General features: G+C 70.2%; 83 protein-coding genes, 1 tRNA gene and 1 pseudogene. 52 read left to right on the forward strand and 33 right to left on the reverse strand.

Going from position 1 to position 96,524, the window contains the following annotated elements; all coding sequences use genetic code 11:
• The 8 genes and pseudogenes from Acy02nite_RS38925 to Acy02nite_RS38960 form a co-directional block, all read left to right on the forward strand.
• Positions 1-1,878, forward strand: a pseudogene (locus Acy02nite_RS38925) (DNA polymerase III subunit gamma and tau); the annotation flags it as partial.
• A 538-nt stretch (positions 1,879-2,416) separates the two neighbouring features.
• A complete protein-coding gene (locus Acy02nite_RS38930) occupies positions 2,417-2,716 on the forward strand; it encodes a YbaB/EbfC family nucleoid-associated protein (protein WP_239175629.1) in 300 nt (99 codons plus the stop codon).
• Positions 2,717-2,720: 4 nt separating this feature from the next.
• A complete protein-coding gene (gene recR, locus Acy02nite_RS38935; protein ID WP_203753138.1) occupies positions 2,721-3,314 on the forward strand; it encodes a recombination mediator RecR in 594 nt (197 codons plus the stop codon).
• 419 nt (positions 3,315-3,733) lie between these two features.
• Entirely contained in the window at positions 3,734-4,741 is a 1,008-nt protein-coding gene (locus Acy02nite_RS38940; RefSeq protein ID WP_203753141.1) for an ABC transporter permease, read from the forward strand.
• Between the two features lie 74 nt (positions 4,742-4,815).
• Entirely contained in the window at positions 4,816-6,600 is a 1,785-nt protein-coding gene (locus tag Acy02nite_RS38945) for an ABC transporter substrate-binding protein (protein WP_203753144.1), read from the forward strand.
• Positions 6,601-6,703: 103 nt separating this feature from the next.
• Complete coding sequence (locus Acy02nite_RS38950; protein ID WP_203753147.1) at positions 6,704-7,705, forward strand: ABC transporter permease; 1,002 nt, start codon at positions 6,704-6,706, stop codon at positions 7,703-7,705.
• 11 nt (positions 7,706-7,716) lie between these two features.
• Positions 7,717-8,739 (forward strand): ABC transporter ATP-binding protein, encoded by a 1,023-nt coding sequence (locus Acy02nite_RS38955; protein WP_203753149.1) that lies wholly within the window; start codon positions 7,717-7,719, stop codon positions 8,737-8,739.
• A gap of 19 nt (positions 8,740-8,758) precedes the next feature.
• Entirely contained in the window at positions 8,759-9,796 is a 1,038-nt protein-coding gene (locus Acy02nite_RS38960; RefSeq protein WP_203753153.1) for an ABC transporter ATP-binding protein, read from the forward strand.
• 48 nt (positions 9,797-9,844) lie between these two features.
• Here the strand turns inward: Acy02nite_RS38960 and Acy02nite_RS38965 are convergent, their stop codons facing one another.
• From Acy02nite_RS38965 to Acy02nite_RS38990, 6 genes are all read right to left on the reverse strand, one after another.
• Positions 9,845-11,305: a beta-N-acetylhexosaminidase gene (locus tag Acy02nite_RS38965; protein ID WP_239175613.1), complete on the reverse strand. Its 1,461-nt coding sequence runs from the start codon at positions 11,303-11,305 to the stop codon at positions 9,845-9,847.
• A gap of 111 nt (positions 11,306-11,416) precedes the next feature.
• A complete protein-coding gene (locus tag Acy02nite_RS38970) occupies positions 11,417-12,127 on the reverse strand; it encodes a calcium-binding protein (RefSeq protein WP_203753159.1) in 711 nt (236 codons plus the stop codon).
• Between the two features lie 49 nt (positions 12,128-12,176).
• Positions 12,177-12,572, reverse strand: coding sequence for a hypothetical protein (locus tag Acy02nite_RS46850; RefSeq protein ID WP_307872307.1), 396 nt, complete (start codon positions 12,570-12,572; stop codon positions 12,177-12,179).
• The gene (locus Acy02nite_RS38980) at positions 12,572-13,243 is read right to left on the reverse strand and encodes an HNH endonuclease family protein (protein WP_239175615.1); all 672 of its coding nucleotides are present in this window, start codon (positions 13,241-13,243) and stop codon (positions 12,572-12,574) included. Before Acy02nite_RS38980 ends, Acy02nite_RS46850 begins: the two co-directional genes overlap by 1 nt.
• A gap of 58 nt (positions 13,244-13,301) precedes the next feature.
• A complete protein-coding gene (gene leuA / locus Acy02nite_RS38985) occupies positions 13,302-15,026 on the reverse strand; it encodes a 2-isopropylmalate synthase (RefSeq protein WP_203753161.1) in 1,725 nt (574 codons plus the stop codon).
• Positions 15,027-15,211: 185 nt separating this feature from the next.
• Entirely contained in the window at positions 15,212-16,006 is a 795-nt protein-coding gene (locus Acy02nite_RS38990) for a hypothetical protein (RefSeq protein ID WP_203753162.1), read from the reverse strand.
• A 170-nt stretch (positions 16,007-16,176) separates the two neighbouring features.
• Between Acy02nite_RS38990 and Acy02nite_RS38995 the strand changes: the two genes are divergently transcribed.
• Positions 16,177-17,442 carry an aspartate kinase gene (locus tag Acy02nite_RS38995; RefSeq protein ID WP_203753163.1) on the forward strand — a complete coding sequence of 422 codons (1,266 nt, stop codon included), beginning with the start codon at positions 16,177-16,179 and terminating at the stop codon, positions 17,440-17,442.
• Positions 17,443-17,450: 8 nt separating this feature from the next.
• Positions 17,451-18,506: an aspartate-semialdehyde dehydrogenase gene (locus Acy02nite_RS39000; protein WP_203753168.1), complete on the forward strand. Its 1,056-nt coding sequence runs from the start codon at positions 17,451-17,453 to the stop codon at positions 18,504-18,506.
• 438 nt (positions 18,507-18,944) lie between these two features.
• Here Acy02nite_RS39000 and pyrE read toward each other — a convergent pair whose 3' ends face one another.
• On the reverse strand, positions 18,945-19,475 hold the full coding sequence (gene pyrE, locus Acy02nite_RS39005; protein WP_203753171.1) for an orotate phosphoribosyltransferase: 531 nt from the start codon (positions 19,473-19,475) through the stop codon (positions 18,945-18,947).
• Positions 19,476-19,625: 150 nt separating this feature from the next.
• On the opposite strand from pyrE, the gene Acy02nite_RS39010 reads away from it, so the two are divergent.
• Positions 19,626-19,922 (forward strand): hypothetical protein, encoded by a 297-nt coding sequence (locus Acy02nite_RS39010; RefSeq protein ID WP_203753174.1) that lies wholly within the window; start codon positions 19,626-19,628, stop codon positions 19,920-19,922.
• A 360-nt stretch (positions 19,923-20,282) separates the two neighbouring features.
• Here the strand turns inward: Acy02nite_RS39010 and Acy02nite_RS39015 are convergent.
• Both Acy02nite_RS39015 and Acy02nite_RS39020 read right to left on the reverse strand, forming a co-directional pair.
• Positions 20,283-20,359 (reverse strand) — tRNA-Pro (locus Acy02nite_RS39015).
• Positions 20,360-20,433: 74 nt separating this feature from the next.
• Positions 20,434-21,327, reverse strand: a complete 894-nt coding sequence (locus tag Acy02nite_RS39020; protein ID WP_203753177.1) for a metallophosphoesterase — start codon at positions 21,325-21,327, stop codon at positions 20,434-20,436.
• A gap of 25 nt (positions 21,328-21,352) precedes the next feature.
• Between Acy02nite_RS39020 and Acy02nite_RS39025 the strand changes: the two genes are divergently transcribed.
• Positions 21,353-21,805, forward strand: a complete 453-nt coding sequence (locus Acy02nite_RS39025; RefSeq protein ID WP_203753180.1) for a GatB/YqeY domain-containing protein — start codon at positions 21,353-21,355, stop codon at positions 21,803-21,805.
• Positions 21,806-21,883: 78 nt separating this feature from the next.
• On the opposite strand, the gene Acy02nite_RS39030 is transcribed toward Acy02nite_RS39025, so the two are convergent.
• Positions 21,884-24,268: a transglycosylase domain-containing protein gene (locus Acy02nite_RS39030; protein ID WP_203753312.1), complete on the reverse strand. Its 2,385-nt coding sequence runs from the start codon at positions 24,266-24,268 to the stop codon at positions 21,884-21,886.
• Positions 24,269-24,602: 334 nt separating this feature from the next.
• Here Acy02nite_RS39030 and Acy02nite_RS39035 point away from each other — a divergent pair, with 334 nt between their 5' ends.
• Positions 24,603-24,905, forward strand: coding sequence for a WhiB family transcriptional regulator (locus Acy02nite_RS39035; RefSeq protein ID WP_014695048.1), 303 nt, complete (start codon positions 24,603-24,605; stop codon positions 24,903-24,905).
• Here Acy02nite_RS39035 and bagB read toward each other — a convergent pair whose 3' ends face one another.
• From bagB to Acy02nite_RS39050, 3 genes are read right to left on the reverse strand one after another with little or no spacing between them, the layout of a single operon-like run.
• On the reverse strand, positions 24,906-26,042 hold the full coding sequence (gene bagB, locus Acy02nite_RS39040; RefSeq protein WP_425548200.1) for an ArsA family ATPase: 1,137 nt from the start codon (positions 26,040-26,042) through the stop codon (positions 24,906-24,908).
• A gap of 39 nt (positions 26,043-26,081) precedes the next feature.
• Positions 26,082-27,035, reverse strand: a complete 954-nt coding sequence (gene bagA / locus Acy02nite_RS39045) for an ATPase BagA (protein WP_203753182.1) — start codon at positions 27,033-27,035, stop codon at positions 26,082-26,084.
• A 25-nt stretch (positions 27,036-27,060) separates the two neighbouring features.
• Positions 27,061-27,894, reverse strand: coding sequence for an Rv0361 family membrane protein (locus Acy02nite_RS39050; protein ID WP_203753185.1), 834 nt, complete (start codon positions 27,892-27,894; stop codon positions 27,061-27,063).
• Positions 27,895-27,987: 93 nt separating this feature from the next.
• On the opposite strand from Acy02nite_RS39050, the gene sp36 reads away from it, so the two are divergent.
• From sp36 to Acy02nite_RS39075, 5 genes are all read left to right on the forward strand, one after another.
• Positions 27,988-28,143 carry a Sp36 family protein gene (sp36, locus tag Acy02nite_RS39055; RefSeq protein WP_203683121.1) on the forward strand — a complete coding sequence of 52 codons (156 nt, stop codon included), beginning with the start codon at positions 27,988-27,990 and terminating at the stop codon, positions 28,141-28,143.
• Complete coding sequence (locus Acy02nite_RS39060) at positions 28,140-28,625, forward strand: RidA family protein (RefSeq protein ID WP_239175616.1); 486 nt, start codon at positions 28,140-28,142, stop codon at positions 28,623-28,625. Before sp36 ends, Acy02nite_RS39060 begins: the two co-directional genes overlap by 4 nt.
• 95 nt (positions 28,626-28,720) lie before the next feature.
• Positions 28,721-29,509 (forward strand): MBL fold metallo-hydrolase, encoded by a 789-nt coding sequence (locus Acy02nite_RS39065; protein WP_203753188.1) that lies wholly within the window; start codon positions 28,721-28,723, stop codon positions 29,507-29,509.
• Positions 29,506-33,105: an adenylate/guanylate cyclase domain-containing protein gene (locus tag Acy02nite_RS39070; protein ID WP_203753190.1), complete on the forward strand. Its 3,600-nt coding sequence runs from the start codon at positions 29,506-29,508 to the stop codon at positions 33,103-33,105. Before Acy02nite_RS39065 ends, Acy02nite_RS39070 begins: the two co-directional genes overlap by 4 nt.
• A 31-nt stretch (positions 33,106-33,136) precedes the next feature.
• Complete coding sequence (locus Acy02nite_RS39075; RefSeq protein WP_203753192.1) at positions 33,137-34,114, forward strand: serine/threonine-protein kinase; 978 nt, start codon at positions 33,137-33,139, stop codon at positions 34,112-34,114.
• A 487-nt stretch (positions 34,115-34,601) separates the two neighbouring features.
• Here the strand turns inward: Acy02nite_RS39075 and Acy02nite_RS39080 are convergent, their stop codons facing one another.
• The 3 genes from Acy02nite_RS39080 to Acy02nite_RS39090 form a co-directional block, all read right to left on the reverse strand.
• Positions 34,602-36,608, reverse strand: a complete 2,007-nt coding sequence (locus Acy02nite_RS39080; RefSeq protein WP_203753194.1) for an acetyl/propionyl/methylcrotonyl-CoA carboxylase subunit alpha — start codon at positions 36,606-36,608, stop codon at positions 34,602-34,604.
• Positions 36,609-36,619: 11 nt separating this feature from the next.
• A complete protein-coding gene (locus Acy02nite_RS39085) occupies positions 36,620-37,990 on the reverse strand; it encodes a carboxyl transferase domain-containing protein (RefSeq protein WP_203753196.1) in 1,371 nt (456 codons plus the stop codon).
• 213 nt (positions 37,991-38,203) lie between these two features.
• Positions 38,204-38,881: a Crp/Fnr family transcriptional regulator gene (locus Acy02nite_RS39090; protein ID WP_014447921.1), complete on the reverse strand. Its 678-nt coding sequence runs from the start codon at positions 38,879-38,881 to the stop codon at positions 38,204-38,206.
• Between the two features lie 205 nt (positions 38,882-39,086).
• Between Acy02nite_RS39090 and Acy02nite_RS39095 the strand changes: the two genes are divergently transcribed.
• The 5 genes from Acy02nite_RS39095 to Acy02nite_RS39115 all read left to right on the forward strand — a co-directional run bounded on the left by Acy02nite_RS39095 (position 39,087) and on the right by Acy02nite_RS39115 (position 43,775).
• Entirely contained in the window at positions 39,087-40,286 is a 1,200-nt protein-coding gene (locus Acy02nite_RS39095; RefSeq protein ID WP_203753198.1) for a CapA family protein, read from the forward strand.
• A gap of 93 nt (positions 40,287-40,379) precedes the next feature.
• On the forward strand, positions 40,380-41,162 hold the full coding sequence (nth, locus tag Acy02nite_RS39100; protein WP_203753319.1) for an endonuclease III: 783 nt from the start codon (positions 40,380-40,382) through the stop codon (positions 41,160-41,162).
• Positions 41,159-41,791, forward strand: a complete 633-nt coding sequence (locus Acy02nite_RS39105; protein ID WP_203753200.1) for a TlpA family protein disulfide reductase — start codon at positions 41,159-41,161, stop codon at positions 41,789-41,791. The genes nth and Acy02nite_RS39105 overlap by 4 nt, the downstream gene beginning before the upstream one ends.
• A 67-nt stretch (positions 41,792-41,858) precedes the next feature.
• Positions 41,859-42,569 carry an NUDIX hydrolase gene (locus Acy02nite_RS39110; RefSeq protein ID WP_203753203.1) on the forward strand — a complete coding sequence of 237 codons (711 nt, stop codon included), beginning with the start codon at positions 41,859-41,861 and terminating at the stop codon, positions 42,567-42,569.
• A 27-nt stretch (positions 42,570-42,596) separates the two neighbouring features.
• Positions 42,597-43,775 (forward strand): MarP family serine protease, encoded by a 1,179-nt coding sequence (locus tag Acy02nite_RS39115; RefSeq protein WP_203753206.1) that lies wholly within the window; start codon positions 42,597-42,599, stop codon positions 43,773-43,775.
• Positions 43,776-44,271: 496 nt separating this feature from the next.
• Here Acy02nite_RS39115 and mycP read toward each other — a convergent pair whose 3' ends face one another.
• Positions 44,272-45,855, reverse strand: coding sequence for a type VII secretion-associated serine protease mycosin (gene mycP, locus Acy02nite_RS39120; protein ID WP_203753209.1), 1,584 nt, complete (start codon positions 45,853-45,855; stop codon positions 44,272-44,274).
• A gap of 69 nt (positions 45,856-45,924) precedes the next feature.
• Positions 45,925-49,830, reverse strand: a complete 3,906-nt coding sequence (gene eccCa, locus Acy02nite_RS39125) for a type VII secretion protein EccCa (RefSeq protein ID WP_203753212.1) — start codon at positions 49,828-49,830, stop codon at positions 45,925-45,927.
• A gap of 131 nt (positions 49,831-49,961) precedes the next feature.
• On the opposite strand from eccCa, the gene eccD reads away from it, so the two are divergent.
• Complete coding sequence (gene eccD / locus Acy02nite_RS39130; protein ID WP_203753215.1) at positions 49,962-51,344, forward strand: type VII secretion integral membrane protein EccD; 1,383 nt, start codon at positions 49,962-49,964, stop codon at positions 51,342-51,344.
• Positions 51,345-51,416: 72 nt separating this feature from the next.
• Here eccD and Acy02nite_RS39135 read toward each other — a convergent pair whose 3' ends face one another.
• Together Acy02nite_RS39135 and Acy02nite_RS46855 are read right to left on the reverse strand one after the other, a co-directional pair.
• Positions 51,417-51,923 carry an inorganic diphosphatase gene (locus Acy02nite_RS39135; RefSeq protein WP_203753218.1) on the reverse strand — a complete coding sequence of 169 codons (507 nt, stop codon included), beginning with the start codon at positions 51,921-51,923 and terminating at the stop codon, positions 51,417-51,419.
• Between the two features lie 286 nt (positions 51,924-52,209).
• Complete coding sequence (locus Acy02nite_RS46855; protein WP_239175618.1) at positions 52,210-52,374, reverse strand: hypothetical protein; 165 nt, start codon at positions 52,372-52,374, stop codon at positions 52,210-52,212.
• A 154-nt stretch (positions 52,375-52,528) separates the two neighbouring features.
• Here Acy02nite_RS46855 and dacB point away from each other — a divergent pair, with 154 nt between their 5' ends.
• The 6 genes from dacB (at position 52,529) to folE (ending at position 59,651) form a co-directional block, all read left to right on the forward strand.
• The gene (gene dacB, locus Acy02nite_RS39140) at positions 52,529-53,932 is read left to right on the forward strand and encodes a D-alanyl-D-alanine carboxypeptidase/D-alanyl-D-alanine endopeptidase (protein WP_307872308.1); all 1,404 of its coding nucleotides are present in this window, start codon (positions 52,529-52,531) and stop codon (positions 53,930-53,932) included.
• An 87-nt stretch (positions 53,933-54,019) separates the two neighbouring features.
• Positions 54,020-55,078, forward strand: coding sequence for a zinc-dependent metalloprotease (locus tag Acy02nite_RS39145; protein ID WP_203753224.1), 1,059 nt, complete (start codon positions 54,020-54,022; stop codon positions 55,076-55,078).
• A gap of 2 nt (positions 55,079-55,080) precedes the next feature.
• On the forward strand, positions 55,081-56,055 hold the full coding sequence (gene tilS / locus Acy02nite_RS39150; RefSeq protein ID WP_203753227.1) for a tRNA lysidine(34) synthetase TilS: 975 nt from the start codon (positions 55,081-55,083) through the stop codon (positions 56,053-56,055).
• Between the two features lie 65 nt (positions 56,056-56,120).
• Entirely contained in the window at positions 56,121-56,696 is a 576-nt protein-coding gene (hpt, locus tag Acy02nite_RS39155) for a hypoxanthine phosphoribosyltransferase (RefSeq protein ID WP_203753230.1), read from the forward strand.
• 298 nt (positions 56,697-56,994) lie between these two features.
• The gene (ftsH, locus tag Acy02nite_RS39160) at positions 56,995-59,007 is read left to right on the forward strand and encodes an ATP-dependent zinc metalloprotease FtsH (RefSeq protein WP_203753234.1); all 2,013 of its coding nucleotides are present in this window, start codon (positions 56,995-56,997) and stop codon (positions 59,005-59,007) included.
• A 5-nt stretch (positions 59,008-59,012) separates the two neighbouring features.
• Positions 59,013-59,651: a GTP cyclohydrolase I FolE gene (gene folE / locus Acy02nite_RS39165; protein ID WP_239175620.1), complete on the forward strand. Its 639-nt coding sequence runs from the start codon at positions 59,013-59,015 to the stop codon at positions 59,649-59,651.
• 641 nt (positions 59,652-60,292) lie between these two features.
• Here folE and Acy02nite_RS39170 read toward each other — a convergent pair.
• The 3 genes from Acy02nite_RS39170 to Acy02nite_RS39180 are packed head-to-tail and all read right to left on the reverse strand — an operon-like array spanning position 60,293 to position 63,884.
• Entirely contained in the window at positions 60,293-60,553 is a 261-nt protein-coding gene (locus tag Acy02nite_RS39170; protein WP_203753237.1) for a hypothetical protein, read from the reverse strand.
• A 20-nt stretch (positions 60,554-60,573) separates the two neighbouring features.
• The gene (locus Acy02nite_RS39175) at positions 60,574-61,290 is read right to left on the reverse strand and encodes a hypothetical protein (RefSeq protein WP_239175621.1); all 717 of its coding nucleotides are present in this window, start codon (positions 61,288-61,290) and stop codon (positions 60,574-60,576) included.
• A complete protein-coding gene (locus tag Acy02nite_RS39180; protein WP_203753239.1) occupies positions 61,287-63,884 on the reverse strand; it encodes an FtsK/SpoIIIE domain-containing protein in 2,598 nt (865 codons plus the stop codon). Before Acy02nite_RS39180 ends, Acy02nite_RS39175 begins: the two co-directional genes overlap by 4 nt.
• 497 nt (positions 63,885-64,381) lie before the next feature.
• Here Acy02nite_RS39180 and Acy02nite_RS39185 point away from each other — a divergent pair, with 497 nt between their 5' ends.
• A complete protein-coding gene (locus Acy02nite_RS39185) occupies positions 64,382-64,696 on the forward strand; it encodes a hypothetical protein (protein ID WP_203753241.1) in 315 nt (104 codons plus the stop codon).
• Between the two features lie 2 nt (positions 64,697-64,698).
• Here Acy02nite_RS39185 and Acy02nite_RS46860 read toward each other — a convergent pair whose 3' ends face one another.
• Genes Acy02nite_RS46860 through Acy02nite_RS39215 form a run of 7 tightly spaced genes read right to left on the reverse strand, consistent with a single transcriptional unit; the run spans position 64,699 to position 73,058 of the window.
• Entirely contained in the window at positions 64,699-65,301 is a 603-nt protein-coding gene (locus Acy02nite_RS46860; RefSeq protein ID WP_239175622.1) for a hypothetical protein, read from the reverse strand.
• A complete protein-coding gene (locus tag Acy02nite_RS39190; RefSeq protein ID WP_203753243.1) occupies positions 65,298-66,422 on the reverse strand; it encodes a M23 family metallopeptidase in 1,125 nt (374 codons plus the stop codon). Before Acy02nite_RS39190 ends, Acy02nite_RS46860 begins: the two co-directional genes overlap by 4 nt.
• Complete coding sequence (locus tag Acy02nite_RS39195) at positions 66,419-66,964, reverse strand: hypothetical protein (protein WP_203753245.1); 546 nt, start codon at positions 66,962-66,964, stop codon at positions 66,419-66,421. The genes Acy02nite_RS39190 and Acy02nite_RS39195 overlap by 4 nt, the downstream gene beginning before the upstream one ends.
• Before the next feature lie 4 nt (positions 66,965-66,968).
• Positions 66,969-68,963 (reverse strand): MFS transporter, encoded by a 1,995-nt coding sequence (locus Acy02nite_RS39200; RefSeq protein ID WP_203753247.1) that lies wholly within the window; start codon positions 68,961-68,963, stop codon positions 66,969-66,971.
• A 1-nt stretch (position 68,964) separates the two neighbouring features.
• A complete protein-coding gene (locus Acy02nite_RS39205) occupies positions 68,965-72,372 on the reverse strand; it encodes an ATP-binding protein (protein WP_203753249.1) in 3,408 nt (1,135 codons plus the stop codon).
• 31 nt (positions 72,373-72,403) lie between these two features.
• Positions 72,404-72,766: a hypothetical protein gene (locus Acy02nite_RS39210; RefSeq protein WP_203753251.1), complete on the reverse strand. Its 363-nt coding sequence runs from the start codon at positions 72,764-72,766 to the stop codon at positions 72,404-72,406.
• Position 72,767: 1 nt separating this feature from the next.
• Positions 72,768-73,058, reverse strand: coding sequence for a hypothetical protein (locus tag Acy02nite_RS39215; RefSeq protein WP_203753254.1), 291 nt, complete (start codon positions 73,056-73,058; stop codon positions 72,768-72,770).
• Positions 73,059-73,424: 366 nt separating this feature from the next.
• On the opposite strand from Acy02nite_RS39215, the gene folP reads away from it, so the two are divergent.
• The 7 genes from folP to Acy02nite_RS39250 all read left to right on the forward strand — a co-directional run bounded on the left by folP (position 73,425) and on the right by Acy02nite_RS39250 (position 77,917).
• Complete coding sequence (folP, locus tag Acy02nite_RS39220) at positions 73,425-74,234, forward strand: dihydropteroate synthase (RefSeq protein ID WP_203753327.1); 810 nt, start codon at positions 73,425-73,427, stop codon at positions 74,232-74,234.
• Positions 74,235-74,302: 68 nt separating this feature from the next.
• Positions 74,303-74,671, forward strand: a complete 369-nt coding sequence (gene folB, locus Acy02nite_RS39225) for a dihydroneopterin aldolase (protein ID WP_203753256.1) — start codon at positions 74,303-74,305, stop codon at positions 74,669-74,671.
• Positions 74,668-75,195, forward strand: coding sequence for a 2-amino-4-hydroxy-6-hydroxymethyldihydropteridine diphosphokinase (gene folK, locus Acy02nite_RS39230; protein WP_203753258.1), 528 nt, complete (start codon positions 74,668-74,670; stop codon positions 75,193-75,195). Before folB ends, folK begins: the two co-directional genes overlap by 4 nt.
• Positions 75,192-75,725, forward strand: coding sequence for a DUF3180 domain-containing protein (locus Acy02nite_RS39235; RefSeq protein WP_239175623.1), 534 nt, complete (start codon positions 75,192-75,194; stop codon positions 75,723-75,725). The genes folK and Acy02nite_RS39235 overlap by 4 nt, the downstream gene beginning before the upstream one ends.
• Positions 75,726-75,852: 127 nt before the next feature.
• Positions 75,853-77,076, forward strand: coding sequence for an ABC transporter permease (locus tag Acy02nite_RS39240; protein ID WP_203753260.1), 1,224 nt, complete (start codon positions 75,853-75,855; stop codon positions 77,074-77,076).
• A 16-nt stretch (positions 77,077-77,092) separates the two neighbouring features.
• A complete protein-coding gene (locus tag Acy02nite_RS39245; protein ID WP_396342928.1) occupies positions 77,093-77,374 on the forward strand; it encodes a hypothetical protein in 282 nt (93 codons plus the stop codon).
• Positions 77,375-77,422: 48 nt separating this feature from the next.
• Entirely contained in the window at positions 77,423-77,917 is a 495-nt protein-coding gene (locus Acy02nite_RS39250) for a hypothetical protein (RefSeq protein WP_203753264.1), read from the forward strand.
• 3 nt (positions 77,918-77,920) lie between these two features.
• Here Acy02nite_RS39250 and Acy02nite_RS39255 read toward each other — a convergent pair whose 3' ends face one another.
• Positions 77,921-78,937: an ABC transporter ATP-binding protein gene (locus Acy02nite_RS39255; protein WP_203753266.1), complete on the reverse strand. Its 1,017-nt coding sequence runs from the start codon at positions 78,935-78,937 to the stop codon at positions 77,921-77,923.
• Here Acy02nite_RS39255 and Acy02nite_RS39260 point away from each other — a divergent pair.
• The 4 genes from Acy02nite_RS39260 to Acy02nite_RS39275 all read left to right on the forward strand — a co-directional run bounded on the left by Acy02nite_RS39260 (position 78,892) and on the right by Acy02nite_RS39275 (position 83,486).
• Positions 78,892-79,632 (forward strand): ABC transporter permease, encoded by a 741-nt coding sequence (locus Acy02nite_RS39260; RefSeq protein ID WP_239175625.1) that lies wholly within the window; start codon positions 78,892-78,894, stop codon positions 79,630-79,632. The two genes, Acy02nite_RS39255 and Acy02nite_RS39260, sit on opposite strands and share 46 nt — an antisense overlap.
• A gap of 43 nt (positions 79,633-79,675) precedes the next feature.
• Positions 79,676-80,392 carry an ABC transporter permease gene (locus tag Acy02nite_RS39265; protein WP_203753268.1) on the forward strand — a complete coding sequence of 239 codons (717 nt, stop codon included), beginning with the start codon at positions 79,676-79,678 and terminating at the stop codon, positions 80,390-80,392.
• Positions 80,393-80,533: 141 nt separating this feature from the next.
• Complete coding sequence (locus tag Acy02nite_RS39270; protein ID WP_203753271.1) at positions 80,534-81,535, forward strand: glycine betaine ABC transporter substrate-binding protein; 1,002 nt, start codon at positions 80,534-80,536, stop codon at positions 81,533-81,535.
• Between the two features lie 97 nt (positions 81,536-81,632).
• On the forward strand, positions 81,633-83,486 hold the full coding sequence (locus Acy02nite_RS39275; protein WP_203753274.1) for a hypothetical protein: 1,854 nt from the start codon (positions 81,633-81,635) through the stop codon (positions 83,484-83,486).
• A gap of 1 nt (position 83,487) precedes the next feature.
• Here Acy02nite_RS39275 and Acy02nite_RS39280 read toward each other — a convergent pair whose 3' ends face one another.
• Positions 83,488-84,642: an NADH-quinone oxidoreductase subunit D gene (locus Acy02nite_RS39280; protein WP_203753277.1), complete on the reverse strand. Its 1,155-nt coding sequence runs from the start codon at positions 84,640-84,642 to the stop codon at positions 83,488-83,490.
• A gap of 90 nt (positions 84,643-84,732) precedes the next feature.
• Complete coding sequence (locus tag Acy02nite_RS39285; protein ID WP_239175626.1) at positions 84,733-85,707, reverse strand: SAM-dependent methyltransferase; 975 nt, start codon at positions 85,705-85,707, stop codon at positions 84,733-84,735.
• Between the two features lie 296 nt (positions 85,708-86,003).
• On the opposite strand from Acy02nite_RS39285, the gene Acy02nite_RS39290 reads away from it, so the two are divergent.
• From Acy02nite_RS39290 to Acy02nite_RS39335, 10 genes are all read left to right on the forward strand, one after another.
• Positions 86,004-86,861, forward strand: coding sequence for a Rossmann-like and DUF2520 domain-containing protein (locus tag Acy02nite_RS39290; RefSeq protein ID WP_203753279.1), 858 nt, complete (start codon positions 86,004-86,006; stop codon positions 86,859-86,861).
• A 55-nt stretch (positions 86,862-86,916) separates the two neighbouring features.
• The gene (panC, locus tag Acy02nite_RS39295) at positions 86,917-87,750 is read left to right on the forward strand and encodes a pantoate--beta-alanine ligase (protein ID WP_203753282.1); all 834 of its coding nucleotides are present in this window, start codon (positions 86,917-86,919) and stop codon (positions 87,748-87,750) included.
• Positions 87,750-88,178, forward strand: coding sequence for an aspartate 1-decarboxylase (panD, locus tag Acy02nite_RS39300; RefSeq protein ID WP_203753285.1), 429 nt, complete (start codon positions 87,750-87,752; stop codon positions 88,176-88,178). Before panC ends, panD begins: the two co-directional genes overlap by 1 nt.
• Positions 88,179-88,305: 127 nt before the next feature.
• Positions 88,306-89,268 carry a septum formation family protein gene (locus tag Acy02nite_RS39305; protein ID WP_239175627.1) on the forward strand — a complete coding sequence of 321 codons (963 nt, stop codon included), beginning with the start codon at positions 88,306-88,308 and terminating at the stop codon, positions 89,266-89,268.
• Positions 89,269-89,330: 62 nt separating this feature from the next.
• Positions 89,331-90,977: an L-aspartate oxidase gene (locus tag Acy02nite_RS39310; RefSeq protein WP_203753291.1), complete on the forward strand. Its 1,647-nt coding sequence runs from the start codon at positions 89,331-89,333 to the stop codon at positions 90,975-90,977.
• The gene (nadC, locus tag Acy02nite_RS39315; RefSeq protein WP_203753294.1) at positions 90,974-91,831 is read left to right on the forward strand and encodes a carboxylating nicotinate-nucleotide diphosphorylase; all 858 of its coding nucleotides are present in this window, start codon (positions 90,974-90,976) and stop codon (positions 91,829-91,831) included. The genes Acy02nite_RS39310 and nadC overlap by 4 nt, the downstream gene beginning before the upstream one ends.
• Before the next feature lie 52 nt (positions 91,832-91,883).
• The gene (locus tag Acy02nite_RS39320) at positions 91,884-92,642 is read left to right on the forward strand and encodes a type III pantothenate kinase (protein ID WP_203753296.1); all 759 of its coding nucleotides are present in this window, start codon (positions 91,884-91,886) and stop codon (positions 92,640-92,642) included.
• 75 nt (positions 92,643-92,717) lie between these two features.
• Positions 92,718-94,226, forward strand: coding sequence for a lysine--tRNA ligase (gene lysS, locus Acy02nite_RS39325; protein ID WP_203753299.1), 1,509 nt, complete (start codon positions 92,718-92,720; stop codon positions 94,224-94,226).
• A 105-nt stretch (positions 94,227-94,331) separates the two neighbouring features.
• The gene (locus Acy02nite_RS39330) at positions 94,332-94,688 is read left to right on the forward strand and encodes a histone-like nucleoid-structuring protein Lsr2 (protein ID WP_203753302.1); all 357 of its coding nucleotides are present in this window, start codon (positions 94,332-94,334) and stop codon (positions 94,686-94,688) included.
• A 329-nt stretch (positions 94,689-95,017) separates the two neighbouring features.
• The coding region (locus Acy02nite_RS39335; protein ID WP_203753305.1) for a Clp protease N-terminal domain-containing protein at positions 95,018-96,524 on the forward strand (1,507 nt) is incomplete at its 3' end.

Here is a 96,524-nt window from a genome sequence, read left to right on the forward strand (position 1 = left end):
TCCGTCTCCGCGGCTCAGGCTGGGTCCGAGGCGGGGGCCGCTGGTGAGGTTCGTGCCGCGTCCGGTGACTTGGCGGACACGGCAGCGCCCGCGGCTGTTCCCGAGGTGGACTGGAATCAGGTTGCCGACGGTCCGGCGGGGGAGCCGTATGACGACGAGCCGCCGTGGGACGAGGAACCCCCGGCCGACCTGGAGCCGCCCGCTCCGCCGCGGCCGGGCCTGCCCCAGGTCCGGACGGTGTGGCAGGCGTTCGGGGCCAAGGACGCCAAGATCAAGGTGATGCAGAACAGCGGCATCGGCCTGCACGACGTCGACGGCGACACCGTCTTCTTCCTCGCACCGACCCCTAGGTATGCGGAGCGCTTCCTCACCTACTCCGAGCTGATCACCACGGAGTTCGCCAGTGAGCTCGGCGGGCGCTGGCAGATCCGCTGTGACGTCGGCGACGCGACCACCGAGCCGCCGTCCCGCAACGCGGCCCCGCGCAGCCGCCCGCCGTCCACCGACCAGTCGGCCGCGCGGCGTATGCCCGCCGGCCGCGCCACGTCGTCGGCCTCCACGGCGCCCGAGCGCAACACCGGGCGTACGGAGTCGCGTCCGTCCCGCCCGCAGCGCCCGGCCGCCGCCGACTCCGACGACGACTGGCCGGCCTCTGCTGCTCCGTCGTCTGCCGTCGCCCCGGAGCGGGGGGCTGTTCCCGAGCGGGTGGCTGTTACCGACCGGGGGGCTGTTGCCGACCGGGAGTTCGTTCTCGAGCGGGAGGCCGCCTCCGAGCGAGGGCCGGCAGACTCCGACGCTTCGGGCGGGCAGGGCGTTGCTGCGAGTTCCGGCGACGACACCGACTGGCCGGAGCCGGTCCGTCCGGGTTCAGTAGCCCCGCGCCCGGCGCCGGTCGTGGCGGATGACGGCTGGCCCGAGCCGGTGAAGCCCGGTTCTGTGGCCCGGGCTGTTCCGGTCACTTCCGAGAGCCGGCCGACGCAGGCGGCCGCCTACTGGGGTGCGGACGCCTCGGCTTCTCCATCTGACCCCGGTCCGGTGCCGAGTTCCGCTGTGCGTCCGGAGCCCGTGCCCGAGGATCAGCCGGTTGTGACGCCCCCGGCGAACCCGGGCGTCGGTGCGCCGGGGTCCACGCCTTCGGCGGGCCGGCCGACCCCGGTCAGCGCCTCGGCGGGCGGATCGCCGTCGGTCAGCGCCGCCGCATCGGGCGTGTCGTCACCCGCGGTGCCGTCCAGCTCGGGAAGTCAGGACGTGTCACCGGCTGCGGCTGCTCACGCGGTTGTTTCCGCCGCGGCGGCGTCCGTCCCCGCCGCGCCGGCGGGCCCGGCGGCTTCGGCGACGTCGGCCGGCCCGACACCTTCAATGGCGCCGACTGAGTCGGCGACGCGAGCAGCGTCGAGCGGCCCGTCAGCCCCGGCGTTGCCGTCGGCGGTTGCTCCGGCTCGTTCGGCTGCCCCGGCTGCCCCGGCTGCTCCGGCTGCCCCTGCTCGTTCGGCTGCGATGGAGGCGGCTCGGGCTGCCGCGGCTCGTGGTGGGAACACGATCCCCAGCAGCGGCCTGGCTGCCGCCCGTGCTGCTGCGGCCAACGCGGCCAAGGGTGTCTCTGGGCGTCCGGCTTCGCCGGGCGGGCCCGGAGCGGCTCCGGCGGCAGGCGGCGCGGGTGGGGGTTCGGCCTGGTCCGACGGCACTCCGATCGGCGAGGCGCCGTATGACCCGGAGTACGACGGGCCGCCCAGCGCCGCCGGATTCGAGGGCTTCGACCCGGGGGACGAGCCGCTCGACGAGGTGATCGACGAGAAGACGGCGCGCCAGAGCAGTGAGGAGCAGGCTTTCCAGCTGCTGCGTGATGCTTTCGGCGCCGAGAAGATCGGCGAGGTGTAACGACCGGGGAGCGCGCGGGACCCGCCCGAAGGCCCGGGAGCCGGCCGAACGCCGGGAACGGTCCAAGCGACCGGGAGCCGACCGGCCGCCGAGCGGCGGCCGGCGAGGTGGCGGTCCGGCGGCAGTGGCGCTCGGACGGGGAGTGGCGGCGGTGCAGCGCGTGGCGGCCGGCTCGCCACCCGAACGCCCGGGACTGAGCGGTGTCGGCGGCGGGTGGCGGGCGGTGGCTGTGCGCTGGTTTCCGGTCGGCTCGGGCGAGCCAACGGGGTGCGGCGTGCGCGTTTGCCGCCGGGGCTGTTCCCGGTGGGCGCGGGCCGGGCTGACGCCGTACGGGAGAAGCAGGAAAGAGCGACCACGCCGCAGCCCGGAAGCAGGCCGTGGACCGCGGCGCGACGATGCGCTGACCGGGAACCGGCGGCGCGGCGGCTACGCTGGCGGCGGTTGACGAGACGCCCGTCCGGGAATTGACGGCGGTCGTCCAGCAGGTGTTGATGACTACTTGAGGAGCAATGCGATGCGCCCCGGTGCACAGCCGAACATGCAGCAGCTGATGAAGCAGGCGCAGAAGATGCAGGAGCAGGTCGCGAAGGCTCAGGCCGAGCTGGCCGAGGCCGAGCTGACCGGGACTGCCGGCGGCGGCCTGGTGACGGTCACGGTGACCGGGCTGGGGGAGTACAAGGCCGTGAAGATCGACCCGAAGGCGGTCGACGCGGATGACGTGGAGACGCTGGAGGATCTGGTGCTCGCCGCGATCCACAATGCGGCCGAGGCGCAGCGGGAGCTGGCCGAGCAGAAGATGGGTCCGGCGACCGGCGGCCTCTCCTTGCCGGGGTTCTGATCTCGTGTATGAGGGTGCCATTCAGGACCTGATCGATGAGCTGGGCCGGCTGCCGGGCGTCGGCCCGAAGTCGGCTCAGCGCATCGCGTTCCACGTCCTGTCCGCTGATCCGGCCGATGTGAACCGGTTGTCCTCGGCGCTGCGTAAGGTGAAGGAGTTGGTGCGGTTCTGCACCACCTGTTTCAACGTGGCCGAGTCGGAGCAGTGCCGCGTCTGCCGCGACACGCGCCGCACCAATGAGGTGTTGTGCGTGGTCGAGGAGCCGAAGGATGTCGTCGCGATCGAGCGGACCGGCGAGTTCCGCGGGAGGTACCACGTGCTCGGCGGGGCGATCAACCCGCTGGAGGGCATCGGGCCGGACAATCTGAAGATCCGTGAGTTGCTGATCCGTCTGGGCACCGGGGAGGTCAAGGAACTGATCCTGGCGACCGATCCGAATACCGAGGGGGAGGCGACGGCGACCTATCTGGCGCTGCTCGTGAAGCCGATGGGTATTGCGGTGACCCGGTTGGCGAGCGGGCTGCCGGTCGGCGGTGATCTGGAGTACGCGGACGAAATCACCCTCGGTCGGGCATTCGAGGGCCGTCGGGCGGTTTAGAAGTGCAGAATTTACATGCGGTAACGCCGAAGTAACGTGATGCAAGCAGTTTGGCCCGGATTGGCTACTTGCGAGCCCCTTACGCGGTACCTTCCGTTTGTTCGGCGTCTAGGTCACGGTGACATCACGAGGGAGACACGGAAGCATCCGCGTGCGGTCGGTGAGCTTGACCCGAGCACCGCACTAGGTGAATGTTCCTCTCGATGGCGGCCACACCCGCCATCAGGTGCCCTCGTGGCCCCGGCCCGATCGTGGCCGGATGCGACGGGGGCCGGCACTCGAGGCATGCGATAACCGATCGGTTTACCGCCGGCAGCGTGGGCCATCGTCTCCGGGTCGTGGGAGCTTCCGTGCCACGCGCCTGAAGGCCGTGGACTCTTCGCTGCTGGGTGGTGGCCGGGAGAGGACCGGCGAAACAGATGTCGCTTGGCCCAGAAGCGTCGGTCACCGACGAGGAGTCGGCACTGACGGCCGACGCGGCTGAAGTGCGGGGGCCCGCCGAGAAGGCGATCGCCGGCCGCTCGCTGAAGCAGATCGCGTGGCGCCGCCTGAAGAAGGACAAGGTGGCTCTCGGTGGCGCCTGCGTCGTCATCTTCCTGATTCTGATCGCGATCCTGGCGCCGCTGCTCACGAAGTGGTTCGGCCATCCGATCGACGAGTTCCACAACGAGACGCTCGACCCGACCTTCGGTACGCCGAAGGGCGCGTTCGGCGGCATCAGCACGGAATTCCTCTTCGGTGTCGAGCCGGACTCCGGGCGGGACATCTTCAGCCGGGTCCTCTACGGCGCCCAGACGTCGCTGACTGTCGCTTTCCTCTCCGCGCTGGTCTCCACGATTCTCGGCGTGATCTTCGGGCTGGCGGCCGGCTTCCTCGGCGGCTGGGTCGACGCCACGATCAGCCGGGTGATGGACTTCCTGCTCGCCTTCCCCCAGTTGCTCTTCTCGATCGCACTGGTCTCGGTCCTGCCGTACGAGATGTTGGGTCTCAACGCCCGATGGTCGCGCGTGGCGGTGCTGGTCTGTGTCATCGGCTTCTTCGGCTGGCCGTACATCGGCCGGATCGTCCGCGGGCAGACGCTGTCGTTGCGTGAGCGTGAGTTCGTCGAGGCGGCCCGCAGCATGGGCGCGCGCTCGCCGCGGATCCTGATGCGGGAGCTGCTGCCGAACCTGGCGGCGCCGATCCTCGTGTACACCACGCTGATCATCCCGACGAACATCCTGACCGAGGCCGCACTCAGCTTCCTCGGTGTCGGCATCCCGCCGCCCAACCCGTCGTGGGGCGGCATGCTCTCGTCGGCGGTCCCGGTCTACCAGATCGACCCGATGTTCATGATCATCCCCGGCACGTTGATCTTCATTACCGTCCTGGCCTTCAACCTCTTCGGTGACGGCCTGCGTGACGCGCTCGACCCGAAGGCCCGCTGATCCCTGGCGGTAGCTGGAACATCGCATGTTTCGCGGACCGCTTGGTTCCGCTGTTCGAGGAGGTAGGAGTACAGGTGTCAAGGAAGACTAGGGCGATAGCCGCGGCTGGCGTCGCGCTCGCACTCGGCCTCACGACCGCCGCTTGTGGCGGTTCCAAGAGCGACGACAACAAGACCAGCGGCTCCGGCAACGGCAAGTCCGCCTACAACGCCGCGATCACCAGCGTGGTCAACCCGTCCACCACCAAGGGCGGCACGCTGAACCTGTGGAGCGCGCAGGACGCCGACTTCTGGGACCCGGCGCGTGGCTACTACGCGTTCGTGTGGAACCTGAACCGGCTCTACACCCGCAAGCTGGTCGACTACGCGTCAGCGCCGGAGAAGCCCGGTCTGGAGCTCCAGCCCGACCTCGCCTCCGCGTTGCCGGAGATCAGCGCGGACAAGAAGACCTACACGTTCAAGCTGAAGAGCGGTATCAAGTTCGACGACGGCACGCCGATCACGTCGAAGGACATCAAGTACGGCATCGAGCGCATCTTCGCGCAGGACGTGCTGCCGGGCGGCCCGGTCTACCTGATCGACATCCTCGACCAGGGCCAGGGCTACAAGGGTCCGTACAAGGACACCGACCCGAACAAGCTGGGTCTGAAGACCGTCGAGACGCCGGACGACTCGACGATCGTCTTCCACCTGAAGGAGCCGAAGTCCGACTTCCTCTACCTGCTGGCCATGCCGGGCGCCGGCCCGGTGCCGCAGAAGCGGGACAAGGGCGCGCAGTACAACGCGGCGCCGGCCTCCTCCGGCCCGTACATGTTCAAGGAAGGCAGCATCCAGCCCGGTAAGGGCGCGATGTGGGTGCGCAACCCGAACTGGGACGCCTCCACGGACACCATCCGCAAGGCGCTGCCGGACCAGATCAACCTGACGGTCACCACCAACGCCGAGGACATGGACAGCCGGCTCATCGCCGGCACCGCGGACCTCGACGTCGGCCAGACCGGTGTGCAGGCCGCCTCGCGGACCAAGATCCTTCAGGACCCGACGCTGAAGGCGAACGCGGACACCCCGACCACGGGCTTCATCCGCTACGCCGCGCTTAGCACCAACGTCGCTCCGTTCGACAACATCGACTGCCGCAAGGCGGTCATCTACGCCGCCGACCCGACCTCGCTGCAGACCGCGCGTGGCGGCCCGATCGCGGGTGGCGACATCGGCACCAGCATGCTGCCGCCGAACATCGCGGGCTCGGACACCAAGTACGACCCGTTCAACCGGCTCCAGGGCAAGCCGCAGGCGGAGGAGGCCAAGAAGGCCCTCACCGCGTGTGGCAAGCCGAACGGCTTCGACACCAAGATCGCCGTTCGTAACAACAAGCCGGCCGAGGTCAAGACCGCCGAGGCGCTGCAGGCCGCGCTGAAGGCCGTGGGCATCAACGCCGCGATCGAGCAGTACGACGGTGGCAACATCTCCTCCGTCATCGGTGCGCCCGACAACGTCAAGTCCAAGGGCTACGGCATCGAGATCGCCGGCTGGGGCGCCGACTACCCGACCGGCTCGGGTTACCTGCAGCCGCTGGCGGACAGCCGCTTCATCCTGAACAACGGCAACTACAACCTGCCGCTGATCAAGGACACGTCGATCGACGCCCTGTTCGACCAGGCCGCGGGCGAGACCGACGCCACCAAGGCGGCGGACGTCTACTCGCAGATCAACCACAAGATCATGGAGGGTGCGTACTACCTGCCCTTCGTGGTCGACAAGGCGCTCAACTACCGCAACCCGCGGCTGACGAACGTCTACATCCACGACGCTTTCGGCATGGTCGACTTCCAGGCCCTCGGCGTCAGCGACGGCAAGTAACCAGTCCTGATCGCATCGGGTAATTCGAAGGGTTGGTGAAGGCCGCCCGCGGCGGGCGGGCGCCGGTTCACTCCGGCGCCCGCCCGTCGTTCGGCCGAACGACGTGGTGGCTTATCTCATCCGGCGGCTGATCAACGCCGTCCTGACGCTGCTCGTGGTCACGCTCGTGACTTTCGGCATCTTCTTCATGGTTCCGAAGCTCACCGGTAGCGACCCGGCGTTGCTCTACATCGGTAAGACCGCCGACAAGGTCGCGGTCGAGGGCATCCGGGAGAAGATGGGCCTCAGCGACCCGATCCTGGTGCAGTACGGCAAGTTCCTCAAAGGCATCGTGGCAGGCCGCGACTACGCGAACGGCCCGGATGTCCAGCACTGCGACGCCCCGTGCCTCGGTTACTCCTTCAAGACCGAGCAGGAGGTGACCCCGCTCCTGATGGACGATCTGCCGGTGACGCTCTCGCTGGCACTGGGCGCGGCGATCCTCTGGTTGATCGGCGGTGTCACGGCGGGTGTTATCTCGGCGTTGCGGAAGGGATCGATACCCGACCGGGCGGTGATGTTCATTGCCCTGGCCGGCGTCTCGCTGCCCATCTACTTCACCGGCCTGCTCTCCAAACAGATCTTCGTGAACTGGCTCGGCTGGCTGCCGGAGGGCAACTACGTGCCGTTCCTGGAGAGTCCCAGCGAATGGTTCATCCAGATGCTGCTGCCCTGGATCACGCTGGCTTTCCTCTTCGCCGCCACCTACGCCCGCCTGACCCGGGCGAACATGCTGGAGACGCTGGGCGAGGACTACATCCGCACGGCGCGGGCCAAGGGCCTGACCGAGCGGATCGTGATCGGCAAGCATGCGCTGCGATCGGGTCTGACCCCGATCGTCACGATCTTCGGTCTCGACCTCGGCGCGCTGCTCGGCGGCGCGGTCCTCACCGAAGCCGTCTTCAACCTGCGCGGTCTGGGCTATCAGGCCCTCCAGGCGATCCGCGGCAACGACCTGCCGGTGATCCTGGGCGTCACGATGATCGCCGCGTTCTTCATCGTCATCGCGAACCTGGTTGTCGACCTGGTTTACAGCGCCATCGACCCGCGCGTGCGGCTGGGCTGAGGAGAGAGCGAATGTCACGCCCATTCCTCGAGGTCAAGGATCTCAACGTCCGGTTCGAGACGGACGACGGCATCGTGCAGGCGGTCACCGACTCGTCGTTCTCGCTGGAGGCCGGCAAGACGCTCGGCATCGTCGGCGAGTCCGGCTCCGGCAAGAGCGTCACCTCGCTGGCCCTGCTGGGCCTGCACCGGACCCGCAGCAACGCGAAGGTCACCGGCGAGATCTGGCTGGACGAGCAGGAACTGGTCAGCGCCTCCGACGCCGACGTCCGCGGCCTGCGCGGCGGCAAGATGTCGATGATCTTCCAGGACCCGCTGAGCGCGATGCACCCGTACTTCACCGTCGGGTCGCAGATCGTCGAGGCGTACCGGGTGCACCACCCCGGGGTGAACAAGAAGGTGGCCCGGGAACGGGCGATCGACATGCTCGCCCGGGTCGGCATCCCGCAGCCGGCGCGCCGCTTCAACGACTACGCCCACCAGTTCTCGGGGGGTATGCGTCAGCGCGCGATGATCGCGATGGCGCTGGTCAACGACCCGAAGCTGCTGATCGCCGACGAGCCGACCACGGCTCTGGACGTGACCGTGCAGGCGCAGATCCTGGACCTGATCCGGGATCTGCAGGCCGAGTTCGGCTCCGCGGTCATCATGATCACGCACGACCTCGGCGTGGTGGCCGAGCTGGCCGACGAGGTCCTGGTGATGTACGGCGGCAAGGTGATCGAGAAGGGCCCGACGATCGACCTGTTCCAGCGGCCGCAGCACCCGTACACCTGGGGTCTGCTCGGCTCGATGCCGCGCCTGGACCGGGAGGTCAGGGATCGGCTCATCCCGGTCAAGGGCTCGCCGCCCAGCCTGATCAACCTGCCGTCGGGCTGCGCCTTCCACCCGCGCTGCCCGTACGCGGGCCGTAACGGCGACCGGTCGTTCACCGAGGTTCCGGTGCTGACCGGCGGGGTGCACTCGGTCGCCTGCCACATGCCGCCGGAGGAGCGCAACAGGCTCTTCCAGGAAGACATCGCACCGAACCTCTGAGCGGGGAAGAGAGAGAACCATGAGCGAGAACCTGCTCGAGGTGACCGGGCTGCAGAAGCACTTCCCGATCACGAAGGGGCTGTTCAAGCGCCAGGTCGGCGCGGTCCGCGCGGTGGACGGCATCGACCTGACCGTGCAGGCCGGCGAGACGCTGGGCCTGGTCGGCGAGTCCGGCTGCGGCAAGTCGACGGCCGGGCGGCTCTTCACCCGGATCCTGGAGCCGACCGGCGGCAAGATCGTTTTCGAGGGTCAGGACATCAGTCACCGCAACATGGCGCAGCTGCGGCCGCTGCGGCGCGACGTCCAGATGATCTTCCAGGACCCGTACTCGTCGCTGAACCCGCGGCACACCATCGGCACGATCATCTCCGCGCCGCTGCAGATCCAGAACATCCCGACCCCGCAGGGCCTGAAGAAGGCCGTGCAGGAGCTGCTGGAGCTCGTCGGTCTCAACCCGGAGCACTACAACCGGTACCCGCACGAGTTCTCCGGCGGCCAGCGCCAGCGCATCGGCATCGCCCGGGCGCTCGCGCTGCGGCCGAAACTGATCATCGCCGACGAGCCGGTCTCCGCGCTCGACGTGTCGATCCAGGCGCAGGTGGTCAACCTGCTGGAGGACCTGCAGAGCGAGTTCGACCTGACCTACGTCTTCATCGCGCACGACCTGTCGGTGGTCAGGCACATCTCCGACCGCGTCGCCGTGATGTACCTGGGCAAGGTCATGGAGATCGCGAACCGTGACGACCTCTACAAGAACCCGCGGCACCCATACACCGTGGCGCTGATGTCGGCCGTCCCGGTGCCCGACCCGGTCCGGCGTGACCGGGCTCAGCGCAACCGCGTGCTGCTCACCGGCGACGTGCCGAGCCCGATCAACCCGCCGTCCGGCTGCCGTTTCCGGACCCGGTGCTGGAAGGCGCAGGACATCTGCGCGACCGAGGAGCCGCCGCTGGTCACGCGGCTGGACGACCCGGCGTCGCACCTGACCGCCTGCCACTTCCCGGTCGTCGACGACGAGGCGGTCACGGGCCGCACGCCGGCCGCGGCTCCGGCCTGAGGATCAAAAGACGCTTTCCGGCGTACGGACATCGCAGCGCGCCCGAGGTCAGGACCACCTGACCTCGGGCGATCTGTAGAAGTGCACGTCGCGTCGCACCCACCCCTGGCCGTAACGGCCGAGCCGGTCCCGGAACGAGACCCAGTCGTGTGCGGATCGGGGTGACCAGCCCAGCTCGGCGATCGCCGCCATCCGCGGGAACGCGCTGAACTCCACCTCGCGGTAGTCGCGCAGCGTCTCCGACCAGAGTGGCGCCTCCACCCCCAGCACCGACTCCGGCGGGACGCCGTGCGCCCACGTCGCCGGGTCCCAGTCGTACGCGGCCGGCAGGTCGATGGTTCCCGCCCAGTGCAGCCCGCCGGGGGTCAGCAGGTCGTACTGCATGTCCAGGTAGGTCCGGTTCGCCGGGGACATGATCACTTTCGCGCCGGCCCCGGCTGCCGCGGCGACCGCCGGTTTGTCTCGGGTGACCGCCCAGTACTGAATGACGGCGTTCGTCGCGGCCGGCGCGGCGGCGATCTCCTCCCAGCCGCTCGCCGTCTTCCCGTACTTCGCGACCAGCGGCAGCACCCGCTGCTCGAACGCCACGTAGTCGGCATGCGGGGTGGACATCGCCTCGTCGCCGCCGAGATGCAGGTACGGCCCCGGGGTGATCGCCGCGAGCTGCCGGATCACGTCCTCGGCGAACCGGTACGTGACCTCCTTGCCCGTGCAGAGCGAGCTGTACCCCACCCGGATGTCGATCCGCGGGCGCGGCGCCACCCCGTCGCAGGTCAGCTCGGGATAGGCGACCTGGGCCGCGTTCACGTGCCCGGGCATGTCGATCTCGGGGACGATCGTGATGTGCCGCTGCGCCGCGTACCGGACCAGGTCACGGTAGTCGGCCTGGGTCAGGTGACCGCCGCCGATGCCGCGCACGCCGGTCCCCGGGCCGCCACCGACAGTGGTGAGCCGCGGCCAGCCGTCGATCTCGATCCGCCAGCCCTGGTCGTCGGCGAGGTGCAGATGGAGATAGTTGATCTTCAAGCGGCTGAGCTCGTCGAGGTACCGCTTCACGTCGGCCGGCGGGTGGAAGTGCCGGGCCAGATCGAGCATCGCCCCGCGGTACGCGAACCGCGGCCGGTCCCGGATCACGCCGGCCGGGACGGCCCACTCCGCATGACGTACCGTGACCGCCTCGATGGCCGGCGGAAGCAGCTGCCGCAACGTCTGGAAGCCGGCGAAGAGACCGGCGGGTCTGTTGGCGCGCAGCGCCACGCCCTCGGGCCGGATCTCCAGGCGATAGCCCTCGTCACCCATCCACGGGTCGACGACGTCGTTGAGCCGCAGGTTGACGGCGTTCCCGCCGCTCGCCCGTACCGGCAGGGGGAAGCCGGTGGCCGGGCGCAACGCGGCGGCGAGCTGATCCGCGACGGGCACGGCCGCTCCCGAGGCGGTGATCACGGTGTCCCCGGTGAGCCGGAAAGGCTCCGACCGCGACGGGACGACCTCGGCCGGCGCCGGGATCACGCTGCCCAGCGTCATCGCCGGTGGTGGCCGGTGAGCGGCCGAGCCGGTCGTCGCGGCCAGCAGAACGGTGGCCGCGACGGCCAGCAGGAGCGGTCTGCGGATGTTCAGGGGTCAGCCTTCGCAGTTGCTCAGCAGGTCCCGCGGGTCGGTGCCGCACAGGTCGGTGTCCGCGCCGCCGTCCACGAAGTCGTCACCGGCGCCGCCGTCGAGGTCGTCGTCACCCGCCTCCCCGGCCATCAGATCGTCACCGGCGCCACCGGCCAGGACGTCATCGCCGGCATTGCCGTTCAGCACGTCGTTGCCGGCCTGGCCGCGCAGCACGTCGTCACCGTCCCCGCCGACGAGCTGGTCGCCGTCGTCGCCGCCGGCGAGCACGTCGTTGCCCGCCCCGCCGATCAGCGTGTCCATGTCGCCGCCACCGGTCAGGCGATCGGCGCCGGTGCCGCCGGTCAGATTGTCACTGTCGGCGCCGCCGTCGGCGTACGCCGGAATCGCCGTCTGATTCGTGAAGAAGTCGTAGCCGTCGCCGAGCGCGACCGTCACCCGCAGCGGCGCCTTGGCGAGCGCGCAGCTCACCGTGGTCTCGTCGACAGCCGTGCAACCCGGGCCGGCGGTGATCGGCACGACGTCCTGGATGGTGACGACCCGGCCGGCGCGGGTCACCGACACGTCGTTGTCCTGACCGCCGGCGGCCGTGTAGCCGACCCTGGCCCCGGACGCCGAGACGACCCCGGCGTCCGTGGCGGCCTGGGCCGGCGCCGCGAGCACCGCGCCGAGGCCGGCGCCGGCGCACAACACGATCCCGATTCTGAACGCGCGCATGTCCATTCCTCCCCGTGGATTGGTCCACTCGGGAGCCTAGGCGCCGCGATCAACCCTCCGGACGGTTCAGCAGCCCGACCGCGACGGCGTGCACGGCGTCCAGGTCGGCCGGGTCGGCGAGAGTGGTCCTGCCGCCGGTGACGGTGTACCACTCCTCGGCGTCCTTGTACTGGACGCGCAGGGTCAGGTCGTTCCCGGCGAGCTCGGTGCGCAGCGTCAGGTCGCCGGTCACGACGCCGGCCTCGTCGGTCATCACGCCACCCGGGCCGGGCACGATGTCGGTGCTCTTGCCCGGTTTCGCGGCCGGTTTCGCGGCCGGCTTCTCGGCCGGTTTCGCGGCCGCTTTCTCCACCGGTTTCTCCGCCGCGCCGGTCTTGGCGGGCACGGCGGTCTTGGCGGCTTCGGCAGGTTTTGCGGACTCGGCGCTCTGTTCGGAAGCGGTCATCAGCAGGTCCCCAGCATGTCCTTCAAGGCGTCCTTCTCCTTCTGGGTCACGGTGAGCTTGTAGTAACTCTTCACGGTTACCCAGTCCGTGGCGTAGGCGCACCACTCGTCCTTGGCCGGCGGTTTCCAGGTCGACGGGTCCTGGTCGCCCTTCGACCGGTTCGAGCCGGCCGAGACCGCCACCAACTGCGGGCGGTCCAGGTCGTTGGCGAAGCCCTCGCGCTGGTCGGTGGTCCACTTGTCGGCGCCCGAGCGCCACGCGTTGGCCAGCGGCACCATGTGGTCGATGTCCACCTGGGCGGGCGCGGTCAGGGTCTTGTCGTCGTAGATGCTCTTCCAGCTCCCGGCGACGACGTTGCAGCCGGACTTCTTCACCTTGGTGCCGTCGCGCTCCAGCACCGAGTCGCGGACGTCGCAGTTCTTGCCGGTGCTCTTCCAGTGCGGGAACTTCTCCCGGCTGTAGCCGGCCATCGACCCGGTCTTGGCGACCACCGTCAGCTTGCCGAGCTGCGCCTCGGCGTCCTTCGACGAGCCCGAGCCGGAGTTGGTGCCGCCGGTGGCCGGCGCGCCGGTGCTGCCCGGGTCGCCGGCGTCGACGACCTCACATCCGGCGGTGAGGGAGGCGGTGATCAGAAACGGAAGGAACCATCGAACAGCGTTACGTGGGGGCACCCGCTCAGCGTAGAGCCGGGTCCCTCGTGCCGCCTCTCGGCAGCACGAGGGAGTGACATCAGCGAGCGCGGTTGATAGCGCTGGTGACGGCCTTGATCGACGCGCTGACGATGTTGGCGTCGATGCCCACGCCCCAGAAGGCGCGGTCACCGACCTCGACCTCGACGTACGCCGCGGCCTGCGCGTCCCCGCCGGAGGTCAGCGCGTGCTCCTGGTAATCCAGCACCCGGGCCTTGATCCCCAGCGGCTCGACGGCCTGCGTGAACGCGTCGATCGGGCCGTTGCCGACGCCGACCAGCGGCCGCCGCATGCCGCGGTGGATCACCTCGACGTCGATCTCCACCTTGCCGTCCACGGTGGCGGTGCTGTATGCCTCGATCTTGAAGGCGCTGCCCAGCTGGTGCTCGACCAGGTATTCCTGGGCGAAGATGTCCCACATCTGCTGCGGGGAGACCTCGCCGCCCTCCTCGTCGGTGTGGTGCTGCACCACGCCGGAGAACTCGATCTGCAGCCGCCGCGGCATGTCGAGCTTGTGCTCCTCCTTCATGATGTACGCCACGCCGCCCTTGCCGGACTGCGAGTTGACCCGGATGACCGCCTCGTACGTGCGGCCCAGGTCCTTCGGGTCGACCGGCAGGTAGGGCACGCCCCAGGTGAAGGAGTCGATGTCGACGCCGGCCTCGTCCGCGTCGGCCTGCAGGGCGGTGAAGCCCTTCTTGATCGCGTCCTGGTGGGAACCGGAGAACGCGGTGTAGACCAGATCCCCCGCGTACGGGTGACGCTCGTGCACCGGCAGCTGGTTGCAGTACTCCACGGTCCGCTTGATCTCGTCGATCGTGGAGAAGTCGATCTGCGGGTCGATGCCCTGGGAGAACAGGTTCAGCCCCAGGGTCACCAGGTCCACGTTGCCGGTGCGCTCGCCGTTGCCGAACAGGCAACCCTCGATCCGGTCGGCGCCGGCCAGCAGGCCCAGCTCGGCGGCGGCCACCCCGGTGCCCCGGTCGTTGTGCGGGTGCAGGCTCAGGATCACGCTGTCCCGGCGGGGCAGGTTCCGGTGCATCCACTCGATCGAGTCGGCGTACACGTTCGGGGTGGCCATCTCGACGGTGGCCGGCAGGTTGATGATCAGCGGCCGGGCCGGCGTCGGGTCGATCACGTCGATCACGGCGGAGCAGATCTCCAGCGCATACTCCAGCTCGGTGCCGGTGTAGGACTCCGGCGAGTACTCGTAGAAGATCTCGGTGTCCGGGGTGTGGATCTCCGCATACTTCTGGCAGAGCCGCGCGCCCTGGGTCGCGATGTCGGTGATCCCGTCCTTGTCCAGGCCGAAGACCACCCGCCGCTGCAGCACCGAGGTCGAGTTGTAGAAGTGCACGATGGCGCGCTTGGCGCCGCGGATCGACTCGAAGGTCCGGTCGATCAGGTGCTCGCGGCACTGCACCAGCACCTGGATGGTGACGTCGTCCGGGATCAGATCCTGCTCGATGAGCTGGCGGACGAAGTCGAAGTCGGTCTGGCTGGCCGCCGGGAAACCGACCTCGATCTCCTTGTAGCCCATCTTCACCAGCAGCATGAACATCCGCCGCTTGCGTTCCGGGGACATCGGATCGATCAGCGCCTGATTGCCGTCGCGCAGGTCGACCGCGCACCAGCGGGGGGCGGTCTCGACGACGCGGCCGGGCCATTGGCGATCGGGCAGGGAGATCGAGAATTGCTTCTGGTACGACTCGTAGCGCTGGAACGGCATCGAGCTGCTGCGCTGGGTGTTCTCGAACGTGGACATGTGACTGCTCCAGTCAGGAAGAAGACGAGCAGGCGGCGCGCGTCACCACCGCGACGGGGTGCCGGCCTGGAATGAGGCCCCGTCGCGGCAGAGAAGGAGGAGGTTCACCTGCCACATGTCGGCACCCACGTTACGTGATCCACATCTGGGCGGCTATCCGAACGACCGGATGGTGGGATTCACGATCACTGCGTCGGAGCCGCCGACCCGGCCGTCGTGGACTCCGGCCCGCCCATGCCCATCGCCTCGCCACCAACCTCCGGGCCGGGGAACTGCACGGTGGCCGGAGCGGCGACCTGCCGGACCAGTTTGAGCACGCCGAAACCGACCCGGGCCGCGGTCAGCATGCCGTCCGGGGCGTAGCAGTAGACGCCGACGTCGACCGGTGCGTCCAGCGACGCGGTGGTCGAGTCCACCGAGTAACAGCTGCCCGTCGCGCCGGCCAGCGGCTGCACCGCGGAGACCGCGAGCGCCGACTCCCGGTCGGTGAAGACCGGCAGCCACTGCCGGAACAGCCGCTGCACCTTCGGGTCGAAACGGCTCGGCACCTTCTCGCCCTTCGCCGCCACGTGCACGCAGCCGGGCGTCACCGGGGTGCTGGTCATCGACAGGGTGCACTGGTAGACGCCGTTCGGGTTGTGCACGATCGAGACGTCAGCGGCCCCGCCGAGCGCGCCGCTCGCGATGTCGACCCGCCAGGTGCCGTCGTTGGCGACAGTGGCCACCACGTTGCGGGCGACGCCGTCACCGCCGGTGAACGAGTAGAGCGCCGCGTAACGCCGGTCCATCGCGAGCGCGGCCAGGCCGGCGAGCTGGACCCGGGCGTCCGGGCTGCCACCGGTCGCCGAGGCCGACACCGAGGCGGACGGGGTCGGGGCGGCGTCGGGCGTGCCGCCGTCGCCGCAGCCGGCCAGGCCGAGGGCCAGCGCGACGGCGGTCAGCGCGGACAGGCCACGACCGGAACCGGAGGGAAGGCGCACCGAGACATTCTCGCCTCATACCGCCCGGAGTACGCGACACGCCCGGCTGTGAGGTCGGCGTGTCGCGAACGGCGGCGTTCCGCCGGTGGCCGGATTCTGGGATCGTCTGTCGAGGTCGCGACCCCGCGCGGCTAGGGTGGTGGCGATCGCCCTGAAAGGATTGGTTGGCCGTGGCTCTTGTGGTGCAGAAATACGGTGGCTCGTCGGTGGCGAACGCCGAGCGCATCAAGCGCGTGGCCGAGCGCATCGTGGCCGCCCGCAAGGCCGGTGACGACGTGGTCGTGGTCGTCTCCGCGATGGGTGACACCACTGACGAGCTGATGGACCTGGCCAACCAGGTCAGTCCGCTGCCGCCCGGCCGTGAGCTGGACATGCTGCTCACCTCGGGCGAGCGGATCTCGATGGCGCTGCTCGCCATGGCGATCCACAACCTGGGTTACGAGGCCAGGTCCTACACCGGCTCCCAGGCCGGCGTGCTGACCACCTCGACGCACGGCAAGGCCCGGATCATCGACGTGACCCCCGGCCGCCTGCGGACCGCGCTGGACGAGGGCGCCATCGCCATCGTCGCCGGCTTCCAGGGCGTGTCGCAGGACACCAAGGACATCACCACCCTGGGCCGCGGCGGTTCGGACACCACAGCGGTCGCGCTGGCGGCGGCCCTGCACGCCGACGTCTGCGAGATCTACACCGACGTGGACGGCGTGTTCACCGCCGACCCGCGGATCGTGCCGGACGCCCAGCACATCAAGAAGATCACCTACGAGGAGATGCTCGAGCTGGCGGCGGGCGGTGCGAAGGTGCTGATGTTGCGATGCGTGGAGTACGCGCGCCGCTTCAAGGTGCCGATCCACGTACGCTCTTCGTACTCGAACAAAGAAGGCACGCTCGTCACCGGCTCGATGGAGGACCCTGACGTGGAGCAAGCACTGATCACCGGGGTCGCGCACGACCGCAGCGAGGCCAAGATCACGATCGTCGGTGTCCCCGACGAGCCGGGCTCGGCCGGCCGGATCTTCGAGACCGTCGCGCAGGCCGAGATCAACATCGACATGATCGTGCAGAACGTGTCGACCGAGGGCACCGGCCGCACCGACATCTCGTTCACCCTGCCGAAGGCGGACGGGGCGACAGCGATGACGGCCCTCGACCGCATCAAGGATCAGATCAAGTTCAAGAGCCTGCTCTTCGACGACCACGTCGGCAAGGTGTCGCTGATCGGCGCCGGCATGCGCTCGCACCCGGGCGTCGCCGCCTCGTTCTTCGCCTGCATCGGTGAGGCCGGCGTGAACATCGAGATGATCTCCACCTCGGAGATCCGCGTCTCGGTCGTCTGCCGCGACACCGACCTGGACACCGCCGTCCGTGCCGTCCACGACCAGTTCGAGCTGGGTGGCTCGGAGGAGGCCGTCGTCTACGGCGGTACAGGCCGGTAAGCCGGACGATGGCGCGGCCCACGCTCGCCGTCGTCGGAGCCACCGGTTCCGTCGGGGCCGTCATGCTCGACCTGCTCTCGTCCCGGCGTGACGTCTGGGGCGAGATCCGGCTGATCGCCTCCACCCGCTCGGCGGGCAAGTCGCTGATGTGCCGGGGCGAGTCCCTGCCGGTCCGGTCGCTGACCGCCGAGGCGTTCGACGGCGTGGACGTGGCGATGTTCGACGTGCCCGACGACGTGGCGGCGCACTGGGCCCCGATCGCGGTGTCCCGGGGCGCCGTCGTGGTCGACAACTCGGCCGTGTTCCGCATGGAGCCGGACGTGCCGCTCGTGGTGCCCGACGTCAACCACGAGGTCCTCGGTCACCGGCCGCGAGGCATCGTCTCCAGCGCCAACTGCACGGTCGCCGCGATGATCATGGCGGTCGCTCCGCTGCACTTCGAGTACGGGTTGCGGGAGCTCGTCCTCGCGTCGTACCAATCCGCCTCCGGGGTCGGCCAGGTCGGCGTCGACACCCTCCACGACCAGCTCACCAAGGTCGCCGGGGATCGGCTGCTCGGCTCCCGCCCCGGCAACGTGCGGCAGGCGGTCGGTGACGACCTGGGTCCGTTCCCGGCGCCGCTCGCGCTGAACGTGGTGCCCTGGGCCGGTCAGATCGCGACGCTCGGCTGGTCGTCCGAGGAGCTGAAACTCCGTAACGAGAGCCGGAAGATCCTCGGTCTGACCGCGCTCAAGGTCTCCGCCACGTGCGTCCGGGTGCCGGTGGTGACCGGCCACTCGGTCGCCGTGCACGCGGTCTTCGCCGCCGAGGTCACCGCCGACGGCGCCCGCCAGGTGCTGCGCAACGCGCCCGGGGTGATCCTGGTCGACGACCCGGAGGCCGGCGAGTTCCCGATGCCGATCGACGCGGTCGGCACCGACCCGTCCTGGGTCGGCCGGATCCGCCGGGCGATGGACGACCCGCGCGCCCTGGACTTCTTCGTCACCGGCGACAACATGCGCAAGGGCGCCGCCCTGAACACGGTGCAGACCGCCGAGCTGCTCGCCGTCGAGCTCTCCAGGTAAGGCGGTCCGGGAGCTTCTCATCGCGATCGGTGAGCCCCCGGCCCTCGGCCCCGGCCCGGGCCCCGTCGCGGTCCCCCGGCCCTCTGCCCCCGTCGCGGTCCTCGGCTGGTGCTCATGGTCGTTATCCGGACCGGATAACGACCATGAGCACCAGCCGGAAACCCGCAGCCGCGTGCCTACCGCGCCCACCCACCGACCTCGCGCACTCCGAGTGGCAGGGCGCTTCGCCGCGGGCGCGACCCGTGGCCGGTCTTGTGCTCTGACCGTGCCCACCCACGGACGCCGCCCTTGCGGGCTGAGCGTCAAGGGCGCGTCAGCGCCCTGCTCAGCCCGCGAGGGTCCCCGCGGGAGCGACGATCCGGACCACAGCGGAGATGGGCAAGGAAGAACTTGATCTTGATTTGACGCTGTGCTGTGCGTCTTCCCCAGATCGGCCGGTCAGGAGGCGGCGGCGTCCAGGTCGGCCCTGGTCAGCAGGGCGCGCAGGGTAATGCCGTCGTCGGCCAGGGCCTGGGTGCCGCCCTCCTGCCGGTCGATCACGCAGAGCGCGTGGTCCACGTGCGCGCCCAGCTTGCGCAGCTCGCCGGTGGAGATGACGACCTGGCCGCCGGAGGTCACGACGTCCTCGACGACGAGCACGCGGCGGCCGGCGACCTCGGCGCCCTCGGCGAGGCGGGCGGTGCCGTACTTCTTCGCCTCCTTGCGGACGAAGGCGGTGGGCAGGCCGGCGTGCCGGGCGAGGGCGGTGACCACCGCGATGCCGCCCATCTCCAGGCCGGCCAGCACCTCGGTGCCCTCGGGAATCAGCACGGCGAGTCGCTCGGCGAGTTTGTCGAGGAGCACCGGGTCGGCCTCGAACTGGTACTTGTCGAAGTATTCGTTGGCGATACGGCCGGAACGGAGCGTGAATTCGCCGGTCAGACGGCTTACGGAGCGCACCTGACGGGCGAGGTCGTTGGAGTCAGTCACAAGGTCCCAGCTTGTCAGGCGGGGGTGCGGCGACGCGCACCACCCCGGTCGTCACCCGTTGGCGTACTTGATCTCCGCAATACGGCATTCTATGTCTGTTTGGGGTAGTTTTCGCCTAATTAGCGGCTTGTGCCCGGAAGGAACATCGCTGTGACGCCCTTCGCCATTCTCTTCCTGCTCGCCTTCGCCGGATCGTCGTGCTTCGCGCTCGGCCGGGCCTTCGGACGGGGCGAGCGTTATGAGCGCGGCTACCGGGAGGGCTTCCGCGACGGCGAGACCGGTTCGCTGGCCCGCGCGACCCGATTGATGCAGCTCGGCGAGCGGCAGACGATCGCGCCGGTGGTGGAGACCATGCTCGGGCCGTACTGCGTGCCGCAGCAGATGGCGCCGCGACCGGTCGGGCCCGCGGTGGCCGGCGTTCCGGTTCGCCCGCAGTTCGCCGTCTGAGACCCTCCTGTTGCGCCGGGCGCATCGAGTTCGTCGACGATGCTGAGCGCCCTTAGTGGCGATCTTCCGGCTCCGCCTCTGCTCGGCGTCGCGCCGGCCCGGCAAACGGCTCCTGGGCACGCTCAGCGGCCGCAAAAGACCCTCTGGCCGAGTGGCCCGACCTCGGACCATCTGTAGCGGAGCGCGGCGACCAGCCCGCGGGCGACGACAGCCCGGCCCGGCAAAGCCCGCCAGGACAAAGCCCGCCCGGCAAAGCCCGCCCCGGCAAACTCGCCCGGCAAAGCCCGGCCCGACAACGCCCGCCGCAGGCAAAGCGAAAGGCCCGATCTCCGTTTCCGGAGACCGGGCCTTTCTGCAAGCTGGTCGGGGTGGCGGGATTTGAACCCACGGCCTCTACGTCCCGAACGTAGCGCGCTACCAAACTGCGCCACACCCCGTTGCTGCGAGAAGAATACTAGCGGACCTTTCCGCAGCCCCGAAATCCGGGCTCCCCTCGCAGCGTTTCCCCAGGTCAGCGCGGGATCAGCGTGAGGATCGAAGCCTCCGGGCGGCAGGCGAAGCGGATCGGAGCGGTCGGGTGGGTGCCCAGACCGGCCGAGACGTGCAGCCAGGAGTCCGAGCCGGGCCACCGGTGCAGGCCCTTCGCCATCCGGGTCGGCAGGTCGCAGTTCGTCGTCAGCGCGCCATAGCCGGGCACGCACACCTGCCCGCCGTGGGTGTGCCCGGCGAGCAGCAGCTCGAAGCCGTCGGCCGCCATCGGTTCCAGCACCCGGGAGGCCGGCGTGTGGGTGACCCCGAGGTGCAGGTCGACGCCGGCGCTGATCGGCCCGGCCACTGACGGGTAGTCGTCGCGCTCGACGTGCGGGTCGTCGACGCCCACGAGCTCGATCGAGCGGCCGCCGGCCTTCAGGACGGTACGGGCGTTGTTCAGATCCGCCCAGCCCGCGTCGGTGAACGCGGCGCGCAGGTCGTCGTAGGGCAGCTCGACCCCGTGCACGTATTCCCGGTCGGGCAGCAGGTACTGCAACGGGTTCTTGAAGACCGGGCCGGTGTAGTCGTTGCTGCCGAACACGAACGCGCCCGGCACGTCGAGCAGCGGTTCCAGGGCGCGCAGGACACCGGGCACCGCGTACGGCGAGGCCATGTTGTCGCCGGTGACGATCACCAGATCCGGGTCGGTGCCGATCAGGCCGGCCACCCACTCCTGCTTGCGCCGCTGGTCAGGCATCATGTGCAGGTCGGACAGGTGCAGGATGCGCAGCGGTTCCGCGTCCGGGTCGAGCACCGGGACGTCGAAGCGACGGAGCGTGAACAGGTTCCGCTCGACCAGTGACGCATAGGCGAAGGTGGCGCCGCCGACGGCGGCCAGCGCGGCGGCTGCGGAAATAAGGGAGCGCTTACGCATGACGGCAAGGGTAGTTTCTCCGTCCATGGGAACGCTGAAAGACCGCCTGAACGATGACCTGCACACCGCGATGAAGTCCCGGGACGAGCTGATCACCTCGACGCTGCGGATGGCGCTGTCCGCCGTCCGGACGGCCGAGGTCGCCGGTGACGAGGCCCGCGAGCTCTCCGACGACGAGGTGCTGGCCGTTCTGACGAAGGAGGCGAAGAAGCGTCGCGAGGCGGCTGCCGCCTTCTCCGGCGCGGGTCGTGCCGACCAGGCGGCGAAGGAGACGGCAGAGGGCGAGGTCCTCGACCGCTACCTGCCGAAACAGCTCACCGACGCGGAGATCGCCGAGATCGTGTCCGGGGCTCTGGCGGCCGGCGGCTTCTCCGGCAAGGCGCAGATGGGCCCGGCCATGAAGGCGGCTCAGGCCGCTGTCGCGGGGCGCGCGGAGGGCGGCCGGGTCGCCGCCGAGGTGCGCCGTCAGCTGGGCTGACCTTCACAAGACGATTCGCCGCGTACGGCAGAAGGGGCGGGAGACCGTGGTCTCCCGCCCCTTCTGCTGTGGTTTTGCTTACCGTCCCGGCGGGTTGCCGCCCGGCGGCGGGTTCTGCTGGTTCTTCTTGCCGTTGCTGACGTTGATCGTCACCGCGCCGCCCTTGATGGTGCGCTCCTCGGTGGTGCCCGCGGCGGTGCCGGCCGGGCAGTCCGAGTCGACGGTGGGACCGGTCACCGGGTCGAAACCGGCGCCGCTGATCTTGTCCTTGGCGCTCGACATCGAGTCACAGGTCACGTCCGGCACGCTGCGCAGATCGCCGATGGAGACCTTGTCGTTGCCGGGCTTCTTGAACTGGACGCTCGGCTTGCCCTTCATGTAGTCGGCGAGGGCGTGCTGCACCGTCTTGTTGATGATCGGGTGCGACATCTGGTCGGTGTGGTTCTGCCAGTCCGGCACAGCCATGTAACCGGCCATGACCAGCGACGTGGTGCCGACGATCAGCGACGCGGTCTTGCTGTTGTCGGTGGTGCCGGTCTTGCCGAACACCGGGTGGTCGACGATCCCGCGGGTGTCGCCGGCGGTGCTGCTGCCACCGCAGCTGCCGAGCTGGGCCGAGTCGCCGACCGGGCAGCGGGCCGCGTCGAGCGCCGCACGGGCGACGTCCTTGGTGGTGGCCTGGATGCAGTGCGGCTTGCCGACGTCGATCTTCTCGCCGTCGTTGGTGGTGATCTGCTCGACCGGGGTGGCCTCGCAGTACTTGCCGTCGCCGGCCAGCGTCGCGTACGCGTTCGCCATCTCCAGCGGGGTGGAGTCCATCACGCCGAGGGTGAAGGCGCCCCAGCCGGCGGCGTTGGCGGCGTTGTCCTGGTCGACCTTGGTGCGGAACTGGATGCCGAACCGCTTGGCAACGGCGACCACGCTGTCCGCGCCGACCTTCTGCTCCAGCGGCACGAAGAACGTGTTCACCGACTTGCCGAAGCCGGTCCACATGTTGAAGACGCCGGCCTCCTTGGCGCTCGCGTTACGCGGGCACCAGTCGTCCGAGTTGGGGCAGGACGACGGGGTGCCGTAACCGGCCTTGTACTTCGAGTGGAACACCGCGGGCGCGTTGATCGGGTAGCTGAGCGGGACGCCCTTCTCCAGCGCCGCGACCATGGTGAACATCTTGTACACCGAGCCGGCCTGGTAACCACTGATGTCGCCACCGCCGGTGATCAGCGGGTTCGTGGTCTTCGGGAACGAGCCGCGGATCTTCTTCGCCTTCTTCTTCGGGTCCGGCGAGATCTGGTTCGTCGGGTGGTCCGGGTCGTCCAGCGCGTACTTACGGTTCGTCGCGAGGACCCGGACCTTGCCGGTGCCCGGCTCGACGCCGGCCAGGAGCAGAGCGTTCTTGCTGCTGTCCGACTGCCGCTCGGCGATCTCGGCGCGGGCCGAGGCCTGACCCTTCAGGTCGATCGTGGTGACGACCTTGTAACCACCGCTCTTGAGGCGGCGCTCCCGGTCATAGGTGGTGGCGCCGAACGCCTCCTGGCTCATCCACCAGCGGTAGAAGTAGTCGCAGAAGAAGCCCCAGTTGTTCTTGGCGACCGAGACGCAGCCGTTGCCGACCGACTTGACCTTGGTCGGGATCTTCTCGGTCTTCGCCTTGTCGGCGTCGGCCTGGGTGATCGCGCCCATCTCCACCATGCCCGGCAGGATGTAGTTGTCGCGGCGGGCCTGGATCTGCTCGTGACCCGTCTTGATGGTCGGGTTGAAGCTGGTCGGGGCCTTCACCATGCCGGCGAGCATGGCGGCCTCGGCGGCGTCGAGATCCTTCGGCTTCTTGTTGAAGTAGACCTGGCTCGCGGCGTAGATGCCGTAGGCCTGGTTGCCGAACGGCGCGATGTTGAGGTAGCGCTCGAGGATCTGCTCCTTGGAGAGCTGCTTCTCGATCTGCAGCGCGTACTTCATCTCGGTGACCTTGCGCTTCGGGGTGTCCTTCGTCGCGTCGATCACCTCCTGCGGATTGGTCGCCGAGTAGGCCAGCGACATTCGCACGTACTGCATCGTGAGCGTCGAGGCGCCCTGCTGAGCACCACCCTGGTTGTTGCTCACGAACGCACGGGCGACACCCTTGAGGTCGACGCCGTTGTGCTCGTAGAACTTCCGGTCCTCGGCGGCGATGATCGCGGCCTGCATGTTCTTGGAGATGTCCTTCAGCGGGACATCGCTGCGGAACTCGTCGTAGAACTGCGACAGCAGCGTCTTGCCGTCCGAGGCGTAGACCCGGGTGATCTGCGGGGAGCTGAAGTCCTTGAGCTCACTGGGCAGACTCGCGAACGACGTCCCGCCGGCCTTGGCGGCGAGGCCGGACATGGCTGCGGCAGGGAAGGCGGCCGCGGCCACCACCACACCGGCCAGCAGGCCACACACCAGCAACGATGTCGCGTTCGTGAAGATGTTGTGATCGCGTCTGCGCATCCAGGAGGTCACCCGAGGCAGGATACGCGAAGAGTGCACGCGACCGCCCGTCGAGCAGGTCGCCTTCGCCCGTTATGAGTGTGACCTGTCACCCGGGTCGCCGTGGTGATTTCCCCCATCTGCACCAAAGATACCCCCGTTCGGCTCCAGCGCCTCGGCCGCTTTGCCCGGAACTACCGGGCTATACGTATTTGAGGGACAACGTTGCGTAATCACCCAACTACGGAGCATGATGGTCCGGCGAGACATCTCGCATGACGTCTGCGCGGCCTTGGGGGACATGGGCAGCCGCGCCGGACGTTCGGGGGTGAAATGCAAGGGGGGACGTTTACCAATGGGGATGATCAGCGACTGGCCCAGCATGGCGGCATGTCAGAGTGGCGACCCTGACGCGCTGTTCGTGCAGGGCGCCGAGCAGAACGTGGCGAAGAGGATTTGCCGCAGCTGCCCGGTGCGCTACGAATGCCTCGCCGACGCCCTGGACAACCGGATCGAGTTCGGCGTCTGGGGAGGCATGACGGAACGGGAGCGACGCGCTCTGCTGCGCCGCCACCCGCACGTGGCGAGCTGGCGGAAGATGTTCGAAGCCGCTCTGAAGGAGAAAGGCGCCGACAAGGTGCTGGTCTCCACCCGCTGATCAGGCGAGCAAAGCGCCGATCGTTCGCAGCCCGTCGACGTCGTGGACGTCGGCGGGCTGCGCCGCGACAGCGGTCGTCGGCACCTGCGGGAACGCCTCGGTGAAGCCGGCTGCGACGCGGATCTCCCGCTCGGACTGCCGCAGCAGCCCCGCGTGGATCCGCAGCACGTCCGCGGCGACCGGCTGGTCACCGGCCTCGTCGAGCCGCTCCGCCGCGGCCTCGCTCTCGGCCGCCGGCAGGCCGGCCTCCTCGGTCTGATGCATCCGGTTCAGCACCAGGCCGCTGAGCGGCATCCGTTCCGCGACCAGCCGCTCGGCGAAGTAGGCGGCCTCCCGGATCGCATCCCGCTCCGGCGCGGCGACCAGCAGGAACGCGGTCTGCGGGTCCTGCAGGACCCGGTACGTCTGGTCGGCGCGCTGCCGGAAGCCGCCGAACATCGAGTCCAGCGCCGCGACGAAGCCCGACAGGTCGGTCAGCAACTGGGCGCCGAGAATCTTCTGCACGGCCCGGGAGAACAGCCCGAACGACGCGGTGACCAGGCTGAACATGCTGCGCCCGCCGCGGGCGGGGGCGAGCAGCATGCGCAGCATCCGGCCGTCCAGGAAACGGGAGAGCCGGGCCGGCGCGTCCAGGAAGTCGAGCGCGGAGCGGGACGGCGGGGTGTCCACGATGATCAGGTCCCACTGGTCGCCGGCCCGCAGCTGGCCCAGCTTCTCCATCGCCATGTACTCCTGCGTGCCGGCGAAGGTCGAGCTCATGGCCTGGTAGAACGGGTTCGCGAAGATCTCGGCGGCGCGCTCCGGCCGGGTGTGCTGCTCCACCACCTCGTCGAAGGTGCGCTTCATGTCCAGCATCATGGCGTGCAGCTCACCACCGGACTTGCCGGCGTCGATGCCCTTGACCTGGCGCGGCGTGTTGTCGAGCTCGGTCAGGCCCATCGACTGGGCCAGGCGGCGGGCCGGGTCGATGGTCAGCACCACCGTGCGCCGGCCGTGCACCTCGGCGGCCCGCAGCCCGAGCGCGGCGGCCGTGGTGGTCTTGCCGACCCCGCCGGACCCGCAGCACACCACGATCCGGATGCCCGGATCGGCGAGCAGGCCGTCGATGTCGAGCCGTGGAGCGGTCACATCAACCACACACCCCAGAGTAAGGCGTCTTGATCGGACGCGGCGTGATCAAACGCTCATCAGGCGTTCGGCGATGACATCCAGACCCGCGCGGTCCACACCGTCGGGCAACTGCGGCAGCTCGACCATGGGCCGGCCGCGCTCGGCCAGCTCCCGCCGGAGCGACTCCTCCAGCTCGCGCCGGGTCAGATGGGCCTGCGCCTCGGCGGCCAGCCGGCCGACGGTGGCAGGGGCGGCCGGCAGGCCCGCGGCGACCAGGCCCCGCTTGATCTCCGCCTTGGTCACCTTGCCACCGGCGAGCAGCGGTGGCCGGGCGCCGTTCAGGATGATCCGGCCGACCCGGATGCCCAGGCCGGAGAGCTCGTCGACGGCGTCCAGCGTTTCCTGCACCGGCATCTCCTCCAGCAGCGTGACCACGTGCACCGCGGTGATCGGCGAGCGCAGCAGCGAGGAGACCCCGTCGCTCTGGGTCTTGATCGGGCCCATCTTGGCGAGCCGGGCGGTCTCCGCGGTCACGTTCAGGAAGCGGCCGATGCGCCCGGTGGGCGGGGCGTCGAGCACCACCGCGTCATACACCCGGCGACCGTCCTGCGAGCGGGTGGTGGCCTCCTTCACCTTGCCGGTGAGAAGCACGTCACGCAGGCCCGGGGCGATCGTGGTGGCGAAGTCGATGGCGCCGACCTTGCGCAGCATCCGGCCGGCCGCGCCGAGCTTGTAGAACATGTCCAGGTATTCGAGGAGCGCCTCCTCCGGGTCCACCGGCAGCGCGCGGACCTCGCCACCGCCGGTGGTCGTGGTGATCCGGCGCTCGGTGTAGGGCAACGGCTCCAGCCCGAAGAGCTGGGCGATGCCCTGGCGGCCCTCCACCTCGGCCAGCAGCGTGCGGCGCCCACCGGCGGCCAGGCCGAGGGCGAGCGCGGCGGCGACGCTGGTCTTCCCGGTGCCGCCCTTGCCGGTCACGATGTGCAGTCGTTCCGGCCAGTTCCCGTGATGCTCGCCCATGCCGTCCACGTTACGGCCTCGGCGCTCAGCCGGAGACGTCGCAAACCAGCCATCCGCTCTTGCGCACGACGGTGAACTGGAGGTCCTGAGCAGCGGTCTTCTCGTCCTCGGTCGACATGACGACGCGTACGCCGACCTCTGCCTCGCCGTTGGTGTCGGTCGTCACGGCGGGGTCGTCCCAGCGGAAGGTGGCGCCCTCGTAGCCGTCGGCGTAGTCACGGATCTGCTGCACCCGCTCGTTCAGCTTGGTCGCGTCCCGGGCCTTGCGGCAGACCAGGTCCTGGGCGGCGCCGGCGTCCTGCTGGGTGTAGACGGCGGTGAGGAACCGGTTGACCGCGGTGGCCGGGTCCGGTGAGCCGGGGTTGTCAGCGTCCCGGAACAGCAGGTACGCCGAGACCGCCCCGCCGCCGCAGAGCGCCATCGTGGCCACCAGCGCGGCCGAGACGAACAGCGACGAGCGCCGGGAGGCCCGGTCACGGCCGGGCGCGGGTGGTTGCGGGCCGTTCGTCACGCCGACCCAGATCGGCTCCAGCTCGGGCGGCTGCACCTCGGCAGGCGGCGAGTGCTCCCAGGCCAGGTGCTCGGGAGGCGGGTATTGCCACTCTCCGGGCTTCTCGTGTCGGGCGTGCCACGGGCCCTGCGGTGGCGGCTGGCGCCAGCCCTGGGTGACCGGCTCTCCGGTGACCGGCTCCTCGGTGATCGGCTCTCCGGTGGCCGGCTCGGGGAGCGCGTGCCGGGCCAGATGCGGCGGCTCGGGGCGCGGGAGGGGCTCCGGGAGTGGAGCCGGGGGCTCGGGTTCGGGAGCGGGCGGTTCCGGATGGCCGGGCTGCGTCACGTCACCCTCCGCGGTCGATCGCATGCTCTCCGTGCGTATTCCGGTTCAGCCTAGCCAACCGGCGATCACCCCGGGCCCTAAGCTGTGCCGGTACCCGACTAAGGAGTGTCTTCAGCCATGCAGAAGTGGGAGTACGTGACCGTGCCCCTGCTGGTCCACGCGACCAAGCAGATCCTCGACAACTGGGGCGAGGACGGCTGGGAGCTGGTCCAGGTCGTGCCGGGTCCCAACCCGGACAACCTGATCGCCTACATGAAGCGGGCGAAGTCGTGACCACGCCGGTCGCCGGTGAGGGCGGTGTGGACGCCTACGCCAAGCTGGCCGAGCTCGGCCTGACGCTGCCGACGGTGGTCCCGCCGCTGGCGTCCTACGTGCCGGCCGTCCAGTCCGGCAACTACGTCTACGTCTCCGGCCAGCTGCCGATGGTCGACGGCAAGCTGCCGCAGACCGGCAAGGTCGGCGCCGAGGTGAGCGTCGAGGAAGCCACCGGCCTCGCCAAGATCTGCGCGCTGAACGCACTGGCCGCGATCGAGTCGCTGGTCGGCCTGGGCCGGATCGTGAAGATCGTCAAGGTGTCCGGTTTCGTCGCGTCGGCGCCGGGCTTCACCGGTCAGCCCGCGGTGATCAACGGCGCCTCGAACCTGTTCGGCGAGGTGCTCGGTGAGCAGGGGCGGCACGCCCGCAGCGCGGTCGGCGTCGCCGAGTTGCCGCTGGGTGCGCCGGTGGAGGTGGAGGTCATCGCCGAAGTGGCGTGATCTTGGGCGGGTTCGGCCGGGTTTGCTGACCCGAGGTGACCGGAACGGACATCGTGTCTCGGCTCACACGGGATTCGCGACGTACGATTCTCGGCATGGGGGGTGCTGAGCCTGCATCGGCTTCCGAGAGTGATCGTGAGGTCGACCGGCTGCCGGGTTGGGTGTCGCTGTTGCGCGCTCCCAACCCGGGCCCGATGACGCTGGACGGCACGAACACGTGGATCCTGCGGGCGCCCGGCGCGGAGCTCGCCACGGTGATCGACCCCGGTCCGCTGGACGAGGGGCATCTGCGCCGCATCGCGGATCAGGGGCCCTACCGGTCGATCCTGGTCACGCACGGTCACCATGATCATGTCGAGGGTGTCCCACGGCTGGTCGAGATGCTCGGTGAGCCTTTCGACCCACGCGAGAGCCTCGGTGGGAACGGATTGGAAATACAGGTCCTGAACACTCCGGGACACACCGGTGATTCGGTGTGCTTCCTCGTCGAGTGTGAGGGCGAGCGGGTGATGTTCACCGGCGACACGATCCTGGGCCGCGGCACGACGGTGGTGGCCGCGCCTGATGGAAATCTGAGTGACTATCTGACGAGCCTCGAGCTGCTGACGACGTACGAGAATGTCCTGATGCTGCCCGGCCACGGGCCGGTCCGTGCCGACACGGCGGCCTTGGCCAGGGAGTACCTGAGCCACCGGATCGAACGACTTGCGCAGGTCAGGGCCGCGATGGCGTCCGGGGCGCGGACCCCGGAGGCGGTGGTCGACGTGGTCTACCCGGACATCGACCCACGGGTGCGGTTCGCCGCGGAATGGTCGGCGGCCGCGCAGATCGACCATCTGAACCGGGAATCAGCGGCGGGGGCCGACGGTTTGGACCGGCTGTGACCTGCCCTGTGTGCGGGACCGTCGCCGTGCCCGGTGCGCGCTTCTGCCACCACTGCGGTTCGGCGCTGCCCGCCGCCGCGACCCTGCCCGCCGCCGAGCGGCGGATCGTCACCGTGCTCTTCGGCGACCTCTCCGACTTCACCTCCTGGTCCGAGGATCTCGACCCGGAACGCGTCGGTGCCGTCACCGACCGGGTCCTCGCCGCGCTGGCCGGCGCGGTGAAGACGTTCGGCGGCCACGTCGACAAGTTGACCGGCGACGGGATCATGGCCGTCTTCGGCGCCCCGGTCGCCCACGAGGACGACGCCGAGCGGGCGGTCCGCGCCGCGCTGAGCATGCAGCGCGCGGTCCGCCGGGTCCTCGACGACGAGCGTGGCGGCGGCGCGCCGCTGGGCCTGCGCGTCGGGCTGAACACCGGCGAGGTGGTCGCCGGCATGCAGGCCGGCATCGAATACACCGTCATCGGCGACACCGTGAACACCGCCGCCCGGCTGGCCGACGCCGCCGCGGTCGGCACCGTCTACGCCGGCGAGCGCACCAGCAACGGCACCCGGCACGTCGCCTCCTGGCGGCAGTTGCGGCCGCTGCGGCTCAAGGGCAAGCGCGAGCCGGTCCCGACGTACGAGTTGCTGGGCCTGCACGACGCCCCGGGCACGCGGTCCGGCCTGGGCGACGAGGCGCCGTTCGTGGGCCGGGAGACCGAGCTGGGCCGGGTCTCCGGGCGGCTCGCCGAGGCGATCGACTCGGGCACGCCCCGGGTGCTGGTGATGACGGCCGAGGCGGGGATCGGCAAGTCGCGCTTCGCCGGCGAGGTGAAGCGGCTGGCCGCCGGCTACGAGGTCGGCACCGGGCCGTATGCGGGGCACGGCGCCCGCGTCCTGCGCGTGCGCTGCCGGGCGTTCGGTGAGCGCCGCCGCTACGCGCCCCTGGCCGACCTGGTCCGCAAAGCCGCCGGCCTGCCCAAGGACGTGGTCACCTCGGTCGGCCGCACGGTCGTCGAGGAGCGGCTGCGCAAGGTCGCCCAGCGGCTCGGCGTGCCTCTGGACATCGACCGGCTGCTGGTCCTGCTCGGTTACGGCGAGGCCCCGGTCAACCCGGTCGGCCCGGCCGCCCCCGCGGACTGGCCGCGCAGCGCCAAGCGGGTCGACGCCGAGGCCATCTCGATCGCGGTCGCCGACCTGCTCAACGCGATGGCCACCACCACCCCGCTGATGGTGATCGTGGACGACCTGCACGACGCCACCGCCACCACCGTCGACGCGCTGGGCAGCACGCTGTCCCGGCTCGAGGGCCCGGTCGTGGTGCTGCTGCTCGGGCGGCCGGAACTGGTCCGCACCGGCGCGCTGAGCCGGGTCGCGGACGCCGAGGTGCACAACCTGCCGCCGCTGCGCGGGGCGGACGCGTCGCGGCTACTCACGTCGTACCTCAGTGGTGGGAAACTGCCGCAGCAGGACACCGACCGGATGCTCGCCACCGCCCAGGGCAACCCGTTCTACCTGGCCGAGATGGTGACGCTGCTGATGGAGCGCGGCGCGCTGACCCCGGCCATCGGGGCGAACGCGGCCGGCAAGTGGCAGCTCGCGGCCGGCTCGCTCGGCAGCCAGCTGCTCTCCCGGGACCTCGCGGCGGTGCTCGCGGCGCGCATCGACGCGCTGGCGGCCGAGCCGCGGTCGGTGCTGCGGGATGCCTCCGTGGCCGGGACGACGGTGCCCACCGGGGTGCTGGAGGCGCTGCACGAACGTCGCGCGCCCGGCGAGGAGCTCGAACCGGCGATCGACGAGCTGCTGCAACGGCGCATGATCCACCGCAGTCGTGGCGGGTTCCAGTTCTCGACGCCGCTGATGCGCGAGGCGGCGTATGCGGGGATCGGCAAGGCGGACCTGGCCGAGCGCCACGCCTACCTGGCGATCTGGGCCGCGCCGGAGACGGTCGGGCGGCACACCGACGGCGCGTCCCGGCTGAACCTGACCGACAACGAGCGCGACGCGTTCGTGGCCACCCACGCCGAGGCCGCGATCGAGCTGGCCGACGCCGTGCGGCTGCGGCCGGACGCCACGGTTCGCGAGGTCGCCGCCCTGGGCGTGGCCGCGCTGGGCCGGATGGCCCGGCGCGCGCTGGCCAACATCGAGCCCGCCGCCGCGATCGAGTACGCGGAGCGCGCCACCGCCCTCGGTCACGGCGACCTGCCGCTGCCCGACCAGCTCGTGCTGGCCCGCGCGCTGCTGCGGCTCGGTCGTGCCGAGGAGGCGCTGGCCTCCGGCGAGAAGATCACCAAGAACGCGACCGAGGAGCCGGTCTGCCGGGCCGAGGCGCTGATCGTGGTCGGCCGCGCGCACGAGGCCCTCGGCGACGGTGGCCGGGCGGTCGCGGCCTGGCAGGAGGCGCTGGAGGTGGCGACCGAGGCGCAGCTGCTGCCGGAGCGCGCCAACGCGATGCGCCGGCTCGGCATGGCCGACTTCCTGAACGGGCGGCTGAGCCAGGCGAGCAGCCGGTTCGCCGCCGCCTACCAGGTGACGCTGGCCGCCGGTGACCGGCACGGCCAGGCCTGGGCCCTGCAGAACCTGGCCTGGGTGACCACCACCCGGGGTGACTTCGCCGGCACCGACGCGGTGCTGGGCCGGGCCGCGCGGCTCTTCGCCGAGCTCGGCGACCCGGTCGGCCGTTCCTGGCTGCGCGGCACCACGGCGTTCGCCCGGCTGCTGGCCGGCCGGCTGCAGGAGGCCCGCCGGCTGGCCCGGATCTTCCTGCCCTTCGGCGACCGGGTCGGTGAGGGCTGGGCGGTCGGCACACTGCGGGTCGTCGAGGCCTACGCGGCTGCCGAGCTGGGCGACCTGGGCGCGGCCGACAGCCAGGCGCGCCGGGCCTACCGGGAGTTCCAGGAGGTCTCCGACGACTGGGGCTGCGGGCTGGCGATGGTCGTGCGCGGGGCGATCGCGCGCGGGCTCGGCGAGTTCGACCACGCGGCGGACCTGCTCGGCGACGCGCTCTGGTTCGCCGACCGGACAGGTCACCCGCTGCTGATCGGCATGGCCGGCACGCTGCACGGGTTCGTCGCCATGCAGCTCGGCGACCTGACCACCGCCGAGGCGGCGGCGCGCCGGGTGATGACCGCGGTCGAGCCGCACAACGCGCTGGCGCCGGCCCAGGTCGGGCCGCGGGTGCTGCTCGCCGAGGCGCGCACCCGGGCCGGGGACGCGGCGACTGCGATCGGGCTGCTGGCGCCGATCGCGAGTGACACGTCGGCGCCGTCGCTGCTGTTCTCGCGGCGGCACGCGCTCGCGTCGTACGCGTCCGCCCTGCTCGCCGAGGGCCGCGTCGGTGAGGCGCTGACCTGGATCGAGCGTGCCCGTGAGGTGCCGGCCGAGGATGTGCGCAGCGGCGTGGTGGCCTCGATGGTCCGGGCCCGGGTGCTGGCCGCCGCCGATCGGTACGTGGAGGCGCGCGCGGCGGCCGAGGACGCGGTCCGGCTGGCGTATTCGACCGAGCAGGCGAGCGAGCGCGCCGCCGCCGAGGAGCTGCGCGACACCCTCGCGGTGACCGAGGTCGAAGCCGCTCCGGCGGAAACTGTCGCCTACGCGTCTGACGTGCCCGGATGATCTTCCCGTCCGCTGGCGTATTTTCTAAGCCGTGACGGAGACACCGCCTGGCGCCCTGCCCGTGCCCTATGTCCCGGGCATGTCCGGCTTGTCGGTCATGGCCCGTGGTGGCTATGCGACCGTGTACCGGGCCACCCAGGACTCCGTCGGCCGTGAGGTCGCCATCAAGATGGAGAACCGGACCCTCGACAACGCGCGGGACCAGGCCCGGTTCCTGCGCGAGGCCCGTGCCGCGGGGCGGATGTCCTCGCACCCGCACGTGGTCGACCTGTTCGACGTGGGCGTGACGGTCGACCAGCATCCGTACCTGATCATGGAGCTCTGTGACGGGTCGTACCTGGACCGCATGCGCGTCAAGCCGCTCACCGCGGCCGAGGCGCGCGACGTCGGCGTGAAGATCGCCGACGCGCTCGTGCACACCCACGCCAACGGGGTGCTGCACCGCGACGTGAAGCCGGCGAACATCCTCTACTCGCAGTTCAACCAGGCGGTGCTGGCCGATTTCGGTCTGGCCGTGCTGGGCGAGATGCGGGACTCGTCGGTCACCCTCGAGGTCCTGACGCCGGCCTACGCGCCACCCGAGATGTTCCGCCACGAGCAGCCGTCCGGCGCCGCCGACGTCTACTCGCTGTGCGCCACCCTCTACGCCGTGATGAGTGGCCGGCCGCCGCGCTGGGAGTCCGACCGCAGTCCGAGTCTGATCACTCTGATGGACCTGTTCCTGCGCCCCATCCCGGAACTTCCCGGCGTGCCGCGCGCGTTCACCGACCTGCTACGCCGCGGCATGAACAACGATCCGCGGGGGCGGCCCTCCGCGCAGGAGCTGCTGCAGGAGCTGAGCAACCTGCACCTGGACCCGAACGCGCCGCCGCCGAACGTCTATCGCTCCACCTCGACGTACCCGGCGCCGCGGCCACGACCGGTCCCGCCCACGACGCCGACGCTGGACGAGACGCCCACGGTCAACACCGACCGCAAGGGTTTCTTCACCAAGTGGTTCAGCTGGTAAAGACCCAAGATCAAGTTCCGCTTACGGTACGACGTTCTCGCCGCCCGTTCTCAGGCGACACGACCCGGTCCCGTCCGTGCCCGCGCGAGGTCCGCCGTTGGTCCGGGCGGGCGGCGCGCGTCCCGGTCTTCAGCTGGTGCTCATGGTCGTTATCCAGGACGGATAACGACCATGAGCACCAGCCGGGAGAGTGAGTCGCGCCCGAGCCTTGGCCGGCTGCCTCATCGCGTGAGCTCTACGGGCGAGCTCATCGCGTGAGTTCTACGGACGAGGCCTGGGCCGTGACGAGCGTTGGTCGCCCGGGAGTGCCAGGAACCGGCCCGCCGGCGGGACCCGGCGGGTTTTCTGCTCTGGGCGCGGCCACCCACGGAGATCGCCCTTTCGGGCTTTGCGTTCTGGGCGCGCCAGCGCCCTGCGAAGCCCGGAAGGGTCCCCGCGGGAGCGACGATCCGGACCACGGCGGACGCAGGAAATGAAGATCTTGAAGTTACTCTGGGTCAAGTACTGCGAGTAACTCTCCGGTGTCGACCTCGGCGCCGGGATGGACCGGGAGGGACGCGACCACGCCGGCCGACGGGGCGTGGACAGGGTGTTCGAGCTTCATGGCCTCCAGGGTGAGCAGCAGTTCACCGGCACGAACCCGCTGGCCGGGCACGACCAGCACCCGGCGGACAGCGCCCGGGAGTGGGGCGATGAGAGAGCTCTCCGCCGCCTCGGGAGCGGGCAGCGGGAACCGTGGGATCTCACGAAGTGTGACCGATCCCTCGGGGCTGTCCACGTATGAGACGTCGCCGACGCGATGCACCAGGACCGCGAGGCGGATGCCCTGGACGTTGAGGACGACCCGGTCGCGGCTGGCGGAGACGACCACGATCGGCGGGTGCTCGTCGACCGGCGCCTGACCGAGCCCGGCCAGGTCCAGTTCCTCGGGGTCGACCGAGCGGACCCACCAGCCGGCGAGCTCGCCGTGCCGGTTCATCCGGTAGCCGACCTCGACCGGGCCGGTCGGGCCGTCGTAGACAGCGGTCTGCGAGCCGGAGGGCACGTTGCGCCAGCCGGACGGCAGCGTGCTCAGCACCGGGGCGCTGGCACGGCGGTCGGCGGCCCCGGCCAGTGCGGACGCCAGGCAGGAGAGCCGGACGGCGTCGACCGAGGAGAGCAGCGGCGCGAAGACCTCGGGGTGCCGGTCGAGGAAGCCGGTGTCGATGTCGCCGGAGCGGAACGAGTGGTGCCGCAGCGTGCGGACCAGCAGATCCCGGTTGGTGACGACGCCGTGCAGCTGGGCGCGGGCCAGCGCGGACGCCAGCATCCGGGCCGCCTCCTGGCGCGACGGGGCCCAGGCGACGAGCTTGGCCAGCATCGGGTCGTGGTGGTGCGGGCCGGTGACCGAGCCGTCCGCGACGCCCGAGTCCAGGCGCAGGCCGGGCTGCGGCAGCGGGCGGAACGAGCCGGCGACGTCGGGCACCGCGAATCGGTGCAGCGTGCCGGCGCTGGGCAGCCACGCGTACGCCGGGTCCTCCGCGCAGATCCGCACCTCGATGGCGTGCCCGCGGATCGGCGGCGGCCCGGGCATCGGCAGGCTGCCGCCCTCGGCGATCAGCAGCTGGAGCCGGACCAGGTCGTAGCCGGAGGTGCACTCGGTGACCGCGTGATCGGTCTGCAGGGTCGGGGTGAGTTCCAGGAACCAGAAGTCGCCGTCGGAGTCGAGCAGGAACTCGACGGCGCCGGCCCCGACGAAACCGAGCGCCCGGACCGCGACGATGGCCGCCCGGCACAGGTCCTCGCGCAACGCCGCGTCGACCGCCGGTGACGGGGTCTCCTCGACGATCTTCTGGTAGCGCCTCTGCACCGAGCACTCACGCTCGCCGAACGGCACGACAGCGCCCATCGCGTCGGCCAGGATCGGCACCTCGATGTGCCGGACGTTGGCCACGTAGGGCTCGCAGAAGACGTCGCCGTCCACCTCGCGCCGGGTGGACGCGACCGCCTCGGCCAGCGTCGACGCGTCCCGGACCACCCGCATGCCGGTGCCACCGATCCCCGCGTCCGGTTTGATCAGGACCGGGAATCCGGGCACCGTCGCCGGGTCGGTGAAGGTCGGCAGCACCGGCACCTTCGCCTCGGCGACCAGCTTCTTCGTCTCGGACTTGCGGTGCAGCGTGCGCAGGGTCGCGGCCGGCGGGCCGACCCAGATCATCCCGGCATCGGTGACCGCGGCGGCGAACTCCGGGTCCTCGGCCAGCGATCCGTTGCCCGGGTGCACGGCGTTCGCCCCGGCCCGTTTGGCGGCCGCGATCAGCGCGTGCTGCTCGAGGTAGGTGGTGGCCGGGGTGCTGCCCTCCAGGTGGACGGCGTAGTCGGCCTCGTTGACGTGCGGAGCGTCGGTGTCGACGTCCGAGTAGACGGCGACCGTCTCGATGCCGACCAGACGGCAGGTGGCGAACACCCGGCGGGCGATCTCACCACGGTCGGCCACCAAGAGTCGTCGGATCACTGGTCTACCTTTCAAGGTCGGAACACGCCGACGTGTTCGGCACCCGCCACGGCGGCGCTGTGCACTGCGGAGAGGCAGAGGCCGAGGACCGTACGGGTGTCGCGGGGGTCGATGACGCCGTCGTCGGCCGCGGCGGGCTCCGCCGAGGGACGCGGCCAGCTGAACTGGAAGCGGGGACGGTCGGCGCGGTCCGGCGGGCCGGCGTGCTCCGGTCCGATGGTGAGGACCAGGTGCGGCACGGTCGACTTGGCGACCGCGTGGACCAGGGGGGCGTCGTGGCGTACGTCGGTGTCGTCGCTCTTCTTGATCTCTCCGGGGTGGCGCAGGAACAGGACCGGGGTGGCCGTCGCGTTGGCCAGTTGCAGGAAGTGCACGGCCTTGCGGGACTCCGCCGGGGGCAGCCAGATGCCGGGGCTGGCCAGCACACCGACCGGGTATCCGTGCAGCTCACCCCAGCCGGCCACGAGCACGCTGCCCTGGCCGGGTTTGAACTCGTCGAAGTCGGAGTCGTCCAGGATCCGGGCGAGCACCTCGCGCGCGTCGAACCGGGACGGGCCGGCCGCGGCCAAACTCAGCAGCGCCTCGGCGTCGTAACGGGGGTCGCGCGGGCGGGTGGTCCGGGGCGGGGGTCCCTGCTTGCGCCAGTTGAAACGGCGTACGCACTGGCGGGCCAGCCGCAGCCCGTCCCGCTCGTCCTCGGCCAGCTGGTCGGCGGGTCCCGGCGGCCCGACCGGCACCACCGGGGTGGCGCGCACCTCGACGCCGCTGCGTTGCGGGTGGATGGTCAGCACCTTCGCGTGACCCCGCACCACGATCGTGTAGTCGGAGAGCGCCGGCAGGTACGCCGCGTCCCCGCTCGTGGTCCCGAAGACCACGCACACGGTCGGCACCCGGTCCGCGGTGAGCCGGCTCAGCTCCCGCGCGATGCTCCCGGCCGGGGCCGCCTCGCCCGACGACTCGACCAGGTTGACCAGCGGTAACCGGTTCTCCGAGGCGATCCGGGCGGCCCTGCGGATCTTCTCCGCGGTGTACGGGTTGACAGCGCCCCCGGCCACTGTCGGGTCGTTCGCTATCACCACGCACTCGACGCCCTCCACGGCGCCGATGCCGGTGACGACGCTCGCGCCGACCGGGAACTCCGAGCCCCGCGCCGCCACCGGGGACAGCTCGAGGAACGGGCTGTCCTGGTCGAGCAGCATCTCGATGCGCTCCCGGGGGAGCAGTTTTCCGCGCGCGTGGTGCCGGGTCACCCACTTCTCGCCGCCGCCGGCGCGCGCCTCGTCGAGGGCGGCCTCCAGCGCGGCGAGCCACTGCAGGGTGCTGCCGCGACCCTCCAGGTATGCGGGGTCGCGCGGGTCCAGCGTGGTGTCGAGCGCGGTCACGTCGACACCCCGATGCGCGCTACGCGCCTACCTGCGTTCAATGCCGCGCCCTTCCCTGTCACGCCGGTGCCTCTCGGCCACCTCCGTAACGAGCGGCTGTGCGGGCGCGACACGGATCACGGGTCCTGGGCCCGGTCACCGGGAAGAGTGGATCAAGCACGTTCGAGGGGCTGTCCACCTGGACAGCCCCTCGTGACGCGATGTGGCGGAACGTCAGACGCGAGCGCGCCGGGCGAGCCGTTCCGGATCGAGAATGATGACGCTCTTGCCGTCCAGCCGCAGCCAGGCGCGGGAGGCGAAGTCGGCGAGCGCCTTGTTCACCGTCTCGCGGGACGCGCCGACCAGCTGGGCCAGCTCCTCCTGCGTGAGGTCGTGCGTGACCCGCAGCACACCACCGTCACGGGTGCCGAACCGGCCGGCCATCTGCAGCAGGTTTTTCGCCACCCGGCCGGGCACGTCCGTGAAGATCAGGTCGGCCAGCGCGTCGTTGGTGCGCCGCAGGCGGCGGGCCAGCACACGCAGCAGCTGCTCCGCGATCTCCGGACGGTTGTTCAGCCACGGGCGCAGTGACGACTTCTTCAGCCGGGCGAGCCGGCTGTCGGTCACCGCGGTCGCCGTCGCGGTGCGCGGCCCCGGGTCGAAGAGCGAAAGCTCACCGAGCATGTCGGACGGCCCCATGATGGAGACAAGGTTCTGCCGTCCGTCCGCTGCCCGGCGACCGAGCTTGATCTTCCCGGACAGAACGATATACAGGCTGTCGCCGGCCTCGCCCTCGTTGAAGACCACGTCGCCCTTGCGGACTTCGATCGTGTCCATCTCCTTGGCGAGCGCCTCTGCGGCTTCCGGGTCAACGCCCTGGAAGATTCCGCTGCGCGCCAGTACCTCATCCATCGCCGCACCTCCGAAACGCGCAACGTCTGCGCTCGATCAGTCTAGGCGCACGCGGGCGGGAAACGGGCGGCCACCCCTTGATCCAGATACTGGACGGTAACCAGATTTGCCGTAACCGGTGGTGACAATTCGACGGTTCCGGCATATCGGGACGGCACTTTCGTCGGTCGCTCCTGCTTGCGAGCCGACGGTATCGTCCCGGTCGATGAATTCGCACCCCCGGCCCGACCGCAAAACTGCTTCTGGGCGTTATGCCCTGTATATCGGACTCGTCGGCGTCGTTGTCGCTGGTGCTGCCGTGGGTGGGATCATCCTGGTCAACGAGGGCGACGAGGCCGACGCGAGCTGGCATTCCACGCCGGCCGCCGCTGCCAGCACAGCCGTCCCGGCAGTTCCGGGAAAGACCGCGGCGGCCCGCGAGGAGTCGGGAACGGTCGAATCCCTGACATTCTCCGCGACCGGTGACATCATGATGGCCAGCGCGCCGGGTGGGCTGCCGCCGAAGAACGGCGACGGATTCTTCGACGGGGTTCGCAAGGACCTCGCGTCCGATCTGGTGATGGGCAACCTCGAGCAGCCGCTCACCGACGACACCGGAGCGTCCAAGTGCGGCAGACCCGCCCGCTCCGGCTGCTTCGCGTTCCGCTCGCCGCCCTCCTACGCCGGGCACCTGAAGGACGGCGGCTTCCAGCTGATGAACCTGGCGAACAACCACGCCAAGGACTTCGGTGCCGCCGGCAACCGCAACACGATCACGGCCCTCGAGGGCGCCGGGCTGAAGTACACCGGCGCGGCGGACCTGATCACCACGGTGGAGGTCAAGGGCGTCAAGGTGGCGGTGATCGGGTTCGCGCCGTACGCCGGGTCCAACAACCTGAACGACCTCACGCACGCCCGGGACCTCGTGAAACGGGCCAAGCAGGAGGCGGACCTGGTCGTCGTCCAGGCCCACATGGGTGCCGAGGGCGCGACCATGAACCACGTGAAGCCGGGCACCGAGAACTACCTCGGGGAGAACCGCGGCGACCCGATCAAGTTCAGTCACACCGTCATCGACGCGGGCGCCGACCTGGTCATCGGGCACGGGCCGCACGTGCTGCGGGGCATGGAGTTCTACAAGGGCAAGCTGATCGCGTACAGCCTCGGGAACTTCGCCGGCGGCGGGCACACCCTCTCCAAGGACGGCATCCTGAAGTACGCCGGGATCCTGCGCGTGACGATGCGGTCCGACGGGACGTACACGGGCGGGAAGTTCGTCTCCACCTATCTCGACAGCTCCGGCCTGCCCACCCGGGACACCGCCGGTCAGCACGGGCGGGAACTGGTGAGCACGCTGACGAAAGCGGATTTCCGGTCGACCGGCGCGGTGATCGGCGACGACGGGACGATCAAGCCGCCCGCGTGAGGCGAAGGGCTGGGCGGGCCGACGTACTCTTTACCGGTGACCCGACCCCGCACCACGCCCGCCGACCCCGGGCCGGCCGTGCTGGAGCGGTCGATGAAGCGCTTCGCGCGGGAGACGCCGATCGGGCGCAAGCGCCGGGCCAGGAAGATGGCCCGCGTGCTCGCCGACACGCACCCGGACGCGCACTGCGAGCTCGACTTCACCACGCCGCTCGAGCTGGCCGTGGCGACCATCCTCTCGGCACAGACCACCGACGTCCGGGTCAACCAGGTGACGCCGGTCCTCTTCCGGAAGTATCGGTCGGCGGCGGATTACGCGTCCGCCGACCGCGCCGAGATGGAAGCGATCCTGCGGCCCACCGGGTTCTTTCGCGCCAAGACCAACTCGCTGATGAATCTCGGTCAAACCCTCATCGGCTCGTACGGTGGTGAGCTGCCCCGTGAGCTCGACGCGCTCGTGAAGCTGCCGGGCATCGGGCGCAAGACGGCGAACGTGATCCTCGGCAACGCGTTCGACGTGCCCGGCATCACCGTCGACACGCACTTCCGTCGCCTGACCAACCGGTTCGGCTGGGTCTCGGAAGAGGACCCCGTCAAGATCGAGTTCCTGGTCGCCGACCTGATCGAGAAACGCGACTGGACGATGCTGTCGCACCGGATCATCTTCCACGGGCGGCGGGTGTGCCACGCGCGCAAGCCGGCCTGCGGAGCCTGCACGCTGGCGGCGTCCTGCCCGTCCTTCGGGACCGGGCCGACCGAGGCGGCGCCCGCGGCGAAACTCCTCAAGGGGCCCCGCGCCCGCGAGCTCGCCGTCGCCGCCGGGGTCGACCCGGAGCTGGTGCCGGCGTCGGCCGTGCTCGCGCCGGAGGAGCCGTGAGGGCACTTCTGCCGCTCGTCGCGGGCGTGTTGCTGCTCGCCGGGTGCACCGCCGCCGTCCAGTCCGGCGACGAGGAGACGCCGTCCCCGTTCGCGGCGTGCACGACGGCTTCCCCGGGCGCCGCCGCCTCCCCCGAGGCTGCTGCTTCCGCTGGCGCCGCCGCCTCCCCCGAGGCTGCTGCTTCCGCCGGCGTCGCCGTCGCCTCGTCGGGGACCGATCTGCCGGACATCGCGGTCGACTGCTTCACCGGGGGCGCTCCGGTGAGCCTGCGGTCCCTGCGCGGGCCGGCGGTGATCAACGTCTGGGCGTCCTCCTGCGGGCCGTGCCGGGAGGAGCTTCCGCTGATCCAGAGACTGGCCGACACCACCGCCGGGAAACTGACGGTGCTCGGGATGGACACCGGTGACAGCCGGACGGCGGCGGCCTCGTTCGGGTCCGACCACGGGGTCACCATGCCGACGCTGTACGACCCGGACCGCTCGGCGATCACCAAGCTCAAGGTGGTCAACCTGCCCACCACGATCTTCATCGACGCGACCGGGAAGTCCTACCTGCACCGCTACGCGATGGACGCGCAGGACCTGACCGCACTTCTGCGGGAGCACGCCGGGCTGTCGGTGACGTTGTGAGGCGCTCATCGCGTACCGGGGCAATCGGCTTTTCTCTCTGTTCTTTCTGTGCGGCAAGGTGGGGCGCATGAGCCGGGGCGTGGTGCTGGATCGGCCCGACGACCTGCCGTCCTGGTTCGAGCCGTTGCTCACCCGCGTCGCCGGGTGCCGGAGCGAGGATTTCAGCGTGCTGCGCAAACCCGCCGGGACGAACGGGCGGTCCAGCGCGGTGCTCGTCCTGCTCGGTGAGGGTCCCGCCGGGCCCGACCTGCTGATCCTGCAACGAGCCGCGACCATGCGGAACCACGCGGGCCAGCCGGCCTTCCCCGGTGGCGCCACCGACCCGGAGGACGCCGACGCGATCGCCACCGCGCTGCGCGAGGCCGACGAGGAGGTCGGTCTCGAGCCGTCCAGCGCCCAGGCGCTCGCGCTGCTGCCGGAGCTGTGGATCCCGGTCAGCCGGTTCACCGTCAACCCGGTCCTGGCCTGGTGGCGGCACCCGCATCCGGTCCGGCCACGGCAGGTCACCGAGGTCGCGCACGTCGCCAGATTGCCGATCAGTGAACTCGCCGACCCCGCGAACCGTATCCGGGTGCGACACCCGAGCGGCTGGATCGGACCGGCCTTCCAGGTCCGCGGACTGCTCGTCTGGGGTTTCACGGCGGGGGTGATCTCGGTTCTGCTGGACATGGCAGGCTGGGCGCTGCCCTGGGAGCCGGGTCGTGTCGTCGAACTGCCCGACGCCGAGGCCCCGGTTCCGGCGGCGCGCGGCGGCGCTCCCGACGAGGTGGTGCCGTGACGTGCGTCTGACTTCTATGTTGAGTGAGTGCCCGTGGTCGATGTCATCCTGATCGTGCTGATGCTGCTGTTCGCGATCAGCGGCTACCGCCAGGGATTCGTGATCGGGGCGTTGTCCCTCGGCGGGTTCTTCAGCGGTGTCCTGATCGGGCTCCAGCTCGGTCCGCTGCTGGCCAAGCAGTTCGCCGACGGCACGATCCGCATGGTCGTCGCCCTCGCGGTGATCCTTGCCCTGGCTGTCCTCGGTCAAACCCTGGCCGGCTGGCTCGGCACCAGCCTCCGCAAAGCCATCTTCAACCGGCCGCTGCAGCACCTCGACGACGCGGGTGGCGCGGTCGTGTCGGTCGTCGCGGTCCTGCTGGCCGCCTGGCTGGTCGCCGTGCCGATGGGCTCCACCCCGTTCCCGGGGATCAACAAGGCGGTCCGGAGCAGCGCGATCCTCGGTGGCATCAACGGGCTGATGCCGGAGCAGGCGCAGGCCCTCTCCTCGGCGCTCCGCGAGACGCTCGACACCAACGGCTTCCCCGACGTGTTCGGCGGTCTCGCGCGCACCCAGGCCAAAGAGGTCGCCGAGCCCGACCCGGCGCTGCGGAACTCGAAGATCGTGCAGACCTCCAAGCAGTCCGTCCTCAAGGTCCTCGGCGCGGCGCCCAGCTGCTCCCGGCGCATCGAGGGCACCGGTTTCGTCTACGCCGACGAGCGCGTCATGACCAACGCGCACGTGGTCGCCGGCACCCGAGACGTGGTCGTCGAGACCACCCGCGGCCAGATCGAGGGCACCGTCGTGGTCTACGACCCGAAACGCGACCTCGCCGTCATCCGGGTGCCCGGGCTGAAGGCGCCGATCATGCCGTTCGTCACGAAGAAGGCGGCGTCCGGGGCCAGCGCCATAGTTCTCGGCTATCCGCAGGACGGGCCGTACAACGCGCAGTCCGCCCGGGTCCGCGACGTCGGCGACATCACCGGGCCGGACATCTACGAGTCCGGCGACGTGACCCGGGAGATCTACACGATCAAGTCGCTGGTCCGCAGCGGCAACTCGGGCGGCCCGCTGATCGCCCCCGACGGCGAGGTGCTCGGCGTGATCTTCGCGGCGGCGGCCGACGACAAGAACGTGGGCTTCGCGCTGACGGCGGCTGAAGCGGCGCCGATCGCGAAGCTGGGGCGGGAGAGCACGCAGGCGGTCAAGACGGGCGAGTGCGCCTGAGCCGGGGACGCTCCGGTTCCTCTCACTCTCGAGACAACTGCCCCGGTGGTACGCCGTGAGACCGCCACACTTCCCCACCGCCCTCGTGGTTCACGGCGCCCATGCCCGCTGCCGAAGCTGCACGGCTCCCGAGTCGTCGCCGCGCCCGGTCGCCCCGCACCCGGTCGGTTCTGCACCCCGGTCGGTTCTGCACCCCGGTCGGCCCAACCGCTCGGCTGGTCCAGCGCCCGGGGCCGCTGAGGTGCTCGGCTGGTGCTGACGGGTGTTTCCGGGCGTGTTCACACCCCTGAGAGCCAGCCGGGGTCGCGACGTCCGCTGAGGGCCGCGCGGTCGCTCGCCGTTGGCTTGTTGCCGCCCGGGTGGGGTTCTTCCCGGGCTCGACACCCACCTGACGAGCAGCAGGGGCGGTGTGCCCGCGAATGGGTCGGGTTGGTGGTGAGAGCTGCGTGAACTGGAGCGGCGCTCTCGAGAGCCGGCCGTGACGGTGAGCCGCGGGTCAGCCGGCGGTGGTCGCGAAACGGCGAATGGTCACGGCAGCCGCCAGCGCCGAGATCACGAACAGCGCGATCGCGATGAAGCGCCCCCGATGCGACCCGCCCGCCTCGGCGGCCGCCGGCGCCGCCCAGCCGCCGCTGTTCGTCCCGGGCACCACCGCGGCCGGCTGCTGGCCGGTGTCGCCGCTCGGCGCCGACTGGGCCTCGCCGGGCGCCGGCGCGCTGCCGAACCGGGCCACCCCGGCGGGCGGCGTGTTGTCCAGCGGGTTGCTAGCCGCTTCCGGCACGACGGCGGTGAGCGCCCCGGTCGGGTCGATCAGGCCGAAGCCGAAGGCGTCGTCGCGGCCGGGCGCGCCACGGTCCTTGGCGGTACGGATGATCCGGTTGATCACGTCGCTCGCCGACATGTCCGGCCAGCGGGAGCGGATCAGCGCCGCGGTCCCGGCGACCATCGGCGCGGCGAAGCTGGTGCCCTGCACCCGCCAGTAGCCGCCCGGTTTCGCGCCGACCAGGTCCGTGGCGGGGGCGGTGACGACCGTCTCCTTGCCGGTTATCGAGCCGGACCACAGATCGGTTCCGTTGCGTTCCATGCCGGCGACAGCGATCACGCCGGGCTCGCGGGCCGGGTACCAGACACCGTGGTTCGTGGACGCGGTCGCGCTCACGTTGCCGGTGCAGGCGACGACCACCACGTCCTTGGCGAACGCGTAGTCCAGGGCGGCGGCGAGCGCCGGGCTGTTGGCGCTGCCGCCGAGCGACAGGTTGACCACCCGGGCGCCGTGGTCGACTGCCCAGCGCAGGCCTTTGGCGACGATCAGCGCGTCGTCGTAGCGGTTGTCCTCGTCCAGGACCCGTACCGGAAGAATCTTGGCTTTCGGGGCGATGCCGACCACGCCGGTGCTGTCGTCGTTGCGGCCGGCGATGATCCCGGAGACCGTGGTGCCATGGCCGACCGGGTCGGTGTCGCCGCCGTCGCCGGTCTTGGTGTTCACCAGGTCCAGCCCGGGCAGGACCTGGCCTTCCAGGTCGGGGTGGTGCGCGTCCACCCCGGAGTCGATCACGGCGACGGTGATGCCGGTGCCGTCCGCGTAGGTCCACGCGTCGGTCAGGTCGAGCGCCTGCAACTGCCACTCGTCGGCCCGGACCGTGTCGATCGCGGCGCCCGGGTCGGCCAGCGGCTTGCTGAACGTGGTGCCCTCGACCACCTCGTCGGCCGCCCCCGGCTCGGCCAGCGGCAGGCCGCCCAAATGCGAGGCCAGCGGCAGGCCGGCCACACGCGAGACCAGCGGCAGGCCGGAAACGTGCGAGGCCAGCGGCAGGCCGGAAAGGGGCGAGCCGAGGGGCAGGCCGGAAACGTGCGAGACGAACGGCAGGCCGGACACCTGCGCGGAGAGCGGCCCGGTCGTCAGCGCGGGCGAACCCGCGAACGCGGGCGAGGCCGCCGGCATCAGGGCGATGAACCCGGCAAGGGCCGCCACCCCGAGTCGCCGCCCGCTCACCATCGGACACCGCCGCGGGGTGCACGACACCGCGGCCGCTGCGGCCGGAAGGTTGCGCTCACTCTGGTCACGGGTCGGCGTCGCCATTCTCATGATGGTCAGTCGATGGGGGGAGATTACTCCGAAACCGTTGCGTGTCGCTGCGGTCCGAGGTCCCTAATCGCACTGGGAGTCTGTCCCTGGCCCGGATTCGGGAAGTGCCAGCTGGATCAGGCGAATTCCCTCACGGCGGGTGATCAGTCGGCCACGCCCCGGCGGCATCCGTTCCGGCCGCACGGTACTGATCAACGCACCCTCCTCAGGAGATCCCGACATCACCAGGCCGGGCGCGGAAAGCTCCCGCAGGCGCTGGATCACCGGCTCGTAGAGCACCCGCCCGGCACCACCGGCCCGCCGGGTGAGCACCAGGTGCAGCCCGAGGTCCCGGGCCTGCGGAAGGTACTCCAGCAGCGGGGTGAGCGGGTTGACCGGCCCGGCGGCCACCAGGTCGTAGTCGTCGACCAGCACGAACAGCTCCGGCCCGGTCCACCAGGAACGGTCCCGGAGGTCTTTGGCGGTGACCTCGGGGCCGGGCAGGCGCTTCTCCATGTATCCCGCCACCGAGTGCATCAGGTCCAGGGTGGGCTGGGCCTGCATCCCGTACCCGATCCGATGGCCGGTCTCCGGCAGGTCCATCAGGCTGCGCCGGTAGTCGACCAGGATGATGCGGGCCTGCTCGGGCTCGAACCGGCCGGTCACCGACGCGGCCAGGGTGCGGAGGAAGGTCGACTTGCCGCACTCGGCGTCACCGAGCAGCAGGAAGTGCGGATCGGAGGCGAAGTCGACGGTCACCGGTTCCAGATCGGCCTCGGCCAGGCCGATCGGCAGCCGCAGGCCCTCGCCGGCGGCCGCGATCCGCCGGTACGCCACCGTCGCCGGCAACAGCCGCACCCGCGGCGCCACCGCCCCGGACCAGGCCGAGGCCACCGCCTTGACCAGCGCGGCGGTGTCGCCCAGCGAGGTCACCGCGGGTCGTGCCGTGAGCAGGTGCAGCCACTGTCCCGTGACCACCGGGTGCTCGATCACGCCCCGTCCGGGCTGCCGCTCCGGCACCGCCGTGGCGGCCCGCCGCCCGACGTGCGAGTCCGAGGTGTCGCCGAGCCGCAGTTCCACCCGTGATCCGAAGAGGTCTCGCACCGCGGGCCGAAAGTCCATCCACCGGGAGGCGCCGGCCACCAGGTGGATCCCGTACGACAGCCCGCGCGTCGCCAGATCGGTCAGCACCTGCTCGAGCTCCTCGAAGTCGGCGCGCACCGTGGCCCAGCCGTCCACCACGAGGAACACGTCGGGGCCGGTCCCGGACCGCCGGAACTCGGCCATCGAAGCGATCCCGAGCTCGGCGAACGTCCGTTCGCGCTCGGCCAGCAGGGTGACCATCTCGCCGGCGGTCCGGCGTACGCCCTCGGCCTCCAGCCGCCCGAACACCCCACCGACGTGCGGCAGCCCGCGCAGCGCGCCGAGCGACCCGCCCCCGAAGTCCAGGCAGTACACCTGCGCCTCGGCGGGCGTATGGGTCAGCGCCAGCCCGCAGATCAGCGTGCGCAGCGCTGTCGACTTGCCGCTGAGCGTCCCGCCGACCACCGCCACGTGTCCGGCCGCCCCGCCCAGCTGCAGCCACAGCACGTCCCGCAGTTGCTCGCGTGGCTTGTCCACCAGCGCGACCGGCACCTGCAGCGCGCCGTGCAGTGCAGGGTTCGCGCAGGCCAGCCCGCGGTCCCGGTCGACGACGGGTGTCCCGAGCAGATCGTCGAGCGCGGCCGAGGTGTCCAAGGGCGGCAGCCACACCCGATGAGCCGGCGGACCCTGCCCGGCCATCCGGTCGACCAGCACGCTGAGCATGGTCGGCCCGTCCTGGACCGGCTCGGCGGCGACCGGGAGGGCGGCCTGGGTCGCGACGGTGCGCGTGGTGAACGCCATCACGCGCATCTCGGCGGCCCGGCCCGGGACGACTGCCCGGCGCACCCGCCCGGACACGAACGCTCCGCGGAACCGGATCAGCGGCCCGTTCCCGAACTTCAGATACGCGTGCCCCGGGGCGCCGGGCAGGTCGGCAGCGTCCGGCACACCCAGGACGACCCGGGATTCCATGCTGTTGAAGGTCTTCAGCCCGATTCGGTACGACAGGTGCGTGTCCAGCCCCCGCAGCCGCCCCTCCTCCAGCCGCTGACTGGCCAGCAACAGGTGCACGCCCAGCGACCGCCCGAGCCGCCCGATCTGCAGGAACATCTCGATGAAGTCCGGTTTGTGCAGCAGCAGCTCGGCGAACTCGTCGACGATCACGAAAAGCGACGGCAGCGGGGGAAGGGTCGCGCCCGCCGCCCGCGCCCGCTCGTAATCCGGCAGCCCGGCGAAGTTCCCGGCCTTGCGCAGCAACTCCTGGCGCCGGATCAGCTCGCCGTCGATCGCCTCCGCCATCCGGTCGACCAGCGGCAGCTCGTCGTTGAGGTTGGTGATCAGGGCGGCGGTGTGCGGCAGCCGGTCCATCGAGGCGAAGGTCGCGCCGCCCTTGAAGTCGATCAGCACGAAGTTCAGCTGCTCGGAGGAGTGCGTGGCGGCCAGCGCCAGCACGAGCGTGCGCAGCAGCTCCGACTTGCCCGACCCGGTGGCCCCGATGAGCAGCCCGTGCGGGCCCATCCCGTCCTGCGCCGACTCCTTCAGATCCAGCTCGACCGGCAGGCCCTCGGGTGTCGTCCCGATCGGCACCCGCAGCCGTTCCCGGCCGGTCCGTGGTCGTCGGCCCTCGACCGGCCGGAAGCTCTCCGGGTCGCCGATGCCGAGCAGGTCGCTGAACCCGGTCTCGGCCGGCGCCGGTGTGCCGTCCGGGTCGCTCGCGCCGGCCAGGCGCAGCGGGGCCAGCCGCCGGGCGATCGCCTCGGCCACTGTCGCGGGCAGCCCGTCGGCGCGGCCGGCCTCGGTCTCGACGTCCATCGTGGCGGTGCGCAGCGTCCCGGCCGGCCCGGCCTCCAGCGCGAGGGTGGTCCGGTCCAGCAGCCGGGGCGGCGGGGTGTCCAGGTCCAGCACTGTCACGCCGTCCAGGCCGTCGTCCCCGGCGAGCGGGCCGGGACCGTCGCGGACGATCACCACGTGCGGCCCGGACCGGCCCGGCGCGCCCGCCTGGAACCGTGGGCGGCCGCCGATCAGGTCGTCGAGCAGCCGGTCCAGCTCGGGGCCGGAGCCGGCCACCAGCCGCAGCGGGCCGAGCGCGTCCCCACGCTCGGGGTGCAGGGCGTGCGGCAGCCACTTCACCCACTCCCACTCGGCGCGCCGCCGCGGCCCGGCACAGACCGCGATCAGCAGGTCGTCCGGCGGGTGGAAGACGGCGAGCTGGGTGAGCACGGCCCGGACCAGGGCGCGGGCCGGCTCGTCGCCGCGCACGTGGACCCGGGCGAACCCGCGCAGCGACATCGCCACCGGCAGGTCGGGCACCACCGACCAGGCGTCCAGGAATCGCCGCAGCGAGCCCGCCGTCATCGGCTCCAGCTCGTGCAACGGCCGGGTGGGCGGCGGCAGCAGCGGGGTGGCCAGGGATTGCGGGCCGAGCCCGACTCGCACCACGCCGAAGTCGGGGTCGTCGGGCCGGCGTTCCCAGAGTCGATGGCTGGACACCGTGGACCACAGGCGGGACGGGTCGGGATGGCGATAGAGCAGGCCGGCGCGCTGACGCCGCACGGTCTGGCGGACCCGCCGCCGCAGGACGGCCAGGTGGCGCAGGTAGTCGCGGCGGGCGGCGGCCATCTCGGCGCGGCGCGGGCCGGTCGCCGAGCCGAACGAGGTGGCCAGCATGGCCAGCGAGGAGACCCCGAAGAGGCCACCGATCACGTACGAGTACGCCCCGCCCCGTCCCTGGCCCATCATCATCGCCATCGCGACCGTCCCGCCCAGCATCGGCAGCACCATGAGCGCCTGCTGCCAGCGCCCGGCGGGCGGGGCGGGGGTCTCCGGCGGCGCCTCGACGGGCAGCTCCCCGAACGGGATCTCGGGCGCCGGTCGGCGCTCGGCCCGTCTGATCGCCACGGTGCCCATCCGGCCGCCGCCTCTCCGTCGCGGAACGTGCCCCGGCGGTCACGGGGCATCACGACGCGCTCATGCTAGATACAGTCCTGTCGATCCCGCAGCACCGAATCGTTCCCCTGTGGACAACCGGGAGGGGCCTGATGAGCACCGGTCTGGCTCGAGTGACGATCAGCGCCCCGCAGCGCCGGGTGGATGTCGCGCTGCCCGAGCACGTGCCGCTCGCCGAGCTGCTGCCCGAGGTGCTCCGGCACGCCGGTGAGGATCTCGCCGACACCGGTGAGCGGCACGGTGGGTGGGTGCTGCGCCGGGCCGACGGGCTCGCCCTGGAGATCGGCAGCGGACTTCATCCACAGGGTGTGCGTGACGGTGAGGTGCTGCACCTGAGCCCGGCCCACGACGACTGGCCGGAGTGGGAGTTCGACGACGTGGTGGAAGCCGTCGCCGAGGGCGCCCGCCGGCGCGGCGGCCTCTGGACCCCGGCCGCGACCCGCACGACGACCCTGATCGCGGCCGGCGCGGTCCTCACCCTGGGCCTGCTGGCGCTGCGCGGCGACACCTCGGGCTGGCCCGGTCTGGGCCTGGCCACGCTGCTCACCCTGGCCGCGACAACCACTTCCCGGGCGTACGGCGTGGCCGGCGCGGGCGTGGTGCTCGGCTGTTTCGCGATGCCCTACGCGTTCACCGGCGCGACCGCCCTGGTCACCTCGTCCGGCGGCGACCGGATCAGCGGCCCGGGCCTGCTGGCGGGCTCGGTCGCGGTCCTCCTGGCAGCAACGCTCGGCGGGGCCGGGGTCGCGGCCGGTCCGCGGGTCTTCACGGCCGGCGCGACGATCGGCGTGCTGGGCGCCCTGACCGCGCTCACCGTGCTGGCCGCGGGCCCGGCGGCCGGCGCCGCGGCGCTGATGGCGGCCCTGGTCTGCGGGATCTCGCTGCTCCCGGCGCTCGCCCTGCGGCTGGGCCGTACCCCGATGCCTCCGGCCACCCTGCCGGAGGAGATGCCGGACGAGCCGGCCGGTACGGCCCTGGAGGCGCTGCGCCGGCGGCCGGACCGGGAGGTGGTCTTCGCCGCGGCCCGCCGGGCCGACGAGTTCCTGGCCGGCCTGCTGCTCGGCCACGCGCTGCTGGTGGCCGCCGCGGCGGTGGCGCTGGCGGTCGTGAGCACGCCGGCGGCGCGGATCCTGCTGGCGACCGCCGCGATCGCCCTGCTGCTGCGGTCCCGGCTGTTCCGCGCGCGCCGGCACCGGCTGCCGATGATCGCGGGCGGGCTGGCCGCTCTCGTCACGCTCGGCGCCGGCCTGCTCGCCGAGGCGCCGCCGAAGGTCCTGCCCGTGGTGACGCTGGGGTGCGTGCTGCTGGCGCTGGCCGTCGTGGCCGGTGGGACCATCTGGGCGCAGCGCCCGCCGGCGCCGTCCGTGAGCCGGGCCGCGGACGCACTGGACGTGCTGGCCACGGTGTCGGTGATCCCGGTGGCGTGCGCGGTGGCCGGCCTCTACCGCGCGGTCAGCGGTCTCGGCGTCGGATAGCCATACGACCGCACCTGCGAGGCGCGGGCCCCGCAGGTGCGGTCGTCAGCGGTATCAGGGGATACGAACGATCTAGTGGTGCTCGCCTTCCTCGGCCTCGGCGTCCTCGGCGCGCTTGAACGAGGCGCGGATCTCCGCCTCGGCCTCGACCCGGCCGACCCAGGTCGCGCCCTCGACGGACTTGCCGGGCTCCAGGTCCTTGTAGACCGTGAAGAAGTGCTGGATCTCCATCCGGTCGAACTCGCCCAGGTGGTGGATGTCCCGCAGGTGCTCCTGGCGCGGGTCCTCGAACGGCACGCAGAGGACCTTGTCGTCGCGGCCCTTCTCGTCGGTCATCCGGTACATCCCGATGGCACGGGAACGGACCAGACAACCGGGGAAGGTCGGCTCCTGGATCAGCACCAGAGCGTCCAGCGGGTCGCCGTCCTGGCCCAGGGTGCCCTCGATGAAGCCGTAGTCGGCGGGATACTGTGTCGCCGTGAAGAGGGTCCGGTCCAGCCGGATGCGACCGGTCTTGTGGTCCACCTCGTACTTGTTGCGCTGCCCCTTGGGGATCTCAACCAGAACGTCGAAATCCATTATCCGCTCCCCTTGTGATTGCCCGCTTGATGTGACCGGGCCGCCGGGCGGGAAGCGGGGGAATGGAAGCAGGCCCGCAGGATCCGCGCGCAACGGTGTGCCGGATGTCGCTAGTCTCCCCTAAGTCTGACGCCACAGGCGAGGAGGGGCGTGTGACGAGGCAAGATTCACAGAACAGTCCGGAGTGCAACGGCGTGTCCAGCGGGACGAATCACCCGGATGCCGGTAGAGGGCAGTCCGGTTGGCCCGGTGTGCCCGGATCTGCGCCTCAGTCGCAGGCCAGCCCCTATCCGCCGAGCGCCCCGCCACCGCCGCCGGACTCCCGGACGACGGCGCCGATCGCGCCGGCCGGTGGATATCCGCCGAGCGCCCCGCCACCGCCCCAGCCGGTGCCGGCCCCGATCCCGGGCGGCTCACCCGCGTACGGGAAAGCCTCTGTTCCTCTGAACACCGCGCGCCCGGCGGTGCCCCCGCCCGTCGGCGGAGCCCGGCCACCCGCCACGCCGGAGCCCGAGGCCGCCTCGGAGACTGCTTCCGGCAGCGGCCCGGCCGGGTCCGGGTCGGGGTTCTTCGCCAACCCGAAGGCCGCCGCCGCCGTCCTCGCCGTGGTGGTCCTGGTCGCCGTGGCCGTCGTGGGCCTGGTCGAGAAGCCCGGCCCGATCGCCGGCTGGTTCGGCGACTCCTCCACGCCGACCCCGATCGCGACCACGCCCGAGCCGACGCCCACCCCGGTGCTCGCCGCGGCGACCTCGCAGGGCCGGGCGCCGACCGCCGATGCCGTCAAGAAGGCGCTGGATCCGCTGGTCAAGTCGTCCGCGCTGGGCTCGACCGTGCACGTCTCGGTGCTGGACGTGGCCGCCGCGCAGGTCCTCTACGCGCAGAACGCGGACATCCCGACCACGCCAGCCTCGACCACCAAGATCCTCACCGCGGTGACCGCGCTGGCCGCGCGCGGCCCGGCCTATCGCCTGGCGACCCGCGCGGTGGCCGGCGAGACGGCGGGCGAGGTGGTGATCATCGGGGGCGGTGACCCGACGCTGTCGGCCGACGCGAAAGGGCAGTTCCCCGGCGCGGCCCGGCTCGACCTGCTAGCCCAGCAGGTGAAGAAGGCGATGGGCGGCACCCCGATCACCCGGGTGACGGTGGACGCCTCGCTGTTCAAGGGGCCGGAGACGGCGACCGGCTGGTCCTCCGACGACATCTCGCCGGGCGGTCAGGTGGCCCGGATCCAGGCGCTGATGACGAACGCCGGCCGGATCAAGCCGGTGCACAACGAGTTCGGCGGCGACCCGCGGTTCAGCGACCCGGCGCTCGCCGCGGGCAAGACGTTCGCCAAGCAGCTCGGCGTCGCCGCGTCGAAGGTCGCCAAGGGGACGGCCCCGGCGTCCGCCGCAGCCTCCGCGCCGGCCTCCGCCGCGGCCGCCGGCGTGACCCCCGGCCAGGAACTGGGCAAAGTCGAGTCGCCGCCGCTGGTGCAGGTCCTCGACTGGATGCTCCAGCAGAGCGACAACACCATCGCCGAGACGATGGCCCGGCAGGTGGCGCTGGCCGCCGGCGCCGAGCCCAGCTTCGACGGCGCCTCCGAGGCGATGATCAAGAAGCTGAAGGAGCTGGGCCTGCCCGGCGACGAGGCGGACCTCTACGACGGCAGCGGCCTCTCCCGGCACAACGGCATCAGTCCGACCCTGCTGGTGCAGACGCTGGCCCTGGCGGCCGGCGGCACCAAGCCGGAGCTGTCCGCCATGTTCAACGGCCTGCCGGTGGCCGGCTGGTCCGGCACCCTGCGGACCAGGTTCGCCACGCCCAGCCCGAACCAGGCGGCGCAGGGCATCGTGCGCGCCAAGACGGGCACCCTCAGCGGCGTGAACACGCTGGCCGGCGTGCTGATCACCAGGGACGGGCGGGTTCTCGCCTTCGCGATCATGGCGAGCGCCACCTCGGACGCGACCACCGCCAAGGCCGCCCTCGACAAGGTCGCCGCCAAGCTGGTGGCCTGCGGCTGTTCCTAGAACCCGGGTATCGACGTCCGGCCGGGATACCCCGTCTAAGGGTTTCACCGGAGTGCGCTGTGGAGCCGCGCGGGTACTGTCGGCTGCATGGCGCAGTTCGTTGACTGGGATCTGGCCGCCGCGACCGCTGGCGCGCTTTCCAAATCAGGTCCAGCGGTTTCCTACGACGAGGCCGCTCAGGTGGTGTCCGAGCTGCGGGAGCTGACCGAGGTCGCGGCCGGCCACGTGGCGGAGTACACGGGGCTCAGCTCGCAGACCGTGGTCCCCCCGGTTCGCGTGGTCGACCGGCGGGACTGGGCGAAGGTGAACATCGCCGGCCTGCAACAGGTGATCAACCCGCTGGTCACCAAGCTCTCCGGGGACAAGCAGCCGGGCGCGTTCGCCGAGGCGATCGGCTCCAGGGTCACCGGCGTCCAGGCCGGGACGATCCTGGCCTACCTCTCCGGCCGCGTCCTGGGGCAGTATGAGGTGTTTTCCGGCGATCCCGGCCAGCTGCTGCTGAACGCGCCGAACATCGTCGAGGTCGAGCGCAAGATCGGCGCCGATCCGCGGGACTTCCGGCTCTGGGTCTGCCTGCACGAGGTCACCCACCGCACCCAGTTCACCGCGGTCCCCTGGATGCGGGGTTACTTCCTCGGTCAGGTGCAGGCCTTCGTCGACGCCTCGCAGGGCGGCGAGCACATGCTGGAGCGCCTGCGCCGCGGCGTGGCGACGGTCTCGGACGCGTTGCGCGACCCGGAGAGCCGCGCCTCGGTGCTCGACATCGTGCAGACCCCTGGGCAGAAAGCCGTGCTGGACCGGCTGACCGCACTGATGACGCTGCTGGAGGGGCACGCCGAGTTCGTGATGGACGGCGTCGGCCCCGAGGTGATCCCGTCCGTCGAGTCGATCCGCACCAAGTTCAACCGCCGGCGCGAGGGCGGCAACCCGCTGGAGAAGACGGTGCGCCGCCTGCTCGGCATCGAGGTCAAGATGCGGCAGTACGCGGAGGGCCACAAGTTCGTGCACGGCGTGGTCGAGCGGGTGGGGATGGACGGCTTCAACAAGATCTTCGAGTCCCCGCTGACCCTGCCCTGGCTGGAGGAGCTCGGCGATCCGGATGCCTGGGTGGCGCGGGTGCACGACGCGCGCCCGGCGCTCGACTGACCGTGGCCCGGATCCCGGCGCCGGTCGCCGCGGTCCGCACCGCGGTCCGCCGAGGTCTGGCGGACCTGCCATCCGGCGCGCTGGTGCTGGTCGCCTGCTCGGGCGGCGCCGATTCGCTGTCGCTCGCCGCGGCGGCGAGGTTCGTGGCGGGCCGGGTCGGTCTGGTCACCGTGGACCACGGCCTCCAGGAGGGCTCGGACCGCCGGGCACGATCGGTTGCCGCCTGGGCGCGAGATGCCGACTTCGATCCGGTACGTGTGTCGACCGTCACCGTCGCGGGTCTGCCCGGTGGCCCGGAAGCGGCCGCGCGGACCGCCCGCTACACCGCCCTGGAGACTGCCGCGGCCGAGCTCGGGGCGGCCGCCGTGCTGCTCGGGCACACGCGCGACGACCAGGCCGAGACGGTGCTGCTGGCGCTGGCCCGGGGCGCCGGCCCCCGTGGCCTGGCCGGGATGCCGCAGCGCCGCGGGGTGTTCCGCCGCCCGTTGCTCGAGGTGGCCCGTGCCGACACCCGGAAGGCGTGCGCCGCGCTGGGCCTCGCCCCCTGGGAGGACCCGCACAACACCGATCCGGCGTATGCACGGTCGCGTGTCCGTGCCACCGCCCTGCCCACCCTCGTCACCGAGCTGGGCGCGGCCGTGGTCGGCAACCTGGCCCGGACGGCGGCGCTGCTCGCGGCCGACAACGAGGCGCTGGACGAGTTGGCGGCCGAGGCGCTGGAGCGGGCCAGGTCCGGCGACGGCCTGTCCGTGGCGGCGCTGGCCGGGCTGCCGTCCGCGATCCGCGGCCGGGTGCTGCACCGGTGGGCACGGGAACTGGGTGCGCCCGGCGGCGCGCTGGCGTTCGGGCACGTGATGTCCCTGGACGCCCTGGTCACCGACTGGCACGGGCAGGGCGAGGCCTGCCTGCCCGGCGGGATCGCCGTCGCGAGGCGGCACAGTGACCTCGTTCGGGTGGTTCCGGCCCCTGTCAAGTGAGCGATGGGCAACGTAATTCGGCCCCGTTTCGCGAACGGTAACCTCCATGCGGCAGGCTTAGGGCCATGGCAGATGGTTCTTGGTACGACGCCGACATCGACCACGTGATCATCTCGGAGGAGCAGATCCGCGAGAAGATCGACGAGCTGGCGAAACAGGTCTCCGCGGACCATGCCGATGCCGCCGACGGCATCCTTCTCGTGTGCGTGCTCAAGGGCGCGGTCATGTTCATGGCCGACTTCGCCCGCTCGCTGGGCCGCCAGGGTCCGTCCACCGAGATGGAGTTCATGGCGGTCTCCTCCTACGGGCAGGGGACGACCTCGTCGGGCGTGGTGCGCATCCTGAAGGACCTGGACCGGGACATCGCCGGCCGCCACGTGCTGGTGGTCGAGGACATCGTGGACTCCGGGCTGACCCTGTCCTGGCTGATGAAGTACCTGGAGTCGCGTCAGCCGGCCAGCGTCGAGGTGGTCGCGCTGTTCCGCAAGCCGGACGCGGTGAAGGTGCAGGTTCCGGTGAAGTATGTGGGCTTCGACATCCCCAACGAGTTCGTGGTCGGTTACGGACTGGACTTCGCGGAGCGCTACCGCGAGTTGCCGTACGTGGGAGTTCTGCGGCCCGAGGTCTACGCCCGTAGCTGAACCGCTTTCTCAGCGTGTTCTCAGTAATGGTGGATATCGCCCGTTTTATTGCTGAAACACGCTGGATTGCGGGGGGTTACGTGGAGTTCGCCCTACCGCCTCACGGGTTCGCGATGCGTGCCTACGGTGTACGGTCGAGTGACCGATGGCGTGGTGTCACGAGCGCCGGAGGGGCCGGGACGCGATTCGCCGCCACCAAGCGGGGGAAATTGATCCCGGCGGCCGCCGGTGGGCGGCGACGTTGAGGTGACCAGGACGCCGATCAGGAGGGTCCGGGCGCTTGGCGCCCGACAACAGTATGGAACGTACGCGTTTCTTCCGCCGCCCGGTGGTCTGGATCATTCTGGTGATCATCGGCGTAGTCGCGCTGAGCTCGATCTTCACCAGTGGTACCAGCTACCAGCGGGTAGACACTTCGGTCGCTCTTGAGCGTCTGAACCAGCCCGGCATCGAGAAGGTCGTCCAGAAGGACAAGGAGCAGACGCTCCAGATCGACCTGAAGGATTCCGAGCAGTTCAACGGCAAGAGCACGAACAAGATCGAAACCCAATATCCGTACGAGGTCACCAGCGCCATCTGGGACGACGTTCAGCAGGCCAAGTCCGCCGGCCGGATCACCGGGACGATCAACACCACCGTCTCCGGCGACAACATCCTCCTCAGTCTGCTGATCAACCTGCTGCCGATCGCCATTCTGGTGGTTCTGCTGCTGCTGTTCATGTCGCAGATGCAGGGTGGCGGCTCGCGGGTGCTCAACTTCGGCAAGTCCAAAGCGAAGATGATCACCAAGGACACGCCCAAGACGACGTTCGCCGACGTGGCGGGCGCCGACGAGGCGGTCGAGGAGCTGCAGGAGATCAAGGACTTCCTGCAGAACCCGGCGAAGTACCAGGCGCTCGGTGCCAAGATCCCGAAGGGCGTGCTGCTCTTCGGCCAGCCGGGTACCGGTAAGACGCTGCTGGCCCGCGCGGTCGCCGGCGAGGCCGGTGTGCCCTTCTACTCGATCTCCGGGTCGGACTTCGTGGAGATGTTCGTCGGTGTCGGCGCGAGCCGGGTCCGCGACCTCTTCGAGCAGGCCAAGTCGAACGCTCCGGCGATCGTCTTCGTCGACGAGATCGACGCCGTCGGCCGGCACCGCGGCGCCGGCATGGGTGGCGGTCACGACGAGCGCGAGCAGACGCTCAACCAGCTGCTCGTCGAGATGGACGGCTTCGACACCAAGGGTGGCGTGATCCTCATCGCGGCCACCAACCGGCCCGACATCCTCGACCCCGCGCTGCTGCGTCCCGGTCGTTTCGACCGGCAGATCCCAGTGGACAACCCGGACATGGAGGGCCGCAAGGCGATCCTCCGGGTGCACGCCAAGGGCAAGCCGTTCACGCCGGATGTCGACCTCGACTCGGTGGCCCGCCGCACGCCCGGTTTCTCCGGCGCCGACCTGGCCAACGTGATCAACGAGGCCGCGCTGCTCACCGCGCGTAACGAGAAGCGGGCGATCTCGAACTACTTCCTCGAAGAGGCGATCGACCGGGTCATCGCCGGCCCCGAGCGCCGCACCCGGGCGATGAGCGACAACGAGAAGAAGATCACGGCGTACCACGAGGGTGGTCACGCTCTGGTCGCCTACGCGTTGCCGCACTCCGCGCCGGTGCACAAGGTGACGATCCTGCCGCGTGGCCGCTCGCTGGGTCACACGCTGGTCCTGCCGGTCGAGGACAAGTACACGCAGACCCGTGCCGAGATGATCGACACCCTGGCGTACGCGCTGGGTGGCCGCGCCGCTGAGGAGCTCGTCTTCCACGAGCCCACCACTGGCGCCGGCAACGACATCGAGAAGGCGTCCGGCCTGGCCCGTGCCATGGTCACGCAGTACGGCATGAGTTCCAAGCTGGGTGCCGTGAAGTACGGGACCAGTGGGGACGAGCCGTTCCTGGGCCGCAACATGGGCCACGAGCGGGACTACTCGGACTCGGTGGCAGCCGACATCGACTCGGAGGTGCGTGCGCTCATCGAGCTCGCGCACGACGAGGCCTGGGAGATCCTGGTGGAGTACCGGGATGTCCTTGACGAGATGGTCCTCGAGCTGATCGAGAAAGAGACGCTCACCCGCGAGGACATGGACCGGATCTGCGCCCGGGTGCAGAAGCGTCCGCCGATGTCGCCGTTCAACGGTTTCGGCAAGCGGCTCCCGTCGGAGGCCCCGCCCGTGCTCACCCCCGCCGAGCGGGAGAAGCTGAAGGCGCAGGCCGAGTCCGATGGCCAGCTCGCCGTCGGACCGAACGCCAACGGCACCGTCGAAGGCAGTAACTGATCAACGTGCAGGACGAACTGGACTATCTCGCCGCCCGGCTGGTCGACGGCAAGGTCACCGGAACCCCGGTGGAGCAGGCCGTCGACCTCGGGCGGATCGAGAAGGCGGTCCGGGAGATCCTCATCGCGATCGGTGAGGACCCGGACCGGGACGGCTTGGCGCGGACCCCCTCCCGGGTCGCCCGTGCCTACGCGGAACTCTTCGCCGGCCTGCGGGTCGACCCGGCAAGTGTGCTCACCACCACCTTCGAGGCGGACCACGAGGAGCTCGTGCTGGTCCGCGACATCGAGGTGCAGAGCATGTGCGAACACCATCTGCTGCCGTTCAAGGGTGTCGCGCACATCGGCTACATCCCGGGCACCGACGGGCGCATCACCGGCCTGTCGAAACTCGCTCGCCTCGTCGAGGTCTACGCCCGACGCCCCCAGGTGCAGGAACGCCTCACCTCGCAGATAGCGGACCTGCTGATGTCGCGGCTGGGCGCGCGCGGGGTGATCGTGGTCCTCGAGTGCGAGCACCTGTGCATGGAGATGCGCGGCATCCGCAAGGTCGGCGCCCGCACGGTGACCTCCGCGGTCCGGGGCGCCTTCCAGACCGACGGCAAGGTCCGAGCCGAGGCCATGGCGTTGATAAACGCCCGCTGACCCGACTCCACCATGAGCACCAGCCGATCCTTTCGGCCGGTGCTCATGTTCGTTTCCGCCTGAGTTCCCGCCGGTCCTGGCTGCTGCTCACGATTCGTTCTGTCTGAGTTACCACCCGTCCCGGCTGCTGCTCAGGGTCTGCTCCGGCCTGAGTTCCGGCCCCGGCTGGTGCTCAGGGTCGTGTCTCAGCTCGGCGGCAGCCATGAGCGTCAGCCGGCTCCGCGAGCTCCGCGTCGGCCCGGCGTGCTGCGCGGGTCGCTGTCTTGGCTGGTGCTCATGGCTGTTATCCGGGACGGATAACAGCCATGAGCACCAGCCGGAAGCTGGCGGCGCGTCGCGGCCCGTCTCGGTGCGGGCGTCGCGGAGCTTGGCTGGCTCTCAGGGGTCTTACCGAGCATTGAAGCACCCCTGAGCACCAGCTACGTGCCAGTGGCGACTCGGTGGTGAGCGGCGACGGGGTCGGGTCTTGGGGTGAGTGGAACCAGCCACGGAGATCGCCCCGGAGGGTTTCGCGTCCTGGGCCGGCCACGGCCCTGCGAAGCCCGCAGGGGTCCCCGCGGGAGCGACGGTCCGGACCACCGCGGAGATCGGACATGAAGATCTTGATCTTCAAGGTTTCGGACCCCGCCGTCGTCGAGGGCTCAGATCATGCCGCGGAACTGGTTCGCCGAGTCCATGGCGGCACGGGTCAGCTGAGTCGCCTCGTCGAGGCGGGTGCGAGCCTGCTCCAGGTGCGCGATCGCGGCCGCCGTCGACGGGTGGAACGAGCCGATCGAGGTGAGGCGGAGGAGGGCCAGCGACTGGTCGAGCTGATCGGCGACCATCTGGATGCCGGCGATAGCGCGGTCCGCCCCGGCCACCGAAGCGGCGATGTTGACCTTGACTTCTTCAATGCTGGCCAATGCCCTGGTCCTCTCGTGACTCAGCTGAGCAGCTGTTGCAGACCGACACCCATGCAGGTGAGCAGCACCGGGATCAGGCAGGTGACGATGCCGAGCACGGGCGTGCGGTCGGCCGCCGGCCCGCCCTGCTCGCCGTCGCCGCCCCAGACGAAGCCGATGGTGGCCCAGCCCAGCCCGAACGCCAGCAGCGGCATGCTGAGGCCACACAGCAGCATGTACGTCGGCAGTGAGCCGCTCGGCGCCACCAGGTAGAGGATGATCTGGACGAGCAGGACCGCCGCCGCGAACGGGCCGTAGACCAGCAGATTCCGTGCCCAGGGGCGCCCGGAGCCGGCCGGGAGCGGGCCGATGAACGCGTGATCCGCGGCGTCGGCCGTGACCCTGGCCTGCTGGAGCGCCGACAGCACGGCCGGCGGGCCACCTGTCACCGCGGCCAGAGCGGTCGCCCGTTCACCCTCCAGAGGAACAAGATCGCTTTCCGGTACGCCGAAGTCGCGCACCAGACGCGCACGCTGCGGCGCCAGCCTCGCGCGGACCGCCGCCAGCTCCTGCCGGGCGGCGGTGACCGTGGCGGCCTGCTCGCCGGCGACAGTGCTGGCCGCCCGGCGCACCGCGTCGAGCTCCTGGGCCGCCGCCAGATAGGCCTCCCACGGACCGTCAGCCGGCCGGCCGCCCTGGGCCGGCACGAGACCGATCTGCTCAGCCTGTTCCTGGCCTGTCATGTCCTGGCCCGTCATGGATTGTCGCCCTCCGGCTGCACGAACGGGACCACGGTGACCGTGCGGTCGGTGTGCCGGTCGTGGAGCAGGGCCCGGTTCGGCCTCGGCTGCCAATCCACGGCCCGGCCCAGCATCAACGTCACGTCCGACTGCGGGATGTTCAGGAAGAGCAGGCCGGCGACGTCCTCCCGGCCCAGGCTGCCGCCGGTCTCCTCGCTGAACCGGCGCACGCCGCGCCACCAGGAGAGCAGGTGCGCGCCGCGGCTCGGCCCCTCGCGCAGCAGCTGCCGCAGACCGGTCAGCGCGCCGGGCGGGGCCGCGTCCATTCCGAACACCACCCGGTAGCCAGGCTGGCCGGAGGCGAGCTCGGCGGAAAGCCCTGCCGCGTCGACGACCACCACCTCCTGCCGGTGCGCGATCTCCTCGGCCAGCTCCGCGGCGAGCACGTCACCCTCGGCGGCCAGGGAGGCGATCACGAACCGGGTCGTCCGCGGGGCGTGACAGGCCGCCACACTGCGGGCCACCGCGTCCAGCACCTCGGCGCCGGCCGGCTGCGAGCCCAGGATCGCCAGGTGCCGGCCGGGCGACGAGTCCAGCGGGAAAGCGGCGGTCGTCAGATTCACGTCGATCATGCGCCCGAGCAGCGCGGTCGGACGACTCGCCCGGCCCGCCAGCGCGGCCCGATAGGTGGGGTCGTCCGCCAGGTGCTGCTGCGCGTACCCGGCGAAGACGCGCGGCGGGAGCGACTCCGGATCGCGGGCTCCCCACAGTTTGTGCCGCAGGTCGCTCAGCAACTCCCGATCGGCGTGCGGATCCGGGAAACGAACCACCCGTTCGTGACCCCGGGTCGCCCCGCGCGGCCCGCCCAGCCCGCCGGCAGTGTTCACCACGGCGCTGCCCAGGGGAAGCCCGGCCGCCGAGTCGTTCGTCGGCTCCAGCACGTCACCGCCGCCCGGCAGCGCGATGCGCACCGGGAACTGGCCGAAGATCGAGTCGCGCTTGGCATAGAGCGCCTCGACGCCGAGCACCGTCTGACTTGCCAGGACCAGATGAATCCCGTACGACCGGCCCTTGCGCGCCAAGGACTCGAGAAGCCCCACCGCCTCGGACGCGGTCGGATCGTTGCCGGCCAGCAGCACCTGGAACTCGTCGATGACACACAGGACCCGCGGCAGCGGACGGCCCCGGCCCTCCTCCGCGGCGACCGCCCGAAGATCGGCGAAACGCGAGACACCGGCTCTCTTGTACGCCATCGAGCGCCGGCCCATCTCGGCGTCCAGCTCGCGGAGGACGGCCAATCCATACTCCCGGTCGGACTCGACACCGACCGCCCGGGCGTGTGGCAGCCAGGTCCGGTCCCGCTGAGTCGGGACGAACTCGGCGAACGACACACCCTCCTTGAAATCGAGCAGGTAGAGCGCCAGCTCGTCGGGGGAGTAACGGGCACCGAGCCCGTAGAGCACGTTGATCAGGAACGCCGTCTTGCCGCCGCCGGAGCGGCCACCGACCATCCAGTGCGGGGTCAGATCGTTGAACCTGAGCACCAACGGCACGTCACCGTGATGGCCGACCACCGTCTCCACCCCGGCAGACGCATCCGCCGACCACAGCTCCTCCGTCGGCTCCGGGAGCAGATCGGAGAGCGTCACCCGGGAAGCGGCCGCCGTGTGCGCTGCCAACTCCTGACAGACCGCGTCGACCAGATGCGGCGGCGGCTCCTCGTCGAGGAAGACGGGCGCGTTGAGCCACGGCGTCTCCGGCGTCGACCCGAACGAGCCACCGGGCGGATCCCCGACGATCGCGAACGGATTACGCACCGAGACGGCGGTGGTGCGCGGCAGCGGCGCCTGAGTGGTCTCGGCGGTCAACGGAGGCGGCGGCCAGCCGGCCACGATGAGGTGCAACCCCGAATCCGGCCCCTGCTGGGCGAGCGCCGCGATCCGCCGCAGCTCCTCGCCCTCGGTCATCTCCGGCAGGCTGGCGATGACCACCAGCAGCATCCGGTCCCGCCGGACCCGCCGGCTGCCACCGGTGCGTGCCGGGCGCAGCCACTTCTCCGCCTCGGCCAGCACATCACGCAAACCCTGCCGGTCAGTGGCCGGCGGTGACATCAACCCGGCGTCGGCCAGCTCCTCGAACGGCTCGAACACCGCGCCGCCGCCCACCCCGTCGACCGTGCGGACCAGCAGCGAGCCGGCCGGAGCTGCCGCCAGCATGCGCAACAGCAGCGACCTGAGCAAACCGAACACCCGAGGATCGGTGGCGCTGGCATCAACCGTGAGATGACCGGCCCCGAGCAGCGGCACGATCGCCGGGAAGCGCACGTCATCCAGCGGCTGAGCCACCCCCAGCCGCACGAACTGCGGTGTCTGCCCACCGCCGAGCGGCGCCTTCGGCGTCAACGCGTCCAACGGCGCACCGAGCCACCCCGGAGCGAGCTGAGCGGCTGCCGCCTGCAACCGCTTGGCAAGCCGATGCTGTTCCCGGGGATCGCTGGCACCCGGCGCATATGCCTCCAGAGCGGCGGAGGCCGCATCCGCTGTCGCCACCGCCTGCCGGTGCAAAGCAGCGGCCTGCCGGACCCGCAGAGCCGAACCCGCCACTGCTGTCACCTCCTGTCGCGCGCATAAAACCTATCCCAGACCAGCGAGGGTCCACGCAATGCGGTCCCGGTGCCGTTTGGTCCCATCCGGGGCGATGGATCCTGGGATGTCCGTCGGGAGTGTCCTATCAGGAGCCTCCGATCATGGGTACGGGCGGAGGGTTGACACGGTTCGGCCCGCGCCCAGCCGTGATGGGCGAGCCATGACGAATTAGTGTCGTATGTATGCAGCCGCGCGACTCGGAACCCGGACCTGAACTAGGACCCGTAGCGTCGGAAGATCCTGCGGCCCGAACCCAGATCGGTTCGGTCGGCACGCCACCCGCGCCTCGCGCGGGTGGGGGAGCACCACGTCGGCGCGGCAGTCGGATCCAAAGCCGCCGTGCACGTTTGCTTCTCGCCTTGAGCGCTGGACTCGCGGCGCTACTGTGTTTGGGTGCTGTTGGCACGATCGTTGCCTTATATGACAAGGCCACCGAGATTCCTAGGTCGGATCCCAATGTTGTTATGGCCAACTTCCTGGGTGCTTATTTAGTTAATCAGAGCGATCAAGACGCTGCGCTGTATACATGCAAGGAAAGCAGCGGTCTTGGTAAGTTAAGTTCTTTTCGGGATGAAATCAAGCGAACAGAGAAAGCGAATTCGGTCGACATTGTAGTCTCATGGAGAAATCTTGCTGTTCAAATCGATGGAAGTCATGCATCGGCGGTCGTCGAGATCGTGCGATCGGTAGCCAGTGGAGTAGCGGAATCGTTTGATCCATGGAACTTCCAACTGTTAGACGATGGCGGTTGGCGGGTGTGCTCAGCCAGCCCGGCCTGACCTCACTCGATCCAGAGGAAGTCTGCCGAGATTTCCAAGGTTGAAGGTATTCTCCCGCTCCAGGACCAGCGGTACCATTCAACTTCTACGGCGATCCGAGCGCAGATTCCACCGTTTTCGCTGGTGTAAAGCTCGGTCGTTGCGCGTAGGTCCCGCTGCTCGCCGCCGTCGTTAAGCAGCCTAACTATGCGTTGGCCGACTAGCGACCGGGCTTGTGTAGCTAGCTGAGGAAGCCGCCGAGGTGGCTGATCAAGAGAGACCAATTGAGGTCGAGCCGGCGTCACCGCGTCCAAAGTTGCGGCGATGCCCAAGTCTTCTACCCATACCCGGTCAATAGGAATAAGCGCAGCAAACACCTCAGTTTGTTCTGACTCTGCCCGGTACCACTCCGACTCGGGCATTACTGGTATGTACGTTCGGCTGCCCTGGATGACCTTCTCGTCGGCGCGCAGATCACCGCGCCAACCATATCCCGGAAGGCCTATAAGTACTCTTCGGCCGCGCAGGCCGGCGATCATGGTTGCTGGGACTGGTGAAATCGGATCGGGTGACCTGAGTTCCCAGTAATTGCTCTCAACGAACGGGTCCGGAAACGAATCGCTCATGACCCTGTGTTGCCTAAGGGCGCGCCTTGTTGCTGCATGAACGTCACCGGATTTGTTGCTCCCGCTTTTGACCGGTCGTTGTTGAAGTGCACCTCGTAGTGAAGGTGCGGACCCGACGAGTTCCCGCTCGTGCCGATTCGGCCGATGATTTGTCCGGCGGTGACCTTCTGGTTCACCTTGACGAATGGTTGCTGCACCATGTGACAGTAACGGGTCATGACGTTCCCGGCGTGCTGGATCTCTACCATCCAGCCGCATCCGCCCTTGCCGGGGTACCCGTCGACGTTGCATGTCTTGCGACCCTTGAAGTCTTCGTCGCATTTCACGACCGACACGATGCCGCTCGAGGCCGCGACGATCGGCGTGTACCGACTGACCATCAGGTCGACGCCCTGATGGTTGGGACGCTCCGGGCTCCGGAAGCCGGATCCGACCTCTGCTTTCACCGGGACGGTCCATCCGGAGGCCGCGATCTGTCCCGCCTGCGCGCATGACATAGATAGAGAGTTTCCGACCGCGTTCGCCGCGCCGTGAGCCAGCATGTTCACGATCTGGGTGGCGACCCGCTCGTGCTTCGCGTACGCGTCCGGGTAGGCGCTGATCTGTACGGCCTGCGCCGCCCGGGTCAGCGACATGTTCTCCCAGCCGTTGATCGTCTTGAGCTTTTCGTAGAACTTCGTGGCGGCATACTCCGGATCCTGGATCTGCTGAGGAGTTCCCCACCCAGAGCTCGGCCGCTGCTGGAACAGGCCGAGGGAGTCGTGGTCGTTGCGGGCGCCGAGATTGCCGAGGTTGGTCAGCCGGGACTCCTGCATGGCCGTGGCCACGGCGATCACCCACGCGCGAGGCGGCATCTTCAGCTTCGCGCCGACATTGATGATCACCGCGGCATTGCGGACTTGCTGGGTGCCGTACTGCCGGGCCTTCGGCAGCTTGGCGTTCGGATCAATTGGCCCGTCTTGGCCGCAGTCATACGCGGTGATGTTCAAATTGGTCGGTTCATCTTTGTCGGCTAGCCCGCCGTAGAGCAGCAGCGCGACGCTGCCGCCACAACACAGCAGGGCAAGCGTGGTGACCAGCGCAACCAGTAGCACAACTTTGCGGGGACGCCGGAAAGTCATGCTCCCTCCCAGTCGATGCCATCGACCAGCCAGTGGCCGTCCGGGGCGACCAGCCGGAGGCTGAGCTTGCCGGAATTCATCGTGACGATGGCGTTGACCTGCGTCTCGTTGACCACGTCGAGGGTGGGACGTCCGAGCACCCGGTCTGCTGGGACGCCAGCGGGGTCCACCCCACGGAGTTGGTCGGCGAGATCCGCCGTGGCGTTCGGCAGCAGGCGGTCCAGCCACTTCTTCGAGGTGACATCGTTGTGGCTCACCCAAGCCGAAGCGAAGGCGTAAGCGACCTGTTCCGGCTCGGCTCTGCCGGGACTCGTTCGAGGCTTCGGCGGCGGCTCGGAGGAGACAATGCTGTCATCTTCGGACGGGTCGATACTGATTGCCGGTGCCGGTGAGCCTAGCCCGATGGGTGTAGAGCCGGACTGCCCGTCGGAGAGAAGCCGCCCTATGCCGACGATGGCCAAGACGACAGCGACAAGGACGAGAGCTACGCCCCAGCGCGTACGAAACAGCGCGTTGAGCCCGCGCGCGACTATCCCCGACATGCGATCACCTCGCCTCGGATCGCACCCGCGGGCTGGCCGACTCCTGGGTTGTGGAACCCGTGTCCGGTCGGTAGATCGTGTAAGACGCGGGCTGCTCGGCTACGTCCGGTTCGGTCCACTCCGTGCGTCGAGTCTTGGGCCGGGGAGAGACAGGACGGCTGCTGCTGGCGTCGGTGTTACTACTGGTCGTTCTCCTGGCCGGCTTCTCGTCGCGGACCGTCTCGGTGCCATCCGTACGCTTCGGGACCGGCAGCTTCGAATCGTTGTCGGACGTCTTGCGTGCTGATGCTGATTCGGTTCGAGCTGAGGTCGAGTGCGCCGGATCTTCCAGACGAGCTTCGGGGCGCACGTTACGCGGTTCGATGAAAACCGTTCGCCTGTCCTTGCCGAACGTCGGTTCCCGCGTTACTCCGCCGTCGACCACGTCAAGCTTCGCCGCCTCACGCATGTCCCGGAAGAACCGCCTGTGCCACGAGCCGCCGGAAGCAATGACACCAGCGCTATCTTTTCCGCCGAGTTGAGTGATCCGGCGATATGGGCGGAGCAGGAGCCATCCCACCACGCCGCAAAGCCAAACAAGGACAACTTGGAGCCACCCTGGAAGGGTCGCGGTATTCATAATCAAATCTACCGCGAATAGGTAGATCGCTGCGCCCGTCCCGAAAATCGCGATATTGAACACTGCCGCTATAACGGCGTTCCCCAAGCGTCGGATGCCGGCGCTAGCCGGTTGAAGAAGCCCTACCGTTCCAAGAATTGGGACGGCGATCACGGCCCATCGGAAAATGAGGAATCCTAGTAGTACCAGAATGGACGCTGTGATGTCGAACATGGCAAACATCAGTGCAGCTAGTGCGGCAATGAATCCCGACCCGATGCGTTCCATACCGTTTGTTCCTTGGAGGTATTGGTACGCCTCGGGATCCTCGGTCTTGATTTGGGCCGAGATGGCTTGCCATTGAGTCTTCTTCTGTGCAATCAGGGGTTCTCTGACCGTAGGGTTCTTACGAATGTTCTCTACCTCGTCCCAGCGGAACGAATGAGCTAGGTAGAGCGCGAAGCCGTACTTCTGAGCGGTCTCGCTATCGGCAGACCCTAGGACTCCGCGTAGCCAGTTCCGATAGAGCATCGTTTCAGTAACCGTGTCGCTCGCACGCACGGCAGGTGGCCGATGCTCGGTACATGCTTCGGCTCTGCCGAGGATGCAACTACCTGGGTCGGTGCTTTGAGACGGGGGGCCGAGCGCATCGTGAACAACGGCTAGAGATGTCTCAAGGCTTTGGTCTGCAAGGTTGGCTGATCGAACTGGCCATGCTGCGATGGCGGTTACGCCAACCATGACGAGAATGGCCCAACCGGCAGTTGTTGTTGCGGCGCCCATGTCAGCCTGGCGGGAGCGCCAGAGTAGATAAATTCCGACGATTGCAAGGGTAATCACACCGAAGACGCTGAAGACTTTATTGTAGACAGCCTTGGTTGCCTGCTCTACAAGAGTGTCTGCCCATCCCCACAATGATTGGGGCTCCCATGCTCGCTCGCGGAGAGCGTTTGACGCTCCGATGATCGCGGTTGCGAACATGAACTCGCCGTTAGCGATAGTGGACTCGGCGCGCGAATCCGCCTCCGTTATGACGGCAGTGCAGCCGCCATCCTGATCGTAAGTTGGGAAATTGTATCCGGCGTATCCGTAGCGCGTGTACATGCCTTTGGGGCCCGGCTGGTCTGAGGCGGCCGGTTTTTCGGCGAACCAGCCCGCAAGGCCGGAATCAGGAGTGCTGGGTGTAGGCGCGTTTTCACATTTCGCTTTGTCGCCGACATCCTGCACTAAACGGTTGAGGCAGTTGTTGAGGTTTTTCTTCCACTCTTCAACGCTGCAGGGGCCACCTGGTGCCTTAACCGGGGCGGCGTAGGCGCTGATTGGGGCCGTGACCGCCCAAGCGATCGACGCCACCACCATCACGACGAGAACCGAGAACAGCGCCACCCCCCGCCGCACCATCTCAAACCTCCAGGTCGGAAGGCAGCGACACCACCGAAGGCGTTGCCGTTCCAGGCGTTGTGTCGAGGTGCTCCAACAGGCCGTCGACGTAGGACACGTCAACGCGTACTTTCTGGACCCGCCCGTCCACGTCCCGCATCACGAACTCTCGGAAGCCGAGACGGTTCTGTGACGACGTGTCGACCTGTGACAGCGAGGCCAGTGTCGCCTCGTATCCGTCGTGCACCGGCACCCGTAGCAGGCGCAGCGCTTCGGAGGCGATCTCCTGGTCTTCGGCGATTCGCCCGACGAAGACGGTGGAGACGAGGTTCTGCACGTCGAGGCCGAGGATGTCGCGCGGGTTCTGTGAGGCGACCAGCGCGGCGAGGTTCCATTTCCGGGAGTCTCGGGCGAGCCGGACCAGGAAGGAGCGGCCGGATCGCCAGCCTTCCATGAAGTGTGCCTCGTCGAGGCCGACCATCTTGCGGGATGACATCGAGCCGCCGTAGCAGCGCCGCACCGCGAGCCGGTGTGCGGTGTGCAGCATCGGCAGGGTCAGCGATTCCTCGGCCGACCAGTATTCCCGCTCGATTTTGAGGTCGGGCAGTCGCAGGCCGGCCATGGTGATCACGGTGAGTGCCGCGTCGGCGCCGAGCAGGTGTTCGGGCGGCCGGCCGAAGAAGAGCAGCGCGAGCGGCATCTCGGCGGTGTCCAGCAGCAGGTTGGCCAGCTCTTTGCCCTCGTCGTCGTCGAGCCCTTGGAGGGTGGTGACCACGTCGTCGAGCATCGAGGTCTCTTCGGCGGGGACCTGCCGCACCGCGTGCCGCAGCAGTGTCGCGGTGGACGCCTCTTTGGCGACCTGCGGCGGCACCAGCATGGAGCAGATGTCCTGGACGAGCATGCGGCGTTCGGCGCGGGCGTTGGAGACCGCGATCTCGTATTCCCGGTCGCCGCCGGGGCCGGTCGAGAACTCGGACCGGATCGGGGTGGGGATCAGCGCGTAGGGGGCGAGGGTGCCCTGCTCGGATCCGGTCAGATTCAGGACGCGACTGTACGGCCGTAGCTCCGGCATGTCGCACAGCCGGGCGAGCGGCCCGGACGGGTCGAGCAGGGTGACCTGTACTCCCCGGCGCGCGTTGAGGTAGCCGAGCGCGCCCATCAGGGTCGACTTGCCACCGCCGGGTTCGGCGACGAAGACTCCGAGCCCGGAGCGTTCCCGCACCTCCATGGGGAAGTGCAGGTCGAGGAAGACCGGCCGGCGGCACGTGCCAGCGGTCCGGCCGATCAGGTCACCGCGCCGGTCGCCGACCGTGGACGCGGCCTGGGGCAGCGCGGCGGCCAGCAGCTTCACCGGCATGCGCCGGACGTACCCGGTGTTGGCGATCGGCTCGCCCGGGATGAACTCGCGGGCCAGCTGGTCCTGGTTCTTCGGGTGCTGCAGGGAGATCCGCAGTTCACGGGAGTAGAGCTGGATGAGCCGGCGGGCGCGCTCCAGGCATTCCTCGCGGTTGGCGCCGCTGACCGCGATCCGGTGCCAGCCGTGCGCCCGGGCCGAGTCGGTGGGCAGGCCGGTGGTCATCTCGTCGCCGATCACCAGCGCCCGTTTGGCGAGGCGTTCCAGTTCCGGCGGGGCGTCGATGCCGTGCTCGGCGTAGTCGAGCTGCTGCGAGCGGATCATCCGGAGCCGGTGCTCGAGGTTCTTGAACGAGCTGTTCGAGCCGAGGATGTCGATCCGGGAGGAGAGCTCCATCGGCCAGGGCAGTCGCTCGTGGAAGTGCATCCACGGCTCGTGCCGCTCGGGGATCTCCAGCGGTTCCATCCGGCCGACCGAGAGCACCGCGACGTGGCGTTCCTCGCCGGTCATCCGATTGACCAGTTTGACCGTGGAGCCGTACGGCGTCCGGTACCGCTCGACCTGCTCGGTCAGCGCGAGCAGGTCACCGGTTTCCCAGTGCCCGTTGGAGACGGGGGAGAGCAGCCCGGGTGGGGCCATGCCGAGCGCCACCGAGCGGAACAGCAGCCATTCCAGCTCCTGCGGGGTGACGCGCCGGCCGCGCATGCCGAAGGCGTTCAGCACCTCGTCGAACTGCTCGACCGTCCGGCCGAGTTTGCGGCGTTCGTTCTCCGAGGTGCCGCGGCCGAAGGCGCGCAGGATTCGCTCGGAGAACGTGTCGCCCAGCGACCGCCGGGCGAACGTGACGCCGAGGTAGGTCTGGCCCTCGGCGTGGTTGACCGAGAGCAGGTGCCGCTGAGCCGCGACCATGTGGTCGGACCAGGAGGTGGCGCCCTGCACATCGGGCAGCGGATTGGTGGTGAACGAGTCGACCGTGCGGGCCCACTCGTCGGCCGGGAACGGCCGGGTGGTCCGGCGCAGGTGCAGCCGGAAGCCGGCGAGACCGGCGTACTGCTCGGAGATCGCGCTGAGCAGGGCCTCCCGTTCGGCATCGGGGCGGAACGCCCAGCGCACCTCGGGCAGCGAGTACCACGCGGTCACGGTGCCCTGGGTGAACGTGAGGTGCCCGGCGATCTCGCTGATCGCCAGTTCGATCGCGGGATCGCGGTCGCTGAACTTGAGTTTCTGCGGGCGCAGCGGCGCCGGTTTCGGCGCCTTGGGCTCCTTGCGCTTGACCGGGGCCGGCTTGGGCTCCCGCCGGGCCGGGGCCTTCTCCCGCCGCTTGGCCGGCGCTTTCTCCGGCACCGGGACCGGTAGCGGCGCCGGCGCGGCCTCCAGGCCGGGCATGCCGTTCAGCGGCGCACCGTTCAGCGGCGCGACCGGCGACGGCTCAGCGTAGAAGGACCCGTTGCGTGCCGGCGCGGGCGGAAACGGCCCGTTGCGTGACGGGGTAGCAGGCAGCGGCCCACCGGGCGAAGTCCTGGCCGGCAGCGGCCCAACCCGTGCGGAATCTCCCTTCGGGGGCCGCGGCGGCCACTCGTCGAACTCGGACCAGTCGTCCTCGTCCCTGGTTGCCGCCTCTGATTCCGGGTAGAAGTCAGGCTCCGGCCCCGCCGGAGCCCGGGTGACGGCCGCGCCGTTCCACCCATTGGCCCCTGGCGGGTCGGCCACGACCGGCAGCGCTGCCGGGCTCGACCCGTTGCCGCGATGACCGTTGGCCGGCGACGCTTGGGCCGGCGCGGCGGGCAACGGTGCGGCCGGCGTGGCAGCGGGCGGCTTCGCCGGAAGATCACCCGTGCGGGTGGGCGCCACCCCGCCGAAGAGGTCGAGGAAGGGCGAGTCGATGTCCATGGTGGTGTCCACCGCGGGGGCGGACGTCGGACGAACCGCGTTCGGCGCCTGGAACACGCCGATGCCCCCGTGCCCGGGTGCGGCGACCAGCTCTTCGGCCTCGTCCAGGGAGTCGGCCGAGGAGTATCTGCCCGACGTGGGCGCGCCCGCGCGGGGACGCCCGTGCGGAGGTGGGGTCGTGGTCATGCGCTGACACCGCCGAGGATGGCCGAACCGGTCATACCAACTCCTCCCGAACCCGGATGCGAGTGGCGACAAGTCTGGGGTCGCGGCGCTCGACGGCTGGCTCGCGGGTACGGCGCCAGTCGGTCAGCGCGGTGCGGATGACGACCCGGGCCGGGCGGTCCGGGTCGACGTGCCGGAACACGTACGACGTCGTCACCATGGCCAGGGCGATCTCCCAGGCCGGGAAGAGATCGAAGTCGAACGTGATCAGGTAGTGCAGGACCATGAAGACCGGTACGAGCACGACGAACATGCCGTACTGCGCATACGGCAAGTGGATCGGCAGTGTGTAGCCGGGCGGGCCCAGATAGACCAGGCGAGCCCGGTAGATGTCGTCGTCGGTACGGAGCCGCATCTCAGTTGAAGATCAACTTGATCAGGTAGTCGCCGACGAAGAAGAGGGTGGCCGCACCCGCGATGAAGGCCAGGCCCACGATCGCGATGGCCGAGCTGGTGAGCACTCGGGAGACCTCACCGCGGCTGGCCCGGCCGATGAAGATCACGCCGAGAACCGCGAGCAGGATGGGCGCGATGTTCTTCGCGAAGAACGTGACGATGCCCGAAGTGTTGATGCCGGTCGGCTCAGCAGCGAGCACAGTGCTCTGGAGCGCCGTCGCGACCTGACCGGCGAGCTCAGTGGCGATCATCGGTAAACCTCCCCGTGTCCGGTATGGGGGTTGCGGACACGCTGCAGTTGTGAAGCCGTACGGCACTGCCCATATCGTGCTACCTGTAGCTCACCACGTCGAGTGAACCGTTCGGGCACTGCCATGCTCGTCTCTGCTCTCTTCGGTCACTTCATGATGCCCAGTTCCGAAGAGTACGGCTCGTACTTGTCAGCAACAAGCGCCCGTTTCGTTACCCAAGGTGAAGGAATGGATGAATGAGCGTCACCAGGGCATCGTACACCTGTTCGAAAGGACCTGGCCCCGTACGCTCGACGGGTGCTCACTCCGCCGACAGAAGCCCAGGTCATCGCGGCTGAACTGCTGCATCGGGATCACCCGGTCGTGATGGGAGTCCTGAACGTCACGCCGGACTCGTTCTCGGACGGAGGCCGGTGGTCCGACCTGGACTCCGCTGTGGAACATGGCATTTCTCTGTTTCGTCAGGGTGCGGACATCGTCGATGTCGGGGGCGAGTCCACCCGTCCCGGCGCGGACCGGGTCGACGCCGCCACGGAGGCGTCCCGGGTGGTGCCGGTCATCGAGCGTCTTGCCGCCGCCGGCGTGCCGCTGAGCATCGACACCACGCGGGCAGTCGTCGCCGAGGCCGCGCTTGCGGCCGGCGCTTCGGTGATCAACGACGTCTCGGGCGGCCTGGCCGATCCGGGCATGGCGGCGGTCGCGGCGGCGGCCGGCTGCCCGTGGATCCTGATGCACTGGCGTGGGCATTCGCGCGACATGCAGGCGCTCGCCACCTATCAGGACGTGGTCGCCGAGGTCCGCGACGAGCTGCGGGCCCGGGCGGACGCTGCGGTTGCGGCCGGCGTCGACCCCGGCCGGATCATCCTGGACCCGGGCCTCGGCTTCGCGAAGACCGCGGATCACAACTGGGCCCTCAGCGCCCACCTCGACGTCCTGATCGGCCTCGGCTTCCCGGTCCTCTTCGCCGCCAGCCGCAAGACCTACCTGGGCAGACTCCTCGCGGACGAGGACGGCACGCCGCGCCCGGTCGCCGGCCGTGAGGCGGCGACTCTCGCCACCTCGCTGCTGGCGTTCGCCGCCGGCGCCTGGGGCGTCCGGGTCCACGAGGTCCGCGAGACCGCTGATGCCCGCGCTGTCTGGCGCGCCACCGGCTCGCCGAGGCTTGCCAAGATCTGAAACACGTTTTGGTACGGCGTGGGCCGTGCCGAATCGACCCGGAAGAGTGCGACAGGGAGGATCCCGGAGTGACCGGACAGATCACGCTGACCGGGCTGCGTGCCCGTGGCCGGCACGGGGTCTACGACTTCGAGCGTGAACAGGGCCAGGACTTCGTCGTCGACGTCCGGCTCGATCTCGACCTGAGCCGTGCCGCCGCGACCGATGACGTGGCCGACACCGTGCACTACGGCGAGTTGGCGACGGCGCTGGTCGAGGTGCTCACCGGCGAGCCGGTCAACCTGCTGGAGCGTCTGGCCGACCGTCTGCTCGGCGTGTGCCTGGCCGACCCGCGGGTGTCCGCCGCCGAGGTCACCGTCCACAAGCCGCAGGCCCCCATCCCGCACGAGTTCGCCGACGTCGCCGTGACGCTGCGCCGTGAGCGGGGTACGGCATGAGCCGGGCGGTGCTCTCCATCGGGAGCAACCTCGGTGACCGGCTCGCACATCTGCGAGGCGCGGTGACAGTGCTCGGCAGGAGCGTGCGAGAGGTCTCCGGGGTTTACGAGACGCCGCCGTGGGGCGACGCGGACCAACCCTCGTACCTCAATGCCGTGATCCTGGCCGAGGATGTCGCCGCGACCCCGCATGATTGGCTGGAGCGGGCCCGGGCCTGCGAAGCGGCCGAGGGTCGCGAGCGCGACCCGGAGCGCCGCTTCGGCCCGCGCACCCTGGACGTCGACGTGATCACCGTGTGGGATGCCGACGGCCGCCCGGTGATCGCCGACGACCCCGAGCTGACGCTGCCGCATCCGCGCGCCCAGCTGCGGGCCTTCGTGCTGCGGCCGTGGCTCGACCTGCGGCCGGATGCGGTCCTGCCCGGCCACGGCCCGCTGGCCGTCCTGCTCTCCGCTCCGGAACTCGCCGCCGACGTCGCCGCGATGACGCCTCGTCCCGATCTGTCGCTAGAGTCGTTGGCGTGAGCACCAACCCCGACGGACTCCCGAGCGGGCGGCCGACCGACCCGTCACTGCGACCGACGAGTGTCTCGGCTCTTGTGCTCGCCGCGCTGGTCGGCGCGGCGCTGGGCTGGCTGCTGCTCGGCTGGAACGAACTGTTCTACAAGCTCACCCCGCTGCCCTGGACGGCGGCGGTGGTGCTGTTCGCGCTGGCGGTGGCCGAGGGCTATCTGGCGCAGAACACCACCGCCCGGATCCAGCGCAGGCCGGGCGCCCCGCGGGTGGAGCCGCTCGCGGTCGCGCGCTATGTCGCGCTCGCGAAGGCGTCCTCCCTGGTCGGCGCCCTCACCGCCGGGTTCTCCGCCGGCATCCTGATCTGGCTGGTCATGGAGCCGACCGACTCGGCCAAGTCGGACGTTCCCACCGTCGCGACGACGCTGGTCGCGGCGGTCGCGCTGATCGGCACGGCGCTCTGGCTGGAACGCGCCTGCCGGGTGCCGGACGATCCGGATCGCGAGGGCAACGACACCGGCCGCCCGACCGGCCGGCGCTGACGCTCGTAATTGCCTTGCATGCTCTGAACTGAGGCCATCCCGTATCCGTATCCTGTGCGGCGGGTGACCCGCACCCGGAGTAGCGTGCGCCTCGAACCGCTGTTGGGGGCGTAAGGAGGCGCGGACCATGGCGTACGACGAAACGACGTTCCGTCGGCCCGGCGAGAGCACCGGCGAGACGGATCCGGCCGCGTATCGGCGCCGTGTTCAGCTCGACGACACCACGGGCAACACCCTCGACCAGTCCTTGCGCGCCCCCGTCACCGCCCCGGCCGAGGACGACGGACGGGATCGGCTCGGCGTGCACCTGGGCTGGGAGGTCGTCCTCCTCGTCGCGGCCGGCGTGCTCGGCTTCCTGCTCTGGCGGGAGAGCTCGGCAGCGCTGCAGCGTCCCGCGCTGGACGGGCTGCTCGTCACCGGCGCCGCGATCGGCCTGATCACTCTCGGCGCCGGGCTGTCCCTGCGGGCCGGCGTGCCGAACCTGGCGATCGGCCCGATCGTGCTGGCCGCCGAGTTCCAGTTCGCGGAGAACGGTGACAAGGGCATCCTCCAGGCGCTGGTCCCGGCTCTGATCATCGCCGCGGCCGGTGGCCTGATCGTCGCCGTGCTGATCCTGGTGCTGCACGTGCCCGGCTGGGCGGCGACCCTCGCCGCGGCGCTCGGTGTGATCACTTTCGACCAGCTCCGGGTCAACGCCGTCGTGGTGCAGGGCGACTGGGAGCCCACCGGCCGCGCGTTCGTGCTCTTCGGCGGGTTCGCCGTGCTCGCCGTGCTGGGAGCGGCGCTCGGCGCGATCGGCCCGGTGCGCCGCTTCTTCGGCCGGATGCGCTCGTCCGGTGACCCGGCCGGCCGGCGCGGTTTCGCGGTCATCCTGCCGGTGCTGGTGGCCCTGATCGGCTCGTCGGTCTTCGCGGCCGGCGCCGGCGTGATCCTGGCCGCCCAGTCGACCGTCCCGATCCGGCCCGGCACCGGCCTGGAGTGGACCGGCATCGGCCTGGGCCTGGCGCTGCTCGGCGGCACGAGCGCCTACGGCCGCCGCGGCGGCATCTTCGGCACGCTCTTCGCGGTCATCGCGCTGACCCTGTTCCTGGACTATCAGGCCCGGCGGGACCTGCAGATCGCCCTCTTCGCGATCGCCGGCGTGGTCTTCGTCGCGGGCCTGATCGCGACCCGCATCGTCGAGTCCTACGGCCGGCTGGCCGGCGCCGTCGCCACGCAGGACTGGAACGCCGCGCCCTCCGGTGGGCTGGACAGCAGCTGGTCACCGGCCATGCCGGAGACCTGGAACACCCCGGCTCAGCCGGCCCGGGGCGACCGATGGGACGAGGGCCCGTGGGGCGCCACCCGCTGAAAGTATGCTTTCGTTCATGACCACGCCCGGCTTCGCCGAACTGGACGCCCTGCCCACCGAAGAGCTGCGGGAACGCGCCTTCGCCAAGGCCCGGGAGAAACACGACGTCCGTTTCTTCTGGTCGGTGTTCAAGCACCTGCCCGACTCCGACGAGGCCGCGGCGCTCGACGGCGCTCCGAATTCGATCGGCCCGACCGTCGACGAGGCCGTCGCGCTCTGGCGCGAGCTGGAGGGTCGCGATCTCGGCGAGCAGGAGCCGTTGCTGCGCGCCGCGTTCATCGACTATCTGAGCAGGTAGTGACGGCCGTCGTTTGAGGGTTCGGCCCCGCAGGGAAATAGCGGGGCCATGGCTCTCGGAAGCAAGTACAAGACTGCGCCTGGTGCGGGCACCATAGCCGCGCTCATACTCGTGTTGGTCTTCGGCAGCCCCTGGTACGGGGACTGGGCCGCGGACAACACCAACGAGAACACCGCCGGTGGCTGGTGGCTGCGCCTGCTGCACTGGCCGGCCTGGCAGTTCGACACCTCGGATTCGCTGCGTGATGTGGTCGTCGGTGACCTCCGCGCGATCCTGCTGGTCCTGCTGACGTTCCTCTTCCTGGTCCTGCTGCCCGGTTCGCAACTGGCCCGGGCCCGGGGCACGATCAGCCAGTTCTTCGCCGGCTGGGGGGCGTACATCTTCGCGGGTGGCCTGGCGTCGCTGCTCGCCACCCTCTTTCTGGCCAACCCCTCGATGCTCGGCGCGTTCCAGGCGGCTGGCAGCGGCGCCCAGTACGGCCTGTTCGTCGGCTGGGTCGTCGGTCTCGCCAGCCTCGGAGGCCGGCGCGGTACCCGCGTGTAGTGCTCAGACCGCGGTTCCCGCGGGGGTTTCGAAGACGGCCGTCCGGGTCACCTGACCGACCGGGCGGCCGTCCTCCGTGACCAGGATCGTGGCGGCGTCCTCGGTGAGCATCACGGCCAGCGCGTCGTGGAGCGTGGCGGCGGCGTCCACGGCGGGCAGGCCGTCGGCCGGGGCGGTGACCGGGGACATGACGTCGCGTACCGGGGTGACGGCCAGGCGGCGGATGCCACGGTCGGCGCCGACGAAGTCGCGGACCTCGGGGGACGCGGGGCGGCTCAGCAGCTCGGCCGGCGTCGCGTACTGCAGCAATCGCCCGCCCTCGGCGAGCACCGCGATCCGATCGCCCATCCGGACGGCCTCGTCGATGTCGTGCGTGACCAGCACGATCGTCTTGCGGACGGCGGCCTGCAGGCGAAGGAACTCCTCCTGTAGGCGAGCCCGGACGATCGGGTCGACCGCCGAGAACGGCTCGTCCATCAGCAGCACCAGCGGGTCCGCGGCGAGTGCCCGGGCGACCCCGACCCGCTGGCGCTGACCGCCGGAGAGCTCGTGCGGGTAACGCTTGCCGTACCGCGCCGGGTCGAGCCCGACCGTCTCCAGCAGCTCGTCGGCCCGGCTGTCGATCCGCTTGCGGTCCCAGCCGAGCAGCCGCGCGACAGTGCCGACGTTCGCCCGGACGGTCTGGTGCGGGAACAGTCCCACATTCTGGATCACGTAGCCGATCTGCCGCCGTAGCTGCACCGGGTCCTGTTTCAGCACGTCCCGGCCGTCGATCGTGATCGTCCCGCGGGTCGGCTCGATCAGGCGGTTGATCATGCGCAGGATGGTCGACTTGCCGGACCCGGAGGCGCCGATCAGCACCGCGAGCTCGCCGGCGCGCACCTCGAGACTGAACTTGTCGACGGCGACCGTGCCGTCCGGATAGACCTTGCCGACGTCCGACAGGGTGATCGATGCCGCGGTAGCGTCCACGTATGTCTCTCCTGCTCTGGGGACCGGCCCTGCTCTGGGGACCGGCATCGCTGACGCCGGTGGCCGCACCCGCCGATGGGGGCCCGGGGAACCCGTGGTTCTCCTGGCGGTACGTTCACGAGAACGCCGACGCCATCGGCACCGCCCTGCGCTTCCACGCCGGGCTCACCGCGCAGACGGTGCTCCTCGCGCTGGTCGTCGCCGTGCCGCTGGCGGTCGTCGCCTACTGGATCAAACCGCTGACCGGGCCGATTCTCGCACTCTCCGGCGTTCTCTACACGATCCCTTCGCTGGCACTGCTCTCCCTGCTGGCGCCGCTGGTCGGGACGACGAGCACCACGTCGGTCCTGATCGCCCTGGTGATGTACGCGCTGCTGGTCCTGGTCCGCAACTCGCTGGCCGGGCTCACCCAGGTTCCGCCCGAGGTCATCGACGCCGCGACCGGCATGGGGTACAGCCGGTTCGGCCGCCTGCTGCGGGTCGAGCTGCCGCTCGCGCTGCCCGGCATCCTCACCGGGCTGCGCCTGGCCACCGTCTCGACTGTGGCACTCGTCACGGTCGGGTCGCTGATCGGGCAGGGTGGTCTCGGCGACCTGATCCTGGGTGGCTTCCGGAACAACTTCTACAAGGCGGAGATCCTCACCGGGACGATCCTCTGCGTGGGGCTGGCCCTGGTGCTCGACCTCCTGCTGGCCGGGCTGGGTCGGGCGTTGACCCCATGGGCCCGGGGGAGGGCGGCGTGAGCCTCGTGACGAATCGGGCCGTCGAACTCACCGGAGGGGTGTCGTGAGCTACTTCCAGGAGGGCATCACCTGGCTCAACGACCCGCTGAACTGGACCAACCCCGGCGGCCTGCTCGATCGGCTGACCGAGCACCTGGTGATCAGCTTCTGGGCGGTGCTGCTCGGCTGCGCGGTCGGCTGGCCGATCGGCATCTGGCTCGGACACCGCGGCCGGGGCGGCGCCACGGCGGTCACGGTGGCCAACCTCACCCTCGCCATTCCCACCCTGGCGCTGCTGACCATCCTGCCGCTGACCCCGCTCGGCTTCGGCAAGCCGCCCGTGGTGGTCGCCCTCGCGGTCTTCGCGGTGCCGCCGCTGCTGGCCAACGCGGTCACCGGGCTGCGCGCGATCGACCCGGAGACCCGGGAGGCGGCCCGCGGCATGGGCCTCTCCGGCGGGCAGCTGCTGCGCCAGGTGGAGCTGCCGCTCGCGGTGCCCTACCTGGCGGCCGGCCTGCGTACCGCGGCGGTGCAGGTGGTCGCGACCGCGGCGCTGGCCGCCCTGGTCAACGGCGGCGGTCTCGGCCAGATCATCAGCGCCGGTTTCGGCATCGGGATGAGCAACGGCGGCGGCGGTCAGATCGTCGCCGGCGGCCTCGCTGTGGCTCTGCTCGCACTCCTGGTCGAGGGCCTGCTGGCACTGTTCCAGCGCCTGGTCACACCCCCTGCCCTGCGGGTCCGGAAGCGCCGCCGGGCCGCTGTGACGGTGGGCACGCCATAACGCTCCGGCATCAAAGGCCGATCTTTGTCGTACCCAGCAGGTACGAAGGAGAGGAGCACAACGCGGGCACCGCACCTCGGCTGCCCGCCGGACACGCGGCACCGCCACAAGGGCGGTTCCGGGACACAGAAGGCGGCAGTAATGCGTCACAACCTTTTCCGCACGGCCGGGGTTCTTGCCGCGGCCGTCGTCGTCCTGGCCGGCTGTGGTGAGGCCGGTTCCTCCGGCACCGAGGCGCCTCCGTCGGCAGCGGCCGGCGCGGGCGCGGGCTGCGCTCCGGTCGCGGGTGACAAGCTGGTCGTCCTCACCGACGACAAGAAGCTGCAGAACACCGACAACGTCATACCGGCGATCAACAAGAAGGCGTCCAGCCCCGAGCTGGTCGCCGCGCTGGACAAGGTGTCCGCGGCGCTGGACACGGCCAAGCTGGTCGAGCTGAACAAGGCCGTCGACATCGACCGCAAGTCCTCCAAGGCCGCCGCTCAGGACTTCGCCACGGCGAACAAGCTGACCGACGGTCTCGCCAAGGGCAAGGGTGGCAACGTCACCGTCGGCGCGGCGAACTTCAGCGAGAACGCGACGCTCGGCGAGCTCTACGGCATCGTCCTGACCGCGGCCGGCTACACCGTGAAGGTGCAGCAGATCGGCAACCGCGAACTCTACGAGCCGGCCCTGGAGAAGGGCGACCTCACCGTCGTCCCGGAGTATGCGGCGACTCTCGCGACCTTTCTCTCCGGCAAGGTCGACAAGAACGCGGCGGACCCGTCCTCGTCGGATCTGGACGCCACGGTGACCAATCTCAAGGCGCTCGGTGACAAGCGCGGCCTGGTCTTCGGCCAGCCCAGCCAGGCGCAGGACCAGAACGCGTTCGCCGTCACCACCACCTTCGCCGAGAAGTACGCCTTGACCACTCTCTCCGACCTGGCGTCGAAGTGCTCCGGCGCGGCGACCGTGCTCGGTGGCCCGGCCGAGTGCCCGCAGCGGCCCAAGTGCCAGCAGGGCCTGGTCACGACGTACAACTTCCAGGCCGGCAAGTTCGACACCCTGGACGCCGGTGGCCCGCTCACCAAGAACGGTCTGAAGACCGGCACGATCTCGGTCGGCCTGGTCTTCAGCTCGGACGGCGCACTGGCCGCGGGCTGACGCCCCGTCGAACGTTCGGTCCGAACGCCGGGTCGGTGTGTGCCACCCGGCGTTCGGCCGTTTCGTCCTTGGCGCACTCTCGGTAACATCAGCGCCCATGCCGGAACGCGACGCCCAAGCGGGACACAGCGCACGCCTGCTCCGCGGTCTCCTGTGGGCGGGGGTGATCCTCGCTCCCGTGGCGGCCGCTGTCGTGCTGATCGGCGGCAGCCCCGGATCGGTCCGGTTCGCGGTGCTGCTGATCGCGGTCAGCGTCGTCCTGGTCGGCGCATCAGTGCTGATCCGCAGCGATCCCGTGCTGCTCAGGATGGATGTCGAGGATCGTGTCGCGGAAGAGGTCGACCGTCTCCGCAAGGAGTTGACGGCGGAGATCTCGGCGCACGCCGTCGATGGCCAGGCCACGCCGGATCCGAGCCGGCCGCCGCTGCCGCCGCGCCGTCCCGGTGGCGGCCGCGCTCCGGTCGGGGCCGTCGCTGCGGCGCCCGGTGCCTACGGTCCGCAGTCGGGCCGGGGCGCTGAGCAAGGAGCCGAGTTCGGTTTCCCGCCGGAGGGTCAGTCGAACGGCTTCTTCGGCGACGAGTCCGGCTACGAGGATCAGCAAGACTTCAACGGCCGGCCGGCGTACGAGGACGGGCAGCCCGCTTTCAACGGCCAGCCCGGTTTCCATGGCCAGCCCGGGTTCGACGACCAAGGCGGGTTCGACGGCCAGCCTGGGTTCGACGGTCAGGCCGGGTTCGACGATCAGGGTGGGTTCGAGAATCCGGCGACCTACGGGCCGGGGCCGAACGGTGACGGTTACGACGCCGAGCCCGTCTACGCCGATCAGCAGAACGACTACTACGACGAGTACGGGCAGCCGAGCGTCCCGGAACCGCCCCGCCCGGTCAACGGCGGCCGTGCGGTTGTCGCCGGCAGCGCCCGCCCGATGTCGCCCGGAGGCCCGGCCGGTCGCGCTTCTGCTGCCGTACCCACCGGTTCCGCCTCGGTGGGCGCCGCCGCCGTCGCACCCCCGCAGACCGGCCCGCTGCCCCGCCAGCGCGGCGCCGCCTCGGTTCCCGCCCCGGCCGCCGGCGTGGCCCGCGCATCGGTCACGCCGCCCAGCCCCGGCGGCCCGATCCCCGTTCCGGCCGGCGGCCCCGTGCCGGTCCAGGGCGGTCCGCTGCCCGGCAAAGCCGGCGGTCCCGTGCCGGGCCCGCGTGGTGGCCCGATGAACGGCCCTGCCGGCGGTCCGATGCCTGGTCCCGGTGGTGTTCCGATGAACGGCCCGGCTGGTGGTGGCCCGATCAACGGCATGGCCGGTGGTGGCCCCATCAACGGCCAGGCCGGCGGTCCGGTGCCCGGCCCCGGTGGTGGACCGATGAACGGCCCGGCACGCGGTCCTGTGCCAGGCCCAGGTGGCCCGGTGGGCCCAAGCGTCCCGGTTGGCCCAGGTGGCCCCGGTGGTGGCGTCTACGGTGCCGGCGGACAACCCGGCCCCCGGGCCGCCGCCGCTGTCCGCCCCGCAGGCACCTACGGCCGCCCGGAGGCCCCGAACGGTTATGCCGAGGCCGGCGACGATTTCGGACCCGGCTACGGCGCGGGCCCGGCGAACGCCACCGGTGCGCCCGGTGAGGACTTCGGCCCGGGTTACGGCGGCCCCGGCAACGGCTACGGTGCCGACGGATACGGCCCCGAGAACGGATACGGCCCCGACAACGGATACGGCCCGGAAAACGGTTACGGTCCCGGCAACGGCTACGACCCTCAGGACGGCTACGACCCTCAGGACGGCTACGGACCGGAGAACGGTTACGGACCGGACGGCAACTACGCCCCCGACCAGAACGGCGTCGACTCCGGGGATTACAAGGCTCGCCGCCACCGCCCGTCCGCGAACGACACGAACGTCGGCTCCCTCGCCGACTTCGCCAACCTGCCCGGTTACCGGGGGGACGCCCAGGGCAACTGGTGACCTACTTGTCGATGTCTCCGACCACGAAGAACATCGACCCCAGGATCGCGATCAGATCCGGCACCAGGCACCCGGGGATGAGCGTCGCCAGCGCCTGCACGTTGGCGTAGGAGGCGGTTCGCAGTTTGAGCCGCCACGGCGTCTTGTCCCCGCGCGACACCAGGTAGTACCCGTTGACCCCGAGCGGGTTCTCGGTCCACGCGTACGTGTGGCCCTCGGGCGCCTTGACGACCTTGGGCAGGCGCACGTTCACCGGTCCGCCGATCCGGTCCACCCGGTCCAGGCACTGGTCGACCAGATCGAGCGAGACCATCACCTGCTCCAGCAGCACCGCGAAGCGGGCGTGGCAGTCGCCGGCGGTGCGCGTCACCACTGGCACGTCCAGTTCGTCGTACGCCAGATAGGGCTCGTCGCGGCGGACGTCGAAGTCCAGACCGCTGGCCCTCGCGACCGGACCCGACGCCCCGAAGGCCGCGGCATCGGCCGCGGACAGGACACCGACGCCGACCGTCCGCGCCAGGAAGATGTCGTTCTTGTGGATGATCCGGTCCAGGTCGGGCATCCGCCGCCGGACCGCGGCGACCGCCTGCCGCGCCCGTTTCGTCCACCCGGCCGGGACCTCCTCCTTCAGCCCGCCGACCCGGTTGAACATGTAGTGGATGCGTCCGCCGGAGACCTCCTCCATGACGGTCTGCAGCGTCTCCCGCTCGCGGAAGGCGTAGAACATCGGCGTGATCGCGCCGATCTCCAACGGGTAGGAGCCGAGGAACATCAGGTGGTTCAGCACCCGGTTCAGCTCGGCGAGCGCCATCCGCAGCCAGACCGCACGCTCCGGCACCTCGATGCCCATCAGCCGCTCGACGGCGAGCACCACGCCCAGCTCGTTCGAGAACGCGGAGAGCCAGTCGTGCCGGTTCGCCAGCATGATGATCTGCCGGTAGTCCCGCACCTCGAACAGCTTCTCCGCGCCGCGGTGCATGTATCCCACGATCGGCTCGCAGGCGACGACCCGCTCGCCGTCCAGCGTCAGCTTCAGCCGCAGCACACCGTGCGTCGACGGATGCTGCGGCCCGATGTTGAGCACCATGTCGGCCGTCTCGAGCCCGGCCCCGGTCCCAACGGTCATCTCCCGCAGCGCATCCGTCACATCAGGCATCGTGCCACGCCTGCCTCCCCGGAGTCCGGGCCGACTTTCCCACCCGATCAAAACCCTCTTCCCGTACGTCGTGAAGCGCCCCACCCGCCCTCATGTGAGCGGCAGATCGATGCCGATCGGGTGCCAGAGCCACCAGTGCGCCCCGAGCCCGGTGGCCGAGGTCAGCTCAGCCGCCTCCCCGGCCCCGGACAGGGCCCGCAGATAAGCCGCCGGATCACTCCCGGCGAGCGACAGTGACGGCCGGGCCCCGCTCACCCCGAGGGCCCGCAGAGCGTCCCGCTGCCGGACCAGCTCGCCGGGAACCCCGGTGGCGAGGGCGGCCGAGTCCACGGCGACGTGCGCGGTCACGTCGCAGCTCCCGTCCGGCACGGGCGGCACCTGTCGCCCCGCACGGAACCCGGCCAACGTCCCCAGCGGCGGCCTCTCGTCCTTGCGGTGCCCGTAGTCGACACAGAGCGCGGCCCCGAGCCGCACCCGGTCGACCGCATCGGCCCACGCCGCGTCCCGTGCGGCCCCGATCTCGACGCGCCCCGGGCCCGGCCACCACCGGGCCGCCCAGAAGACCTCCGCCGGATCGGCCGGGCCGCCGATCGTCTCGACGCCGGTGTGCCGGTCCACCAGGACTTTCCGCAGCCGCCCGCCCGCATCGGTCTCCACCACGTCGAGCGGCACGTTGTCCAGCCACTCGGTGGCGACCAGTAGCCCGGTCACCTCCTCCGGCACGTCGCGCCGCCAGTGGATCCGCCCGTCGAGCCCGGTCGGCCGGGGCGCCATCTCCACGCCCACCGGCCGCACGCGTGCGACCAGGTCGGCGGGCAGCATCAGGCAGAGTGCGGTGAGCAGCTCGCCCCGCCCGGCGCCCACGTCGACCAGGTCGAACCGCTCGGGCCGGCCCAGCGCCGCGTCCACCCGCTCGACCACCTGGGCCAGCGCCCGGGCGAACAGCGGCGAGGCGTGCACGCTGGTCCGGAAGTGATCACCCGGGCCGTCGGCGGGCCGCACGAAGAACCCGCCGGCCCCATAGAGAGCCGACTGCGTGGCCAGCCGCCACCCGATCCCCGTCACGCCGCGACCTTAACCATTCCGGCGCCCGCGGCGCTCGCGCCGGCGGATGCCCTGTGGACAACCCGCGGCTGTGGAAAACCTCAGGGCCCGGCGCTCCAGGGGGTAGGTATTGCGGAGACGGAAGGCGGCCGGCGGGAGGAGGAGGCTCGTGGCGACGTTCCGGCTCAGCGAACCGTGGGAGCGGCCGAACGGGGTAGGAACCCGGCGGTGCGGTTGTTCACACGTGGTTGCTACCGGCGTGTTACGGCGGCGCATACTGGCGCTCGACCGGTACCCCGATCGTGAGGACTGGATCCATGAGGACATTGACTGTCGGCGTGGTCGGCGCCGGCCGGGTGGGCGCGGTGCTGGGCGCTGCGCTGAGTGCTGCCGGGCACCGGGTGGTGGCCGCCGCGGCTGTCTCCGGGGCGTCACGGGAGCGGGCGGCCCGGCTGTTGCCGCAGGCCGCGGTGCTCCCCGCCGACGAGGTGGCCCGCGCTGCGACCGATCTGTTGCTGATCGCCGTTCCGGATGACGCTCTGCGCGGTGTGGTCGCCGGTCTGCACAGCACCGGCGCGCTCCGGGCGGATCAGGTTGTTGCTCACACCTCCGGTGCTCACGGGCTGGACGTTTTCGGCGATGTGAACGGCATGGCCCTGCACCCCGCGATGACGTTCACCGGCGCGGAATCCGATCTCGCCCGGCTGCCCGGCATCGCGTGGGGCGTGACGACCCGCGATCGCGCGTTCGCCACGCGGCTGGTCGCCGATCTGGGCGGGGTGCCGGAGTGGATCGCCGAGCAGGCCCGCCCGGTCTATCACGCGGCGCTGGCGCACGGCGCGAACCATCTGGTCACGCTCGTCAACGAGGCCGCCGACACGCTGCGTGCGGCCGGGGTCGGTGAGCCCGCCCGGGTGTTGACGCCGCTGCTGACCGCGGCGCTGGACAACGCGCTGCGGATGGGGGACGCCGCGCTGACCGGGCCGGTCTCCCGGGGCGACGCCGGCACGGTCGCGAAGCATCTGGACCGGTTGCCCGCCGAGGCCGTACCGGCGTATCTGGCTCTTGCCCGGCGGACGGCGGACCGTGCCCTCGCGGCCGGAAGACTGCGCCCGCAGGATGCCGCGGCTCTGCTGGAGATTCTGTACCGAGCCGAGGTCGGGAGCCCCGCGTGACCGACTGCACCGCAGCGAAGCAAGGGCCAGGAGGGCACGCAATGGGAGGCACAGCGTGACCGAAGTGGTGCATACCCGCGACGAGTTGGCCGCGGCGCTGTCAAAAGCGGACAACGAGATCGCCGTCGTGATGACGATGGGCGCGCTGCACGAGGGGCACCGGCAGCTGATCCGGGTTGCCCGCGAGCGGTCGGACTTCGTCGTCGTGACGATCTTCGTGAACCCGTTGCAGTTCGGCCCGAACGAGGACTTCGAGAAGTACCCGCGGACTCTGGAGCAGGATCTCGAGGCGTGCCGGGCCGAGGGCGCCGCGGTGGTCTTCGCGCCGGGGCGGGACGACGTCTATCCCGGTGGCGCGCCGTCGATCACGATGAATCCGGGGCCGCTCGGCGCGATCCTGGAGGGCGCGAGCCGTCCGGGTCACTTCTCCGGCATGCTCACCGTGGTCGAGAAGTTGTTGCGGCTCACGCGCGCCGATGTCGCGTTCTTCGGCGAGAAGGACTTCCAGCAGCTGGCGCTGATCCGCCGGATGGCCGTGGATCTGGAACTCGGCGTGGAGATCATCGGCGTGCCGACCGTACGGGAAATCGATGGTCTTGCTCTGTCGAGTCGTAATCGGTACCTTTCGGCGGACGAGCGGATCTCGGCGCTGGCGCTGTCCCGTGCCTTGCGGGAGGGTGCCGCGCAGCACGACCCGGCTGCGGTTCTCGCCGCTGCCGGCAAGGTTCTGGCCGAGGAGCCGGGCGTGCGACTCGACTACCTCGAAGTGACCGGCGCCGACCTCGGTGACGTGCCGGTCGAAGGACCCGCTCGCCTGCTCGTGGCCGCCAGAGTCGGCGCCACGCGTCTGATCGACAACGTGCCGATCGTTCTCCGGAAGGAAGCTTGATGCTGCGCACCATGCTGAAGTCGAAGATCCACCGGGCCACCGTGACGCAGGCCGACCTGCACTACGTCGGTTCGGTGACCGTCGACCTCGACCTGATGGAGGCGGCCGATCTGCTGGCCGGGGAACTGGTGGCGATCGTCGACGTGACCAACGGCGCGCGCCTGGAGACCTACGTGATCCCGGGTGAGCGGGGCAGCGGCGTGATCGGCATCAACGGCGCCGCCGCGCACCTGGTTCACCCCGGTGACCTGGTCATCCTGATCTCTTACGGACAGATGGACGACGCCGAGGCGCGCGCCTACGAGCCGCGCGTCGTGCACGTGAACGCCGACAACAAGGTCATCGAGCTGGGCGCCGACCCGGCCGAGGCTGTTCCCGGCATGGTCGGCGACCTGGTCAGGGGAGATCTGACGCTCTCCACCCGCTGAGAGGCTGACTTTCCCGAACGCCGCCGATGAACCGCGCCGATCACCATATGATCGATAAATCGGACATCGGTGGCGTGCGGGAGGGTCCTTCATGCGAAACTGGCGGGCCCGATTCAAGGACCAAGGCTTGCGCGTACGCGACCGAGCCGCCCGTCTTCGTGAACGGCACGTCCGCTCCGGCCCCTGGCTGGGCTTCGACCTGGCCGCCACGCTCGGCGTGCTGCTGCTGGTCGCGGCCGGGTGCGGCAACCCCGGCCAGATCGACGGCGACCTGACCAACGACTGGACGGCGATGGCCCCGGCGACCGGCTTCGAACCGCTCGCCGAGACGTGCCACCTCGCCAACTTCGCCGCAGCCGGCCCGCGCGCGACCTACGAGGAGGTCGACTGCACGGTCCGGCATCGCACCGAGACGGTCTTCGTCGGCGCCTACACCGGGACGGCCGCGGATGCCGAGCAGCCGCCGCCGGAGACCTCCGCCGGGGCCCGCGCCGCCTACGCCACCTGCGATCAGAAGACCAGCGCGTACGTGGGTGGGCCGTGGCGCACCGCCCGGCTGTGGATCGGCGTGACGCACCCGTCGCCGGCCGCCTGGACGGGCGGCGCCCGCTGGTTCCGCTGCGAGGTCCTCGAGCTCGACTCGATCGAGGACAACGGCGCGCTCGTCGAGCGGCAGGGCAGCCTGCGTGGCGTCCTGACGGCCGGCTCCGACCTGGAGCTCACCTGCTACGCGATCAAGCTCGGCCCGGGCGGCGCGATCGACACGATGCCACCGGCGGGATGCGGCGAGAAGCACAACGCCGAGTTCGCCGGGGTGTGGGACGCGCCGGCCGACGCGTCGTACCCGAAGGGCGACACCGCCTGGGAGGAGTTCCACGACGGGTGCCGGACGGTGGTCGCCCGGTACACCGGCGTGCCCGACGACAAGAACCTGGAATTCCGTACCGGCGTGGTCTCCCTGCCCGGCAACGCCGACGTCTGGTCGCAGGGTGACCGCGGCGTGCGCTGCTACCTATGGCTGGACGGCGCCGAGCTGACCACCTCGCTGAGAGGCAAGGGAATCACGGCACTGCCCGTCCAGTACAAGTAACGGTGACCACTGATGGTGCCCCCGCCGTGACGGGTGCGCGCGAGCGGAGTGTACTGACACACATGTCACCTCTCGCGGATCTGCCGGCACTGCCGCGCCGGCTCGCCGCCGCCGAGCCCGGCTGGAACGAGACCACCGACGTGGTTGTGGTCGGTTCCGGCGTCGCCGGGCTGACCGCCGCGCTGCATCTGCGCGAGCGCGGCCTGCACGTCACGGTGGTCACCAAGGTCAACATCGACGACGGCTCGACGCGCTGGGCGCAGGGCGGGATCGCCGGGGTCCTCGACCCGCTGGACACGCCGCAGGCGCACGCCTACGACACCGAGATCGCCGGTGTCGGGCTGTGCGACCCGGAGGCGGTGAAGGTGCTGGTCGAGGAGGGCCCGGCGCGGATCCGGGAGCTGATCCGCCGGGGTGCCGAGTTCGACCGCAACCCGGACGGCTCGCTCATGCTGACCCGCGAGGGCGGCCACCGGGCGGACCGGATCGTGCACGCCGGCGGCGACGCGACCGGCGCCGAGGTGCAGCGCGCCCTGCACGCCGCGGTCCGCCGCGACCCGTGGATCCGGCTCGTCGAGCACGCCCTGGTGCTGGACCTGCTGCGCGCCGCCGACGGCCGGGCCTGCGGGATCACCCTGCACGTGCTCGGCGAGGGCTCGGAGGACGGTGTCGGCGCCATCCTGGCCCGCGCGGTCGTGCTGGCCACCGGCGGGATGGGGCAGATCTACGCCTCCACCACGAACCCGTCGGTCTCCACCGGCGACGGCGTGGCGCTCGCGCTGCGGGCCGGCGCCGCGGTCACCGACGTGGAGTTCGTCCAGTTCCACCCGACCTCGTTCGTCACCGCAGACCTGAGCTCGGTGCAGCGGCCGCTGATCTCCGAGGCGCTGCGTGGCGAGGGCGCGCACCTGGTCGACGAGAGCGGCACGCGCTTCATGGTCGGCCAGCACGAGCAGGCCGAGCTCGCCCCGCGCGACGTGGTGGCCAAGGGCATCTACCGGGTGCTGCGCTCGACCGGGGCGGACCACGTCTACCTGGACGCGCGGCATCTCGGCAAGGAGTTCCTGGAGGGCCGCTTCCCGACGATCATGGCGTCCACCCGGGCGGCCGGCGTGGACCCGGCGACCGAGCTGATCCCGGTGGCGCCGGCCGCGCACTACGCCTCCGGCGGGGTCCGTACCGACCTGCACGGGCGGACCAGCATCGCCGGCCTGTACGCGTGCGGGGAGGTCGCCTGCACCGGCGTGCACGGAGCGAACCGCCTGGCCAGCAACTCGCTGCTGGAGGGTCTGGTCTTCGCCAAGCGCATCGCCGACGACATCGGCCGGGACCTGCCGCCCCAAGCCGATCCGGTACGGGTGAACATGACGCCGGCGTGGGTCGCCGACCCGGCGATCCGGGTGGACCTGCAGCGCACCATGACCCGGGGCGCCGGCGTGCTGCGCTCGGCCGACTCGCTCGACACCGCGGCCAAGGAGCTCTCCCGGCTGGCCGAGTCCCGTGCCACCCCGAACACCGCGGCGTGGGAGGCGACGAACCTGCTCACCGTCGCCGCCGCGCTGGTCGCCTCGGCCCGCAGCCGCAGGGAGACGCGCGGCTGCCACTGGCGCGAGGATTACCCGACCGCGGCCGACGAGTGGCGCGGCCACCTGCTCGACAGCATTGCTCGTGACGGCAGCATGACCCAGGACTTCCAGGAGATGCAGTGATCGACTTCGGGTTGGACTTCGCGGAAGTCCAGCGGATCGTGCTGACCGCGCTCGCCGAGGATCTCGGCGACCCGCCGCGCGACGTGACCAGTGAGGCCACCATCCCGGCCGGCCAGGTCGACACGGCCGAGCTGGTGGCCCGCGCCGACGGCGTGGTCGCCGGCCTCCCGGTCGCGGCCGAGGTCTTCGCGGTCACCTCGCAGGGGCACGCCGAGTTCCGCCAGGTCGCCGGCGAGGGCGACCGCGTGGTCCGCGGCGACGTGCTGGCCGTCGTGACCGGGCCGACCCGCTCGCTGCTCACCGCCGAGCGCACCGCGCTGAACCTGATCAGCCGGATGTCCGGCGTCGCCACCCACACCCGGAAGTGGGCCGACCAGCTCGAGGGCACCAGGGCGACAGTGCTGGACACCCGCAAGACCACCCCGGGCCTGCGGTCGCTGGAGAAGTACGCGGTCCGGGTCGGCGGCGGCACCAACAAGCGCATGGGCCTGTACGACGTTGCCATGATCAAGGACAACCACAAGCTGGCCGCGGGGAGCATCACCGCGGCGTACCGGCTGGTCCGCGACACGTTCCCGGAGGTGGCGGTACAGGTCGAGGTGACCACGCTGGCCGAGGCGCGGGAGGCGGTGGACGCGGGCGCGACGTTCCTGCTCTGCGACAACATGACGCCCGAGCTGCTGACCGAGGTGGTCGCGGCGATCGGCGGGCGGGCCGAGCTGGAGGCGACCGGGAACCTGACCCTCGCCACGGCGGCGGCCTATGCGGCGACCGGTGTGGACTATCTGTCGGTGGGCGGGCTGACGCACTCCTCGCCGATCCTGGACATCGCCATGGACCTGCGTGCCCGGTGAGTGCTCCGCCCGTACAAAATGGGGGTCTTGATTGTGATTCTTAGGGGCACCCGTGCTGCTTTGCATTGACATCGGTAACACGAACACCGTGCTGGCCACCTTCGACGGTGACAAGCTGGTGCACAACTGGCGGATCAAGACCGACGCCGCCTCGACCGCGGACGAGCTCGGCCTGATGTTCCGTGGCCTGCTGGCCGGCGACGCGGTGGAGATCACCGGGGTGGCGGCCTGCTCCACGGTGCCGGCCGCGCTGCGCAACCTGCGCACGATGCTGAAGCGGTACTACGGCGACGTGCCCAGCGTGATCGTCGAGCCGGGCGTGAAGACCGGCGTGCAACTCGCCATCGACAACCCCAAGGAGGTGGGCGCGGACCGGGTGGTGAACACCCTCGCGGCGCACGCCCTCTACGGCGGGCCGTCGATCGTCGTCGACTTCGGCACCACCACCAACTTCGATCTGATCAGCGCGAAGGGCGAGTTCCTGGGCGGCGCGTTCGCCCCGGGCATCGAGATCTCCTTCGACGCGCTCGCCGCCCGCGCCGCCCAGCTGCGCAAGGTCGAGCCGACCAAGCCGCGCTCGGTGATCGGGAAGAACACCGTGGAGTGTCTGCAGGCCGGGCTCTACTACGGCTTCGGCGGTCAGGTCGACCGGATCGTCGAGCGCATGGTCGAGGAGATCGGGCCGGTCAAGGCGGTGATCGCCACCGGTGGCCTGGCCTGGCTGGTGAAGGACGAGTGCCGCACGCTGACCGCGCACGAGCCGATGATCACGCTGATCGGGCTGCGGATGGTATATGAGCGGAACGTCTGAACCGGGCTGAGTAGGCTTTCCAGGTCTCGTAAAGCCCCCACTACACCAGCCGCCACTACACCAGGAAGACGTGCCGTGACCGAGCAGAACGTGCCAGTGACCGATCCCGCCGATGACCTACCCGAGCAGATGAAGGTCCGCCGGGCGAAGCGGGACCAACTGCTGGCCAAGGGCATCGCGCCCTACCCGGTCACCGTCCCGCGGACGATCAGCCTGGCCGAGATCCGCGCGCAGTACGCGGAGCTGCCGACCGACACCGCCAGCGGCGACCAGGTCTCCGTCACGGGCCGGGTGATCTTCGTCCGGAACGGTGGCAAGCTCTGCTTCGCGACCCTGCGCGAGGGCGACGGCACCGAGCTGCAGGCGATGCTCTCGCTGGACAAGGTCGGTGCCGAGGGCCTGGAGGACTGGAAGCGCCTGGTCGATCTGGGCGACCTGGTCGCGATCACCGGTGAGGTGATAACCAGCCGGCGCGGCGAGCTCTCCGTTCTCGCCGATTCCTGGTCGATGAGCGCCAAGGCGTTGCGGCCGCTTCCGGTCGCGCACAAGCCGCTTTCCGAGGAAACCCGGGTGCGGCAGCGTTATGTGGATCTGATCGTCCGGCCGCAGGCCAGGGACACTGTGCGTACTCGCGCAACCGTGGTCCGTAGCCTTCGCGAGTCGCTGTTCCGCCGCAATTATCTCGAGGTGGAAACGCCGATGTTGCAGTTGCTGCACGGCGGCGCGACGGCCCGGCCGTTTGTGACGCACAGCAACGCACTGGATACCGATCTTTATCTGCGGATCGCGCCGGAACTGTTTTTGAAGCGCGCCGTCGTCGGTGGCATCGACCGGGTCTTCGAGATCAACAGGAACTTCCGTAATGAGGGCATGGACTCCAGTCACTCCCCGGAGTTCGCCATGCTCGAGGCCTATCAGGCGTATGCGGACTACAACGTGATGCAGGTCCAGGTGCGGGAGTGGATTCAGGAGGCCGCGCAGGCCGTCTCCGGCTCCCACGTGGTCACCCACTACGACGGCACCGAGATCGACTTCGGTGGCGAGTGGAGGCAGATCACCCTGTTCGGCTCGATCTCCGAGGCGCTGGGTGAGGAGGTCACGATCGAGACCGATCTGGCCCAGCTCCAGGCGTACGCGGAGAAGGTCCAGCTCGGTGTCGACCCCAAGTGGAGCGCGGGCAAGCTGGCCGAGGAATTGTTCGAGCACCTCGTTCAGCACACGCTGCAGGCGCCGACCTTCGTCCGGGACTACCCGGAGGAGACGGCTCCGCTGACCGCGCCGCACCGCGAGACGCCCGGCCTGACCGAGAAGTGGGATCTCTACGTCGGCGGCTTCGAACTCGGCACCGCGTATTCGGAACTGGTCGACCCGGTCGTCCAGCGGGACCGGCTCGTCGCCCAGTCGCTGCTGGCGGCCGGTGGTGACGCCGAGGCGATGCAGCTCGACGAAGATTTTCTCCGGGCCATGGAGTACGGAATGCCGCCGTCCGGCGGCATGGGAATGGGAATCGATCGCCTGTTGATGGCCCTCACCGGCCTGGGCATTCGGGAAACGATCCTGTTCCCGTTGGTCCGCCCGGAGTAGCCGCCCGTCAATTATCGCCCCCCGCCATTGACGGGCGATGTCCCCCTGGCGTTATTGTTCTCCCATTGCGTGGGAGAGAACCTGTGTTCGGGAGGATAACGGCGCGTGGCCAAGCAGATCATTCACAAGCTGGTCGATGACATCGACGGTGGCGACGCCGACGAGACGGTGAAGTTCGCTCTCGACGGTATTCAGTACGAGATCGACCTCTCGGAGAAGAACGCCGCAGAATTGCGGGAGGTCTTCGCTCAGTACGTCGCCGCAGGCACCAAGGTGGCCCGGGGCGGTGTGGTCGTCGGTGGCCGCGCGGCTCGTGGCCGGGGCGGGGCAGCGGCCGACCGGGAGCAGAACAAAGCCATCCGGGAGTGGGCCAAGAAGTCCGGACGCGACATCTCCGACCGCGGGCGTATCCCGCAGGAGATCGTCGACGAGTACCACGCGAAGGGCCCTGGCCGGGACTGAGCCTGTCGCAGCGGAGGGCGTACCGATCATCGGTACGCCCTCTCGTGCTTCCCGTACGGTTATCCACAGGGCAGCGGTCTTTGTCCACAGGCTGTGGATCAGAGGGATTTCGCTGTCCGCGTACACGTTCGGGTAGGGGAACAGCCGCTGAGCGTGCGAAGTTGGCTAAATCAACGTTGCGGATCGTTTCGAGGGGCTGCGAGGGCCCAGCGGATCCTCCGGGCGGCGATAGAGTTACTGCACGGGTATCACCGATGCCCGTGCGCTGGCCGCGCAAGCTGTTGAGACAGGCTCAGCATTGGCGCACGGCACGTGAGGAGCACGAGGGCATGTTCGAGCGGTTCACCGACCGAGCGCGACGGGTTGTCGTCCTGGCCCAAGAAGAGGCCCGGATGCTCAACCACAACTACATCGGCACAGAGCACATCCTGCTCGGGCTGATCCACGAGGGAGAGGGCGTCGCCGCGAAGGCTCTGGAGAGCCTCGGCATCTCTCTCGAAGGCGTCCGGCAGCAGGTTGAGGAGATCATCGGCCAGGGCCAGCAGGCGCCGAGCGGGCACATCCCGTTCACGCCGCGGGCGAAGAAGGTGCTGGAGCTGTCTCTGCGGGAGGCGCTGCAGCTCGGCCACAACTACATCGGCACCGAGCACATCCTGCTCGGGCTGATCCGTGAGGGCGAGGGCGTCGCCGCCCAGGTGCTGGTCAAGCTCGGCGCCGACCTCAACCGGGTCCGCCAGCAGGTGATCCAGCTGCTCTCCGGTTACCAGGGCAAGGAGCCGGCCGCCGCGGGCACCGCCACCGGCGAGGCCGCACCGTCCACGTCGCTGGTCCTCGACCAGTTCGGGCGCAACCTGACGCAGGCCGCCCGCGAGGGCAAGCTCGACCCGGTCATCGGCCGGGAGAAGGAAATCGAGCGGGTCATGCAGGTGCTGTCCCGCCGCACCAAGAACAACCCGGTGCTGATCGGCGAGCCGGGCGTCGGCAAGACCGCCGTCGTCGAGGGCCTGTCCCAGTCCATCGTCAAGGGCGAGGTGCCCGAGACGCTGAAGGACAAGCAGCTCTACACGCTCGACCTGGGCGCGCTGGTCGCCGGCTCGCGTTACCGCGGTGACTTCGAGGAGCGCCTGAAGAAGGTGCTCAAGGAAATCCGCACGCGCGGCGACATCATCCTGTTCATCGACGAGATCCACACCCTGGTCGGCGCCGGCGCCGCCGAGGGCGCGATCGACGCCGCCTCGATCCTCAAGCCCATGCTGGCGCGTGGCGAGCTGCAGACGATCGGCGCGACCACCCTCGACGAGTACCGCAAGCACCTGGAGAAGGACGCCGCGCTCGAGCGCCGCTTCCAGCCGATCCAGGTCGGCGAGCCGTCCCTGGCACACACCATCGAGATCCTCAAGGGTCTCCGCGACCGTTACGAGGCGCACCACCGGATCAGCATCACCGACGCCGCCCTGGTGGCCGCCGCGACGCTGGCCGACCGGTACATCTCGGACCGGTTCCTGCCGGACAAGGCGATCGACCTGATCGACGAGGCCGGCGCACGGATGCGCATCCGCCGGATGACCGCGCCGCCGGACCTGCGTGACTTCGACGAGCGCATCGCCCAGGTGCGCCGCGACAAGGAGTCCGCGATCGACGCGCAGGACTTCGAGCGGGCCGCCCAGCTGCGCGACAAGGAGAAAACCCTCCTCGGCCAGAAGGCGCAGCGGGAGAAGGAGTGGAAGGCCGGCGACCTCGACGTCGTGTCCGAGGTCGACGACGAGCAGATCGCCGAGGTCCTGGGCAACTGGACCGGCATCCCGGTCTACAAGCTGACCGAGGAGGAGACTTCCC

It is taken from the genome of Actinoplanes cyaneus (assembly GCF_016862095.1).
GTDB classification, from domain to species: domain Bacteria; phylum Actinomycetota; class Actinomycetes; order Mycobacteriales; family Micromonosporaceae; genus Actinoplanes; species Actinoplanes cyaneus.

Bases quoted from the DNA above. Each gene is read 5' to 3' on its own strand.
- Acy02nite_RS39090 (WP_014447921.1), bottom strand. From the start codon at position 38,881: ATGGATGAGGTACTGGCGCGCAGCGGAATCTTCCAGGGCGTTGACCCG.
- Acy02nite_RS39310 (WP_203753291.1), top strand. From the start codon at position 89,331: ATGTCACCTCTCGCGGATCTGCCGGCACTGCCGCGCCGGCTCGCCGCC.
- Acy02nite_RS38955 (WP_203753149.1), top strand. From the start codon at position 7,717: ATGTCACGCCCATTCCTCGAGGTCAAGGATCTCAACGTCCGGTTCGAG.
- Acy02nite_RS46850 (WP_307872307.1), bottom strand. From the start codon at position 12,572: ATGACCGCTTCCGAACAGAGCGCCGAGTCCGCAAAACCTGCCGAAGCC.
- Acy02nite_RS39185 (WP_203753241.1), top strand. From the start codon at position 64,382: ATGGCCAACTTCCTGGGTGCTTATTTAGTTAATCAGAGCGATCAAGAC.
- Acy02nite_RS39210 (WP_203753251.1), bottom strand. From the start codon at position 72,766: ATGCGGCTCCGTACCGACGACGACATCTACCGGGCTCGCCTGGTCTAT.
- Acy02nite_RS39290 (WP_203753279.1), top strand. From the start codon at position 86,004: ATGAGGACATTGACTGTCGGCGTGGTCGGCGCCGGCCGGGTGGGCGCG.
- Acy02nite_RS39250 (WP_203753264.1), top strand. From the start codon at position 77,423: ATGGCTCTCGGAAGCAAGTACAAGACTGCGCCTGGTGCGGGCACCATA.
- Acy02nite_RS39205 (WP_203753249.1), bottom strand. From the start codon at position 72,372: ATGACCACGACCCCACCTCCGCACGGGCGTCCCCGCGCGGGCGCGCCC.
- Acy02nite_RS39175 (WP_239175621.1), bottom strand. From the start codon at position 61,290: ATGACGGGCCAGGACATGACAGGCCAGGAACAGGCTGAGCAGATCGGT.
- Acy02nite_RS38930 (WP_239175629.1), top strand. From the start codon at position 2,417: ATGCAGCAGCTGATGAAGCAGGCGCAGAAGATGCAGGAGCAGGTCGCG.
- Acy02nite_RS39020 (WP_203753177.1), bottom strand. From the start codon at position 21,327: ATGCGTAAGCGCTCCCTTATTTCCGCAGCCGCCGCGCTGGCCGCCGTC.
- Acy02nite_RS39190 (WP_203753243.1), bottom strand. From the start codon at position 66,422: ATGACTTTCCGGCGTCCCCGCAAAGTTGTGCTACTGGTTGCGCTGGTC.
- Acy02nite_RS39030 (WP_203753312.1), bottom strand. From the start codon at position 24,268: ATGCGCAGACGCGATCACAACATCTTCACGAACGCGACATCGTTGCTG.
- folK (WP_203753258.1), top strand. From the start codon at position 74,668: ATGAGCCGGGCGGTGCTCTCCATCGGGAGCAACCTCGGTGACCGGCTC.
- Acy02nite_RS39145 (WP_203753224.1), top strand. From the start codon at position 54,020: ATGGCGCAGTTCGTTGACTGGGATCTGGCCGCCGCGACCGCTGGCGCG.
- Acy02nite_RS38940 (WP_203753141.1), top strand. From the start codon at position 3,734: ATGTCGCTTGGCCCAGAAGCGTCGGTCACCGACGAGGAGTCGGCACTG.
- mycP (WP_203753209.1), bottom strand. From the start codon at position 45,855: ATGGCGACGCCGACCCGTGACCAGAGTGAGCGCAACCTTCCGGCCGCA.
- Acy02nite_RS39035 (WP_014695048.1), top strand. From the start codon at position 24,603: ATGGGGATGATCAGCGACTGGCCCAGCATGGCGGCATGTCAGAGTGGC.
- Acy02nite_RS39215 (WP_203753254.1), bottom strand. From the start codon at position 73,058: ATGATCGCCACTGAGCTCGCCGGTCAGGTCGCGACGGCGCTCCAGAGC.
- Acy02nite_RS38970 (WP_203753159.1), bottom strand. From the start codon at position 12,127: ATGCGCGCGTTCAGAATCGGGATCGTGTTGTGCGCCGGCGCCGGCCTC.
- Acy02nite_RS39065 (WP_203753188.1), top strand. From the start codon at position 28,721: ATGGGGGGTGCTGAGCCTGCATCGGCTTCCGAGAGTGATCGTGAGGTC.
- Acy02nite_RS39025 (WP_203753180.1), top strand. From the start codon at position 21,353: ATGGGAACGCTGAAAGACCGCCTGAACGATGACCTGCACACCGCGATG.
- Acy02nite_RS39275 (WP_203753274.1), top strand. From the start codon at position 81,633: ATGCCGGAACGCGACGCCCAAGCGGGACACAGCGCACGCCTGCTCCGC.
- Acy02nite_RS46860 (WP_239175622.1), bottom strand. From the start codon at position 65,301: ATGAGCGATTCGTTTCCGGACCCGTTCGTTGAGAGCAATTACTGGGAA.
- Acy02nite_RS39195 (WP_203753245.1), bottom strand. From the start codon at position 66,964: ATGTCGGGGATAGTCGCGCGCGGGCTCAACGCGCTGTTTCGTACGCGC.
- Acy02nite_RS39200 (WP_203753247.1), bottom strand. From the start codon at position 68,963: ATGGTGCGGCGGGGGGTGGCGCTGTTCTCGGTTCTCGTCGTGATGGTG.
- eccCa (WP_203753212.1), bottom strand. From the start codon at position 49,830: ATGGGCACCGTGGCGATCAGACGGGCCGAGCGCCGACCGGCGCCCGAG.
- Acy02nite_RS39270 (WP_203753271.1), top strand. From the start codon at position 80,534: ATGCGTCACAACCTTTTCCGCACGGCCGGGGTTCTTGCCGCGGCCGTC.
- nth (WP_203753319.1), top strand. From the start codon at position 40,380: ATGAAGCGCTTCGCGCGGGAGACGCCGATCGGGCGCAAGCGCCGGGCC.
- Acy02nite_RS39240 (WP_203753260.1), top strand. From the start codon at position 75,853: ATGGCGTACGACGAAACGACGTTCCGTCGGCCCGGCGAGAGCACCGGC.
- Acy02nite_RS39255 (WP_203753266.1), bottom strand. From the start codon at position 78,937: ATGCCGGTCCCCAGAGCAGGGCCGGTCCCCAGAGCAGGAGAGACATAC.
- sp36 (WP_203683121.1), top strand. From the start codon at position 27,988: ATGCAGAAGTGGGAGTACGTGACCGTGCCCCTGCTGGTCCACGCGACC.
- folP (WP_203753327.1), top strand. From the start codon at position 73,425: ATGGGAGTCCTGAACGTCACGCCGGACTCGTTCTCGGACGGAGGCCGG.
- Acy02nite_RS39110 (WP_203753203.1), top strand. From the start codon at position 41,859: ATGAGCCGGGGCGTGGTGCTGGATCGGCCCGACGACCTGCCGTCCTGG.
- panD (WP_203753285.1), top strand. From the start codon at position 87,750: ATGCTGCGCACCATGCTGAAGTCGAAGATCCACCGGGCCACCGTGACG.
- Acy02nite_RS39280 (WP_203753277.1), bottom strand. From the start codon at position 84,642: ATGCCTGATGTGACGGATGCGCTGCGGGAGATGACCGTTGGGACCGGG.
- Acy02nite_RS39245 (WP_396342928.1), top strand. From the start codon at position 77,093: ATGACCACGCCCGGCTTCGCCGAACTGGACGCCCTGCCCACCGAAGAG.
- hpt (WP_203753230.1), top strand. From the start codon at position 56,121: ATGGCAGATGGTTCTTGGTACGACGCCGACATCGACCACGTGATCATC.
- leuA (WP_203753161.1), bottom strand. From the start codon at position 15,026: ATGTCCACGTTCGAGAACACCCAGCGCAGCAGCTCGATGCCGTTCCAG.
- ftsH (WP_203753234.1), top strand. From the start codon at position 56,995: ATGGAACGTACGCGTTTCTTCCGCCGCCCGGTGGTCTGGATCATTCTG.
- Acy02nite_RS39260 (WP_239175625.1), top strand. From the start codon at position 78,892: ATGTCTCTCCTGCTCTGGGGACCGGCCCTGCTCTGGGGACCGGCATCG.
- Acy02nite_RS39135 (WP_203753218.1), bottom strand. From the start codon at position 51,923: ATGGATTTCGACGTTCTGGTTGAGATCCCCAAGGGGCAGCGCAACAAG.
- bagA (WP_203753182.1), bottom strand. From the start codon at position 27,035: ATGGGCGAGCATCACGGGAACTGGCCGGAACGACTGCACATCGTGACC.
- Acy02nite_RS39050 (WP_203753185.1), bottom strand. From the start codon at position 27,894: ATGCGATCGACCGCGGAGGGTGACGTGACGCAGCCCGGCCATCCGGAA.
- Acy02nite_RS39095 (WP_203753198.1), top strand. From the start codon at position 39,087: ATGAATTCGCACCCCCGGCCCGACCGCAAAACTGCTTCTGGGCGTTAT.
- Acy02nite_RS38960 (WP_203753153.1), top strand. From the start codon at position 8,759: ATGAGCGAGAACCTGCTCGAGGTGACCGGGCTGCAGAAGCACTTCCCG.
- Acy02nite_RS39000 (WP_203753168.1), top strand. From the start codon at position 17,451: ATGGCGCGGCCCACGCTCGCCGTCGTCGGAGCCACCGGTTCCGTCGGG.
- eccD (WP_203753215.1), top strand. From the start codon at position 49,962: ATGAGCACCGGTCTGGCTCGAGTGACGATCAGCGCCCCGCAGCGCCGG.